Source organism: Kribbella voronezhensis, assembly GCF_004365175.1.
GTDB lineage: Bacteria > Actinomycetota > Actinomycetes > Propionibacteriales > Kribbellaceae > Kribbella > Kribbella voronezhensis.
Genome location: NZ_SOCE01000001.1, coordinates 4111804 through 4224880 on the forward strand (window position 1 = coordinate 4111804; position 113077 = coordinate 4224880).

General features: G+C 68.5%; 108 protein-coding genes and 1 pseudogene (1 of these 109 cut by a window edge). 71 read left to right on the forward strand and 38 right to left on the reverse strand.

What is annotated here, in order from left to right; translation table 11 throughout:
* Nucleotides 1-28: 28 nt before the first annotated feature.
* The 3 genes from fbaA to EV138_RS19055 all read left to right on the forward strand — a co-directional run bounded on the left by fbaA (nucleotide 29) and on the right by EV138_RS19055 (nucleotide 2891).
* Nucleotides 29-1054: a class II fructose-bisphosphate aldolase gene (gene fbaA, locus EV138_RS19045; RefSeq protein ID WP_133980219.1), complete on the forward strand. Its 1026-nt coding sequence runs from the start codon at nucleotides 29-31 to the stop codon at nucleotides 1052-1054.
* 292 nt (nucleotides 1055-1346) lie between these two features.
* Entirely contained in the window at nucleotides 1347-2213 is an 867-nt protein-coding gene (locus tag EV138_RS19050; RefSeq protein WP_133980220.1) for an LLM class flavin-dependent oxidoreductase, read from the forward strand.
* Between the two features lie 9 nt (nucleotides 2214-2222).
* Nucleotides 2223-2891, forward strand: coding sequence for a YdcF family protein (locus EV138_RS19055; protein ID WP_133980221.1), 669 nt, complete (start codon nucleotides 2223-2225; stop codon nucleotides 2889-2891).
* On the opposite strand, the gene EV138_RS19060 is transcribed toward EV138_RS19055, so the two are convergent.
* Nucleotides 2860-3954 carry a type IV toxin-antitoxin system AbiEi family antitoxin domain-containing protein gene (locus EV138_RS19060; protein WP_238158225.1) on the reverse strand — a complete coding sequence of 365 codons (1095 nt, stop codon included), beginning with the start codon at nucleotides 3952-3954 and terminating at the stop codon, nucleotides 2860-2862. The two genes, EV138_RS19055 and EV138_RS19060, sit on opposite strands and share 32 nt — an antisense overlap.
* Before the next feature lie 80 nt (nucleotides 3955-4034).
* A complete protein-coding gene (locus tag EV138_RS19065; protein ID WP_112248543.1) occupies nucleotides 4035-4484 on the reverse strand; it encodes an HNH endonuclease in 450 nt (149 codons plus the stop codon).
* Nucleotides 4485-4630: 146 nt separating this feature from the next.
* Between EV138_RS19065 and EV138_RS19070 the strand changes: the two genes are divergently transcribed.
* The 3 genes from EV138_RS19070 to EV138_RS19080 all read left to right on the forward strand — a co-directional run bounded on the left by EV138_RS19070 (nucleotide 4631) and on the right by EV138_RS19080 (nucleotide 7242).
* Nucleotides 4631-5038: a DUF3151 domain-containing protein gene (locus tag EV138_RS19070; RefSeq protein ID WP_112248542.1), complete on the forward strand. Its 408-nt coding sequence runs from the start codon at nucleotides 4631-4633 to the stop codon at nucleotides 5036-5038.
* Nucleotides 5039-5105: 67 nt separating this feature from the next.
* Nucleotides 5106-5858, forward strand: coding sequence for a 2-phosphosulfolactate phosphatase (locus tag EV138_RS19075; RefSeq protein ID WP_133980222.1), 753 nt, complete (start codon nucleotides 5106-5108; stop codon nucleotides 5856-5858).
* Nucleotides 5859-6024: 166 nt separating this feature from the next.
* Nucleotides 6025-7242: an MFS transporter gene (locus tag EV138_RS19080; RefSeq protein ID WP_133980223.1), complete on the forward strand. Its 1218-nt coding sequence runs from the start codon at nucleotides 6025-6027 to the stop codon at nucleotides 7240-7242.
* Here the strand turns inward: EV138_RS19080 and EV138_RS19085 are convergent.
* Nucleotides 7229-8050 (reverse strand): AraC family transcriptional regulator, encoded by an 822-nt coding sequence (locus tag EV138_RS19085; protein ID WP_133980224.1) that lies wholly within the window; start codon nucleotides 8048-8050, stop codon nucleotides 7229-7231. The genes EV138_RS19080 and EV138_RS19085 overlap by 14 nt on opposite strands.
* A 70-nt stretch (nucleotides 8051-8120) precedes the next feature.
* Between EV138_RS19085 and pdxY the strand changes: the two genes are divergently transcribed.
* From pdxY to EV138_RS19100, 3 genes are all read left to right on the forward strand, one after another.
* Nucleotides 8121-8972: a pyridoxal kinase PdxY gene (pdxY, locus tag EV138_RS19090; protein ID WP_133980225.1), complete on the forward strand. Its 852-nt coding sequence runs from the start codon at nucleotides 8121-8123 to the stop codon at nucleotides 8970-8972.
* Nucleotides 8973-9039: 67 nt separating this feature from the next.
* Nucleotides 9040-9525, forward strand: a complete 486-nt coding sequence (locus tag EV138_RS19095) for a VOC family protein (RefSeq protein WP_133980226.1) — start codon at nucleotides 9040-9042, stop codon at nucleotides 9523-9525.
* Nucleotides 9526-9815: 290 nt separating this feature from the next.
* Complete coding sequence (locus tag EV138_RS19100) at nucleotides 9816-11108, forward strand: adenylosuccinate synthase (RefSeq protein WP_133980227.1); 1293 nt, start codon at nucleotides 9816-9818, stop codon at nucleotides 11106-11108.
* A gap of 40 nt (nucleotides 11109-11148) precedes the next feature.
* Here the strand turns inward: EV138_RS19100 and EV138_RS38475 are convergent, their stop codons facing one another.
* On the reverse strand, nucleotides 11149-13170 hold the full coding sequence (locus EV138_RS38475) for a serine/threonine-protein kinase (RefSeq protein ID WP_133980228.1): 2022 nt from the start codon (nucleotides 13168-13170) through the stop codon (nucleotides 11149-11151).
* Nucleotides 13171-13542: 372 nt separating this feature from the next.
* On the opposite strand from EV138_RS38475, the gene EV138_RS19110 reads away from it, so the two are divergent.
* Complete coding sequence (locus EV138_RS19110; protein ID WP_133980229.1) at nucleotides 13543-14103, forward strand: DUF4232 domain-containing protein; 561 nt, start codon at nucleotides 13543-13545, stop codon at nucleotides 14101-14103.
* On the opposite strand, the gene EV138_RS19115 is transcribed toward EV138_RS19110, so the two are convergent.
* On the reverse strand, nucleotides 14100-14801 hold the full coding sequence (locus EV138_RS19115) for an SDR family oxidoreductase (protein ID WP_133980230.1): 702 nt from the start codon (nucleotides 14799-14801) through the stop codon (nucleotides 14100-14102). The genes EV138_RS19110 and EV138_RS19115 overlap by 4 nt on opposite strands.
* Nucleotides 14802-14892: 91 nt before the next feature.
* On the opposite strand from EV138_RS19115, the gene EV138_RS19120 reads away from it, so the two are divergent.
* Nucleotides 14893-15489, forward strand: a complete 597-nt coding sequence (locus EV138_RS19120) for a TetR/AcrR family transcriptional regulator (RefSeq protein ID WP_133980231.1) — start codon at nucleotides 14893-14895, stop codon at nucleotides 15487-15489.
* Nucleotides 15490-15711: 222 nt separating this feature from the next.
* Nucleotides 15712-16932 carry an alginate lyase family protein gene (locus EV138_RS19125; RefSeq protein WP_133980232.1) on the forward strand — a complete coding sequence of 407 codons (1221 nt, stop codon included), beginning with the start codon at nucleotides 15712-15714 and terminating at the stop codon, nucleotides 16930-16932.
* Nucleotides 16933-16987: 55 nt separating this feature from the next.
* Here EV138_RS19125 and EV138_RS19130 read toward each other — a convergent pair whose 3' ends face one another.
* On the reverse strand, nucleotides 16988-17806 hold the full coding sequence (locus EV138_RS19130; RefSeq protein ID WP_133980233.1) for a siderophore-interacting protein: 819 nt from the start codon (nucleotides 17804-17806) through the stop codon (nucleotides 16988-16990).
* A gap of 118 nt (nucleotides 17807-17924) precedes the next feature.
* On the opposite strand from EV138_RS19130, the gene EV138_RS19135 reads away from it, so the two are divergent.
* The 6 genes from EV138_RS19135 (at nucleotide 17925) to EV138_RS19160 (ending at nucleotide 25449) form a co-directional block, all read left to right on the forward strand.
* A complete protein-coding gene (locus EV138_RS19135; protein ID WP_133980234.1) occupies nucleotides 17925-18995 on the forward strand; it encodes a FecCD family ABC transporter permease in 1071 nt (356 codons plus the stop codon).
* Nucleotides 18992-20044: a FecCD family ABC transporter permease gene (locus EV138_RS19140; RefSeq protein ID WP_133980235.1), complete on the forward strand. Its 1053-nt coding sequence runs from the start codon at nucleotides 18992-18994 to the stop codon at nucleotides 20042-20044. The genes EV138_RS19135 and EV138_RS19140 overlap by 4 nt, the downstream gene beginning before the upstream one ends.
* 1 nt (nucleotide 20045) lies before the next feature.
* Complete coding sequence (locus EV138_RS19145) at nucleotides 20046-20933, forward strand: ABC transporter ATP-binding protein (RefSeq protein WP_133980236.1); 888 nt, start codon at nucleotides 20046-20048, stop codon at nucleotides 20931-20933.
* 814 nt (nucleotides 20934-21747) lie between these two features.
* Complete coding sequence (locus tag EV138_RS19150) at nucleotides 21748-23223, forward strand: discoidin domain-containing protein (RefSeq protein WP_238158226.1); 1476 nt, start codon at nucleotides 21748-21750, stop codon at nucleotides 23221-23223.
* A 1-nt stretch (nucleotide 23224) separates the two neighbouring features.
* Nucleotides 23225-24469 carry an MFS transporter gene (locus EV138_RS19155; protein ID WP_133980238.1) on the forward strand — a complete coding sequence of 415 codons (1245 nt, stop codon included), beginning with the start codon at nucleotides 23225-23227 and terminating at the stop codon, nucleotides 24467-24469.
* Entirely contained in the window at nucleotides 24466-25449 is a 984-nt protein-coding gene (locus EV138_RS19160) for a TolB family protein (protein WP_133980239.1), read from the forward strand. Before EV138_RS19155 ends, EV138_RS19160 begins: the two co-directional genes overlap by 4 nt.
* Here EV138_RS19160 and EV138_RS19165 read toward each other — a convergent pair whose 3' ends face one another.
* The 4 genes from EV138_RS19165 to EV138_RS38100 form a co-directional block, all read right to left on the reverse strand.
* Nucleotides 25450-26061, reverse strand: a complete 612-nt coding sequence (locus EV138_RS19165; RefSeq protein ID WP_133980240.1) for a DUF2238 domain-containing protein — start codon at nucleotides 26059-26061, stop codon at nucleotides 25450-25452. It lies immediately after the preceding gene.
* Between the two features lie 106 nt (nucleotides 26062-26167).
* Complete coding sequence (locus EV138_RS19170; protein ID WP_133980241.1) at nucleotides 26168-26539, reverse strand: FKBP-type peptidyl-prolyl cis-trans isomerase; 372 nt, start codon at nucleotides 26537-26539, stop codon at nucleotides 26168-26170.
* A 102-nt stretch (nucleotides 26540-26641) separates the two neighbouring features.
* On the reverse strand, nucleotides 26642-27193 hold the full coding sequence (locus EV138_RS38095; protein ID WP_238158227.1) for a hypothetical protein: 552 nt from the start codon (nucleotides 27191-27193) through the stop codon (nucleotides 26642-26644).
* On the reverse strand, nucleotides 27190-27492 hold the full coding sequence (locus tag EV138_RS38100; protein WP_238158228.1) for an alpha/beta fold hydrolase: 303 nt from the start codon (nucleotides 27490-27492) through the stop codon (nucleotides 27190-27192). The genes EV138_RS38095 and EV138_RS38100 overlap by 4 nt, the downstream gene beginning before the upstream one ends.
* A gap of 68 nt (nucleotides 27493-27560) precedes the next feature.
* Here EV138_RS38100 and EV138_RS19180 point away from each other — a divergent pair, with 68 nt between their 5' ends.
* A complete protein-coding gene (locus EV138_RS19180) occupies nucleotides 27561-28292 on the forward strand; it encodes a hypothetical protein (RefSeq protein WP_133980242.1) in 732 nt (243 codons plus the stop codon).
* Nucleotides 28293-28531: 239 nt separating this feature from the next.
* Here the strand turns inward: EV138_RS19180 and EV138_RS19185 are convergent, their stop codons facing one another.
* The 3 genes from EV138_RS19185 to EV138_RS19195 are packed head-to-tail and all read right to left on the reverse strand — an operon-like array spanning nucleotide 28532 to nucleotide 31655.
* A complete protein-coding gene (locus tag EV138_RS19185) occupies nucleotides 28532-29941 on the reverse strand; it encodes an ABC transporter substrate-binding protein (protein WP_133980243.1) in 1410 nt (469 codons plus the stop codon).
* Between the two features lie 20 nt (nucleotides 29942-29961).
* Complete coding sequence (locus EV138_RS19190) at nucleotides 29962-30810, reverse strand: carbohydrate ABC transporter permease (protein ID WP_133980244.1); 849 nt, start codon at nucleotides 30808-30810, stop codon at nucleotides 29962-29964.
* A complete protein-coding gene (locus EV138_RS19195; protein WP_202866764.1) occupies nucleotides 30807-31655 on the reverse strand; it encodes a carbohydrate ABC transporter permease in 849 nt (282 codons plus the stop codon). Before EV138_RS19195 ends, EV138_RS19190 begins: the two co-directional genes overlap by 4 nt.
* Nucleotides 31656-31833: 178 nt before the next feature.
* Here EV138_RS19195 and purD point away from each other — a divergent pair, with 178 nt between their 5' ends.
* Nucleotides 31834-33117, forward strand: a complete 1284-nt coding sequence (purD, locus tag EV138_RS19200; protein WP_133980246.1) for a phosphoribosylamine--glycine ligase — start codon at nucleotides 31834-31836, stop codon at nucleotides 33115-33117.
* On the opposite strand, the gene EV138_RS19205 is transcribed toward purD, so the two are convergent.
* Nucleotides 33110-33775, reverse strand: coding sequence for a TetR/AcrR family transcriptional regulator (locus EV138_RS19205; RefSeq protein ID WP_133980247.1), 666 nt, complete (start codon nucleotides 33773-33775; stop codon nucleotides 33110-33112). The genes purD and EV138_RS19205 overlap by 8 nt on opposite strands.
* Nucleotides 33776-33853: 78 nt before the next feature.
* Between EV138_RS19205 and EV138_RS19210 the strand changes: the two genes are divergently transcribed.
* From EV138_RS19210 to EV138_RS19260, 11 genes are all read left to right on the forward strand, one after another.
* The gene (locus EV138_RS19210; protein WP_238158229.1) at nucleotides 33854-34834 is read left to right on the forward strand and encodes an NAD(P)-dependent alcohol dehydrogenase; all 981 of its coding nucleotides are present in this window, start codon (nucleotides 33854-33856) and stop codon (nucleotides 34832-34834) included.
* The gene (locus EV138_RS19215) at nucleotides 34831-35538 is read left to right on the forward strand and encodes a DUF4386 domain-containing protein (RefSeq protein ID WP_202866765.1); all 708 of its coding nucleotides are present in this window, start codon (nucleotides 34831-34833) and stop codon (nucleotides 35536-35538) included. The genes EV138_RS19210 and EV138_RS19215 overlap by 4 nt, the downstream gene beginning before the upstream one ends.
* A gap of 72 nt (nucleotides 35539-35610) precedes the next feature.
* Nucleotides 35611-36123, forward strand: a complete 513-nt coding sequence (locus tag EV138_RS19220) for a SigE family RNA polymerase sigma factor (RefSeq protein WP_133980248.1) — start codon at nucleotides 35611-35613, stop codon at nucleotides 36121-36123.
* 11 nt (nucleotides 36124-36134) lie between these two features.
* Complete coding sequence (locus tag EV138_RS19225) at nucleotides 36135-37022, forward strand: hypothetical protein (RefSeq protein WP_133980249.1); 888 nt, start codon at nucleotides 36135-36137, stop codon at nucleotides 37020-37022.
* Between the two features lie 50 nt (nucleotides 37023-37072).
* Nucleotides 37073-38509, forward strand: a complete 1437-nt coding sequence (purB, locus tag EV138_RS19230; protein WP_133980250.1) for an adenylosuccinate lyase — start codon at nucleotides 37073-37075, stop codon at nucleotides 38507-38509.
* Nucleotides 38510-38515: 6 nt separating this feature from the next.
* A complete protein-coding gene (locus tag EV138_RS19235; protein WP_133980251.1) occupies nucleotides 38516-38872 on the forward strand; it encodes a hypothetical protein in 357 nt (118 codons plus the stop codon).
* Between the two features lies 1 nt (nucleotide 38873).
* On the forward strand, nucleotides 38874-39269 hold the full coding sequence (locus tag EV138_RS19240; protein WP_133980252.1) for a hypothetical protein: 396 nt from the start codon (nucleotides 38874-38876) through the stop codon (nucleotides 39267-39269).
* Between the two features lie 63 nt (nucleotides 39270-39332).
* Nucleotides 39333-40553 carry a bifunctional glycosyltransferase family 2/GtrA family protein gene (locus tag EV138_RS19245; protein ID WP_133980253.1) on the forward strand — a complete coding sequence of 407 codons (1221 nt, stop codon included), beginning with the start codon at nucleotides 39333-39335 and terminating at the stop codon, nucleotides 40551-40553.
* Nucleotides 40553-42574 carry a glycosyltransferase family 39 protein gene (locus tag EV138_RS38480; protein ID WP_133980254.1) on the forward strand — a complete coding sequence of 674 codons (2022 nt, stop codon included), beginning with the start codon at nucleotides 40553-40555 and terminating at the stop codon, nucleotides 42572-42574. The genes EV138_RS19245 and EV138_RS38480 overlap by 1 nt, the downstream gene beginning before the upstream one ends.
* 26 nt (nucleotides 42575-42600) lie before the next feature.
* Complete coding sequence (locus EV138_RS19255; RefSeq protein WP_133980255.1) at nucleotides 42601-43059, forward strand: hypothetical protein; 459 nt, start codon at nucleotides 42601-42603, stop codon at nucleotides 43057-43059.
* A 72-nt stretch (nucleotides 43060-43131) separates the two neighbouring features.
* Entirely contained in the window at nucleotides 43132-43551 is a 420-nt protein-coding gene (locus EV138_RS19260) for a hypothetical protein (RefSeq protein WP_133980256.1), read from the forward strand.
* Here EV138_RS19260 and EV138_RS19265 read toward each other — a convergent pair.
* Nucleotides 43535-44119: a TetR/AcrR family transcriptional regulator gene (locus EV138_RS19265; protein ID WP_133980257.1), complete on the reverse strand. Its 585-nt coding sequence runs from the start codon at nucleotides 44117-44119 to the stop codon at nucleotides 43535-43537. The genes EV138_RS19260 and EV138_RS19265 overlap by 17 nt on opposite strands.
* Nucleotides 44120-44165: 46 nt before the next feature.
* Between EV138_RS19265 and EV138_RS19270 the strand changes: the two genes are divergently transcribed.
* Nucleotides 44166-45266, forward strand: coding sequence for an FAD-dependent monooxygenase (locus EV138_RS19270; RefSeq protein ID WP_133980258.1), 1101 nt, complete (start codon nucleotides 44166-44168; stop codon nucleotides 45264-45266).
* Nucleotides 45263-46138, forward strand: a complete 876-nt coding sequence (locus EV138_RS19275; RefSeq protein WP_133980259.1) for a phosphoribosylaminoimidazolesuccinocarboxamide synthase — start codon at nucleotides 45263-45265, stop codon at nucleotides 46136-46138. The genes EV138_RS19270 and EV138_RS19275 overlap by 4 nt, the downstream gene beginning before the upstream one ends.
* Here the strand turns inward: EV138_RS19275 and EV138_RS19280 are convergent.
* The 4 genes from EV138_RS19280 to EV138_RS19295 all read right to left on the reverse strand — a co-directional run bounded on the left by EV138_RS19280 (nucleotide 46135) and on the right by EV138_RS19295 (nucleotide 49239).
* Entirely contained in the window at nucleotides 46135-46623 is a 489-nt protein-coding gene (locus EV138_RS19280) for a hypothetical protein (protein ID WP_133980260.1), read from the reverse strand. The genes EV138_RS19275 and EV138_RS19280 overlap by 4 nt on opposite strands.
* A gap of 77 nt (nucleotides 46624-46700) precedes the next feature.
* Entirely contained in the window at nucleotides 46701-48038 is a 1338-nt protein-coding gene (locus EV138_RS19285) for an FtsX-like permease family protein (protein WP_133980261.1), read from the reverse strand.
* Nucleotides 48035-48715, reverse strand: coding sequence for an ABC transporter ATP-binding protein (locus tag EV138_RS19290; protein ID WP_133980262.1), 681 nt, complete (start codon nucleotides 48713-48715; stop codon nucleotides 48035-48037). The genes EV138_RS19285 and EV138_RS19290 overlap by 4 nt, the downstream gene beginning before the upstream one ends.
* Nucleotides 48712-49239: a PadR family transcriptional regulator gene (locus EV138_RS19295; protein ID WP_133980263.1), complete on the reverse strand. Its 528-nt coding sequence runs from the start codon at nucleotides 49237-49239 to the stop codon at nucleotides 48712-48714. Before EV138_RS19295 ends, EV138_RS19290 begins: the two co-directional genes overlap by 4 nt.
* Before the next feature lie 115 nt (nucleotides 49240-49354).
* Here EV138_RS19295 and purS point away from each other — a divergent pair, with 115 nt between their 5' ends.
* The 5 genes from purS to EV138_RS19320 are packed head-to-tail and all read left to right on the forward strand — an operon-like array spanning nucleotide 49355 to nucleotide 55126.
* Nucleotides 49355-49606, forward strand: coding sequence for a phosphoribosylformylglycinamidine synthase subunit PurS (purS, locus tag EV138_RS19300; protein WP_133980264.1), 252 nt, complete (start codon nucleotides 49355-49357; stop codon nucleotides 49604-49606).
* Nucleotides 49603-50274 carry a phosphoribosylformylglycinamidine synthase subunit PurQ gene (gene purQ / locus EV138_RS19305; protein WP_133980265.1) on the forward strand — a complete coding sequence of 224 codons (672 nt, stop codon included), beginning with the start codon at nucleotides 49603-49605 and terminating at the stop codon, nucleotides 50272-50274. Before purS ends, purQ begins: the two co-directional genes overlap by 4 nt.
* Nucleotides 50274-52382 carry a hypothetical protein gene (locus EV138_RS19310; protein ID WP_238158231.1) on the forward strand — a complete coding sequence of 703 codons (2109 nt, stop codon included), beginning with the start codon at nucleotides 50274-50276 and terminating at the stop codon, nucleotides 52380-52382. The genes purQ and EV138_RS19310 overlap by 1 nt, the downstream gene beginning before the upstream one ends.
* Nucleotides 52360-54621, forward strand: coding sequence for a phosphoribosylformylglycinamidine synthase subunit PurL (gene purL / locus EV138_RS19315; protein WP_133980266.1), 2262 nt, complete (start codon nucleotides 52360-52362; stop codon nucleotides 54619-54621). The genes EV138_RS19310 and purL overlap by 23 nt, the downstream gene beginning before the upstream one ends.
* 4 nt (nucleotides 54622-54625) lie before the next feature.
* Nucleotides 54626-55126, forward strand: a complete 501-nt coding sequence (locus EV138_RS19320) for a tyrosine-protein phosphatase (protein ID WP_166678642.1) — start codon at nucleotides 54626-54628, stop codon at nucleotides 55124-55126.
* Here the strand turns inward: EV138_RS19320 and EV138_RS19325 are convergent.
* Nucleotides 55115-57379 (reverse strand): hypothetical protein, encoded by a 2265-nt coding sequence (locus EV138_RS19325; RefSeq protein WP_133980268.1) that lies wholly within the window; start codon nucleotides 57377-57379, stop codon nucleotides 55115-55117. The two genes, EV138_RS19320 and EV138_RS19325, sit on opposite strands and share 12 nt — an antisense overlap.
* 34 nt (nucleotides 57380-57413) lie before the next feature.
* Nucleotides 57414-59489 carry a hypothetical protein gene (locus EV138_RS19330; protein ID WP_202866766.1) on the reverse strand — a complete coding sequence of 692 codons (2076 nt, stop codon included), beginning with the start codon at nucleotides 59487-59489 and terminating at the stop codon, nucleotides 57414-57416.
* Nucleotides 59490-59677: 188 nt separating this feature from the next.
* On the opposite strand from EV138_RS19330, the gene EV138_RS19335 reads away from it, so the two are divergent.
* Nucleotides 59678-60175: a DUF1707 SHOCT-like domain-containing protein gene (locus EV138_RS19335; RefSeq protein WP_133980270.1), complete on the forward strand. Its 498-nt coding sequence runs from the start codon at nucleotides 59678-59680 to the stop codon at nucleotides 60173-60175.
* Between the two features lie 3 nt (nucleotides 60176-60178).
* Here EV138_RS19335 and EV138_RS19340 read toward each other — a convergent pair whose 3' ends face one another.
* Together EV138_RS19340 and EV138_RS19345 are read right to left on the reverse strand one after the other, a co-directional pair.
* The gene (locus tag EV138_RS19340) at nucleotides 60179-61027 is read right to left on the reverse strand and encodes a hypothetical protein (protein ID WP_133980271.1); all 849 of its coding nucleotides are present in this window, start codon (nucleotides 61025-61027) and stop codon (nucleotides 60179-60181) included.
* A complete protein-coding gene (locus EV138_RS19345) occupies nucleotides 61014-61598 on the reverse strand; it encodes an RNA polymerase sigma factor (RefSeq protein ID WP_133980272.1) in 585 nt (194 codons plus the stop codon). The genes EV138_RS19340 and EV138_RS19345 overlap by 14 nt, the downstream gene beginning before the upstream one ends.
* Nucleotides 61599-61714: 116 nt before the next feature.
* Between EV138_RS19345 and EV138_RS19350 the strand changes: the two genes are divergently transcribed.
* Nucleotides 61715-62266: a GNAT family N-acetyltransferase gene (locus EV138_RS19350; RefSeq protein WP_238158232.1), complete on the forward strand. Its 552-nt coding sequence runs from the start codon at nucleotides 61715-61717 to the stop codon at nucleotides 62264-62266.
* Nucleotides 62263-62910, forward strand: coding sequence for a cupin domain-containing protein (locus tag EV138_RS19355; RefSeq protein WP_133980273.1), 648 nt, complete (start codon nucleotides 62263-62265; stop codon nucleotides 62908-62910). The genes EV138_RS19350 and EV138_RS19355 overlap by 4 nt, the downstream gene beginning before the upstream one ends.
* Here the strand turns inward: EV138_RS19355 and ptsP are convergent.
* The 6 genes and pseudogenes from ptsP to EV138_RS19380 form a co-directional block, all read right to left on the reverse strand.
* Complete coding sequence (gene ptsP, locus EV138_RS19360) at nucleotides 62898-64853, reverse strand: phosphoenolpyruvate--protein phosphotransferase (protein ID WP_369410830.1); 1956 nt, start codon at nucleotides 64851-64853, stop codon at nucleotides 62898-62900. The two genes, EV138_RS19355 and ptsP, sit on opposite strands and share 13 nt — an antisense overlap.
* Nucleotides 64854-64871: 18 nt before the next feature.
* Nucleotides 64872-65285: pseudogene (dhaM, locus tag EV138_RS38610) on the reverse strand (dihydroxyacetone kinase phosphoryl donor subunit DhaM); the annotation flags it as partial.
* 64 nt (nucleotides 65286-65349) lie between these two features.
* On the reverse strand, nucleotides 65350-65970 hold the full coding sequence (dhaL, locus tag EV138_RS19365; protein ID WP_133982008.1) for a dihydroxyacetone kinase subunit DhaL: 621 nt from the start codon (nucleotides 65968-65970) through the stop codon (nucleotides 65350-65352).
* A gap of 2 nt (nucleotides 65971-65972) precedes the next feature.
* Nucleotides 65973-66977 carry a dihydroxyacetone kinase subunit DhaK gene (gene dhaK, locus EV138_RS19370; RefSeq protein ID WP_133980275.1) on the reverse strand — a complete coding sequence of 335 codons (1005 nt, stop codon included), beginning with the start codon at nucleotides 66975-66977 and terminating at the stop codon, nucleotides 65973-65975.
* A gap of 91 nt (nucleotides 66978-67068) precedes the next feature.
* A complete protein-coding gene (locus tag EV138_RS19375) occupies nucleotides 67069-68310 on the reverse strand; it encodes an MFS transporter (RefSeq protein ID WP_133980276.1) in 1242 nt (413 codons plus the stop codon).
* Between the two features lie 12 nt (nucleotides 68311-68322).
* Nucleotides 68323-68883, reverse strand: a complete 561-nt coding sequence (locus tag EV138_RS19380; protein WP_112248486.1) for an RNA polymerase sigma factor — start codon at nucleotides 68881-68883, stop codon at nucleotides 68323-68325.
* Nucleotides 68884-68945: 62 nt separating this feature from the next.
* Here EV138_RS19380 and EV138_RS38110 point away from each other — a divergent pair, with 62 nt between their 5' ends.
* Nucleotides 68946-70760 (forward strand): serine/threonine-protein kinase, encoded by a 1815-nt coding sequence (locus EV138_RS38110; RefSeq protein ID WP_238158233.1) that lies wholly within the window; start codon nucleotides 68946-68948, stop codon nucleotides 70758-70760.
* A gap of 26 nt (nucleotides 70761-70786) precedes the next feature.
* On the opposite strand, the gene EV138_RS19390 is transcribed toward EV138_RS38110, so the two are convergent.
* Complete coding sequence (locus EV138_RS19390) at nucleotides 70787-72016, reverse strand: MFS transporter (protein ID WP_133980277.1); 1230 nt, start codon at nucleotides 72014-72016, stop codon at nucleotides 70787-70789.
* 64 nt (nucleotides 72017-72080) lie between these two features.
* On the opposite strand from EV138_RS19390, the gene EV138_RS19395 reads away from it, so the two are divergent.
* Nucleotides 72081-72824: an ArsR/SmtB family transcription factor gene (locus EV138_RS19395; protein ID WP_133980278.1), complete on the forward strand. Its 744-nt coding sequence runs from the start codon at nucleotides 72081-72083 to the stop codon at nucleotides 72822-72824.
* Nucleotides 72825-72829: 5 nt separating this feature from the next.
* Here EV138_RS19395 and EV138_RS19400 read toward each other — a convergent pair whose 3' ends face one another.
* The 3 genes from EV138_RS19400 to EV138_RS19410 all read right to left on the reverse strand — a co-directional run bounded on the left by EV138_RS19400 (nucleotide 72830) and on the right by EV138_RS19410 (nucleotide 74973).
* Nucleotides 72830-73567, reverse strand: a complete 738-nt coding sequence (locus tag EV138_RS19400; protein WP_133980279.1) for a hypothetical protein — start codon at nucleotides 73565-73567, stop codon at nucleotides 72830-72832.
* 99 nt (nucleotides 73568-73666) lie between these two features.
* Complete coding sequence (locus EV138_RS19405; RefSeq protein WP_133980280.1) at nucleotides 73667-74365, reverse strand: hypothetical protein; 699 nt, start codon at nucleotides 74363-74365, stop codon at nucleotides 73667-73669.
* On the reverse strand, nucleotides 74362-74973 hold the full coding sequence (locus EV138_RS19410; protein ID WP_133980281.1) for a TenA family protein: 612 nt from the start codon (nucleotides 74971-74973) through the stop codon (nucleotides 74362-74364). Before EV138_RS19410 ends, EV138_RS19405 begins: the two co-directional genes overlap by 4 nt.
* Before the next feature lie 265 nt (nucleotides 74974-75238).
* Here EV138_RS19410 and EV138_RS19415 point away from each other — a divergent pair, with 265 nt between their 5' ends.
* Genes EV138_RS19415 through EV138_RS19440 form a run of 6 tightly spaced genes read left to right on the forward strand, consistent with a single transcriptional unit; the run spans nucleotide 75239 to nucleotide 84518 of the window.
* Entirely contained in the window at nucleotides 75239-76474 is a 1236-nt protein-coding gene (locus EV138_RS19415) for an ABC transporter substrate-binding protein (protein ID WP_133982009.1), read from the forward strand.
* Nucleotides 76471-77409 (forward strand): carbohydrate ABC transporter permease, encoded by a 939-nt coding sequence (locus EV138_RS19420; RefSeq protein WP_112248478.1) that lies wholly within the window; start codon nucleotides 76471-76473, stop codon nucleotides 77407-77409. Before EV138_RS19415 ends, EV138_RS19420 begins: the two co-directional genes overlap by 4 nt.
* Nucleotides 77406-78233 (forward strand): carbohydrate ABC transporter permease, encoded by an 828-nt coding sequence (locus EV138_RS19425; RefSeq protein WP_133980282.1) that lies wholly within the window; start codon nucleotides 77406-77408, stop codon nucleotides 78231-78233. Before EV138_RS19420 ends, EV138_RS19425 begins: the two co-directional genes overlap by 4 nt.
* 3 nt (nucleotides 78234-78236) lie before the next feature.
* Nucleotides 78237-82037: a hypothetical protein gene (locus EV138_RS19430; protein WP_202866767.1), complete on the forward strand. Its 3801-nt coding sequence runs from the start codon at nucleotides 78237-78239 to the stop codon at nucleotides 82035-82037.
* A gap of 4 nt (nucleotides 82038-82041) precedes the next feature.
* Nucleotides 82042-83655 carry an alkaline phosphatase D family protein gene (locus EV138_RS19435; protein WP_133980283.1) on the forward strand — a complete coding sequence of 538 codons (1614 nt, stop codon included), beginning with the start codon at nucleotides 82042-82044 and terminating at the stop codon, nucleotides 83653-83655.
* A complete protein-coding gene (locus tag EV138_RS19440; RefSeq protein ID WP_133980284.1) occupies nucleotides 83652-84518 on the forward strand; it encodes a discoidin domain-containing protein in 867 nt (288 codons plus the stop codon). The genes EV138_RS19435 and EV138_RS19440 overlap by 4 nt, the downstream gene beginning before the upstream one ends.
* On the opposite strand, the gene EV138_RS19445 is transcribed toward EV138_RS19440, so the two are convergent.
* The 4 genes from EV138_RS19445 to EV138_RS19460 all read right to left on the reverse strand — a co-directional run bounded on the left by EV138_RS19445 (nucleotide 84515) and on the right by EV138_RS19460 (nucleotide 87969).
* On the reverse strand, nucleotides 84515-85954 hold the full coding sequence (locus EV138_RS19445; RefSeq protein WP_133980285.1) for a family 43 glycosylhydrolase: 1440 nt from the start codon (nucleotides 85952-85954) through the stop codon (nucleotides 84515-84517). The genes EV138_RS19440 and EV138_RS19445 overlap by 4 nt on opposite strands.
* A 68-nt stretch (nucleotides 85955-86022) precedes the next feature.
* Nucleotides 86023-86553, reverse strand: a complete 531-nt coding sequence (locus EV138_RS19450; RefSeq protein WP_133980286.1) for a hypothetical protein — start codon at nucleotides 86551-86553, stop codon at nucleotides 86023-86025.
* Nucleotides 86554-86617: 64 nt separating this feature from the next.
* Nucleotides 86618-87322, reverse strand: a complete 705-nt coding sequence (locus EV138_RS19455) for a phosphatase PAP2 family protein (RefSeq protein ID WP_133980287.1) — start codon at nucleotides 87320-87322, stop codon at nucleotides 86618-86620.
* Nucleotides 87259-87969 (reverse strand): phosphatase PAP2 family protein, encoded by a 711-nt coding sequence (locus tag EV138_RS19460; protein ID WP_133980288.1) that lies wholly within the window; start codon nucleotides 87967-87969, stop codon nucleotides 87259-87261. Before EV138_RS19460 ends, EV138_RS19455 begins: the two co-directional genes overlap by 64 nt.
* A 203-nt stretch (nucleotides 87970-88172) precedes the next feature.
* On the opposite strand from EV138_RS19460, the gene EV138_RS19465 reads away from it, so the two are divergent.
* The 16 genes from EV138_RS19465 to EV138_RS19540 all read left to right on the forward strand — a co-directional run bounded on the left by EV138_RS19465 (nucleotide 88173) and on the right by EV138_RS19540 (nucleotide 103678).
* Nucleotides 88173-88406 carry a hypothetical protein gene (locus EV138_RS19465; protein WP_133980289.1) on the forward strand — a complete coding sequence of 78 codons (234 nt, stop codon included), beginning with the start codon at nucleotides 88173-88175 and terminating at the stop codon, nucleotides 88404-88406.
* 86 nt (nucleotides 88407-88492) lie between these two features.
* Nucleotides 88493-89932 carry an FGGY-family carbohydrate kinase gene (locus tag EV138_RS19470; protein WP_133980290.1) on the forward strand — a complete coding sequence of 480 codons (1440 nt, stop codon included), beginning with the start codon at nucleotides 88493-88495 and terminating at the stop codon, nucleotides 89930-89932.
* Complete coding sequence (locus tag EV138_RS19475) at nucleotides 89929-90549, forward strand: histidine phosphatase family protein (protein WP_133980291.1); 621 nt, start codon at nucleotides 89929-89931, stop codon at nucleotides 90547-90549. The genes EV138_RS19470 and EV138_RS19475 overlap by 4 nt, the downstream gene beginning before the upstream one ends.
* Complete coding sequence (locus tag EV138_RS19480; RefSeq protein ID WP_133980292.1) at nucleotides 90546-91346, forward strand: DeoR/GlpR family DNA-binding transcription regulator; 801 nt, start codon at nucleotides 90546-90548, stop codon at nucleotides 91344-91346. Before EV138_RS19475 ends, EV138_RS19480 begins: the two co-directional genes overlap by 4 nt.
* A 27-nt stretch (nucleotides 91347-91373) precedes the next feature.
* Nucleotides 91374-92888, forward strand: a complete 1515-nt coding sequence (locus EV138_RS19485; RefSeq protein WP_133980293.1) for an FGGY-family carbohydrate kinase — start codon at nucleotides 91374-91376, stop codon at nucleotides 92886-92888.
* Nucleotides 92889-92924: 36 nt separating this feature from the next.
* Entirely contained in the window at nucleotides 92925-93941 is a 1017-nt protein-coding gene (locus EV138_RS19490; protein WP_133980294.1) for a 2-hydroxyacid dehydrogenase, read from the forward strand.
* A gap of 27 nt (nucleotides 93942-93968) precedes the next feature.
* Complete coding sequence (locus tag EV138_RS19495) at nucleotides 93969-94664, forward strand: MgtC/SapB family protein (protein WP_133980295.1); 696 nt, start codon at nucleotides 93969-93971, stop codon at nucleotides 94662-94664.
* Between the two features lie 68 nt (nucleotides 94665-94732).
* The gene (locus EV138_RS19500; RefSeq protein ID WP_133980296.1) at nucleotides 94733-95533 is read left to right on the forward strand and encodes an inositol monophosphatase family protein; all 801 of its coding nucleotides are present in this window, start codon (nucleotides 94733-94735) and stop codon (nucleotides 95531-95533) included.
* 10 nt (nucleotides 95534-95543) lie between these two features.
* Entirely contained in the window at nucleotides 95544-96497 is a 954-nt protein-coding gene (locus EV138_RS19505; protein WP_238158234.1) for a carbohydrate ABC transporter permease, read from the forward strand.
* Entirely contained in the window at nucleotides 96494-97318 is an 825-nt protein-coding gene (locus tag EV138_RS19510; protein ID WP_133980297.1) for a carbohydrate ABC transporter permease, read from the forward strand. Before EV138_RS19505 ends, EV138_RS19510 begins: the two co-directional genes overlap by 4 nt.
* Nucleotides 97315-98631, forward strand: a complete 1317-nt coding sequence (locus tag EV138_RS19515; protein ID WP_133980298.1) for an ABC transporter substrate-binding protein — start codon at nucleotides 97315-97317, stop codon at nucleotides 98629-98631. Before EV138_RS19510 ends, EV138_RS19515 begins: the two co-directional genes overlap by 4 nt.
* Nucleotides 98628-99311, forward strand: a complete 684-nt coding sequence (locus tag EV138_RS19520; protein WP_133980299.1) for a glycerophosphodiester phosphodiesterase — start codon at nucleotides 98628-98630, stop codon at nucleotides 99309-99311. The genes EV138_RS19515 and EV138_RS19520 overlap by 4 nt, the downstream gene beginning before the upstream one ends.
* A gap of 62 nt (nucleotides 99312-99373) precedes the next feature.
* The gene (locus EV138_RS19525) at nucleotides 99374-100570 is read left to right on the forward strand and encodes a Gfo/Idh/MocA family protein (protein WP_133980300.1); all 1197 of its coding nucleotides are present in this window, start codon (nucleotides 99374-99376) and stop codon (nucleotides 100568-100570) included.
* Nucleotides 100571-100579: 9 nt separating this feature from the next.
* Nucleotides 100580-101371: an arginase family protein gene (locus tag EV138_RS19530; protein WP_133980301.1), complete on the forward strand. Its 792-nt coding sequence runs from the start codon at nucleotides 100580-100582 to the stop codon at nucleotides 101369-101371.
* Between the two features lie 65 nt (nucleotides 101372-101436).
* Nucleotides 101437-103113, forward strand: a complete 1677-nt coding sequence (locus EV138_RS19535; RefSeq protein WP_133980302.1) for a phosphodiester glycosidase family protein — start codon at nucleotides 101437-101439, stop codon at nucleotides 103111-103113.
* Between the two features lie 40 nt (nucleotides 103114-103153).
* Entirely contained in the window at nucleotides 103154-103678 is a 525-nt protein-coding gene (locus tag EV138_RS19540) for a P-loop nucleotide/nucleoside kinase family protein (RefSeq protein WP_255513753.1), read from the forward strand.
* 4 nt (nucleotides 103679-103682) lie between these two features.
* On the opposite strand, the gene EV138_RS19545 is transcribed toward EV138_RS19540, so the two are convergent.
* Nucleotides 103683-104363 (reverse strand): GntR family transcriptional regulator, encoded by a 681-nt coding sequence (locus tag EV138_RS19545; protein ID WP_133980304.1) that lies wholly within the window; start codon nucleotides 104361-104363, stop codon nucleotides 103683-103685.
* Between the two features lie 86 nt (nucleotides 104364-104449).
* Here EV138_RS19545 and EV138_RS19550 point away from each other — a divergent pair, with 86 nt between their 5' ends.
* The 6 genes in view from EV138_RS19550 to EV138_RS19575 are tightly spaced (at most 30 nt apart) and all read left to right on the forward strand, a layout consistent with a single transcriptional unit that may run on beyond the window.
* Nucleotides 104450-107302, forward strand: coding sequence for a UxaA family hydrolase (locus EV138_RS19550; protein ID WP_133980305.1), 2853 nt, complete (start codon nucleotides 104450-104452; stop codon nucleotides 107300-107302).
* A gap of 30 nt (nucleotides 107303-107332) precedes the next feature.
* On the forward strand, nucleotides 107333-108223 hold the full coding sequence (locus EV138_RS19555; RefSeq protein ID WP_133980306.1) for a fumarylacetoacetate hydrolase family protein: 891 nt from the start codon (nucleotides 107333-107335) through the stop codon (nucleotides 108221-108223).
* On the forward strand, nucleotides 108220-109674 hold the full coding sequence (locus EV138_RS19560) for an aldehyde dehydrogenase (NADP(+)) (RefSeq protein WP_133980307.1): 1455 nt from the start codon (nucleotides 108220-108222) through the stop codon (nucleotides 109672-109674). Before EV138_RS19555 ends, EV138_RS19560 begins: the two co-directional genes overlap by 4 nt.
* On the forward strand, nucleotides 109671-111581 hold the full coding sequence (locus tag EV138_RS19565; RefSeq protein WP_238158235.1) for an IlvD/Edd family dehydratase: 1911 nt from the start codon (nucleotides 109671-109673) through the stop codon (nucleotides 111579-111581). Before EV138_RS19560 ends, EV138_RS19565 begins: the two co-directional genes overlap by 4 nt.
* The gene (locus EV138_RS19570; protein WP_133980308.1) at nucleotides 111581-112897 is read left to right on the forward strand and encodes a nickel pincer cofactor-dependent isomerase, group 22; all 1317 of its coding nucleotides are present in this window, start codon (nucleotides 111581-111583) and stop codon (nucleotides 112895-112897) included. Before EV138_RS19565 ends, EV138_RS19570 begins: the two co-directional genes overlap by 1 nt.
* On the forward strand, nucleotides 112894-113077 hold the start of the coding sequence (locus EV138_RS19575; protein ID WP_133980309.1) for a hypothetical protein. Its footprint extends 692 nt past the window's final position; only the first 184 of its 876 coding nucleotides appear in the window; it begins with the start codon at nucleotides 112894-112896; its stop codon lies beyond the right edge, outside the window. The genes EV138_RS19570 and EV138_RS19575 overlap by 4 nt, the downstream gene beginning before the upstream one ends.

Here is a 113077-nt window from a genome sequence, read left to right on the forward strand (position 1 = left end):
TCTTTTGCTGTGAGGAGTACCGCGAGACATGCCTATTGCCACCCCTGAGGTCTACGCCGAGATGCTGGACAAGGCCAAGCAGAACAGCTTCGCCTACCCGGCCATCAACGTCAGCTCGTCGCAGACGCTGACCGCCGCGATCCGCGGTTTCGCCGAGGCGGGCTCGGACGGCATCGTCCAGGTCTCCACCGGCGGCGCGGAGTACCTGTCCGGCTCGACCGTGAAGAACATGGTCACCGGTTCGGTCGCGCTGGCGGCGTACGCGCACGAGGTCGCGAAGAACTACAACGTGAACATCGCGCTGCACACCGACCACTGCCCCAAGGACAAGCTGGACGGCTTCGTCCGGCCGCTGCTGGAGATCTCCGCCGAGCGGGTCGCCCGCGGCGAGAACCCGCTGTTCCAGTCGCACATGTGGGACGGTTCCGCGGTGCCGCTGGAGGAGAACCTCGAGATCGCCAAGGAGCTGCTGGCCAAGGCCGCCGCGGCCAAGATCGTGCTCGAGATCGAGGTGGGCGTCGTCGGTGGTGAGGAGGACGGCGTCGCGAACGAGATCAACGAGAAGCTCTACACCACCGTCGAGGACGGCCTGGCCACGGTCGAGGCGCTCGGCACCGGCGAGCACGGCCGCTACCTGACCGCGCTGACCTTCGGCAACGTGCACGGCGTCTACAAGCCGGGCTCGGTGAAGCTGCGGCCGGAGATCCTCAAGCAGATCCAGGACCAGGTCGGCGCCAAGGTCGGCAAGGAGCGTCCGTTCGACCTCGTCTTCCACGGTGGCTCCGGCTCGACGCTGGAAGAGATCCGGGCAGCGGTCGACCACGGCGTGATCAAGATGAACGTCGACACCGACACGCAGTACGCGTTCTCTCGTCCGGTCGCCGGGCACATGTTCACCAACTACGACGGTGTGCTGAAGATCGACGGCGAGGTCGGCAACAAGAAGGCCTACGACCCGCGCGCCTGGGGCAAGGCCGCCGAGGCGGGCATGGCCAAGCGCGTAGCCGAGGCCTGCGAGAACCTCCGCTCCACCGGCACCTCCCTCCTCGCCTGACCCACCCCACCCGGCAGCCTCGTCCACCTACTCATCGGTGGACGGGCTGCCTGTAACGCAGCACCCGCGCGAACTCAGCACCTGCGCGAGCAGAATCTCAGCCGCTCGCGGTTACAACGGCTCCATCGAGAGTGCCCGTCACCTTGTGTGGCGGGCACTTTGTTGCCCGCGCAGGTCGCGGTGCCCTCACCCGCTTGGGAGCGACGGGTGGCGAGCGCTGGGGCCTGTGGGTTGGGTGTGGGTCGGGTGCGGAGCGCCGGCAGAGAAGGGGTCGCTCTCCTATCGTCAGGGCATGGCGTCTTTGAAGTCTGCTGTCTGGATTCCGTTGTTCGACGAATTGGCCGATGCGCGCGTGGTCGCCGAGTTGGCCGCGAGTGCTGAGGAAGCGGGGTGGGACGGGCTGTTCGTGTGGGACCACGTGCGCTGGCGGGAGCCGGTGCGCGCGGTCGCCGACCCGTGGGTCGCGCTCACCGCCGCCGCGATGGCGACCGAGACCTTGCGGCTCGGGCCGATGGTGACGCCACTGGCGCGGCGGCGACCTGCCGTCGTCGGCCGGCAGACCGCGACCCTCGACGTACTGAGTGGAGGGCGGCTGACCCTCGGCGTCGGCATCGGCAGTGACCGGTTCGGTGCGGAGTTCAGCCGCTTCGGCGACGAGGTCGACGACCGCAAACGCGCCGAACTGACCGATGAGTCCCTCAGCATCCTGCAGGCGGCGTGGTCGGGGGAGACCGTCCGTCATCGCACCGACAACTACATCGTCGACGACGTCGAGTTCCTGCCCAGGCCGGCGCAGGACGGCGGGGTGCCGATCTGGATCGCGGGCTTCCCGGGGAAGGTCCGGCCCCGGCGCCGGGCGGCGCGGTACGACGGGTTCTTCCCGGTCAACCTCACGCAACCGGATCAACTCGCAGAGGCGGTGGAAGGCGTTCAAGAGTTTCGTGAGGACCGCACCGCGCCGTACGACGTGGTGGTCGCGCTGCCGCCGGGCACGGACCCGCGGCCCTTTGCTGCCGAGGGCGCGACCTGGTGTCTGACCGAGTTCGACCAAGACAACATCCGTCGCTCGGAGGTCGCGGCAGTAGTTGCCGACGGCCCCTTCTCCGGAGAGCGCCAGTCGGTTGCGGGCCGGCATGAGGTGACACCTGCGGATATCTAGAGTTGCCAGATGGGTGTCCGGCGAGCGACCGCCTGCGGTGTGGGTGGAACGATCCTGCTCCTGCTCTGGGGCGAATACGAACACTGGCGCGCCTCTCATCGCCGCCTGCGCTCCGCCGATGTCGGAGTGGCTGGGTCTGGCCGCGGGGTCGAGGCTGTTGTGGTGTTGGGGTTTCGGAATGCTGGGGCGCGGATCAATGCGGTGAATCGGTGGCGGGTGCGGGTGGGTCTTCGGTCTCAGCGGGCGGATGGACCGACTCGGCTGGTGGTGTGCGGAGGGCCGATCGGCGGCGCAGTATCCGAGGCTGAGTTGATGGCTTGTTATGCGAGAGAAGTACGCGGTTACCAGGGCGAGCTTGCGCTGGACACGACCAGCCGGAGCACCTGGGAGAACGTTCAGAACGCGATCCCGTTGATCGAGGACGCGACCCGGATCAAGATCGTCTCTCATTCCCTCCATGCCGAGAAGGCGCGCGCCTACCTGCGCCGACTGCGCCCCGACCTGGCCGACCGCGTGGTCCGCGGCGATGACTACCGCTTCGGCGAATGGATCCTTGCCAAGCCATTCCTCGCTGCCCTCGGCAAACGCAACCTCTCCTCCGTCGACCGCGCTCAGTTGAACGGCGGGATCGTCAGGCCTACGGCTGTCAGCTTGGGAGATCCTCTTGAGTCGGAGTGACGAGTCGGCCGGGCCAGTGTCTGCGGACGCCTGGCTTCCGGCGGGTGGGGTCGAAGAGGCGGATGCCGGTACGGCGGGTGGCTCGGGTGAAGGTGGTGCGGATGCGGTCCACGACCTCGGCGGGATTGTCGAGGTCGGGCCAGGAGATCCAGCAGTACTCGAGGGGCTCGGGGTAGGACTCGTAGTCGGGAGGGCCCGGTTCGTGGGCTGAGGTCGCATGGTCGGTCAGCTCCTCGGTGTCGTCATCGGAAACGCAACAGGGAAAGGGAAAACGGGGCTCGAACTCGATCACCGTCCGCTCGTCCGGAAACCAGAGGGCAGCGGTCTCCCCACCTTCGCCGACGGACGAGGACTCGGTGAGCGAGGGATCGGCGGCCGACGGGTCGAGTGGCGGTGGACAAGACAACGGCGCCGGCAGTCCCGCCTCGGACAGGATGAGGCGTAGCCGAGACTCGGCCACCGAGGCAGACTCCGTCCCGGCGAGCTCGATCACCCGATGGGCTCGCTGAAAGCCCCGCACCAACTGGGTTGTCGCGCGCCGCAGACCAACAGGACTCGCCAACCCGGCGTACAGGGCGGCTTCGGCCAGGGCGACGGCGGGTGCTCGATCGGCGACGGCGGCGACCTCGGCGACGGCTCGGGCCGGCGATGCCATGCGCAACTTGTTCCAGGTCAGGACCTGTGGGCCGACCGGGTCACGAACGTGCCGGTGCACGCCGCCCGCGTGACGGCCCGGCCGGCCGTCGCGTGCGGTCACGTGGACCCGGCTGAGGTCGAGACCCCAGGTGGGGAGGCCGTGCAGGGCCGCGGCCGACTGGTGGCTGGCGGTCAGCCCGGCCTCGCCGTACCGGAGGAGGCGGTAGGCCCGTCGGAGGTGGACCATTCGCTCGTCCACCACGGTGAGCACCTGGTACGGCGCGTAGGTGCCCGGCCGGATCCGGCGCCAGTTGCCGGTCTCCAGCAGGGAGTCGATGTCCGGGTCGGGGTAGCCACACGCGCGCGCATCGGCACGGGTGAACACCCCGCCACGGATGAGGGTCATCACGCTGAGTTGTGGGTTCACACCGGAGAAGATGCAGCGATCGGCCCCGGATCGTCGCCGCTACTTCAAAGCTGTGGACAAGAGGGCATGAAAAAAGCCCGTCATGTCTGTATGACGAGCTCGGCGCGGGTCGGTACCCAAGGTTGCCAGAGGAGCGGCATGTTGGCCTCGGACGGGGTCCGGTTGCCTTTGCGCTCGTTGCACGAGGCATGGGCGGCCACTGCGTTCAGCCATTCGGTCCGGCCACCCCTGGATCTGGGTTGGACATGATCCATGGTGTCGGCGTTGTCCAGGCCGCAATAGGCACAGCGGAACCTGTCCCGCCTCAGTACGCCGTGCTTGCTGTACTTCATCCGGCCGGCCGCATACCGCCAATGGGTGACCACGTACCGGACCAGGCGGAGCACGCGAGGCACTGGAAAGGGGCCGATGGTCCGTTCGCCGTGCGCCTCTTCGACCACCGCGACCTCGCGGACCAGCATCCGGATGGCGTGCTGGATCGACACGGTGTGCAGCGGCTCGTAAGACGCGTTCAGGACGATGACACTCATCCGATGCCTCCCTTCCGGCCGTAGCTGGGAACCACGGCGGTCTCGACGCAGGGTCTCAAGCATCCGTGGCCGTCCGGTGAACGGTCAACGGATTTCGCCAGACGGTCACATGCCGCATCGGCTGCGTGATCGGCGAAGATGTGCCTATGGAATTGAACAATCTGCTCTCAGGTCCACCCGAGACACTACTCCCCGTAGACCCGGCCGCGGCGGAACTCGCCGCCGGGGCCGCTGCGGTGGACATCGCCGCCAAGTTCCCGACCTCTTCGCTGGCCTGGTCGGTGCTGGCCGAGGCGGCGTTCGAGGACGGCCGCACCATCGAGGCGTATGCCTACGCACGCACCGGCTACCACCGTGGCCTCGACCTGCTCCGGCGCAACGGCTGGAAGGGTCACGGGCCGGTCCCCTGGGAGCACGAGCCGAACCGCGGCTTCCTGCGCTGCCTGGCCGTTCTGGGCAAGGCGGCCGCCGTCATCGACGAGAAGGACGAGGCCGAGCGTTGCGCCACCTTCCTGCGCGACTCGTCCCCGACCGCCGCGGACGTCCTCAGCTGACCGCCACAACCAGAGGCTGAGCTGAAAGAACTTGGCGGGGCCGGCGCCGGCGGGCGATGATCCGTCGGTGACCAGCCCCTATTCGCAGTACGGGTATCGCGTCGGCTTCGACTGGGGTCCGGTCGGGGCGGCCACGGTCCGCGGTGACCTGGTCGCAGTGGTGGACGTTCTGTCGTTCACCACTGCGGTGACGGTTGCTGCGGACAAAGGCATTCAGGTGCTGCCTTATCGCTGGCGGGATGAATCGGCCGCAACCTTCGCCAAGGAGCACCGAGCTGCCCTGGCGGTCGGCCGGGGGCAGGCGGGTGCCGACGGCATCAGCCTGTCGCCGGTGACGATCCGGCGGGCCGAGAACGTCCGGCGGCTCGTACTGCCGTCCCCCAACGGCTCGACGATCTCTCAGCAACTCTCGGACAGCGGATCGACCGTGCTCGCCGTCTCTCTCCGCAACGCGGCAGCCGCGGCGGCGTACGTCGCGACCGAACTGGCGAGAAACTCATCGCTGACAGCCGTCGCCATCGCCGCGGGGGAGAGATGGACGGACGGTTCGCTGCGTCCTGCAGTGGAAGACCTTTGGGGTGCAGGGGCATTCCTGTCCGCACTGGCTGACAGCCGCGTTGGTCCGCTATCTCCGGAGGCAAGAGCGGCCGCGGCCGCGTACAGAGAGGTCGCCGCTGAGCTACCGGGCCTGCTGTACGAGAGCGCCGGCGGACGGGAGCTCACGGCGTACGGATTCGCCGAAGACGTCGGGATCGCGGGTGAGGTCGGCGCCAGTCTGTCCGTGCCGGTACTGCGCGATGGCGTGTTCCGAGTAGACTGAGCTCGTCACCAGAAACCTAGAGGTACTGCCCGGTGATAGAGCCGGTAGGCGGCGTGCGTCCCCGCTTCCTACCGAAAATGGACGGTTGTAGGCGGCATCGACGGACCGGCAGAGCAGGACGCCCACGGTCAGATCACCGCCCCGCCGGGCAGCGGAAGGTCCTACCGTGCCGGTTGTCTCCGGACGGATCCGCACGCCCGAAAGGCAGCAGAGCGGCTACAGCGCAGCCCTGCAGACGCCCGGAGCGTGGAAGTTCTATCTAGCCGCTGCGCCCGCGCGCATCGGCATCGCCATGACCGGCCTCGGCATCGTCTGGCTCGTCCACGGTTCAACCGGCTCGTACGCCGTCGCCGGTACCGTGACGGGCGGCTTTGCCGTGGCCGAAGCAATCGGTGGGCCGCAGGTGGCCCGGCTGATCGACCGGTACGGCCAGAGCCGGATGCTGCCGGTCACCTTGTTGCTGCACGCATCTGCCGTCGCGCTGTTGATTCTGCTGACTCTGTCCGCTGCCCCACTGTGGATGCTCGTGCTGGCCGGAGTACTGGCAGGCGGGTCGTTGCCGCAGATCGGTGCGCAGACAGCAGCCCGTTGGTCCCATGCACTGCGCGGTGATCCAGTCATCTCATCGGCGTTCGCGCTGGAATCACTGGGAACCGGTATGGCCTTCCTGGTCGGCCCAGCACTGATCGGAACGGTCAGTGCTTTGGTATCTCCAGTGGCAGGCTCTGTGCTGGCTACAGGGTTGGTGCTGGCCGGTGGCTTCGCGCTCGCCGCACAACGCAGTACTGCGCCGCCGTCGGCCGCAGCGGATTCTCAAGCGAGCTCGGAACGCCTGCTGCGCAAGGGATTCCTCGCCATGGTCGGTACGAACGTCGGCGTCGGTCTGTTCTTCGGGAGCATGCAGGTCTCGGTCACGGCGTTCGCTGTCGACAGAGGGTCCGCGTCTCTGGCGGGACCGCTCTACAGCATCACCAGTCTGATCAGCCTGATCGCCGGTGTCGCCTACGGAGCAAGGCGATGGCGGCTCCCTGCGCCGACCCAACTCGTCCTCGCCATGACGATCCTGGCCGTCACCTGCGTGCCCTTGCTGGCTGTGAACAGTCCACTCGCTCTCGCCTTGGCGCTGGCCCTTCCCGGTCTCGCACTCGCTCCGATCCAGGTGCTCTCCGCAGTACTGACGGAAGCTGAGGTAGAGCCCGCAGTACTCACCCAGGCCTTTACCTGGCTCAACTCCGGTAGTGCCGCAGGCATCGCTCTCGGCGCTGCCATCGCCGGACGAGCCGTCGACACCCACGGCCCGCATCTGGGCTTCGCGCAAGCCCTGGCGGCAACCCTCTTCGCCACCGCGATGGCCGTGGTCGTTCGGAGAACTACCGGTAGGTGATCTGGCGTTCGGCCTGGGCCCGGGCGGCGTAGTCCGCCGGGGTCAGGCCGATCTGTTCCTTGAACTCGTGGGAGAAGTGGGCCTGGTCGAAGTAGCCGAGCGCGATGGCGAGGTCGGCCAGCTCCGCGGACTCACCGCGGGCGAGCAGGTCTGCGCCGTCGTGCAGGCGGTACCGGCGGAGCACCCACTTCGGACCCACGCCGACGTAGCGGCGGAAGAGGCGCTGCAGTTTGCGGATCGGCAGGTCGAACCGCTCGGTCACCTGGTCGACCCGGGTCAGCGTGCGGTCCACACTCATCGCCGCGATGACGGCCCGGACCAGCTCGTACTGCGGGTCTTCCACCACCAGATGATCGGACAGGAACGCCTCGACCACCGCACGCCGGCGTACGTCGGAATCCTCGGCGAAGACCAGGTCGGCCAGCCGGTCGGCGTCGTCGAAGACCTCGCGCAGCGGCAGCACCTGGTCGCGGAACGAGCCGACGTCGAGCCCCGTCACCGCACCGAACCCGCCGGCCCAGAACTTCACTCCGAAGCACCGGCCGCGGCCGACCAGCTCACGCTCGAACTTGGTCGTGCAGACACCGTTCACGAACGCGCCACCGGGCTCCTCGAAGGTGAGGTTCACGCTCGGGAAGGGCAGCACCTCCGCGACGTACGGCTCGGGCAGGTCCCACTCGACGATCCAGTACCACTCGACGAACCGGTCGATGCCCGGCCCGGCGGCGAGCCTGGACAGGTTTCGGTGCCGGGCCTGCTCCCGTGGATGCAGGATGCCCTTCTCGCTGTGGGTCGGCTCGCTCGGCACAGGCCAAACCTACGACAGCGCACCGACAACCTCCGGTCTGCCGCCGAGGCGGCAGTGCGATGATCGGGCGGTGAAGATTCTCTCGATCCAGTCCGCGGTCGCCTTCGGGCACGTGGGCAATTCGGCGGCCGTCTTTCCGCTCCAGCGCATCGGTGTCGAGGTGCTGCCCGTGTACACGGTCAACTTCTCGAACCACACCGGCTACGGAGCGTGGCGCGGACCGATGATCAGCCCGGACGACGTCCGCGAGGTGCTGCTGGGCATCGAGGACCGTGGAGTCCTTCCGCAGATCGACGTGATTCTCTCCGGCTACCAAGGTGGCGAGGGGATCGCCGACGTCATCCTCGAAACGGTGCAGCGGGTCAAGGCCGCGAATCCCGCGGCGGTGTACTCCTGCGATCCGGTGATGGGGAACGCGAAGAGCGGGTGCTTCGTTGCTCCGGCCATCCCTGTGCTGCTGCGCGATCGGGTGGTGCCGGCGGCCGACATCATCACGCCCAACCAGTTCGAGCTGGGTTTCCTGACCGGCACCGAGCCGGACACTCTCGAGTCCACGCTGGCCTCGGTGGAGCTGGTGCGCGCGACCGGGCCGCGCACGGTGCTCGTCACCAGCGTCGAGCGACCCGACCGCGAGGACGGCACGATCGAGATGCTCGCCGTCGACGACAGCGGCGCGTGGCTCGTGCAGACGCCGTACATCCCGATGAAGGCGAACGGTTCGGGCGACGTGACGGCCGCGCTCTTCACGGCCCACTACCGTCGTACGGGCGACCTTGCGGAGGCACTCGCCCGGACGACCTCGAGCGTGTTCGAGCTGCTCACGCGCACGCACGAGTCGGGTGAGCGCGAGTTGCAGCTCGTCGAGTCACAGGACGCGTACGCCGACCCGCCGATGCAGTTCAAGCCACGCCGCGTCGCCTGATCAGCCCAGTCCCGGCCTGTCGCGTTCTTACAAGACCCACCGGGGGCCTGTCGCGAAGACTGAGGGCATGACGACGAACAAGGTGAACCCCATCCCGGCCGGCTACCACTCGCTCACCCCGTACCTCGCGGTCAACGACGGCCCGAAGGCGATCGAGTTCTACCAGCAGGTGTTCGGAGCCGAGGTGATCAGCCGGCAGGACATGCCCGACGGCCGGGTCGGCCAGGCGGAGCTGAAGATCGGCAACTCGATGCTGCAGCTGAGTGACGAGATGCCGCAGATCGGACTGCGGGCGCCGAACGGCGAGTGGGTGCACTCGTCGCTGGTGCACTACACCGAGGACGTGGACGCCACCTTCGCCCGGGCGATCGAGGCCGGGGCGCGGCAGGTGGAGGCGGTCCAGACGTTCATGACCGGCGACCGGTTCGGCACGGTGATCGACCCGTTCGGCCACCGCTGGGCGATCCTCACCAAGGTCGAGGACGTCTCGCCGGAAGAAGCCGACCGCCGGGTGAAGGAGTGGCTGGCCTCGAACCCCGAGGGCCTCGACTGAGCGGGCACGAAGAAAGCGGCCCGCCGGAACCGTCCCCTGCGGCAGTTTCGGCGGGCCGCTGACTAAGAGTGTGCACGTGATCACGGTAAACCGCAACCCGTCGTAGTGAATTAAACGCACGATGTCACGTGTTGCCCGTCACGCACGGCCTCAGCGTGGTAATGCGCAGGTCCGGTAGACTCCTGTCGCAAGAGCCTGGAAGCCTCACCGAGTGAACTCTCGGTGAACGCGTCCGGGCTTCACCGTTTTCTTATGCGGCCAAGACTGACACGGCCAAGAGGAGGGCTGAGATGCCCGCAATCGTGCTCGTCGGCGCCCAGTGGGGCGATGAGGGCAAAGGCAAGGCGACCGACCTGCTCGGCAACACCGGGGCCGAGATCGACTACGTGGTGAAGTTCAACGGCGGTAACAACGCCGGCCACACGGTGGTGATCGGCACCGAGAAGTACGCGCTGCACCTGCTGCCGAGCGGGATCCTGACCCCCGGGGTGACCCCGGTGATCGGCAACGGGGTGGTGGTCGATCTCAGCGTGCTGTTCGAGGAGCTGGACGCGCTGAACGCCCGTGGGGTCGACACGAGCCGGCTGGTGGTCAGCGCGAACGCGCACCTGATCCCGCCGTACAACCGGACCCTGGACAAGGTGGCCGAGCGGTTCCTGGGGAGCCGCAAGATCGGCACCACCGGGCGCGGCATCGGCCCGACGTACGCGGACAAGATGAACCGGATCGGCATCCGGGTCCAGGACCTCTACGACGAGAAGATCCTGGAGCAGAAGGTCACCGGCGCGCTGGAGCAGAAGAACCAGCTGCTGGTGAAGGTCTACAACCGCCGCGCGGTCGAGATCGCCGAGGTGATGGACGAACTGCTCGGGTACGCCGAACGCCTGCGTCCCATGGTCGCCGACACGAGCCTGCTGCTCGGCCAGGCCCTGGACGCGGGCAAGACCGTGCTGATGGAGGCCGGCCAGGCGACCCTGCTGGACGTCGACCACGGCACCTACCCGTTCGTCACCTCGTCGAACGCGATCTCGGCGGGCGCCTGCACCGGCTCCGGCATCCCGCCGACCCGGATCGACCGCGTGATGGCGGTCGTCAAGGCGTACACGACCCGCGTCGGCGAGGGTCCGTTCCCGACCGAACTGCTCGACGCGGACGGTGAGTGGCTGCGCCAGCAGGGCTTCGAGTTCGGTACGACGACCGGCCGGCCGCGTCGCTGCGGCTGGTACGACGCGGTGATCGCCCGGTACGCCGCTCGCGTCAACGGCGTCACCGACTTCGTGCTCACCAAGCTGGACACGTTGACCGGGCGGGAGAAGATCCCGGTCTGCGTCGCGTACGACGTGAACGGGGTCCGGCACGACGAGATGCCGATGACGCAGACCGACTTCCACCACGCGACGCCGGTCTACGAGGAGTTCGACGGCTGGTCCGAGGACATCACCGGCTGCCGGACGTTCGAGGATCTGCCGAAGAACGCGCAGACCTACGTCAAGGCGGTCGAGGCGATCAGCGGCGCGCCGATCTCCGCGGTCGGCGTCGGCCCGGAGCGCTCCCAGATGGTGATCCTCGACAACCGGATCTGAATCTGACCCCTGAGCCCACCCCTGCAGCTGGGGGGTGGGCTCAGCGGTTGTTGCCGATGATGGGGAGGTCGCGGATCAGGGGATAGCCGCGGACGTCGGTGAGCTGTGACGCTGAGGGGACGTGGATCGCAGTACGGGCCCATCGGGAGCCGGAGCCGTTGGATGCGCCACTGAATGCCGCGACAGCAGCGACGACCAGCAGTACTGCGACCAGCAGGCTCAGCCACGCTGGGCGAACGGCCGAGCGCAAGGTGATCTTGGCGCCTCGGCGTAACGAACTACCGCCAGGTCCCCACCAGGCGGCGAGCAGTCCCGCGACGCCGCCAGTGCCGAAGCCGACTGCCGACAAGGGCTCCCATCCAGTGCCGTGCGAGTTGGCCGCACCGGCGGTCACGATGCCGCCGACTATGAAGCCCACGATGACCGGCAGGATCAGGCAGAACAGTGTGATCAGTGAGGCTGCCATCAGGTGCACCGGGCTGGCCGCGATCGCGATGACGCCGTCCGACTTGCCGCGTCCACCGCGAACCTGACGGCGGCGCATCAGTGCAGTACTCCCGCGGTCGACCGTCCTGGCGAACACCAGCAGCAGCGTCGTCACCAGGAGGCCCAAGCCGGGATAGAGCGCCATCAGACCGGACAGCGCGAGCATGAGAGCCGCCAGTAGCACAGTGCGCGCCACCTGCTGGTTGGCAGGTGCAGCGGCGTCCCCTGCAGGTTGCTTCGGCACCACGCTCTGGCCCGGCGGCTGGTGACCGCGGTAGGGCTCCGGCTGGTACTGCGGCTCTGGCTGCGGTTGGTAGAACTGAGGCTGCGGCTGGTACGACGTTTGCGGGTACGCCGGCTGGTACGGCGCAACCCCCTGCCCTGGGTAGCCACCGTAAGCAGGCCCCTGGGCGCCCAGCGGTAGCGCGGGCGGAGCCGCTGCCACCGGCGCCGGGCTGTAAGTCGCAGGGTGGATCGGCGCCGGAGTGGCCGCCTTCGCCTTCTGTTGAGCAGCCACATCCCGCAGCTTGTCCCGCAGTGGTGTGAAGGCGGACAGCGGCGGAATGACCGAAGGCACCAGGCTCGCGACCTCCGCCGGGTCGTGGCCGGCAACTGCGGTCGCCGCGACTGCGTCCTCCGGCATCACGCGAGTCATCACCGCAGTGGGTGGGTTGACCTCGGCCGCCTCTTGGGCCGCCGCCTCGACCGTCGGGTCGGGGATGAGGGCGTCCCTACCCTCGGCGTACCGGTTGAGGCCGGTCATGATCTCGAGCTGGGTCGGCCGGTCCCGGCGATCAGGTGACAACGCCGCGGCCAGCAGAGGCTTCAGGCGCGGGTCCAGTCCTTCCAGGTCGGCCTTGCCGGTGTGGACGCGATGCAGGACGACCTCGAACGGCCCCTTGCCGAACGGGCGTCGTCCAGTGGCCGCGTACGCAACGGTGGCGGCCCAGCCCCACCAGTCGGCGGACTCCGACACCATCTCGCCTTCGATCAGCTCCGGCGCGAGGTAGCCCGGCGTACCGATCACCAGGCCGGTCTGGGTGAGGCGGAGGTCGTCGGCGGCCTGGGCGATGCCGAAGTCGATCATCACCGGCTTGCCGTTGAACATCATCACGTTGCCGGGCTTGAGGTCCCGGTGGATCACCCCTGCCTGGTGGATCGCCTGTAGCGACTCGGCGAGGCAGCCGGCCAGCGGCAGCCAGCGCTGTGGTGTCAGTGGACCGCGCTCGTCCACCTGCTCGTCCAGTGGGCGGCCGGGGATGAAGCGGGTGACCAGGTACGGCCGGTCGCCGCGCAGGTCGTGGTCGAGGATGCCGGCGACGCCGGGGTGGTTGACCTTCTGCAGTGTGGTGGCCTCGCGCTCCAGCCGAGCTCGCGCGGTCGGATCGTGGGCCACGTGCGGCCGCAGTACCTTGAGTGCCACCTCTTTGTGCACAGGCCCTTCGGCGAGATACACGACCCCCATGCCGCCCTGGCCGAGCCGGCGCAGCAGCTTGTACGGCCCGATCTGCTCGTCCATCACGGTGGCAGCATCCACGTCTACCGGTGCGGTAGGACGGCCCCCTGTCACTGACATGGAATCTACGGTACGTCGGCGCAAGCCCACCAAGGCCTTTCGTCACCGAGAGCATTCAGCCGATCTCAAGCAGCCCGGCCGGAATCTGACGATCAGCGTCTCGCAGGCTGCTGGTGAGTCGCGCACAAGCACTATTGGCTGGTCCCATGCGCGACTGTCCTGGATGGCCTCGGTGTGCACCGGCGCGATGCTGCTGGCGGAAGCCGGCCTGGGCCGGTAGCAGGTCGGGAGTGCCGCCGGCCGCCCCGCCAACGGCACCCCCTCGGAGGAGTTTATGCAAAGTCTCTACGGAAATGCGATGACGGCGTGTCGCCGAAACGACCCTCTGTAGGCGAGCCGACCGGTCGACCCCCCGGCGCATAGGTTCGACGGGTGATCAGGCTGGGGTGGCTCGTGGCTGTGCTGTTGCTCGTGGGTGGATGCGGGACCGAGGCGGCGACGGACGCGGCACCACGCCGTACGCCGGACGCTGACGCCACCGTCGTCACGCCGACCCCGAAGCCGACGCTCCCGCCGGCGAAGTGCCCGCCTTCGGGTGGCGCCATCACGGTCGGGCCGGTGGACCCCGCGCTCGGTCATCGGGCCGTGACCGTCAAACTGACCAACTGCGGCGCGAAAACGCTCACCGTCGACGGCTATCCCGAGGTCGCCGTCCTGAATGCGCGGCGGGAGAAGTTCAAGCTCACCGTCGCGCACGGATCGTCCTATATGGCGACGGATCCAGGGCCCACCAGGATCCGGCTCGCGAGCGGCCGGTCGGTCCTGGCGTCAGTTGCCTGGAGCAACACCGTGACCTACGGCGACAACCAGAACGGGGCGTACTTCGCGATCTCCTGGCGCAAGGGGGCGGCGCCGGTGATCTGGCCGGAGTACATCGACATCGGTACCACCGGCAAGATCACGCTGACCGCCTGGAACCCCAAGCCTGCTTAGTTCTTCAGCTGGGGGTAGAGGGCGGTGAGCTCGGCGGAGAGGCCGGCCTTGACGTTACGGCTGAGCTCGTCGGCCACGACCTCGTGGGCGCCGGTCTCGATCGCGTCCACGGCCTGCTTGGCGATGTCCTCCGGCCGGGATTTCGGGTCGGTGACGTGCGCGGCCATGTCGGTGTCCACGTAACCGACGTGCAGGCCGGTGACGCCGATGCCCCGGTCGAGCAGTTCGAGACGCAGGGCGTTGGTCTGGGACCAGAGGGCGGCCTTGCTGGCCGGATAGGCGCCGCCGATGCTGATCCAGGACAGCACGGAGTGCATGTTCAGGATGTGGCCGCCGCCGTTGCGTTCGATCACGGGAACGAAGGCCCGGGTCACGTTGAGCGGCCCGAAGAAGTTGGCCTCGAAGACCTCCCGGATCTCCTCGACCGGTGAGTCGAGCAGGCTGCGGCCGCCGGTGATCCCGGCGTTGTTGATCAGCACCGTGACGTCGGGTGCCGCCGCCGCGAGGGCTTCGATCGAGGCGGGGTCGGTGACCTCCAGCCGCACGTTCACGAGCCGGTCGTCGGTGCTCGGCTGGGGGTTGCGGGCCGTGGCGTAGACCTTCGCCACGCCACGGGTGAGCAGGTCGTCGACGATCGCCTTGCCGATACCGCGGCTGCCGCCGGTGACAAGGACGACGGCGCCTTCGAGGGTGGTCATTGCTAGCTCCTGGGAGAGTTGGAAACCGATCTGTTTCCACAGCGTAAACCGATCGGTTTTCAAACACAAGCCGAGCCGGTACGCTCGCTTCATGAGCACCCAGGCGACACCCCGCGAGCGGCTGCTGGACGCGGCGGGCGAACTCTTCTACCGCGACGGCGTGAACATCGGCGTCGATGCGCTCTGCAAGGCCGCCGGGGTCTCGAAGAAGTCGATGTACCAGTTGTTCCGGTCCAAGGACGAGCTGATCGCCGAGAGTCTGGCCAGCGTCGGACCGTCGTACCAGCAGGCGTTGGAGCCGGGGCTCGACGACGGGTCGACGCCGCGGGAGCGGATCCTCGTCGTGTTCGAGAAGCAGGACCGGCTCGCCGCGAGCGGCGAGTTCTTCGGCTGCCCGTTCGTGAGTACGGCGGTCGAGCTGAAGAACCCGGAGCACCCGGGCAGCGTGGTGGCGCGGCACTTCAAGCAGCGACTGACGGACTTCTTCCGGTCCGAGTTGATCGCGGCGGGTGTTGAGGACCCGGACCTGCTGGCTGTCCAGTTGACGATGGTCTTCGACGGCGCGAGCGCCCGGGCCGTCGTACGGGCGCAGGCGCTCAGTGGGGTCGGGGTCGCCACGGCGGCGGCGCTGCTCGACGCCGCGGGTGTCAAGGAAGAGGCGCTCGCCGGCGACGCTCGCCGGCACTGAGCGCGGCCCGCACTTTCCGTGGGGAATTGGCTTCCCTATTGGGTGGGACAAAGGCGCTTTTTGTTCCATTGCGGGCGGGACAAATCATTACTTTGTTCCAGAAGATTTCTCGTGCGCTGGGATATTGACGGCCGGGGGTTGCGTCGTCAAACTTCCGAAAAGACTCTGCGGTATGCGGGGGGAATCGCGGAGTCCACCGCCCCGAGAACAGGACATCCGCCCATGCGAAAGAAAGCATTGATACCCCTGGTGGCTGCTGCCTGCGCGGCTGTTGTCGCCGGCGCTCTGAGCAGTCCGGCCACCGCGGCCCAGCAGCCGGCCACCGCGGCCCAGCAGTCGGCTGCCGTGAACGCGCCGGCCGCGTTCGCCCACCCTGGCGTCGGCGTCAGTCGCGCGCAACTGGACTTCGTCCGCGGCAAAGTGCAGGTCGGCGCCCAGCCGTGGACCACCGCCTTCAACCAGGCGAAGGGCAGCAACTACGCGTCCTTGAGCCGTACGCCGACGCCGCGCTCGGTGGTCGAATGCGGGCCGTACTCCAACCCGAACTACGGCTGCACGAACGAACGCGAGGACGCGATCGCGGCGTACACCGATGCTCTCATCTGGTACTACACCCGCGACGATCGCTATGCGCAGAAGGCGATCCAGCTGATGGACGCCTGGTCGAACACGATCACCGACCACACCAACAGCAACGCGCCGCTGCAGACGGCGTGGGCCGCGTCGTCGTGGCCCAAGGCGGCCGAGATCATCAAGCACGTCTACGGCAACTGGCCGAACGCCGGCCGGTTCGCCACCATGTTGCGCACCGTCTACCTGCCCGAGATCATCAACGGCTCGAACTCCAACGGCAACTGGGAGTTGAGCATGATCGAGGCGATCCAGGGCATCGGCGTCTTCCTCGACGACCAGACCGTGTACGACAAGGCGATCTCCCTCTTCCGCGTCCGCGTCCCCGCCTATGTCTACCTGTCCTCGGACGGCGCGCTGCCGAAGACCAAGCCGAGCCAGAACCTCGACACCCGCGACAAGATCATCGCGTACTGGCAGGGCCAGAGCACCTTCGTCGACGGCCTGACGCAGGAGACCTGCCGCGACTTCACCCACACCGGCTACGGGATCTCCTCGATCTCCCACGTCCTGGAGACGTCCCGGATCCAGGGCATCGACCTGTATCCCGAGTTCGGTGAGCGGTTGCGTCAGGCGCTCGGCTTCCAGTCCCGCTGGGAGCGCAACCTCGAGCCGGTGCCGTCCTGGCTCTGCGGCGGCAGCGTCAACCGCGGACTCGGTCCGATCACCGAGGTCGGCTTCAACGCCCTGCACACCCGGCTTGGTATCGCGATGACCAACACCCAGGCTCTGACCGAGTCCAAGCGCCCGGCGGGTTCGAACAACCTGTTCGTGGCTTGGGAAACCCTCACCCATGCGGAGAATCCCAGCTGATCGATCCGCATCCGGAGAGTCCTGCCCGGCTCTCCGGATGCGGTCGCCGTACGGCTCAGATCTGCGGCTCGCCGCGCTTCCAGTACCCCTGGAAGGAAACCGCCGGCTTCGATAGGCCGACGGTGTTGACGAGATGGCGGCGGACCTGCTTGATCATGCCGGACTCTCCCGCGACCCAGGCATAGTCGGCGTCGTACGGCAGGTCCGCGGCTTTGAGGGCCTCAGGCAACGATCCGTTGCCGCGCGTGATCCAGGTGACGTCCACCTCGCCCGGACTCGGCAGCGGGCGGATGTCGCGGGCATCGGGAACCTCGACGAAGACGGTCGCCCGTACGCCGGCCTGCAGGTTCTCCAGGATTGCCGCCACCGCCGGTAATGCGGTTTCGTCGGCCACCAGGATGCGGCTCGTGCTGGTCGCGGGCGGAACATAGTCGACGCCCGAGTTCAGCAATCCTTTCGTGCTGGTGGTGTCGACGGAGAACGGCACGATCAGGCCGACTTCGTCACCCGGCTGAGTATCGCTCACCCAGGCCGACGCCGGGCCGTTCACGCCGTGCAGGACGAATTCGATATCCAATTCCGCGACCTCGGGACGCAGTGCGCGGACGGTGTAGGTGCGCATGACGAAGCGTTCCCCGACCGGCATGGAGCACCACTCGGCGTACCAGTCGGGGCCGGCCGGCAGACGTAGTACACCGCCGTTGGGTGGGGAGAGAAGGACCTTGATCCGCTGGTCGGGACCGGCGGTCACCACCTCGGCGAGCCTCGGCGCCACGAACGTGACCCGGCGCAGGTGCGGACTGAGGTCCCCGATCGACGCCACGGTGGCGAGGACCGAGTCGAACGCGATCGGGCGCTCGAGCAACGTCGTCATACCGGTTCTCCGATGAAAGTACTGACAAGGCAGGGGTGCTCGGGGGGGCGGCCCGCGGCGGGCGGGCTATCCTGAGGCAAGTAGAGGTTAGCCTTACCTAAGAGGATATCTAAATCCAATGCCCCCGCCGTCCGCAGCCGCTGCCACCCGGCCGGAGACCGTCGCTGCGCCTCAGCGTGGTTCGCGCACCCGCCGCGCCACCTTGTTCCTCGGTCTGGCCGGCTGCGTGGCGTTGCTGGTGGCGGTGTCCTGGCTCAGCGTCGCCGTCGGCTCGAAACAGATCCCGTTGTCGACGGTGTTCGATGCCTTGCGCCACTACGACGCAAGCGATACCGATCAGGTCATCGTTCACTCGCTGCGGGTACCGCGAACTCTGGTCGGCCTGCTCGTCGGCGCCGCGCTCGGGCTGTCGGGAGCGCTGATGCAAGGGGTGACACGGAATCCGCTGGCCGATCCGGGCATCCTCGGCGTCAACGGCGGCGCCGCGCTCTTCGTCGTCGCGGGCATCTACTGGTTCGGGCTGACGAGCCTGACGGCGTACGTGTGGCTGGCCTTCGCGGGAGCGGCGGCCGCCTCGGTCGCGGTGTACGCGCTCGGCTCACTCGGCCACGAAGGTGCGACGCCGGTGAAGCTTGCTCTGGCCGGGGCCGCGTTGACGGCCATGCTCGGCTCGCTCACCACCGCGCTGCTGATCGGTGACGTCAACACGTTCGACCAGTTCCGGTTCTGGGCGGTCGGCTCGCTGGCGGGCCGTGGCTTCGACATCGTCGGCCAGGTGGCGCCCTTCATCCTGATCGGCATCGTGCTCGCCCTCTTCTCGGGCCGGGTGCTCAACGCGCTCTCACTGGGTGACGACGTGGCGCGATCGCTGGGCCAGCGAGTCGGAGTGGCCCGGATCTTCACGGCGGTCATCGTCGTCCTGCTCTGCGGAGCCGCCACCGCCGCGGCGGGACCGATCGGTTTTGTGGGGCTGACCATCCCACACGTGGCGCGCTTGGTGACCGGGCCCGACTACCGCTGGATCCTGCCGTATTCGATGCTGTTGGCACCGATCTTGCTGCTCGGATCCGACGTCATCGGCCGGCTCGTCGCGCAGCCCGGCGAACTCCAGGTCGGCATCGTCACCGCCGTGGTCGGCGCTCCCTTCTTCATCGCGCTCGTACGCCGACGCAAGCTGGCGGACCTGTGACGGCGAGCGCGGCGGGGTATTCGCCCGCCCAGGTGATCTCGCGGGCCCGGTCCGCCCGGCGGGCCCGGTCGCTGGTCGTGATCGCCGTCCTGGCCGCCGTGGTGTTCGTGATCTTCTGCGTCTCGCTGTCCCTCGGCGACTTCAAGATCCCGGTCGTCGACGTGGTGAAGACACTGTTCGGCGGCGGCGACCGGGCCACCGAGTTCATCGTGAACAAACTCCGGTTGCCGCGCGCGCTGACCGGCGTACTGGTCGGTCTCGCGCTCGGTCTGTCCGGTGCGATCTTCCAGAGCATCGCCCGCAATCCGCTGGCCAGCCCGGACATCATCGGTGTCACGTACGGCGCGAGCGCGTTCGCGGTACTCGCCATCGTCACCCTCGGCCTGACCGGTGCCGCCGTGGCGGGCCTCGCGATCGCGGGGGCGTTGCTGACGGCGATCATCATGTATCTGCTGGCCTGGCGACGCGGGGTTTCCAGCTACCGCTTGATCCTGGTCGGAATCGGGATCGGTGCGATGGCGACCAGCTTCACGTCGTACCTGCTGACCAAGGCGCGCGTCGAGATCGCCCAGCAGGCGCTGATCTGGTTGACCGGCAGTCTGAACGGACGGGACTGGTCACAGGTCCGCTCGATGGCGATCACCCTGGCGGTGCTTTCGCCGGTACTGGTGTTGCTGGTGCACCGGCTGCGCATCCTGCAGCTCGGCGACGAAACGGCGTACGGGTTGGGGTTGCGGGTCGAGCTGTCGCGGCTCGGGTTGATCGTGGTCGGTGTGCTGCTGGCCGCGATGGCGACGGCCGCGGCGGGGCCGATCGGGTTCGTCGCGTTCGTCGCGCCGCCGATCGCGCGGTGGCTGACTCGTTCGCCCGGGCCGGCTCTGGTCCCGTCGGCGCTGATCGGTGCGTTCGTGGTGTCGCTGTCCGACCTGATCGCGCAGCACGGGCTGGGGCACACCCAGTTGCCGGTCGGTGTGATCACCGGTGTCGTCGGCGCGCCGTACCTGATGTTCCTGCTGGCCCGGGCCAACCGGGTAGGGAGTGGTGGCTGAGATGGAGACTCTGATGGAACACAGCCTGTCCGCCGAGAACCTTGCCGTCGGCTACGACCAGCGCGAGATCATCCACGACCTGTCGGTGCGGATCCCGGCCGGCAAGATCAGCGTGATCGTCGGCGCCAACGCGTGCGGCAAGTCCACGCTGCTGAAGACGCTGGCCCGGTTGCTCAAGCCCAGCAGGGGATCCGTGCTGCTGGACGGCAGGAGCATCCAGCAGATCCCGACCCGCGAGGTCGCCACCAGACTCGGACTGTTGCCTCAGGCACCGACTGCGCCGGAAGGCATCACGGTGGCGGACCTGGTCGGCCGGGGGCGCTATCCGAGACAGGGCTGGATCCGGCAGTGGACCTCGGCCGACGACGAGGCGATCGCCGACGCGATGCTGTCGACCGACGTGCTGGAGATCGCCGACCGGCCGATCGACGAGCTCTCCGGCGGTCAGAGGCAGCGCGTCTGGATCGCGATGGCGCTGGCGCAGGAGACCGGCATCCTGCTGCTCGACGAACCGACCACGTTCCTCGACCTGACCCACCAGATCGACGTCCTGGAACTGCTGGTCGACCTGAACAAGCGCGACCAGCGAACCATCGTCCTGGTCCTGCACGACCTGAACCAGGCGTGCCGATTCGGCGACCACCTGATCGCGATGAAGAACGGCGCAATCGTCGCCGAAGGCAACCCGGCCGACGTGATCACCGAACACCTCGTCCAGGACGTCTTCGGCCTCCCCGTCAAGGTCATCCCCGACCCGGTCGCCGGTACGCCGATGGTCGTCCCCCTCGGCCGCCACACACCCCCAACCCCCGACTCCACCACCCCGGCCGCCAAGGCCCTCGCCGCCTCCGCAGCCGCCCACGGAATCTGCACCCCAACCAAGCGCTAGTACCCGCTTCCCGCCGCTCCTTCGTCGGGCGCTCGACCCACCCGCCCCCAGGACGCCGCTCCTCCGTCGCGGCTCAGCCCGCGGGTGCACATGGTTGGTGGGTCGGGGTTCGGGTGAACCCGCAGTCGGACAGCGCTCGCGAGCACGGCCCATAGGAGCCGGCGGAGCGGATCTTCGCCGGCGAACTCGGCCGTGCCTGCTGCTAGTTCGACTGATCGGTCATGGTGCCGAGCAGCTTCGCCCGCCACGGATTGCGGTGGGGGCCGCGGCTTCGAGCCCAGAAAGGTACGGTGACCAGCCGCCGAGCGGAGACGAACTGCGGTGATGCGACCGCCGTTGGCGCAACTGGCCGGGCGGGGTGGAGCACCGCCAATGCCGCGAGGGTTCGTCCCGAACCGGCCGACAGCGGGCAACGATCGTGCTCGCGAGCCGACCCGGGAGCGTCGCGCCCAGGGTCTGGGTTCGGCGCTAGGAGCGTTTCCCGCGGGCGGGCACCACAGGCCACCCGCACCCGCCGCACTAGCCGCGACGGAGGAGCGGCGTTTTGGGGTGGGTGGGTCGAGCGGCCGACGGGAGGAGGGCGCGATGCGGGCGCGACCTACGGGTGAGCCATTGACGGGTTGGGTAATTGTTAGTTAACTTTCCTGACAGTTAGAGAAACACTCCCGATCGCCCCGCTGGAGTTCTCATGTCGCGAAGTCGTGTGTCGGTCAAAGTGTTACCACCGTTCCTGGTTGCCGCGCTGGTGGCCGGGGTCGGGTTGAGTGCGAGTGCCCAGACAGCTGCCGATTCGCTGCTGTCACAGCGTAAACCGGTGCTGACCTCGAGTGTGGAGACCAGCTCGTACGGCGGCAGCCTCGCCGTCGACGGGAGTCTCAGCACCCGGTGGGCCAGCGCGGAAGGCGTTGACCCGCAGTGGATCCGGGTCGATCTCGGTCAGGCTGCCACGGTCCATCGGGTCAAGCTGACCTGGGAAGTGGCGTACGGCAAGGACTACCGCGTGGAGGTCTCCGACGACGGAACCACCTTCACCACCATCAAGGACGTTGTCGGCGGCAACGGTGCTACCGACGACCTGACCGGGCTCACAGGCCACGGCCGCTATGTCCGTGTGGTCGGCACCAAGCGCGGCACCAGCTATGGCTACTCCCTGTGGGAGCTGGAGGTCTACGGCAGCACGGATTCCACCGGTGACACCCAAGCACCCACAGTCCCGACCGGGCTGGCGGCCACCGGCGTCACCGCCACCACCGCGACGCTGAACTGGACGCCCTCGACAGACAACGTGGGCGTGAGCTCGTACGACGTACTGCGCAATGGTGCCGTGATCGCCAACGTTGCCCAGCCGCCGTACAACGACACCGGCTTGAGCGCGAGTACGGCGTACAGCTACACCGTGAAGGCTCGGGACCTGGCCGGCAATGTCTCGGCGGCCAGCGCTGCCCTCGCCGTGCAGACACCGGCAGGCGGCGGCGGGCAGTTCGTCATCGCGGCAGCGGGCGATATCGCGGAGCAGTGCACCGCCTCGAGTTCGAGCTGCGCGCACCCCAAGACCGCGGCCCTGGTCCAGGCGATGAACCCGGCCAACGTCATCACGATGGGCGACAACCAGTACGACGACGCGCATCTGTCGGACTTCCAGAACTACTACGACAAGACCTGGGGCAAGTTCAAGGCGATCACCAAGCCGATCCCCGGGAACCACGAGACGTACGACGACACGCCGTTCGACGGCTACCACAAGTACTTCGGATCGATCGCGACGCCGCAGGGCAAGAACTACTACAGCTGGGATCGCGGCAACTGGCACTTCATCGCGCTCGACTCGAACGACTTCGTCACCCACGACAACCTGGCCGAGCCGGCGCAGCTCACCTGGCTGAAGCAGGACCTGGCCAGCAACACCAAGGGTTGCATCGCGGCCTACTACCACCACCCGCGGTTCAGCTCGGGTGACCACGGCGACAACCCGGACAGTGCCCTGCTCTGGCAAACGCTGGTCGGCGCCAAGGTCGACCTGGTCCTGAACGGTCACGATCACCACTACGAGCGGTTCTACCCGCAGAACGTCGACGGCCAGAAGGACCCGAACGGTCCGGTCCAGATCATCGGCGGCACCGGCGGCGCGTCGTTCTACCCGGTGCACGCGGCGCACGCCGCCACGGCCAAGCTGATCCACGACAAGAACGGTGTCCTGAAGCTCTCGATGACCGACAACACGTTCACCGAGCAGTTGATCGGGGTCGACAACACGGTGCTGGACAGCAGCCCGACCTACACCTGCCACTGACATGTACCTCGCCACCAGCCGGGCCGCCGACAACGGCGGCCCGGCCACCGGTAACACCGCGCTCCGCTGGCGCCGAGTGTCCGGCAACGTCGTCGCCCTCGGTCTGGTCAGCCTCGTCACCGACATCTCCTCGGAGATGGTGACGGCAGTCCTTCCTCTCTACCTGGTTCTCGGTCTCGGCCTCAACCCGTTGCAGTTCGGTCTCCTCGACGGCCTGTACGCCGGTGCGACCGCCGTACTGCGGATCGTCGGCGGGTACGCCGCGGATCGCTGGCATCGCCTCAAGGCGGTGGCCGGGATCGGCTACGGACTCTCGGCGATCTGCAAGCTGGGCCTGATCCTGGCCGGCTCGTCGGTGGCGGGGATCGGTGCGGTACTTGCTGTGGATCGTGCGGGCAAGGGCATCCGGACCGCCCCTCGGGATGCCCTGATCTCGCTGAGCAGCAAGCCGGAGGCGCTCGGCCGCTCGTTCGGCGTACACCGTGCGCTGGACACGGCCGGTGCGTTCCTCGGTCCGCTGGTCGCTATGGGCGTGCTGTGGGTGAGCCTCGGCGACTACGGATCCGTCTTCGTGACCAGTTTCTGCATCGCCGGGTTCGGCGTGCTGCTGCTGGTCGTGGCAGTTCGCGACCGGGTCCGGAAACATCGTGCCGCCGGTATTCCGTTGCGGGCGATGTTTGCCTTGCTGGGACGGAATAGTTTCCGCCGGATGTGCGGCTGGGCCGCGCTTCTTGGCCTGGTGACAATCACGGATTCCTTTGTGTACTTGGCTTTGCAGCGACGGTGGGAGATCAGCAGCACCTTGTTTCCGTTGTTGCCGCTCGGTACTACGGGAGTCTTTCTGCTGCTCGCCGTGCCGCTCGGCCGGTTGGCGGACAAGGTCGGTCGCTGGAAGGTGTTCGTCGGCGGTCACCTCGCGTTGGTGGTCTGCCTGCTCCTGGTCTGCGGACCGGTCGGCGGCCCGTGGCCGGCCGTCGGCGCTCTGGCGTTGCACGGGACGTTCTACGCCGCGACGGACGGCGTGCTTCCCGCGGCCGCGGGTCCGTTGCTGCCGGAAGGTCTTCGAGCCAGTGGCTTGGCACTGCTTCAGACCGGGCAGGCGCTGGCGCGAATGGCGTCGGCCGTGCTCTTCGGCCTCGCGTGGACGCTGTGGGACCTGGGTCCGTCGTTGCTCGTGACGGCGGGCCTCCTACTGGCGATCACGGTCGCCGCCGCTGTCGTCAAACCCTGGGAGGCAAAGGGATGAAGAAGCTACTGATCGGAGTCGTCGGGTTTGCCGTCTTCGCCGGGGCAGCGGTCGCGTACGTCGTCTCCGCGCGCGGAGACGAGCCGGCGGTCAACGCGGTCGCGGTGGTCACCGGGCAGCCGCTGCCGTTGGACGGCCACACCTTGTTCTTCCGGAATGTTGCCCAAGGCCCGGACTTCGGCAAGTTGGCGGCGGTGCCGAGAACAGCGCCGACCGAGCCGCGAAAGGTCGGAGATCTCCGCTGCGACCGCTTCGCGGCCGCTCGCGGTACGGGGATCTGCCTTCGAGTCCGGCAGGGGTCGTTGCCGCCGGTGACCGACCTGCTCGTGCTCGGGGCCGATCTGTCGGTCCGGCATCAGGAGACGTTGCCCGGTACGCCGAGCCGGGCCCGGGTTTCCCCGGACGGGCGGCTCGTCTACTGGACGCTGTTCGTCACCGGTGATTCGTATTCGGCGACCGGGTTCTCCACCCGCAGCGGGCTGTACGAGGTGCAGACGGGGCGGTTGGTGAAGACCATCGAGGAGCTTCCGGTGTTCGTCGGCGGCCGGCGGTACTTCGCCTCGGACGTCAACTACTGGGGGATCACCTTTGGTGCCGACGGCAACCGGTTCTACGCGACACTGAGCAGCAAGGGGAAGACGTACCTGGTCGAGGCCGACTACCGGAAGTACCGGGGCGACGCGATCCTCGAGAACGTGGAGTGCCCTTCGCTGTCACCGGACGGAAAGCGAATCGCCTACAAGCAAAAGGTTTCCGACGGGGTATGGCGCCTCGCGGTCGCCGACCTGGCGACGAAGCGAGTGACCCGGCTGGCCGAGACCCGCAGCGTCGACGACCAGCCGTTGTGGCGGGACGACGCGACGATCCTGTACGGGCTGCGCCGGGACGGCGACGCCTCGGATGTCTGGTCGGTGCCGGCCAACGGGGGCGGTACGCCGGTCCTGCTCATCCCCGACGCGAGCAGCCCGGCGTACGGATGATCAGGCCTTCCGTACCTGGTGGACGATCAGACCGGCGAGGAGTGCGCCGAGGGTGCCGAGGGTGAGGTCGCCGAGCGTGTCGGTGTAGGCGGTCTGGAGCTCGGGCGAGTGCCGGACGAAGGCGACGTACTCGCCGAGCTCCCAGATCACGGCCGCGGTGGCGCCGAATCCGAGCGCGACGAACACGGTCAACGCGCGGGTCAATGATCGCGGCGCGAAGGCAGTCAGGACGCCGGCCGTGAGGAGCGCCCACAAGACGAAGTGCATGGCGTCGTCCCACCAGCTGATGGTGTCGAACAGGTTCAGCCGGTTGCCGATCAGGTCGACCAGCCAGGGGAGCGTCATCAGCAGGTCCGCGGACCATGGGAACACCTTGTGGAGCTTGCTCCTCGCCCGGCCGTAAGCGAACCACCACAGCGGCAGGACCAAAGCGCCGATCGGGTAGACGATCAGCCGGGCGGTCGAGGCCTTGCCCTTGATACCGCTCAGGTCCGGCCAGATGAGGGCCGAGAGCAACAAAGCGAAGAGGGCGACCTTGGCCGCCAGCGCGGCGTACCGGAGTACTGCGGGCCCGGTGATGGAAGGGACGGTCCTGGCAACCATCGTCGTCATACCTCCAGTGAACCTGCCCGGGTCCGCCTGCGGATGAGTAGATCTACTGAAAAGCCCCCGGTCTGCGTCATTGTGACGCAGCCGGGGGCTTCTTGGTTGGAGGACGTCAGCCGACGCTGACCAGGTCGACCACGAAGATCAGGGTCTCGCCGGGCTTGATCGCGCCGCCCGCGCCACGGTCGCCGTACGCCAGGTGCGGCGGGATGACCAGCTTGCGCCGGCCGCCGACCTTCATGCCCTGGACGCCGGTGTCCCAGCCCTTGATGACCCGGCCGACGCCGAGCTGGAAGTCCAGCGGAGCGCCGCGGTTGTACGAGGCGTCGAACTCCTCGCCGGTGGAGTGGGCGACGCCCACGTAGTGCACGCTCACCTGGGACCCGGCCTTGGCCTCCGCGCCGTCGCCCTCGGTGATGTCGGTGATCTCCAGATCCGCCGGCGGCGGGCCGTCCGGAAAGTCGATCTCAGGCTTGTCAGTCATACCTCAAGCTAACCAGATCCCCTCAACAGGGCACTCCACAGCCCTGTACTCCGGTGCGCCCGCCGCCTGAGCGCGGGCACACCGGGCGACCGCACGTCGCAGTCAGTTCGCCAGCGACTCACGCAGGGTCGCGGCGAATTCGGTCGGCTTGCCGGGCTGGCCGTACTCGTCGCCGAGGAAGCCGCCGTGATTGCTCGGGAAGGTCACCGGCGTGAGGCCGAGCCGCGCGGCGATCGCCTCGCCGCCGCGGCGGGCGAGCTGGCCCTCCGACTCCTCGCCGATCCCGATGACGATCTTGTCCTTCACCTCGGCGAGCGCGTCGACGTCCGGCTGGTACGACGTACAGCCGCGCAGGTTCTGACCGAGCAGAGCGTCGTCGCGGGACCCGTCGTCGTCCGTCGGCAGGCCGAACATCGCCGGGTCGGGCGCCGGTTGCTCGGTGTAGTCGCCCGGGATCTCCCCGGCGTAGCTGACAAAGGCGATGAACTTGGCCATCCCGGCGCCCATCCCGTCGCGCTGGTAGGTCTGGTACATGTCCTCGACGACCTTGAGCGCCGCCTCGGAGTCCGGGACGAGGGCGGCCAGCGGCGGCTCGTGGGCCACCAACCGGCGTACGAGCTCCGGCCTCCGCGCCATCAGAGCGAGTGCGTTCACCGCGCCGCCGCTGCTCGCGAAGAGGTCGACCGGGCCGGCGTCAGCGCGGCCAGGTCGGCGGCGTGGTCGTCGGGTGACAGCTCGCCGCTGTCGTCGGTCCGCGAGCTGCGCTCGACCCCGCGTGGGTCGTAGGTCACCACGGTCCGGTCGGTGAAATTCGACGCCAAGGTGGGGAATCCGCTCGCCGCCATCGGGGAGCCGATCATCAGCAGCACCGGGCGGTTCTGGAGGTCGCCGCGGACGTCGTACGTCAGAACGGCGCCTGGTACGTCGATGGTGGCGGTGACGGGATCCGGCATGAAAGCTCCTCGAGTAGTGATTGCTTGGACCCTATTCATGCACCCCCAGGGGGTTACCGTCGACACTCATGCGGAAGAAGCTTGCCCTGCTGGCCACGACCGCCGCTGTCCTGGCCGCTGTGGGCGCAGTGGCCACGTCGCGCGCGTCGGACGCCAGTACAGCTGCCGAAAACTATGGGCAGTACTCGCTGATGTTCGAGCGGTCGGCCGGGCAGTACTGGGCCGGTGGATCGGCCGCGGGCCAGTGGGCGTGGACGCCACTCTCGGCGACCGAGTCGGACATCTCCTGGGGCGACCCGAAGACCTGGCCGCCGAAATCGGCCGAACACTTCATCCACTCCGGCGACTGGGTCCTCCTCGACGGCTACAACGACGGCGCCGGCCGCCCGCTGACCCAGCTCCAGCGCGTCACCTCGGAAAAGCTCGGCGACGCCACCTGCGGCGCGATGACCCCGATCCCGTCCGAAGGCGGCAAACAGCACTACGTGAAGTGGACGATCCCGGCGACCGGTTACTGCCTCGACGCGGTCGGCACCATCAAGCCCCCGAACGGCTCCACCACGGTCAACTTCCGGCACCTGCAGAAATGGTCCCCGCCGCACAACTGCGCCAACACCTACTTCTCCGGCCAGACCTGCATCACACAATTCGAACAATGGTGGGACGACAACAACCACGCCTACTCCCTCCAACTCTCCCGCACCTTGGAGATCGCCCGAGGCAAAGGCCCCGCCTTCACCAACCACACCACAGCCCCAGTGAACTGGAACGCCACCGGCCGCTATTACTGGCATTACTGATCTTGAAAAACCTTGAGAGTGTTGGCGGTACGCGCAGCGGGCGGGTGTGGCGATGAGCGGGGTGTGCCGACGAGGGCTCAGTTTGTGGAATCTGGTGCGCGAGAAGCATCTCTGAGCGGCGACGGAGGAGCCGCGACCTGGGGTGGGTGGGAGCGCCTGGAGCGGGAGTGACGGAGGAGCGACAGCGGAAGGTGCGTGGGGCAGGTGCGGCCGGGAGACCGGCCGCACCTCGCGCAGTACTACTTCTTGACTGTCTTGTTGTACTGGTCGATCTGGGGCTTGATCGACGCGGCGGCGTCGGTCATCGCCTTCTGGGGGTCGCTGCCCAGGACTGCCTTCTCGAGGCCGTCTTCGGCGGCCTTGCGGGCTTGGGGCATGACGCCGAGGATGCAGCCGGAGGAAGCGTTCGACGGCTTGGTGTTGTGGAGTTGGGTGATCGCGGTGGTGAACTGCGGGTACTGCGCCACCCAGGCCTTGTCGGCCGGCAGGTCGAGGGCCTTGGAGTTGATCGGGAAGTAGCCGGTCCCGGTGTGCCAGGCGGCCTGCTGCTCCGGTGACGAGGCGAACTTCACGAATTCCCACGACGCGCGCTTCTCCGCGTCGGAGTGGCCCGGTCCGTCGACCCACAGCGACGCGCCACCGATGATCGGGCCGCCGGTGTCGGCCGCGCTGAGCTTCGGGAACGGCGCCGTCAGCACGGTGAACTTGCCCTTGGCCGCGTTGATGTAGCCGCGCAGCGAGCCGGTCGACTCCAGGTGCATCGCCGACGTGCCGGACTTGAAGACGGCCTGCGCGTCGTCGGTCTTCTTGCCGGTGTTCGGCATGTAGCCGTCCTTGACCATCTGCTGGTACCAGGTCGCGATCTTGACGCCCTGCTCGCCGTCGAAGTTCACCTTGGTGGCGAGGTCCTTGCGGCCGTTCTCGTTGTCACAGTACGTCGTACCGGACTGGGCGATCAGCTGCTCCATGAACCAGCCGTAGATCGCGGCGTTGAAGCCGTACTGGACGGTCTTGCCACCCTGCTTGACGGTCAGCTTCTTCGCGGCCGCCATGATCTCGTCGAGATTCGTCGGCGGCTTGTTGGGGTCGAGACCCGCCTTCACGAAGGCTTCCTTGTTGATGTACAGCAACGGCATCGACGTGTTGAACGGCATCGAGTTGAGTTTGCCGTCGATCGAGTAGTAGTTGGCGATGTTCGGCTCGATCGAGTCCAGCGTGTAGCCGTCCTTGTCGGCGAAGCTCTGCACCGGCACGGTCTGCTTGGAGTCGATCATGAACCGCGAGCCGATGTCGTAGATCTGTACGACGGAGGGCGTGTTGCCCTGCTGCACCGACGTCTTGTACTTCGTGATCGTGTCGTCGTAGTCGCCCTGGTAGACGGCGGTGACCTCGATCTTGCCGGCGTTGGCCGCGTTGAACGCCTTCACCAGTTTGTCGACGGCCTCGCCGTTGGCGCCCTTCATGCCGTGCCAGAACGTCACCTTGGTGACGCCGCTGGCCTTGTCCAGCGCGTCGGCGCCGGGCGCGTCCTGGCCGCCGGTCGACTTGTCGCCGGAGTTGTCACTACCGCCGCAGCCGGCGGCGACGAGCGCCACCACTGCCAGCAGCGCGGCCACGGTCGCCGTACGCCGTTGTCGGACAGATCGCATCGCTGTGCCTTTCTTCTGCATTACCGGATCGCGCCCGCGGTCAGGCCGCGGACGATGAAACGCTGACCGAAGATGACGATGGCCAGGGTCGGGAGGATGGACAAGGTGACGCCGGCCAGGATCAGCCCCGGGTCGGCCGCCTCGACATCGTTGAGCTGGCTGATGCCGATCTGCAGCGTTCGCCGGCTGGCGTTGTCGCCGATCAGCAGCGGCCAGAAGAACTGGTTCCACGCTGCCAGGAAGACGTACAGGCCGACAGCCATCAGGGCCGGTTTGTTCAGCGGGAGCAGGATCTGCCGGATGAACCGCCAGTGCCCGCAGCCGTCGATGGTCGCGGCGTCGCGCAACTCGGTCGGGAACTGCAGGAACGACTGCCGCAGCAGGAACACCCCGAACGCGTTGGCCAGGAACGGGAGGACGAGGGCGACCATCGTTCCGGCGTACGACGCGGTGAGCCGTTCGCCGCCGACCGACCAGCCGGTGATGGTCAGGTAGTTCGGCAGCACGATCGATTCCCACGGCACCATCAGCGTGCCGAGGAACAGTCCGAACAGCACGGTCCGGCCCCACATCTTCATGAAGACGAACGCGTACGCCGCCAGCACGCTGGTGATCAGCTGGCTGAGCGTGATCACCGAGGTCTGCAGCACCGAGTTCAGGTACTGCCGGCCGATCGCCGTGGTGGAGGTGGCGCCCTGGTAGTTGCCGGTGAAGAGCCCGTGCGGGAACAGGTCGGGCGGGTACGACGAGATCTGCCCGGGCGACATGATCGAGCCCGCGATCACGTAGTACACGGGGAAGATCACAGCGATCGCGGCGATGATCAGTACGGCGTACGTGATCACCCGGCCGACGGTCAGGTTCCTCACTTGTAGTGCACCCGCCTCTCGAGGACGCCGAACTGGATCGCGGTACAGGCCAGCAGGATCACCAGCAGCACGATCGCCTGGGCGGAGGCGGCGCCGAAGTCGCTGGCGTTGTTCGCGAAGGCGGTGTGATAGATCGAGTAGACGAGCGTCTTCGTGGACTGTTCCGGGCCGCCCTCGGGCGTGAGGATCTTGATCTGGCCGAAGCCCTGCAGCGACTGGATCGTCGAGATCACGATCAGGAAGAACAGTTGCGGGCCGAGCATCGGCACGGTGATGAACCGGGCCGCGCGCCAGCCACCGGCGCCGTCCAGCGTGGCCGCCTCGTTGATCTCGGCGGGGATCGCGCCGATTCCCGCGGACAGCACCAGGACGTTGTACCCGATGCTCATCCAGACCGTGGTGATCGCGACGCTGATCAGCGCCCAGGACGGATCGGTCAGCCAGCCGACGCGGTCGACGCCCAACCGGCCGAGCATGCCGTTGGCCAGTCCGATCGCCGGGTTGTAGATGGTCGCGAAGATCACCGACGCGCTGGCGACCGAGAACGCGAACGGCAGCGCGAAGGCGGTCCGGAACACCCGGATGGCCTTGATGTGCTGCTCCAGTAGCAACACGATCGCGAGTCCGCCCAGTACGCCGGGGATCACGGTCAGCAACACGAACGCGAACGTCACCCACAGGATGTGCCGGAACTCCGGCGAGCTGAGCATGTCGCGGTAGTGCTGCAACCCGACGAACGCGTCCGGGCGGCCGAACAGGTCGGAGCCGTGCAGCGACAGCGACACGGACTTCCCCAGCGGCCAGATGATGAACAGCGCGAAGACGAGCAGGCAGGGGACCAGCATCAGCCAGGACGCCAGTGAAGCAGGGGTTGGCCGGCGGCTGGCGCGCGCCGGCGCTGAGCTAGTAGTCAATCGAGTACCTCCAGTATGGCGCAGTCTTACACCGCCCAGGGCCGGACCAACTGATCACGCGCCCAGCGAAGTCTCTGCACCGGGGGCGAGTGCACTAGGCTCGTGGCCCGTGAAGGTTCTTGTCATCGGCTCAGGCGGCCGTGAACACGCACTGGTCTGGGCCTTGAGCCAGGATCCCGACGTCGAGCAGGTCGTCGCGGCCCCGGGCAACCCTGGCATCGCCGCGTTGCAACCGGCGTACGACGGGCAAACGATCGTTTGCCGTCCGGTGGACATCTCGGACCACGACGCGGTGCTCGCGCTCGCGACCGAGCTGGGCACGGACCTGGCCGTGGTCGGTCCCGAGGCGCCGCTGGTCGCCGGGTTGGCCGATCCGCTCCGCGCGGCCGGCATCGCCGTCTTCGGCCCGTCCAAGGACGCCGCCCAGCTCGAGGGTTCGAAGGCTTTCGCCAAGGACGTGATGGCCGCGGCGAGCGTACCGACCGGCCGGGCCTACGTCTGTACGACGGCAGAGCAGGCCGCCGAGGCGATCGATGCCTTCGGGCCTCCTTACGTTGTCAAGGACGATGCGCTTGCCGCCGGCAAGGGAGTCGTCGTGACCTCGGATCGCGAGGAGGCGCTCGCCCATGCGGCGGAGTGCGGCCAGGTACTGATCGAGGAGTTCCTGGACGGCCCCGAGGTCTCGCTGTTCGCGATCACCGACGGCACCACGGTGCTGCCGATGCAGCCGGCGCAGGACTTCAAGCGGCTCGGTGACAACGACGAAGGCCCCAACACCGGGGGCATGGGCGCCTACACTCCGTTGCCCTGGGCACCGGAAAAACTGGTCGAGGAGATCACCGAGAAGGTGCTCCAGCCGACCGTCGACGAGATGCGCCGCCGCGGTACGCCGTTCAGCGGCCTGCTGTACGCCGGCCTCGCGCTCACCTCGCGCGGCGTCCGCGTGATCGAGTTCAACTGCCGCTTCGGCGACCCGGAGACCCAGGCGCTGCTGCCGCTGCTCAAGACTCCGCTCGGCGGTCTGCTGTACGCCGCGGCGACGGGCAAGCTGGCCGACCTCGAGCCGCTGGCCTGGAAGTCGGGCGCGTCGGTCGCCGTGGTGATGGCGGCGAAGAAGTACCCGGCCAAGCCGCGCAGTGGCGACGTGATCAGCGGGATCGAGCAGGCCGAGGCCGGTGGTGTCCGCGTCTTCCATGCCGGGACCGCGATCGAGGACGGCGAGGTCGTCACGGCCGGCGGCCGGGTGCTGGCGGTCAGCGCGACGGGCAAGGACCTCGACGAGGCCCGCCAGCGCGCGTACGCCGGGGTCGGGCAGATCCGGATCAAGGGCTCCCAGCACCGCACCGACATCGCGCTCAAGGCGGCCCGCGGCGACATTCACCTGGTCAGCTAGGCAGGGAGCTCGCCAGGCCGTCGAGGATCAGGGTGAGGCCGAACTCGAACTCGTCGCCGAAGTCGTAGCCGGGCTGCAGGACGTGCTCGGTCGTCAGTTCGACCAGGTGCGGGTACTGCCCGGTGGTGAACAGTTGCATCATCGGCGCGGCCACCTCGGCGACGGTGTCCGGCCCTTCGAACGGCAGGGCCGCCTCCTGGAGCGCGAAGCCGTACACGTAGCTGTCGATCAACGCATAGGCGTGCGCGGTCATCGCGACCGAGAAACCTGCCGCGCGCAGCGTGCCGATGTTCGCGTCGTGGTGCCTGAGAGTCGCGGGACCGGGACTCGTCCTGGACTCCATCAGGCCGATCGCCCACGGGTGCCGGCGGAGTACCTGGCGGGCCGAGTGCGCCCGGCGCCTGATTTCCACCTTCCAGTCGCCGCCTGGTGACGGCAGGTCGATCTCGGCGAAGACCAGGTCGACGATGTTGTCGAGGATCTCTGCCTTGCCGGCCACGTGGTGGTACACCGACATCGGCTTGACGCCCAGTTCCTCGGCCAGCGACCGGATCGTCAGCGCCGCGATCCCGCCCCCGTCGGCGATGGCGATCGCGCTTCGCAGTACGCGTTCGCGGCTGAGCGGGGTGCGGTCCGGAGCCTTCGCTGGTCTGGGCATCGGTCGAACCGTAGCACTTTCGTACTTAGTACGATACGTTCACCTTACTTAGTAAGGCTGACGCGCGATGGGGGAACCATGATGGAAGCGGTACTGCAGGACCGGTACGGATCGGCCGACGTCCTCCGGATCGAGGAGATCGCCCGGCCGCGGGTCGCGCCGGGGCAGGTGCTGCTGCGGGTCCGGGCCGCCGGCCTCGACAAGAGCGTCTGGCACCTGATGGTCGGCCGGCCGTATCTGCTCCGGCTGGTTTTCGGTCTGCGGGGACCGAAGCTCCGGGTGCGGGGCAGTGAGGTCGCGGGGACGGTCGCCGAGGTCGGTGCGGGCGTGACCAGGTTCTCGGTGGGTGACGAGGTGTTCGGGATCGGCATCGGCACCTTCGCCGAGTACGCCGTGGCGCGCGAGGACAAGCTCGCGCTCAAGCCGACCGGACTCAGCTTCGAGCAGGCGTCGGTGGTCGCGATCTCCGCCCTGACCGCCCTGCAGGCCCTTCGCGACGCGGGCAAGATCCAAGCGGGCCAGAAGGTGCTGATCAACGGCGCTTCCGGAGGCGTCGGGACGTACGCCGTACAGCTGGCCAAGGCCTTCGGGGCGGAGGTCACGGGAGTCTGCAGTACGTCGAAGGTCGATCTCGTCCGCAAGCTCGGAGCGGACGAGGTCATCGACTACACGGCGGAAGACTTCGCCGACGGCGCGCATCGCTACGACCTCATCATCGATCTCGGTGGGAACCCTTCGCCGACCCGGCTCCGTCGAGCGCTGACGCCGCGCGGTACTGCGGTCATCGCCGGCGGCGAGGAGGGCGGTGACCTGACCGGCGGCATGGATCGCCAACTGCGGGCGATGCTGCTGTCCGTCTTCGTCGGTCAACGCCTGGTTCCCTTTATCTGCAAGGAGAACGCCGCCGATCTCGAAGTCCTGAAGACCTTCTTCGAAGCGGGGTCGCTCGTCCCGGCCATCGACAGCACTTGCTCGCTGTCCGAAGTACCGGATGCGCTCCGTCGCCTGGAAGCGGGTGCGATCCGCGGGAAGCTGGCGGTCATCCCGGTTGCCTCATGACCGCCGTGCTGCCTGCGCCGCGGTCTCGGCTGACGATGCCCGCTCCAGGACTGGTCGCGGGCGTCGGCCTCCTGGTGCTGGCCGTTCTCGCGGCCCTGGCCAACTTCGGCGTTGTCGAACGACTTGTCACCGAGGACGACGCAACCAGGACAGCGCTGGACATCTCGGCGTCGGAGAGCTTGTTCCGGTGGGGAATCGCCGCGCTGATGCTGGTGGTCCTGCTGGATGTGATCGTCGCCTGGGCGCTGCAGGAGTTCTTCCAGGGGGTGCACCGTGAGCTCTCGATGCTGGCAGCCTGGTTGCGCGTCGGCTATGCGGCCGTCTTCGCGGTCGCGGTCGGCCAGTTGATCGGCGTACTGCGGCTGTCGGGTGACGGGCAGTATCTGAGGTCCTACAGCACCGACCAGTTGCACACCGAGGTGATGTTGAAGGTCGATGCCTTCCACGACATCTGGACCGCCGGTCTGGTCCTCTTCGGCGCACACCTGCTGCTGATCGGCTACCTGGCTTACCGCTCCGGGCGGGTCCCGCGGTTGATCGGCATTCTGGTCGTGATCGCCGGCCTGGGCTACCTCGTCGACAGCTTCGGCGCTTTCCTCAGCGTCGGCTACTCGCTCCAGATCAGCGGAGTCACCTTCGTCGGTGAGGCCCTCTTGATGCTCTGGCTCCTCGCCAAAGGCCGGAGATCCTTGCTCCCGGCGTGACTCTCGCAGTGCGAGCAACCTCCCAGGCAGGCGTTTCCGTATTGAGGGGGACAGCGGAGAGTGGGAGGCGCGATGGGTGACCGGGACCGGGAGTATGTGGAGTTCGTCGAGGCGGCGAGTTCGTCGTTGCGGCGGACGGCGTACCTGGTCTGCGGCGACTGGCATCGGGCGGACGACGTGGTCCAGGACGCGCTCTACAAGCTGTACCTGGCTTGGTCGAAGGTGGATCGCAGCGGGAACCCGCTGGCGTATGCCCGCCGCGTCGTGGTGAACGCGGCCCTGGACAGCGGTCGCCGCCCCTGGCGCCGGGAGGTGCCGACCGACAGAGCGCCGGACCTGACGCAGTACGGCGGCGATCCAGCCGGCACCCAGGCGGACCAGGACGAGCTCCGTACTGCGCTCGCCGTCCTCTCACCGCGACAACGAGCTTGCGTGGTGCTCCGGTACTACGAGGACCTGTCGGTCGACCAGACCGCCGAGATCCTCGGCTGCACCACCGGCACCGTCAAGAGCCAGTCCTCCCGCGCCCTCGAAACCCTCCGGCAGGCGATGAACCGGGCGCGGCAGATCGGCCACGCATCATGAAGGAGTACGAGATGAAAGACCTCCAGGAACTCGGCGCCGAACTCCACCGCCTGGCGGACGACGACCCGCTGGACCCGATCGACTCGGCAGCCCTGCTCGAACGCGGCCGGCGCGGGCGGAAGCGTCGCAGGGCGGCCTCGATCGGCGGGGTGGTCGCTGGGGTGGCAGTGATCGCGGCAGCCGCGGCCTACCTGCCCGATCTCGGCACGACCTCGGGCCGACCGGGCGTAGCCGGCACCAGCCCCTCGCCCACCTTGGAAAAGACCAAGATCGTGAAGGTTCAGAAGGACTACCAGCGCAACGTCGACGCGTCGGGTCGCACGGTGGACAACCCGAAGTTCGACCAGGCCGCGCTCTTGGAGGCTTGCGCGGCCAAGCTGAATGACCGGGCCCATCGCGACCCAGCGAAGGCAAGCCGCCCGTCGGCCGTGGATCTCACCGGCTGGCGAGTGATGGCACGCTCGATCCAGCCGAAGATCGGTACGGCGCTCGTGGCGGTCTCTCCGTCGAACAAGCAGGTGGCGTACTGCGACCTGTACGTGTCGACGGTGCCCTCGGGCCTGGGGGCGAGTTCCTACACCCGAGTCGGCACTGTGACCGCCGCGCCCGGGAAGATGGATCCGAACCTGATGGGCCAAGGGTCGACCTGTGCGGCAGGCACACCCTGCAAGGGCATGATGTTTCTCGACGGCAGCCGGTTGCCGGTCCGCGCTGTGCGGCTCGAGATCGATGCCAAGAACGGCCACAAGATTTCTGTGCCCGTCAATGACGGCTACTTCGCCCTGATCTGGGCTGCCGGACCCAATGCGCTGTTCCCCGCCGCCTACCGGGCGTACGACGCCGCCGGCAAGGCCCTGCCGCAGGACCAGCCCGCCCTGGGGCCGACCAGGATCCCGTGACCGGAGACCCGTGGTACCGGGGCTGGCAGGACGCGGGGGAGAATGGACGGGTGCCTGCCTCCAGTAAGCCCCGGATTCCTAATGTTCTTGCTGCGCGTTATGCCAGTTTGTCGATGGCTGAGTTGTGGTCACCGGAGCACAAGATCGTGCTCGAGCGGCAGTTGTGGCTGGCGGTGCTGAGCGCTCAGAAGGACTTCGGCGTGGCGGTGCCGGACGGGGTGATCGAGGACTACGAGCGGGTGCTGGACCAGGTCGACCTGGAGTCGATCGCGGCCCGCGAGCGGGTCACCCGGCACGACGTGAAGGCGCGGATCGAGGAGTTCAACGCGCTCGCGGGTCACGAGCACGTGCACAAGGGCCTGACCAGCCGGGATCTCACCGAGAACGTCGAGCAGTTGCAGATCCGCGCCGGGCTCGAGCTCGTGCGCGACCGGGCGGTGGCGACCGCGGTGCAGCTGGGGCAGAAGGCCGCCGAGCACGCGGCGCTGGTGATGACCGGGCGGTCCCACAACGTGGCGGCGCAGGCGACGACGCTGGGTAAGCGGTTCGCGTCGGCGGCCGACGAGCTGCTGGTCGCGATCGCGCGCCTGGAGGAGCTGATCGAGCGGTACCCGCTGCGCGGGATCAAGGGCCCGGTCGGTACGTCGCAGGACATGCTCGACCTGTTCGGCGGTCAGGAGAAGCAGCTCGCCGGGCTCGAGGGCGAGGTCGCTCAGCACCTCGGTTTCCGCCGGGTGCTCACGAGCGTCGGCCAGGTCTACCCGCGGTCCCTCGACTACGAGGTCGTCACCGCGCTCGTCCAGCTGGCGGCGGGGCCGTCGAGCCTGGCGACCACGATCCGGCTGATGGCCGGGCACGAACTCGTCACCGAGGGGTTCAAGGAAGGCCAGGTCGGCTCGTCCGCGATGCCGCACAAGATGAACACCCGGTCCTGCGAGCGGGTGAACGGTCTCGCGGTGATCCTGCGCGGGTACGCGTCGATGGCCGGTGAGCTGGCCGGCAACCAGTGGAACGAGGGCGACGTCTTCTGTTCCGTCGTACGCCGGGTCGCGCTGCCGGACGCGTTCTTCGCCCTCGACGGGTTGTTCGAAACGTTCCTCACGGTGCTGGACGAGTTCGGCGTCTACCCCGCCGTGGTCGCCCGTGAGCTGGAGCGCTACCTGCCGTTCCTGACCACCACGAAGGTGCTGATGGCGGCGGTGAAGAACGGCGTTGGCCGGGAGACCGCGCACGAGGTGATCAAGGAGCACGCCGTCGCGATGGCGCTGGACCTGCGCAAGGGCTCGTCGGAGAACGACCTGTTCCGCCGGCTCGGCGAGGACGGCCGGCTCGGGCTGACCGAGGAGCAGATCGTCGGGATCGTCGGTGCGCCGCTGTCGTTCACCGGTGCGGCCGTTGCCCAGGTCAACGCCGTGGTCGCCAAGATCGACGCGCTGGCCAAGCGGTACCCCGAGGCCGCGGCCTACAAGCCTGGTGACATCCTCTAGCTCGACATGTACGAACCGCTCACCTGGGTGCTGGTCGCCCTGTCGCTGGCCGCGATGGTTTTCGCGGTGCTGCTGGCCGCCCTGGACCGCCGGATCAACTGGCCGATCCTCGGGGTCCTCGGCGTGATCGAGGTCGCGCTGATCGCCCAACTGGTGGTCGGTGTCGTCCAGTTGGCGGGGACCTCGCGGGACGTGTCGGGCCCGTTCTTCGTCGGCTACCTGATCGGCTCCCTGCTGATCCTGCCGGTCGGCGCGCTGTGGGCGCTGGCGGAGAGCAGCCGCTGGGGCGCAGGCGCGCTGGCCATCGCGTGCCTGGTGATCCCGATCCTCGAACTTCGCCTGCACGACATCTGGGTGGCGTGACATGACAGACGCGTCGGAGACCAGGCACGGGCCCGGCCGGATCCTGATCGCGGTCTACGGGATCTTCGCGCTGGCGGCGACCGCGCGGGCCGGCGTACAGATCGCAACGCAGTACTCCGAGGCCCCGCTCGCCTACACCTTGTCGGCTGTTGCCGCGGTCATCTATTGCGCCGCGACCTTCGCCCTGGCGAAGGCGACCGTCGTGTCGCGCAAAGTGGCGACCGTGGCGATCGTCGTCGAACTGGTCGGTGTCGTGGGCATCGGCGCCTTCAGCTACGCCGCTCCCGAGCACTTCCCGGACCAGACGGTCTGGTCCCACTTCGGCCAGGGCTACGGCTTCGTGCCGCTCGTGCTTCCGGTTCTCGGCCTGCTCTGGCTCCGCCGTACCAGAAGCTGACTCCCAGCGAACTGCCAGCTCTGCACAGGGAGTGACTCAGGTTCACCGGACAGCATCGGTGACATGCAGATTTCAGGTCATCCTCGGGTCGAGATCGTCGTACCCGTCAAAAACGAGGAGTACGACCTCGGCCCGAATATTCGCCGGTTGCGGGAGTATCTGGATACCGCGTTCCCGTTCGCGGCCGAGGTCTGCATCGCCGACAACGGCAGTACGGACGCCACCTACGAGATCGGCTGCCTGCTGGCCACCGAGCTGCCCGGGGTCCGGGTGGTCCGGATCGAGCAGCCGGGCCGGGGCCGTGCGCTGAAGCAGGTCTGGTCGTCCAGCGACGCTGACGTGCTGGCGTACATGGACGTAGATTTGTCGACAAATCTGAACGCCTTGTTGCCCCTGGTGGCGCCGCTGGTCGCCGGGCACAGCGACGTCGCGATCGGCACCCGGCTGGCTCGCGGTTCGCGGGTGGTCCGGCGGCCCAAGCGAGAGGTGATCTCCCGCGGCTACAACCTGTTGCTCAGGGCAACTTTGGCGACCGGGTTCTCCGATGCGCAGTGCGGGTTCAAGGCGATCCGCCGGGACGTGGCCGTCGAGTTGTTGCCGCTGGTGCAGGACACGAGTTGGTTCTTCGACACCGAACTGCTGGTGCTGGCCGAGCGAGCCGGGCTGCGGATCCACGAAGTACCGGTGGATTGGGTCGACGACCTGGACTCGCGGGTGAAGATCGCCAAGACGGTCGCCGAGGATCTCCGCGGGATCGTGCGGCTGAGCCGGAGCACTGTCGACCTCGAGCCGGTACGGCGTACTTTCGGGCGACCCGCGATCGCCGATCCCAAGACCGCGCTCGCAGCACGCGTCCTGCGGTTCTGCGCGATCGGCGTGCTGAGCACTCTCGCGTACGCCCTGCTGTATCTCGTGATGCGGCAGGCGATGCCGGCCCAGGTGGCCAACCTCCTGGCTCTGCTGGTGACCGCGATCGGCAACACCGCGCTCAACCGCCGGGTCACGTTCGGCGTACGTGGCGGCCGGAATCGCGTGCGGCATCAACTGCGCGGCCTGGTCACCTTCGCCATCGGCTGGAGCCTGACCGCGTCCTCCCTGTGGTTGTTGCACACGGCAACCGCAGTACCGGCGCGTGGGCTCGAGATCGTCGTCCTGACGGCCGCGAACCTGGCCGCGACGCTGGTCCGCTACAGCCTCTTCGCCAGCTGGGTCTTCGACGACGACGCACCCACGCTGCCCACTTTCGAGACGCCCGCACTGATCGACAACACCCGGAGTCACTGATGAGTACCCTGACCGAACCGAGAACCGTCGCCGGGTCGTCACGCGCCCGGCCGCTCGCCAACTCACTGACGATCACCAAGGACAAGGCCTTGCTCGGCGGCCTGTTGTTGCTGACGGCAATCGCCTACCTGTGGGGCCTGTCCAAGAACGGCTACGCCAACGAGTACTACGCGGCCGCTGTGCAGGCCGGCTCGACCAGCTGGAAGGCCTGGTTCTTCGGGTCGTTCGACTCCTCGAGCTTCATCACCGTCGACAAGACGCCGGCCTCGTTGTGGGTGATGGGACTGTCCGGCCGGATCTTCGGGTTCGGCGTCTGGAGCATGCTGATCCCGCAGGCCTTGATGGGTGTCGCCAGTGTCGGCGTTCTCTACGTCTCGGTACGACGCTGGTTCTCGGCCAACGCCGCATTGCTCGCCGGAGCCGTCCTCGCGCTGACGCCGGTCGCCGTCCTGATGTTCCGCTTCAACAACCCGGATGCGCTGCTGATCCTGCTGCTGGTCGCCGGAGCCTGGGCGGTGACCCGGGCGATCGACTCGGTCGAGCACGCCGGACGCTGGATGGCGCTGGCCGGGATGTTCGTCGGCTTCGGGTTCCTCACCAAGATGCTGCAGGCGTTCCTGGTCCTGCCTGCCTTCGGGCTGGCCTACCTGATCGCGGGCAAACCCGCGCTCGGCAAGCGGATCGTGCACAGTGCGGTCGCGCTCGGAGCGATGATCGTCAGTGCGGGCTGGTGGGTCGCGATCGTCGAGTTGCTGCCGGCCTCGGCGCGGCCGTACATCGGCGGCTCCTCGACGAACAGCATTCTCGAACTGACGCTGGGCTACAACGGGCTCGGGCGGTTGACGGGCGACGAGACCGGCTCGGTCGGCGGCGGCGTCGGCAATCCGGGCTGGGGTGGCGCGACCGGGCTGCGGCGCTTGTTCGGCGGCGAGTTCGGCAGCCAGATCTCCTGGTTGTTGCCGACGGCACTGTTGTCGCTCGTCGTACTGGTGGTGGCTGCGGGACGAGCTGGACGCACCGACCGGACGCGCGCGTTCGCTGTGTTGTGGGGCGGCTGGCTGGTCGTCACCGGGCTGGTCTTCAGCTACATGCAGGGCATCATCCATCCCTACTACATGATCGCGCTGGCTCCTGCGATCGCTGCCTTGATCGGTGCCGCCGCCTCGGTTCTGTGGCGTCGACGCACCGAGTGGCCGGCTCGGGCGGCCCTTGCCGGCGGCACCTTGCTGACGGCCGGCTGGAGCTTTTCGTTGCTGAACGCAACGCCCAGCTGGCAGCCGTGGTTACGCTGGACCGTTCTCATCGCAGGGGTGGTCGGCGCCGGTCTCGTGATGCTCCTGCCGGAGTTGCAGTTGCGTCGTACTGCGGTCCGCCGGGCCGGGCTGTTCGCCGGAGCGCTGTTGGCTTTGACGGCACTTGCCGGACCGGCGGCGTACTCGGTGCAGACCATCAGCACTGTGCATGCGGGAGCCATTCCGACGGCCGGGCCTGCCGGGGCAGCCGGTCCCGGTGGCATGGGTGGCCGGATGGCTCCGCCTGCCGGCGCCACGACAGGGCAAGGTGGCCCGGGCACGACGAACGGCCAAGGTGGCCCGGGTACGACGAACGGGCAGGGTATGCCGACCATGCCGCAAGGTGGCGGTGGGATCGGCGGATTCCTTGGCGGTAGTGGGACCAGCGGGGTCTCGAGCGAGCTCGTCACGCTGCTGCAGCAGGGTGCCAAGGGCTACACCTGGGCGGCGGCCGCGGCGACCGCTATGAGTGCCGCGCCACTGCAACTCGCGTCCGACGCGCCGGTGATGGCGATCGGCGGCTTCAACGGGACGGACCCGGCGCCCTCGCTGGCCGCGTTCCAGGAACTGGTTGCCCAGGGCAAGATCCATTACTTCGTCGGCAGCGGCGGTGGCGGCTTCGGCGGCAACCGGGGTGGCACGTCGAGCGACATCGCCACCTGGGTCGCCGCGAACTTCCAGGCGCAGACCATCGGCAACACCACCGTCTACGACCTCACCGGCAAATGACCAGGCCAACCCAACCGGAGTACGAAATGACACAGAACCCTCAGTACACGCCCGAAATGCCGCAGTGGATCGCCGGAAGTCAGACACCGCCCGCTGCTGCTCAGCCGCCGGCCGCGGAGCCGCCCGCACCGCAGCAAGTAGCTCCTGTGGTTGGGAAGGGTAGGTGGAAGTCGTCCGACGGGAAGCCGACCGGTCTCGCTCTGGCGAGTGCCGGCTCGCTGCTCGCAGTACTGGCGTTCCTCGGCGGCACCGCGGTCGGGCATGCGTGGGGTGGCGCGAGCGGGACCGATCAGACACAGTTCGGTGGACCTGGTGGCGGTCGCTTCCGCCAGTTCCCCGGGCAGCCGCAAGGGGGCACCGGGCAAGGAACCCTGCCGGGCCAACAGCAGCAGGTGCCGGGCCAGCAGGTGCCCGGCCAGCAGGTGCCCGGCCAGAACCAGTCCGGCGGCCAGAACCAGTCCGGTGGTCAGACCCGAACGAGCTGAACAACGCTGTCCGGTGGATGGAACGACACGCAGAGGGTTCCATCCACCGGAGAGTGGGGTAAGGATCGGGGCGTGGAATGGTCGAACGTCACTTGGTTCCTTACCGCCCTGGGGGCCGTCGTCGTCCTGCTGACGCGGATCCGGCTCGGCGGCGACTCCGGCGATGGCCATCGGGTCAGCGGCGTGGCCGGCTTCTCGTCCGCGCTGGTGCGGATCCACACCACGGTCGGCGTGCTGACGCTGATCGCGTGGATTGTTGCCCTCGTCACCGGTACCCGGCTGATCGCGCTCGGCGCGCTGGCCGGATGGTGGCTGCTGGCAATCGTCGGATTGTTGCTGCTGGCCCGTTGGCTGCCCAGCGGCAGCAAGCACGCCAAGGGCGCGACGGGTGACGCCTGGGGCTCCGGTGCGGGCCTGTCCGTCCTCGGCCACGTCGGCATGGTGGTCGGCGTCGCCTACTTCACCTTCGTCACCGTCACCGAGCGTCTGTAGCCAACCCGGTCAGCAGGGCCGACAGCGTACGCCGTACCGCGTGCTCGTAGGCCGCGGCCGGCATCGTGCTCCCTGCGCCGGCCAGGCGGTCGTAGAGCAAGCCGTCCATCATCGCCGCGACCGGCCAGGCGACGTCCGCCGCGTCCGGAATCCCGAGTGCCGTCAGCAGCTGCGCGAGCCCGTCCCGCAACTGGCGACCGCCCCGGACGATTGCTTCCTGGAGGTCCGGCTGCCGCCGCGCTTCCAGCGAGAGTTCGTACCGCGCGGCGAGGTCGTCGGCCCGCGCCTGCGCGATGCCGATGACCATCTCCGCCAGCAACTCCTCCAGCGGGGTGTCGCCCGGCCGTGGGGAGGTGGCGGTCAGATCGCGGGCGAGCATGCGGTTCACACAGGCAGTCAGCAGCGCGTTGCGAGTGCGCAGGTAGTACGACGTGGAGCCGGGCGGCAGGCCTGCTTCGGCGTCCACCGCCCGGTGGGTGAGTCCGCGGAGGCCCCGCGTCGCGACCAGGTGGATGGCCGCGTCGGCGATCGCGTTCTGCCGCTCGTCACCCAGGGGAGTCTTCGTCACGGCGGAAGTCTACCCATGGTGACTCTACAGATGTAGAGTCATGGTCATGAGGACAGCGATCGTGGTGGGAGCGGGGATCGGTGGGGTCACGGCGGCCGTCGCGCTGGAGCAGTGCGGCTGGCAGGTCACGGTGCTCGAACGGGCGGCCGCGTTGGGCGAGGTCGGCGCGGGGATCTCCGTCTGGCCGGGCGCCGTCGCGGTGCTGGAGGAGCTCGGGGTGACCGGAGTGCAGAAGGCCGCGGTGGTCGGCGACCCGGCGGGAATGCGACGCCCGAACGGGAAGTGGGTGGTCGAAGCGACCGATTTGGGGTTGGAGCTGCCGGTGATGATCCACCGCGCGCAGTTGCACGACTTGATCACCGCTCGGCTCGGCCCGGCGGTCACGATCCGCACTGGAACCACCGTCACGGCGGTGAGCCAGGACGAGACGGGTGTGACCGTGAGTACGCAGTACGGAAAGCTCGAGGCCGAGCTGGTGGTGGGAGCGGACGGGATCCGGAGCATCCTGCGCGAAAGCCATCCGCGGTACGCCGGCTATACGGCGTACCGGGGGATCGCCGAGGTGGAGACGGCCGATGGTGGGGGCGAGACGTGGGGGCGGGGGCGGCGGTTCGGGTTCGCGAAGCTGATCGACGGGCGGATCTACTGGTACGCGACGCTGAACCGGCCCGCCGGACAGCCCGCCGGACCGGGTGGTCAACGCGGCGATGTCATCGAGGCGTTCGGCGACTGGCACGACCCGATTCCGGCCCTCCTCGCGGGCACCCGGGAGGTCCTGCAGAACGACCTCTACGACCTGCCGACGCCGCTGGCCTCCTTCGTCCGCGGCCGCGTCATTCTGCTCGGCGACGCGGCCCACGCGATGACACCGAACCTCGGCCGCGGCGCCTGCTCGGCCATCGAGGACGCCGGCGCCCTCGCCCGGCACCTGCGCGAAGCCCCGGACCTGGACGCCGCACTCAGCCGGTACGACGCCGAGCGGCGACCCGTCACGACCAAGCTGGTCAAGCGGTCGCGGGCGGTCGGCCGGCTCGGTCAGGTGGACAACGGGGTGCTCTGCACGGCAAGGGACGGGCTGCTCGGGCTGGCCGGTCTGGCGGCCTCCTTACGAGGGAAGCGACCCCGGGTGGAACAATCGCGGACGTGACCATTCTCCCGCAGGCCGTCGAGATTCCCGGTGCGAAGCATCTCCATTCCGGCAAGGTCCGGGACCTGTACGAGCTGGAGTCCGGCGACCTGCTGATGGTCGCGAGCGACCGGATGAGCGCGTTCGACTGGATCCTGTCGACGCCGATCCCGGACAAGGGCAAGGTGCTCACGGCGATGAGCCTGTGGTGGTTCGAGCAGCTCGGCGTGCCGAACCACATCATCTCGACCGACGTCCCGGCCGAGGTCGCCGGCCGTGCGGTGGTCTGCGAGAAGCTCGACATGTTCCCGGTGGAGTGTGTCGCCCGCGGCTACCTCAGCGGCACTGGGCTGCTCGACTACAACGCGACCGGCGAGGTCTGCGGCATCCCGCTGCGCGCCGGCCTGGTCGAGGGCTCGCGACTCGACGAACCGATCTTCACCCCCGCGACCAAGGCCGACCTCGGCGAACACGACGAGAACGTCTCGTACGACGCCGTGGTGGCCGCGGTCGGCGCGGAGACGGCCGATGCCTTGCGCAAGCTGACCCTCGACATCTACCGCGAGGCCCACGCCCGCGCGGAGCAGCGCGGGATCATCCTGGCCGACACCAAGTTCGAGTTCGGCGCCCGCGCGGACGGCACGATCGTGCTCGCCGACGAGGTGCTGACCCCGGACTCCAGCCGGTTCTGGCCGGCCGAGCAGTGGGCGCCGGGCAAGCAGCAGCCGTCGTACGACAAGCAGATCGTGCGCGACTGGCTGCAGTTCGAGTCGGGCTGGGACCGCAAGTCCGGTGAGGCGCCGCCGCCGCTGTCGGACGAGGTGATCGAGCGCACCCGCTCGGCGTACATCGACGCCTACGAGCGGCTCACCGGCCGCACCTTCACCAGCTAGAACAGGCCGACGCCCAGGGCAAGGGTGACGAAACGGGCCAGCCGGCCGACCAGGGTCGAGAGGCCGAAGGTGAGCACGCCCATCCGGCTGGCCCCGCCGATCAGCGCCACGCCGTACAGCGGGGGAATGCCGACCGACGCGCTGAGCAACGTCACCGGGATGCCCCACCGGCGGTCGCTCATCGCGTCGAGCAGGCGCTTGCTGACCTCGCGGTTCCACTGCACGAACCGGCCGCGCCGGGTCTCGAGGTTGACCGGCTTCGGTTCCTTGGCCACCTTCTTGGCGTACCCCGGCCGGTAGCGGACCGCGAGGAACATCGCCACCTTGCCCAGCGTCTGGCCGACCGAGACACCGATCGCGGCGACCACCGGGTCCAGGGCGCCCGAGCCGCCGCCGACCAGGACGTACGCCTCCGCGTTCATCACGGGGATGACGGCGGACCCGATCCCGAAGCCCACCGCCAGCGCCAGTTGCCAGACCCACATGCCGTAGAGGTTATGCGGAGTTACCTTCCCGATCAGGGAGGCCGGCACCACCCCCGGGGTGAACTCAGCACCACCCCTCAGCTGGACCGGAGGTTCTCCGGGGCGACGGCTTCGTGCACATGTCCACGCAGCAGGAACGCGGCGAGGCCCGCGATCAGCCAGGCCAGTCCGGCGCCCATCACGACGACGGCCAAGGTCGCGAGCAGCCCGGGAGTCTGATTGGGCCCGAACTCGTCACGCGACGTGAGGTCGGCGTACAGCAGGCCGCCGATCAGCAGGCCGGAGGCGGTCGCCCAGGTGATGCTCGACGTCAATTGAAAGCGCACCGAGGTGCGGAGCTGCCGCTCTCCGACACCGAGGACGTTCAGTGCGGCCAGCTGCCGGCGCTGGTCGAGGAGGTCGTCGGCTGTGCCGGCCAGCAGCGAAACGCCTGCGATCACCGCGATGAACACTGCGGCTCCGGCCGCGAAGATCAGTCCCGGCACGTGGAAGCTGATGTCGTACACGTGGTTGGGCTGGGCAAGCTCGATCCCCATGGAGACCACGAATCCGACCGCCGCACCGCACAACACCAGCACGGCAAGGGTGCGCCCGTGGGGCCGGACCGTCCGGAGCAGGCGGCCCCCGGCGAGGACCTTCAGCGGGTTGCTCGAGCGTTCCAGCCGGTTGCCCTGCCAGGCGACCAGCAACGTGGGCAACGCCAGGCAGATGACGAGCAGACCGAGACCGAAGGGCACCAGCGCGGCATAGAACTGCCTGTCGATGAGGTGACTGAGCAGAATCAGCCCGACGCCCGCAGCGCCGGCGACGGCCGCCCGGGTGACATCGGGCCCTTTCGCCTCCCGCACCCGCGGCTCCGCGATCACCCCACGACCGAGCAGCGCTCCGACCCCGGCCGCGCTGACGGTCAGTACTGCGGCCACGATCGGCCAGGCCGCCAGATCCACCGTGTTGGCCGGCGGCAGCACCCGGCCCATCCGGGGCAGCGCCTGGATCGCCAGCGTGAGCAGGAGGTAGAGCGGACCGGCCAGGATGCCGCCGATCAGGCCGCCGATCCCGGCGTCGACCGCGCCGAGGCCGCGGACCTGGCCGGGGGTCGCGCCGGCCAGCCGGAACGCGGCCAGCCGGCGGTCGCGGGCCGCAGTACCGAGCTTCAAGGCCTGGAAGGCCAAGAGATAGGATGCGGCAGCCAGCAGCACAGCAGCAAAGGTGACACCGCTGCGAATGCCGTACTCCTGGAGGTAGTCGCTGAACTTGGGGGAGTCGTAGTACTCACCGAAGCCCAGGCGTTTGATGCGCCAGGCGGACAGCAGGAAGGCGCCGGCGATGGCGACCGTGGCCACCAGCAGGCGGAAGCGGGTGCGGTCGGTGGCGGAGCGTGGGCGGGCCAGTGCGAACAGCGTGGCGGGGCTCATGACAGTGCCACCTCGTGCTGTACGACGCCGTCGCGCAGGCGGACCTCGCGGTCGGCGTACGCGGCGATCATGTTGTCGTGGGTGACCAGCACCAAGGCGGCTCCACCGTTGCGCACCGAGGCGAGCAGCAACTCCATCATCTGCTCGCCCGCAAGACTGTCCAGGCTGCCGGTGGGCTCGTCGGCGAACACGATCGCGGGTCCCGTCACCAGGGCCCTCGCCACGGCCGCCCGCTGGTTCTGCCCGCCGGACAGCTCGCCTGGCACCGCAGTGGCGTCCTCTCCGACGCCGGCCCGGTCCAGCCACTCCCGCGCAGCTCGCCGAGCCGCCTGCCGGTCGTGGCCCTCCAACAGCAAGGGCAATGCCACGTTGTCGATCAGAGTGAGGTCAGGCACCAACTGCCCGAACTGCAACACCACGCCCGCCTGCGTACGTCGTAGCCGCGTGCGGTTCGCTTCGGAAAGGTCCGCCAGGTTCTGCCCGACCAGTTGGACAGTGCCCGCCTGTGGACGGAGGATGCCGGCGGCGCAGTGCAGCAGAGTGGACTTGCCGCAGCCGCTCGGTCCGGTGATCGCCACGACCTCACCAGGCTCGACCTTGAGGGAGACACCGCGCAAGGCCACGTCACGGCGGTAGGCATACTCCACCCGGAGCAACTCCAGGGCGAGGTCGGTCATCGACGGGTCTCCTTCAGCTCGGTGATTCGGTCCATCGCGCCGTCGAGCCAGCGCAGGTCGGCGTCCAGGTGGACGGCGACGAAATCTCGCACCAGCCGGGCCGGGGTGTCGTCGTCGGCGGCGGCCGACGCGGCCCTCAGTTCGCGGATCCGGCGCAGGTGGCTGGATCGCTGCCGGGCCAGGAACGCAGTCGCGTCCTCACCGGTGTGGATGGTCGCGACCACCTTGCGGACCATCTCGTCGACCGCGCCCAGGGCGGGCTGGATCGGCTCGGCCAGCCAGTCGGCCAGATGCTCGCGACCCTTGTCGGTCAGCCCGTAGACGGTCCGTTCGGGGCCACCCTCCGAGCCACGATCGACCACCTCCACGAGTCCGTCGCGCTCGAGCCGGGACAGCGTCGTGTACACCTGCCCGAACGCGAGCGGCCGGCTGTCCGGGAACCAGGCGTCGTGCCCACGCTTGACGTCGTACCCGTGGGCGGGACCGCGGTGCAGCAGTCCCAGAACGAGCTCAGCAGTTGCCATGACAGCGACTATACACACGATGTATGTACTGAGTGAATAGTCGCCGATGCGGGAGTCTGAGGCGGCGGTCGGTAGGATTCAGCCCGTCAGCGCCGCATCGAAACCAGGAGTGTCAGTGGCCCGCGTTGTCGTGGACGTCATGCTCAAGCCCGAGATTCTCGACCCGCAGGGCAAGGCGGTGCACGGTGCGTTCGGCCGGCTCGGCTTCGACGGCGTGGCCGATGTCCGTCAGGGCAAGCGGTTCGAGATCACCCTGGACGGTGAGGCGACCGAGGAGAAGGTCGCCGAGATCCGCAAGGCAGCGGACACGCTGCTGGCCAACCCGGTGATCGAGGACTACACCCTGCACGTCGAGGACGACCAGTGAAGATCGGAGTCGTCACCTTCCCGGGCTCGCTCGACGACGTCGACGCCCGCCGGGCGGCCGCGGTCGCCGGGGCCGAGGCGGTCGCGCTCTGGCACGGCGACGCCGACCTGCACGGGGTCGACGCGGTGGTCCTGCCCGGCGGCTTCTCGTACGGCGACTATCTGCGCGCCGGCGCGATCTCCCGGTTCGCCCCGGTGATGGAGACCATCATCAAGAAGGCGGGCGAGGGCCTGCCGGTGCTCGGGATCTGCAACGGCTTCCAGGTGCTCTGCGAGTCGCACCTGCTGCCCGGCGCGCTGATCAAGAACCACCACCGCAAGTTCATCTGCAAGGACCAGCCGCTGCGGATCGAGAACAACCGCACCGCCTGGACCAGCGACTACGACGCGAACCACGAGATCACCATCGTGCTGAAGAACCAGGACGGCTCCTTCGTCGCGGACGAGGCCACCCTGGACCGGCTCGAGGGCGAGGGCCTGGTGGTCGCGCGCTACCTCGACGAGAACCCGAACGGGTCGTACCGCGACATCGCCGGGATCACGAACGAGCGCGGCAACGTGGTCGGTCTGATGCCGCACCCGGAGCACTGCGTCGAGACCCTGACGGGTCCGAGCACGGACGGCCTCGGCTTCTTCACCTCGGTGCTCAAGGCCGTCGTCTCCTCCTGATGAACCATCGCTCGCGTCCGAAGAACCGCAGGGCCCGCCCCACGTTCCTTCGGACGCTAGCGCTCGGCCTCGCCCTCTTCGCGGCAGCCTCGGCCGGTACTGCGTACGCCGCGCCGCCGACGGCCGAGCAGGCGCCGCGGACCCTGCCGGCGAAGGTGATCGTGATCGGCGCCGCCGGGCTGACCTGGTACGACGTGAAAGGCTCACCGGACCTGACAGCGCTGGTGAACCAGGCGAATGTCGGCTCGATCACGGTGAAGACGGCCGGTCCGCACACCTGTCCGGTCGACGGCTGGCTGACGATCAGCGCCGGCACCCGGGCCTGGGGGAGTGTTCCCGGCGACGCCTGCGGTGAGCTGCCGACCGTTGCCAATGGCAAGATCTCCGACTGGCAGACGTACGTGGACCGCCAGGCGGAGCACCACACCGGCGCTCCGCTGGGCCGGCTGGCCGAGAGTCGCCAGGGAGTCTGCGGTTTCGGGCCGGGCGCGGCGATCGCGGTCGCGCGGGCCGACGGAACGGTGGGCGATTGGCAGCCCGGCGTCGAGCTGACCAAGCTGGGCGGCTGTGGCGACGCGATCATCGATGCCGGCGTCATGCCGCTGCGCGAGGGGCGCGAGGAAGCGCGCAAGCGCGTCGCCGAGCTGGTGAAGCAGGCCGAGGGTGCCGCGCCGGACGCCTGGGTGCTGCTGGTCGGCATCGGCCAGGAGATCGCCAACGCCCACCAGGAGCCGCTGGTCGCGCTGCAACTGCCACCGGCCGACGGGCCGCGCTGGCTGACCAGCGACTCCACCCGTAGGCCTGGGTTGATCCAGCTCACCGACGTGACCGCGACGATCCTCCGCGGCCAGGCGAAGGAACTGGACCCCGCCGGCGAGGAGCAGCCCGGTCCCCTCGACGGCAACGTGATCTCAGCCGCCGGTGACAAGCACACCGACGCGGCCGCGGTGATCGAGGATCGGCTGGATACGAACGAGCGGTTCGAGCATCCGCGGCCGGTGTTGATCGCGGTCGCGATGACGTTGCTGGTGGCGCAGTTGGCGGCACTCGGCTGGTTCCTGGTCACCAGGAGCCGGCGGGCACGTAGTACGAGTGAGTTCACCATGCTGGCGCAGGGCGGGTTCTTCATCGCGGTGTTCTTGTCCACGGCAACTGTCTGGTGGCGGTGGCCGTCGCCTGGTTTCTCCTTGTACTGCGTGGTGTTGGGGATCAGCGCGGTGTTCGCCGGAGTCGCGAAGGTGTTGCTGAAGCAGTACGCCGGACTGGGGATCCTGCTGGCGGCGTACGTGATCTTGCTGGTCGACGGTGTGCTGGGGACCCCGCTGCAGTTCGGCAGCATGTTCGCGGACGGGCCGGTGATCGGGGGACGGTTCTACGGCTTCGGAAACTCCACCTTCGCGACGCTGGCTGTCGCTGCGCTCGTGACTGCGGGCTGGGTGGCGCAGAAGCTGCTGGAGCGAAGCCGGATGCAGGCTGCGCTCGCAGTACTGGTCATCGGAGGCCTGGCGATCATCGTGGACGGCAAGCCGGGCTGGGGGACGGACTTCGGCGGCATCATCGCGCTGACGCCCGCAGTGCTCCTGCTGGCCTGGCTGACGTGGCGCGGCAGCATCTCGCTGAAGGCTCTGATCGGTATCGGCATCGCAGGAGTGCTCGCAGTGTCGGCGGTCGCCTTCCTGGACTACCTGCGGCCCGAGGATCAGCGCAGTCACTTCGGCACCTTCGTAGCGCGCCTGCTCGACGGGGATGTGGGCGACGTGCTGATCCGCAAGCTGCAGATGTCGCTGGCCTTCTTCCACACTCCGGCTGGCTGGTTCATGCTCGCCGGCGTCGTGCTGGCGATGATCGCGACCGTCTGGCCGGACAAGGTCCCGTTCGAGAGCTACCGCCGGTACTACGTCAGCCGGCCGATGATCCGGCCGACCCTGCTCGCGCTGTCGACCTGTGGTCTGGTCGGCATGCTGCTCAACGACGCCGGGGTGGCACTGCCCGCGATCATGGCCGGTTTCACCCTTCCTCTGCTCGTAGCTCACCTCATGGCGGCTACCGTTTTACCCGAGTCCCACCTAGTTCAGGAGTCATCAAGTGTCGACCGACACCGTCAGTAACGCGACCAGTACGCCGGACGTGGAGCAGCCGTGGGCGGAGCTCGGGCTGAAGCCGGACGAGTACCAGCGGATCCGCGACATCCTGGACCGGCGGCCGACCAGCTGCGAGCTGGCGATGTACTCGGTGATGTGGAGCGAGCACTGCTCGTACAAGTCGTCCAAGGTGCACCTCAAGAAGTTCGGCGACATCCCGCAGGAGACCCCGGCCGGCAAGATGCTCGCGGGGATCGGCGAGAACGCCGGCGTGATCGACATCGGTGAGGGCTACGCGGTCACCTTCAAGGTCGAGTCGCACAACCACCCGTCGTACGTGGAGCCGTACCAGGGCGCGGCGACCGGGGTCGGCGGGATCGTCCGCGACATCCTCGCGATGGGCGCCCGCCCGGTCGCGGTGATGGACCCGCTGCGGTTCGGCCCGCTGGACGCGCCGGACACCAAGCGCGTGCTGCCGGGGATCGTGTCGGGCGTCGGCGGCTACGGCAACAGCCTCGGTCTACCGAACATCGGCGGCGAGGTCGTCTTCGACTCAACGTACCTGGGCAACCCGCTGGTGAACGCGCTCTGCGTCGGCGTCATGCGGCACGAGGACCTGCACCTGGCGAACGCGACCGGCATCGGCAACCAGATCATCCTGTACGGCGCCAAGACCGGCGGCGACGGCATCGGCGGCGTTTCCGTGCTCGCGAGTGAGACCTTCGCCGAGGGTGGCCCGACCAAGCGCCCCGCAGTACAGGTCGGTGACCCGTTCATGGAGAAGCTGCTGATCGAGTGCACGCTCGAACTGTTCGCGGCCCGGATCGTCGAGGGCATCCAGGACCTCGGTGGCGCCGGCCTGTCCTGTGCGACCTCGGAGCTGGCCAGCGCGGGTGACGGCGGCATGTACGTCTCGCTCGACAAGGTGCCGCTGCGGGACGCCTCCCTTGCTCCGGAAGAGATTCTGATGAGCGAGTCGCAGGAGCGGATGATGGCGGTCGTCACGCCCGAGAATGTCGAAAGCTTCCTGAAGATCTGCGCGAAGTGGGACGTCCAGGCCGACGTGATCGGTGAGGTCACCGACACCGGCCGGTTGCAGATCGACTGGCACGGCGAGCGGGTGGTCGACGTACCGCCGCGGACCGTGGCGCACGAGGGCCCGGTCTACGAGCGCCCGTACGCGCGGCCGGAGTGGATGGACGCGCTGCAGGCCGACGGCGCCGAGAAGTTGCCGCGGGCAACCACTGGCGCGGAGCTGCGGGACACGCTGCTGAAGCTGATCGCGTCGCCGAACCTGTGCGACAAGTCCTGGGTGACGGACCAGTACGACCGGTACGTGCTCGGCAACTCGGTGCTCGCGCAGCCCGAGGACAGCGGGATGATCCGGGTCGACGAGACGAGCGGCCTCGGTGTCGCGGTCTCCACCGACTGCAACGGCCGCTTCGCCAAGCTCGACCCGTACACCGGCGCCAAGCTCGCGCTCGCCGAGTCCTACCGCAATGTCGCCACCACGGGCGCCCGGCCGGCCGCGGTGACCGACTGCCTGAACTTCGGTTCGCCGGAGGACCCGGGCGTGATGTGGCAGTTCTCCGAGGCCATCCGTGGCCTGGTCGACGGCTGCATCGAGCTGGGCATCCCGGTGACCGGCGGCAACGTGTCGTTCTACAACCAGACCGGCGAGACCCCGATCCTGCCGACGCCGGTCGTCGGCGTGCTCGGCGTCATCGACGACGTCACCCGCCGTACGCCGATCGGCTTCACCGCCGACATGGAGGGCCACCAGCTCTACCTGCTCGGCGAGACCGACGAGGAACTGTCCGGCTCGGAGTGGGCCCACGTCATCCACGGCCACCTCGGCGGTCGCCCGCCGGCGGTGGACCTGGCCGCTGAGGCGCAGCTCGCGGACATCCTGATCAACGCGTCGCGCGACGGCCTGATCGACGCGGCTCACGACGTGAGCGACGGCGGTGTCGCCCAGGTGCTGGTCGAGTCCGCCCTGCGCGGTGGCGTCGGCGCGCGGGTGTGGGCGCCGGACGGCCTCGACCCGTTCCTGTTCCTGTTCGCCGAGTCGGCCGGCCGCGCGGTCGTCGCCGTACCGCGGACCGAGGAGGTCCGGTTCACCGACATGTGCACCGCGCGCCGCTTCCCGCACACCAAGATCGGCGTCGTCACCGGCGAGTCCCTCGATGTCCAGGACCAGTTCGAGGTCTCGCTGTCCGAACTCCGTGAGACCTGGACCGCCACCCTCCCGGCCGCCCTCGGCTGATCGAGTGGATTGGGAAGGTGCACGTCAGCTCGGCGGCCAGGTCTACCGATCTGGGCCGCCGAGTGACGCGGTACGGGAGCAGTTGATCGCTGCCGGAGTCACCGGGGTCGAGGTGCCCGACGAGGGGCCCGACGGACCGGCGTACTACGGGGAGGCGCTGCGGCGCTCGCCCGGTCCGATCACGTCGGTCTTCGCGCGGATCGCGGACGCCGAAGCCGGCGACGTCCTGGTCTTCGGGGACCGCACCTCGATGATCGCCGCGATGCTGCAGACCCTCGCCGGAACGCCGGTCGCGGACATTTTGGACGACTACGAACTCGAGCTCCGCGCGGCCGACGAGACCGCGCCGGAGCCGCTGAACGAAGGCGCCCTCAACCTGTACTGCGCGGACGCGTGCCTGGCGATGGTCGCGTTCCTCGGCTCCACAGACGTCGCCGGCTACCTCACCGCGAGCGGCCTCACCTTCGAACAACTCGACCGCCTCCGCGAGAAGCTAACCGGCTGAGGGCGGGGTCCCGATGTGGACCTCCAGTTCGGCCGGCTCGGTCATCTGGTCCCAGGCGCGGTCCTTGAGCTTGCCGGCCTGCTTCTCGGCCGCGAGCAGGGCCGCGCGCATCGCCTCGGCGTCGGTGATCTCCTGGCTGGTGACCGCGTCGGCCGCGCTGGTGGCACCCTGCACGATCTCGAGATGGGTGCCGTCCGTCGGCATCAGCTCGGCCCAGTGCGCGACGCAGTACACCTTCTCCGGGGTGTCCTGGCAGTCCGTGGTCAGGTCGGGCACCTCGTCCGGTTCGCCGATGATCGTGCCGCGGAACTTGCGCAGGTCCTCGATCAGCCGCTCGAACTGCTTCTCGATCACCGATCCGAGTGGCGCCGCGACCGACTTGCCGAAGATCCAGCGCAGCGCGAAGAGCTCCATCCCGGCCCGCACCGGCAGGTAGAGCTTCGCCCAGCTGGCGTTGATGAAGTCGGACGGATCCAGCGTGGGTTCGCGGCTGTCACCGGTCGACCACCAGCTCGGGTAGGCGACGAACGAGGCGCGCTCCCAGTCGAAGATGCGCTGCCAGTAGTCGATCTCCCAGCACTCGTCCCGGACACCGGCGGGGAACCGCTGCTCGATGATCTGCGAGATCATCTCGTTCACCGGCTCGAGGCCGCGCTTCATCCGCAGCTCCAGCGCGTCCGCGTCGGCATGGGCCTGCTCGAGAGCCGCGTCGCGCTTGTCGTTCCACGCCTGCAGCGCCGTGCGGTACGCTGCCAGGTCCGCGTTGTACTTCGTGTCCTCGCCGACCTGCTGCACGATCGTCGACTTCTCCCGGAACCGCGCCTTCAGTTGCAGCTCGATGCCGGGGCCACCCAGCCAGGACGGGCAGCCGATGTGGACCCGCACCCGCAGGACGGAGCCACCGTCCGCCGACGTCGGGTACGGCGTGCCGACGACGTACCGGCTGACGGTCTCCTGCGGCCGTCTGGTGATGACGTTGATGTTCTGCTCGATGAAGTCGGCGTCGTCGTCCCACTGCAGCGCCCCGGAGTCGAACGGTACGTCGATGTCGTAGTCGGCCCGCATGTCGCCGGTCCAGCCCCACTGGTTCGCGGGGACGACGGCCGAGGTGTTCACCTGGGTGGCAGGTGTGGTCGGGGTCGGGCCCGCGGCAGGTTCGGTCTTCTTCGGCTCCTGGGGGATCGGCGGGAGCGCGGCGGTCGCGGCAGCCATGATCGCCTCGCGGCCTTTCAGGATCCGGCCGAAGAAGGTGTTCGCGGGATCCTTGATGCTCGGTGCCCAGCACAGCCGCGCGCCGTACCGCTCCTGCTGCAACTGCAGGCGTTGCAGCACCTTGAAGTAGTGCAAGGTGATCGGGGTGATCCGGTTCGGGTTGCGCAGGGTCCGTTTCGAGGTGGACTCGAAGCCGGACTCGGTGACCAGTTTGAAGTCGGTCTTGTGCTGGGTGCGGTACTTCGCGGCCACCTTGGAACTGGCCGTCTGGTTGTCCTTGACCGCCCGCCGGGCCGTCTCCTGATGCGCGTCGGTGACGTTCTTCGTGTACGCGATCGTGTGGCTGGCGTTGAACTTGCCCCAGAAGAACTCCGGGCTGTGGTACTCGCCGGTGTGGCTGGCGTTCAGCCCCCAGCTGTCGGTGAGTGACCGCTGCCGCTCGAAACCTTCCTGCAGTTCGGTGCTCAGGCTGCTGGTCAGCTCGACGTCGAACTGCCGCTCGGTCTCGTCCTGTTCCTCCAACGTCAGTTGGCGTTTCGTGTACGTCTTCTGCTCGAGCACGACCTCCTCGCCGGGCGCGAGCGCGAGCGCGTACAGGTGCTCGCCGAGCGCGAACCCGGCCGGCCGGATCCTGGTCCGGTCCAGGAAGGCGTAGCCGAGGTCGGACTGAAGGAGCCCGGCCACGAACTCGGTCTCCTGGCTGCCGAGGATCGTCGGGCGCGACTGCGGCCGTTCGGCGAACACCATGGTCGAGTCGGTGTACGGGAGGTTCTCGTCGGCGGCGTCCATGTTGTTGGCGTCCCAGAGCCGGCTCAACCCGAGCTTCTTCAGGATGCCGGGCAGCCGGTCGCGATCGAGGCCGCCGTAGCGCAGCGCCTCCAGCAGTTGCTGCTTGGCGTAGAACGGCAGGATCGGTGTGACCTCGTCGTCGAACGTGATCAGCACCGGGACGAAGTAGTTGGAGTACACGTACCGGTCGGAGAAGGCGGCGGCGAAGCCGAGCCCGTCGGTGTCGATATCGGCGACGACCACTTTGCTCATCGTTGATTCCCCCTCGGGCGGACGGCCCGATCGACTACTTGAACAGCGAATTCAGACCCTTGTAGGTCATCTCGTGCGACAGGACGTAGAACAACTCACCGAACACGGACTGCAAGGCCGCCTGCCGTACGACGGTCTCCCGTACGGCGTGCGTGGTCAGCTCCTCCAGCCCTTTCACCACCTCGGCCGGGACCCCGCCCTTGCCGGCTTTGACGTAGGCGTCGGCGATCGCCTCCCAGTTGCCGTCGAACTCCCCGCCGAGGTCTTCCGCGACCTTGCCCCAGGTTTCCTCGAACTTCTCCAGCTTGGTCGACGACGTCCAGTCCACGTTCGTGACGCGGCGCGCGTTCGGGTCCAGCAACAGCAGATCCGACTTCAGGTCGCCGACCGTGGTGGTCGTCTTCCAGCCGAACCGCTTGCTCAGGTGACTCGCGAGCGCCCGCTCGGTATCGGCCGCGCCCTTGGCGTCGAACCCGACCAACTTGAGCAACAGCTCGCGATCGGGATGTTCGAGCAGCATCTGGGCGATGGTCCGGCCGAGCGCGCGGTCCGCCCTGGTGAGCAGCGGTCCGAGTTCGGGAGCCGACGACTTGATCGTCTCCAGCGTCACCTTGAGCGTCTTCTCCGTGATCGGCAGCACTCCCGGTGCGACCTCGCCGATCAGCTTCGCCACCTCGATCTCCATCGCCCGGTGGATGATCTGGCCGAGTTGCCCCGGATTGACCCGGCCGAGTTTGCGGAGCTCGACGAAGGCGGCGTACGCGACCTGCTGGAGGAAGCCGTTCAGTTGCGTCGTGAGCCGGCGGGCCAGTTGGCCCGCCCTGGTCGCGTAGGTCACCGCAGTGGACAGGTTGGCGGGCGTGGCGGGTTTCAGAAGTGGCGCGAATGCCTCGTCGAGCTTGGCAAGGATGGCATCCAGCGCCTGGTCGAGCTCGGCTCGTGTCGCCTGGCGGCCGGCCGACGACACCAGTTCGGAGGTCGCTGCCATGAAGACCGGCTTGTTGTTCTGGCTCACCAGTACGCCGTACCCGGTGCCCGCGCCCGCTCCGGCGAACGCTTCCGCGTGGGCGGCCTGGAAGACCGCCGACAAGGTGAGCTCGCCCTGCGCCAGAAAGGCCCGGCCCTCGCGGATCAGCGGCCGTAGTACTTCGGGTGGGAAGAGCGTGCGGAGCAGATCCATCCCGACCCGCGGTGCGGCCTCGATCACCGCCTTGCCGATGGCGATCAGGACCGCGGCGAGCTGGCGGGTCAGCAGCGCGAGCTGGGCCGCGGCGCCACGGAGTACGCCGACCAGGAGTGGCGCGTAGCGGATCGCCGCCTTGACGGCGACCTTGAGCAATGCCATCAGCTCGGCGATGCCGACCAGCAGTTGGTAGAGGTCGCCGGCGATCCGGCCGAGGCGTTTGCCGGCCGCGAACCAGTCGAGGTTCTCCAGGTCGTGCTCGAACTCCCGGTTCCAGTCCCGCCAGACCTTGAGCAGCTTGGCCGGCAGGGTGGTCGGATCGAGTTCGTCGAGCAGCGCGGAGAAGACCTGCTTGACCACCGCCACCTGCTCGTCGAGCCGGTTCAGTCCGGCATCTGGTTCGGTGGCGAGCAGGTACAGGGTGCTGAAGCCTTCGTTCTGCAGCCGGCCGACCAGTTGGAGCAACTTAACCAGATCGACCACGACAGTGGCGTACGACGCCGCGACCCCGACCACGAAGCCCTCGAAGAACAGCTTGGGGTTCACGGTGTTCCAGAACGAGTAGTGCCGGATCGCGTCCATCAGGATCGGATCCAGCCCGAGCAGGAAGCCGCGGAAGGCGGAGTCGCGGTCCACCTCGAGCGCGGCCAGGGCGAAGAACTCCTCGGCGAGCCCGAGCCGGGCCAGCAACCGGACCAGGTCCCACACGTTGTCCGCGGTGATCCGGCCGCGCATCGCGTCCAGCACCCGGGTGCGGGTGAGTGAACGCACGGCCTGCGCGCGGACGTAGTACTCGACGGTCAGCGCGACGAACTCGACGCGGGGATCGGGAGTGCGCTGTCCGTAGATCGAGCGCAGGGTCTCGTCCGGCACGGCCGGGACCGTGAACCAGTCCTGAATCATGATCGTGCGAGGTTGATCCGCCACCGGTCGGCCCCCTGCCTGGCGATGCCAGTCACGATGCCGCAGCCGAACAGGCGCGGGCAAGACGTCGGCGTAGTGGTCAATTGTGGCTTCGACCGGGGTAGCTGCGACTGAATCTTTCAGCAGGTCGTTTCCAACGGTTGTCGACCAGGCGTCTGGCACACTCGGAGGGAGGCGAGTGGGGAGAGTGGATGGCCGAGAAGGCGAAGCCGAATCTGGTGAATCTGACCGGGATGGCGGCTGCGGCCGGGCGGGAGGCCCGGGAGGCGGCGGCGCGCCGGAAGGTGCAGGCCGTCCGGCTGACCGACCAGGAGCGCCGGATCTGTTCGGACGATCTCGCCGAGCAGTTCGCGGTCGGCAGGCTCGACGTCCGCGAGCTGGACCAGCGGCTCGACCTGTTGCACGTGGCCGTCACCCATGGGGATCTGGTGGCTGTCTTCGAGGGACTGCCGGTCCCGCAGCTGTACCTGCGCGAACCCCGCAAACCAGGCCGGTGGCGCTGGGCGGCCTTCATCGCGACCGTCTGGCTGGCGCTCCCCTTCATGCTGGCCGGACTGGTCTTCCTGCTCTTCGGCCGTGAGGTGGCGGCCGCGATCTTCGGCATCCCGTCGACCGTCTGGGTCCTGGCCACCTGGCGCTGGGCGCGGAACGGCACCCGGGCCCGCACCGCACCCGAGCGCCGCCGCTGACCGCTACTTCTCGGGCGCCGGGCCGATCCAGAGCATCACCTTGCCCGGCGAATGCGGCTGCACGCTGTGGACGTACCAGTCAGCCGGCACCGGGTCGACCTCCTTGGCGGTGTTGACGCCGTTGACCATCTCGGTCTTGGAGTTGAAGTACGACTCTACAGACAGGCCGTGCGTGGCGAGCAGCTTCTGGACGTCGGCCACCCGCTGGTTGCGGTACGACACACCCGCCAACTCCTCGCCAGGAGCGTTGGCCTCGTTCGGTGAGGCTCGGTAGATCTCACCCGGCTTGGCGGCCCGGCCGAACTCGATCTCGGCGTGCCCCTTGAACGACTTGCTCACCTCGACGCCGTACTGGCAGCCCGGATCGCTCGCGTTCAGGGTCGCCGGGCAGTTCTCGCCAGGTTCGAGCAGGTGGAGTTGGCTGCCGTCGCTGCCGGTGTTGTAGAGGAAAGTCGCGTAGTTGCCGACGTTCGACGGCGAGACGCCGACCATCCGCACCTTGATGTCGAGCCCGAGCTTCTCGAACTGCTGGTTGTAGGCCTTGGGGTCGGCGTCCTGATCGACGACCCGAACGGTCAGGGACGTACCGCGGTCGGTGACGGACAACGCCTGCGGGAGGTCCTGACCAGGCCGGTTCGCCACCGACGCGGCGACCACTCCGCCGATGAGCAGCAGGCCGGCGGCCGCGAGCAGGAGACGGGGGCGTGCCGGCGTACGGCGTACCGGGTCTGCTGTGTCCTCGACGGTGGCGGTGATGCCGGCGGAGAGGTCGGCCCACGCGGAGTCGCTGAGCTGGGTGCTGGGGGAGGGGTCGAGGCCGCGGACGACGGCGTCGAGGTCATGCGTCTTCATGCGAAGCCTCTTCTCTGAGGGCGATCCGGGGATGGGCGGTCAGCGACCTGGCGAACCGTTTCCTTGCCCTGTGCAACCTGATCCGTACGGCGTTGCGCGTGATGCCGAGCGCGGTCGCGATCTGGGCGGTGTCGAGTTCTTCCCAGGCGACCAGCGACAACAGCTCCTGGTCGGGCTCGGACAACGACCGGAACGCGATGGCCGCCGGAGTGTTGTCCGGCATCGGTTGCGGCTCGACCTGCTCGGTCAACTCGCCGCGGAGCCGGTCCGCCAGCGCGTGCCGGCGGCCCTCGCCCCGGCGATGATTGGCCAGCGCTCGCCGCGCCACGCCGTACAGCCACGGTCTGGTCTGGTCACCGGGCGGTACGTCGTCGAGCCGCCGCCAGGCGACCAGGAAGGTGTCGGCGAGCAGGTCGGCGGCGTCGTGCCGGTCCGCTGTCCGCCGGAGCAGGTACCCGAGCACCGCCTCGCGGTTGGCCGCGAAGAACTGCTCGAACCTTTCCCGTGGTTCGTCCCGCACGCTCGCCTCGCTCACCGGTCCCGGCCGGGCCCTGGTCGAAATCTCCGTCATACCCTCCACATGTCCGCCACCCCCGCCGCCCATTTCACCCCACCCGGAGTGCACGACCTCCCGATCGATCAGGGCCTGATCATGGCCGCGTCGCGAGGCTGAAATAGCCTTGCGGGGTGATCGCCGCACAACGCCTTGCCGAGCCGGCCGACGCACCCGCCGTCGCAGAACTGATGCGTGCCTCGGTGGCCGAGCTGTTCCCCGCCTACTACGACGCCCGTCAGGTCGCCAGCGCCGCCGCCCACATCGCGATCCTCGATCTCGCGCTGATCGAGGACGGCACGTACTACGTGCACGAGGCCGGCGGCGAGATCGTCGCCTGCGGTGGCTGGAGCCGGCGCAACAAACTCTTCAACGGCTCGGCCGCGGGCGCCGACGAGCGGTTGCTCGACCCGGCGACCGAGCCGGCCCGGATCCGGGCGATGTTCGTCCGCGCCGACTGGACCCGGCGCGGACTCGGCCGGGCGATCCTGACGTCCTGCGTGGACGCCGCCCGGGCCGAGGGATTCACCCGGCTGGCGTTGATGGCGACGCTTCCCGGCGTACCGCTGTACAAGTCTTTCGGCTTCACCGAGGTCGAGGCCGTCGAGCTGCCGATGCCCGACGGCGTCGTCCTCGGCGGTGTCGCGATGGAACGCTCAGTCGATCAGATCGGAGACGCACGATGACCGCAGGCACCACCGTCCAGGCACCCGACGGCACCGAGGTCGTGCTGGGAGAGATCGGCACCCGGGTCCTGCTGGAGAACTCCCGCGTCCGCGTCTGGGAGGTCTCGCTCGCGCCCGGCGAGGCGCAGGCCTGGCACCTGCACCACAACCCGTACGTCGTACTCTGCCTCGCCACGTCGCCCTGCCACATGGACTGGCTCGACGGCAGCCCGGCCCGGCAGCTCAGTGAGACCATCGGCGGCTCGGTCTATCGCCCGGTCTCCCCGGTTCACATGCTCACGAACGACGGCGACTCGCCGTACCTCAACCGGCTCGTCGAACTGCTGGACCTCGGCGAGGAGGCCGGCGGTACGCCGTACGAGGTCGCGCCCGGCGTCGCGCAGGAGAGCGGGTTCGAGGAAGACGGCGAGATTCCCACCAAGACCGTCGTCGACGAGGCGGACGTCCGGGTCCAGCACGTCACCCTCGGCGCCGGCGAAAGCCTCACCTGGCGCACCGGCGCCTACCCGGCTTTGGTGGTGGACCTCGATCTGGGCTCACCCACGGTCACTTACCTCAACCCGGGCGAGTCCCACACGCTCCCCGCCAAGACGAGTCAGACGTCGGGCTTCAACCTCGTAGAACTCCTCTACTACTCCGCCTGACTCCTGTCGAGGAGGTCGCGGACGGCTGTGGCGCTGGTGAGGGTGAGGGCATGTGCTGCGGTCTTGGCGGCCTCGGTGAGGTCGGTCCGGCGGAGGCGGGACTTGATCACCGGCACCTGCGGGCCGACGGCGCTGAGCTCGCGGATTCCCAAGCCCGCAAGGAGAACCGCGGCCGCGGGGTCGCTCGCGAGGTCACCGCAGACTGCCACCTCGACACCGGCGGGCACCTCGCGCACGACCCGGTCGATGAGTTGGAGGACGGCCGGATCGAGCCCGTCGGCCAGCGGGGCGACGGCGCTGTTGCCGCGGTCGGCCGCCGTCGTGTACTGCGTGAGGTCGTTGGTGCCGATGCTGACGAAATCCAGGCCCTCGGCCAGCGACGAGATGCGCAGCGCGGCGGCCGGGACCTCGACCATGATGCCGACCTTCACGCCCCAGCCGGACGAGCCGATGTCGGCCAGTTCGGCCAGCGCCCAGGCGACTTCCTCGGCGGTCGTCACCATCGGGAACATCAGTTGGACCGGCGTTTCGAGCGCCACCTGACAGATCGCCCTGAGCTGGTCGCGGAGGAGTTCGGGACGCCGCCGGAACACCCGGATCCCGCGCTGGCCCAGGAACGGGTTCGCTTCCTTGCCCTGGGCAAGGAACGGTAACGGCTTGTCGCCGCCGATGTCCCAGGTGCGGATCGTGATCGGCTTCCCGCCGAGCGCGGCCGCGATCGCCCGGAACGCCTCGACCTGCTCCTCGACGGTCGGCGCCACCTGGCGGTCGCCGAACAAGACCTCCGTCCGCACCAGGCCGGACCCGTCGGCGCCACGCGCGTCCGCCGCGTCCTGCACCGATCCCACGTTCGCGAAAACCTGGATGGTCTGCCCGTCCACGGTCACCGCCGGCTGCTCCGCGTCGGCGAGCGCCGTCTCGCGCTCAGCGGTCCGCTCGCGGATCGCAGTACGGAAAACGTTTGCGTCTGGATTGACCACAAAGGATCCGGCGCGCGCGTCGAATCCGACCAGCGCGCCGGGCGGTACCTCGACCTCGCCGATCCCGGTGATCAAAGGGATTCCGCGGGACCGGGCCACGATCACGCCGTGCCCGGTCGTCCCGGCCGCCCGGACAGCGATCCCGGTGATCCGCTCGGCGTCGACGGCAGCCGCAGTAGCAGCATCCAGTTCCCGTACGACGAGCACACCCGCGTCGGCCGAGACCGGTTCGGCCGCGCCCACCAGGGCCCGCAGTACGCGATCGCGGACGCTCCGGACATCCTGCGCGCGCTCGCGCTGATACGGGTCGTCCAGCCCTTCGAAGCTCGACGCCAGCGCGTCCAGCGCAGACTTCCAGGCACGCGGCGCGTTCGCGCCTCCGCCGATCTCCTCCGCCACGGAATCGAGCACGACAGAGTCGTCCAGCAACGCCAGTTGGGCATCGAAGATCGCGGCCTCGGCGTCGCCGACCGTCTTTGCCGTCTGATCCCTGAGCGTCCGCAGTTGCTCTTCCGATGCCCGCCGCGCGTCCTGCATGCGCTGCTGCTCGTTCTCGCCGGCTCGATACCCGGCTAGATCGACGTCCCGGTCCGCCACGATGGCCGGCCCGATCGCCACATCCAGCCCGGACCCGCTCTTGCTCTGGCCGACCGACGGCCGCGCCGCCTGCGCGGCCGGTACGTCGTCGAAGTCGCGCTCGGCCAAGGCACTGATCGCAGCCAGTGCGTCCTGCGCCTCCGGACCGCTCGCTCCGACCCGCAGCCGATGACCTTGCTGCGCGTTGAGTGTCGCCACCATGCTCAGGCTGCCCGCATCGACCGGACCGCGCCCGGTCGTCAGATTCGTCAAGGTGACGCGGGCATCGAACCGCCGAGCCAGCCCGACCACCTTCGCCGCCGGCCGGGCGTGCAGTCCGTGCTCGTTGCCGACAGCAACTTCGACGAAGTTGTCTGAGGCAACCACAGCTTGGGTGGCGGCTGGGCCGTCGCCGAGGTGATCCTGCTTCCCGGCCAACCCACGGGAAGCCTCCTCCAGTACTGCGTCCAGCGGTGCTCCGGTCGAGGCCGTCACCACCGCCGCGACCAGCCCCTCGACCAGCGGCGCGCTCGACAGCTTGACCCGCTCGGCGACTTCCGGATCCACGAATTCCAAGGCCATTTCGGCACTCAGCACCGCGCTGCCCAGATCCAGCAGCACCAGTACGCCGTCCGCGCTGTCGGCCGCGCCGATCGCCTCGGCAACGGCGGCCGCGTCCGTCCCGAAGGTGGTCTCGTCCAGCCCGGCCGCGATCTCGATCACCGGACGGTCGCCCTCGCTCACCATCTCGGACGCCAGCCCCACCGCAGCCTCGGCCAGCGCGCGACTGTGCGACACCACTACGATCCCGATCACCAGTTGCCCCCTGAACGCCGGAACGCTCGTGGGGCGGGGCCCTCGGCCCTCCGGATGTCAGCGAGCATCATGCCAGCGTGCGAGCGGCCGACTCCAGCAACAGGGTCGTGCTGGTGGCGCCAGGATCCTGGTGGCCCGCGCTCCGCTCGCCGAGATAGCTGGCGCGGCCCTTCCGGGCGACCAACGGAGTCGTGGCGTCCCGCCCCTTCGCCGCCGCTTCGGCCGCTGCCGCGAGTGCCCCGGCGAGATCCGAGCCGCCGGCGACGGCCGCGTCGTACGCCTCCAGCGCCGGTGCCCAGGCGTCGTACATGGTCTTGTCGCCGAGTTCGGGCTTGCCGCGGGCAAGGATCCCGCCGACGCCGGCCTTCAGCGCCTCGCCGATCGAGGCCGGCGTGAGTTCCGCGCCGGCCAGCGCGGTCCCGAAGCGGAGGAAGAACGTTCCGTACAAGGGCCCGCTCGCCCCGCCGACCTTGCTGACCAGCGTCATCCCGGCCTTCTTCAGCATTTCGTCCACGGAGGAGAAGGTGGTCTCGTCCAGCACCGCAACAACCGCCGCGAACCCACGATCCATGTTGCTGCCGTGATCCGCATCCCCGATCGCCGAGTCGAGCTCGGTCAGGTACGCCGCATTCTCATGCAACACCCGCGCCGAGTCCCGCAACCAGTTCGCGAAGTCGTCCACACCCATGCTCACGCGCCCCAGCGTAGGCCGGGGGTGTTCACTGGGGCGTCCCAGAGGCGTACCAGTTCGTCGTCCACCTTCAGGAGCGTGACCGAGCAGCCGGCCATCTCCAGGGAGGTGATGTAGTTGCCGACCAGCGAGCGGGCCACGGTGATCCCGGCGCGATCCAGCAGTTGGTGGACCTCGTTGTACATCAGGTAGAGCTCGATCAGCGGCGTACCGCCCATCCCGTTCACGAACGCGATGACCGAATCGCCTTTGCTGTAAGGAAGATCGCCGAGCACCGGGTCGACCAGCATCCCCGCGATCTCCTTGGCCGATGCCAACGGCAACCGTTGCCGGCCGGGCTCGCCGTGGATGCCGATACCGACCTCCATCTCGTTCTCGGCCAGCTCGAAGGTGGGCTTGCCAGCGGCCGGCACCGTGCAGGACGTGAGCGCCATCCCCATGCTGCGGCCGTTGTCGTTCACGCGCTTGGCGAGGTCGGCGACCTCCTGCAACGGGCGGCCTTCCTCGGCGGCGGCGCCGACGATCTTCTCCAGCAGCACGGTCACGCCGACGCCGCGGCGACCGGCCGTGTACAGGCTGTCCTGGACGGCGACGTCGTCGTTAGTGACCACGGACAGGACCTCGGTGCCCGCGTCGACTGCGGCCAGTTCGGCGGCCATCTCGAAGTTCATCACGTCGCCGGTGTAGTTCTTCACGATGTGCAGGACGCCGGCGCCCGCGTCCACCGCCTTGGTCGCGGCCATCATCTGGTCCGGCACCGGAGAGGTGAACACCTCGCCCGCGCACGCGGCATCGAGCATCCCGAGCCCGACGAACCCGCCGTGCATCGGCTCGTGCCCCGACCCGCCACCCGAGATCAGGCCGACCTTCCCGGCTCTGGGAGCTTCCTTGCGGTAGACGATCCGGTTCTGATGATCCACCCGTAGGCGATCAGGGTGCGCGGCCTCCATCCCCAGCAGCGCTTCACTCACAACATCGGCAGGGTCGTTGATGAGCTTCTTCATGGACCCATCTGAGCACACCGGACGCCGCAAGGGGAGCCCCCGAAGTCCGTACGCCGTCCGCGGCCGCGGCTCGCCGTACGGCGGGATCGGTTCAGCCGGCCTGGGCCGCGGCCGCTTCGGACAGTAGCGGGATCGCACGGATCGGGCCGCTGAGCGTGAGCATGACGGCCGACAGCGCCATGATCCCGCTGAAAATGATCAGTGCGGTGCGAGCACCGGCATGGGCCAGCAGGATCCCGCCGAGTGCGGGGGCGAGCGGAGTCGTGGCGTTGGCCAGGAAGCCGATCGCACTCTGGGCCCGTCCCTGCATCCCGTCCGGCGTGATCATCACCTGATAGCCGAACAGCCCGGAGTTGAACGCGGGAACCAGGAAGATCGCCCCGGCGAGCAGAACGATCAGGATGACCGGGCGAGTCAGGAACGCGGTCGCCGCGAACGCCAGCGTGATGATCCAGGCCGCCACGATCCCCAGCCTGCCGGTTTTGAACCGGCGAAGCAGCGCCGGTGCTGCGACCGCGCCCAGCACGCCGCCGATGCCGATACCGGTCTCCAGCAACCCGATCGTCGAGGCGTGCACGCCTCTGCGCTGCAGATTGAGGATCAGCACCAACAGCGCCCCACCGGCGGCGAAGTTGATCAGCGTCGCGGACGCCGCCATCGCCCGGATGGCCGGTTGACGGACGACCCACTTGAGCCCGGTTCGGATCGCCCGCAGCATCGGCTCGTGCTTGTCCCCATCGGGCCGCGGTGCCGGCAGCCGACGGCGGATCGTCATCAGCATGAAGGTCATGAACAGGTAGGACACGGCGTCGAAGGCGATCGGCAGCACGCGGCCGACCGAGTAGAGCGCTCCGCCCAGCGGTGCACCGAGCAGCCCGGCGACGTGCTGGCGGCCCTCGTTGGCGGCCATCGCAGTACCCAGGTCCTGCGGTTCGACGATGGTGCGGAGCGCGGCATTCTGCGCCGGCATGAAGAACGCGTTGCCGGCGCCACTGCCGAAGGCGACGACGATCAGATGCACGATCGTCAGCCGATCAAGCCGGCCCGCGATCGCGACCGAGCCGTACAGCACGGTACCGACCAGACCACAGCTGACCAGCACCTTCCGCCGGTTGAGCCGGTCGACCAGCGCTCCCGCCGGCAGCGAGACCACCGTGCCGCCGAGCGCAGCCGCAGTACCGACCAGCCCAGCCTGAACCGGCGACCCGGTGATCGCCATCGCCAGCAGCGTGAACACGAACGAACTCATCGCCGTACCGAGCGAGCTGATGCTCTGCCCACTCATCAACCGGAGATAGTCCCCGTTGTGCAGCAGACGTCTGGGTCCGGCCATGCCGCGAGTCGGTCAGTCCTTCGGGCGTAGGAGGGGGCGGACGACTTCGCGGGCGTCGTGGATGCGGGACTTGATCGTGCCGAGGGGGGCTCCGACCTCGGCGGCGATTTCTTCGTAGGAGAGGCCGTAGACGTCGCGGAGGACGAGCGGGGTCACCATCTGCGGACGGTCGCGTTCGAGGGTTTCCAGGGCTTCGAGCAGGTCGAGCCGGGTGCCCGCGATGACGCTGGTGGTCCGCGGGTCGGGCTTCTCCATCTGCTCGGGGTTGTGGGCCGCCTGGGCGGTGCGCTTGAGCTTGCGGTACGTCGAGCGGGCCGAGTTCGCCGCGACCGAGTGCACCCAGGTGGAGAAGCTGCTGCGGCCGGAGTACGTGTGGATCTTGGTGGCGATGTTGAGCAACGCCTCCTGAGCGGCGTCCTCGGCGTCGGCGGAGTACGGCAGCACACTGCGGCAGATCCGCAGGACGCGGGGATGGACCTGCCGCAACAGGTCGTCCATCGCGTTCTTGTCACCGCCGGCGGCACGCTCGGCCAGGACGGCCAGCTCGTCGGTCGGGCTGCTGCTTTCGCTCATCTGCGCCTTCGTTGTCAGCGGTCCCCCGGGCGTGGGACTCCGAGTACTCCATAATGCCTTGTATGGGGGTCCCATCCAGACTAGGCCGGTACGTCGTGCGCCGACGCCTGGGCTCAGGCGGTTTCGCGACGGTTTGGCTCGCGTACGACGAGCAACTGGACGCGGAGGTCGCCGTCAAGGTGCTGGCCGACAACTGGGCGCACGACGACTCGGTACGCCGCCGCTTCCTCGAGGAGGGCCGGTTCCTGCGCCGGGTCGAGTCCGAGCACGTCGTCCAGGTCCACGATGTGGGCGAACTGGAGGACGGCCGGCCGTTCCTGGTGCTCACGTACGCCGACCGCGGCACGCTCGCGGACCGGTTGAAGAAGGAGCCGCTGGTCCTCGAGACCGCGGTCGGCGTGATCGTCCAGGTGGGTCGCGGCCTGCAGGCGCTGCACCGGCGCGGGTTGCTGCATCGCGACGTGAAGCCCGCCAACGTGCTCTTCCGCAGTACGGACGAGGGGGACAGGGCGGTCCTGTCCGACCTGGGCCTGGGCAAATCGCTGGACGAGGTGTCCAGGATCACGATGCCTGGCGGTACGCCGTCGTACGTCGCCCCTGAGCAGGCGATGGGGGACCGCCTCGACCAGCGAGCCGATCAGTACTCGCTCGGCGCTGTTGCGTACGCCGCGTTGACCGGCCGCTCGCCGCACCAGGTCGACGGTCTGGGTGCCGCCGGGCGCGTCCAGGCGCCGCCTCCGCCGAGCTCGCTGGGATTCGCCGTACCCGACCGGGTGGACGCTGCGATCGTGCGCGCTCTCGACCCCGACCGCGAGAAGCGCTGGCCCGACGTCGCCACCTTCACCCGCGAACTCGTCGGAGCTCTCGACGAGACCACCCAGCACTTCGTCACCCCCGTCAAGACCGCCTCGGCCGGCGTCGCCGACGTGCAAACCGAGCCGGCAACGGCTGACGCCGAGACCGCGACGGTCGACCCCGCCGGCGAGACCACCTCCCTGAGCGACTCGAACGCGCCGACCGTGATCAAACCCACCGACGACACCGCCGCAGCCTTAGCCACTCCAGCCGCCGGCGCACAAGCGTCAGGCACCGCGGGGGTCGGCACCGCCGACGCCACCGGCGCGGAAGCAGTAGTCGGCGCTGGCGCTGGCGCTGAGACGAGCACGGGAACCGGCATCGACGGTGGCGTCGGCACGATCGCCGGCACGGGAACCGGCGCTGGTTCCTCGGCTGCTGATCGCGCGAACGTCGCGTCGGCGCCTGTTGGTCTGCTCGGCACCCAAGGCACCGACCCGGTCGGCGCGACCGCTGCGCCGACGAAGCGACGGCGACGCGGTCGATGGGTTGTCGCCGCTTTGCTCGCCCTGATCCTCGGTGGCGGCGCGGGCTTCTTCGCGGAGCGGTACTACGAACCGCGTCGCGTCGTCCCCGTGACGCAAGGCAGTTTCACCGCGAAGGTGCCCAAGGAGCTGGCCGGCTTCGTGGTCCAGGGCAACTGGCGTCCGCCGGGCAGTCCGACCGATCGCCCCGCCTTCCGCGTCAGCCGGGACGACACCTGGACCGCGCCCGGAACCTCCACCCGCGGACTGTTCGTCGGAGTGATGCCGCAGGCAACCGATCCGGACAAGAAGCTGACCGGCGGGGCGCAGTACGGGTGCAACAGCGACAACGAGCTCACCAGGAGCAGCATCAACGGCTACGACGCCGTGGACAGGATTTCGACCGGCTGCCCCGGCGGGAATATGCTGCTCCAGCGAGTCGCGACCTTCCCCGGCGGCTACTCCCTGCTCGTCCAGGTGCAGGTGTCAGCGGCCGATCAGGCCCGCGCGCTCGCGATTGCCAATTCGATCTCCTACGCCGGTGATGGGAACTCGTGAGGATTGACGTCGAACGGCTCCGGCCGTCACCCGCTCTGCTCCAGTCCGGACGTCGTCGTTTCTACCGGCTGCGCTCTGTCGTGTTCCGGACCATCTGGCCGCGCTGACGAGATCGTCAGCCAGGTGAGCAACGCCGCGGCCAACCACAACCCGGCACCGATCCACGCCAGGTGATGCAGCCCGCGGACGAATCCCGCACTTGTCGCCGGGCTGCCCACAACCGCGCCGTACAAGGCGATTCCGAGCGCTCCGACGGCCTGGCGGGCAGTGTTGTTCACTCCGCTGGCGAAGCCGGCGCGATCGGCCGGCAGTGAGGCGATCGCCGCGCTGACGACCGCGGCGGTGAGGAACCCCATCCCGATGCCGAGTCCGAGCTCGACCGGTACGACGACGGCGTACGCGCTGCTGGGCCGCACCAGCAGCAGGCAAGCAGATCCTGCAGCCCCGAGCAGTAGTCCTGCCGTCATCGGCAGCCGTGGCCCGAGCCGAGCGGTGATCCGCCCGCTGACAGGCCCTAGTACCGCGAGGGGCGCGAACAACGGCAGCAGCTCCAGTCCCGCCCGCAGCGCCCCGTGCCCGAGCCTCTCTTGCAGGTAGAGAGTCATCACCAGGATCGTCCCGAGCCCGACAAGGTTCATCAGCCCGGCGATCACGTTGCTGCCGACGAATGCACGGTTCAGCACCAGCCGCGACCGGGCCGCCGGGCCACCGGGCTCCCGAGCCGGGACAAGCCGTACGGCGAGGGGAATGGCGGCTCCGATGAGTGGCAGGTTGATCAGGAACACAGCGCGCCAACCGAAGGCACTGACCAGCAGGCCGCCCAGGATCGGGCCTGACGGCAGAGCGAGGGCACCGGCGCCGGCCCAGATACCGACAGCCCGGGCGCGAGCGGCGCCGTCGGCGTACAGGTCGGTGATGACGGCGAGCGTGCCAGGCAGCAGGAGCGCGGCGCCTACGCCTTGCACGGCTCGAGCAGCGACGAGCACCTCGATGCTGGGTGCGACACCGCAGCCCAGCGACGCCAGGCCGAAGACGCTGAGTCCTGTCAGCACCACCTTGCGATGGCCGGTCCGGTCACCGGCGGCGCCGCAGATCAGGAGCAGGGCCGCGAGCGTGATCATGTAGCCGCTGACCACCCATTGCTGACCGGCCAGGCTGGTGTGCAGGTCGAGCCGGAGCGCGGGCAACGCCACGTTCACGACGGTGACGTCCAGTTGAACGAGGAAGATCCCGACGCAGAGCACCGCGAGCAACATGGTTCCAGTCTGGCCCGGTAACACTTCGGGGTTCGTCGAAGTGTGCCGGTGCCACCATGGAGCCATGGAACGAGCCGGAGACGCAGATGTCGCCGCAGCCGCCGCGCTGCTGGCTGAACCGGCCAGAGCCAAGGTACTGATGGCGTTGGCCGACGGGAGAGCCCTGCCTGCCTCGCTGCTGGCAACAGAGGCGGGTGTCTCTGCCCAGACCGTCAGTTCGCATCTCCGCAAGCTGCTGGACGGCGGACTGCTCACAGTGGAGACCTCCGGCCGCCACAGGTACTACCGCCTCGCCGGTCCGGAGGTAGCCGCCGCAGTCGAAGCGGTGGCCAGGATCGCTCGCCCACAGCCGATCAGGTCGCTACGGCAGAGCACCAGAGCGGCAGCGCTCCGCGAGGCCCGCACCTGCTACGACCACGTCGCCGGGCGGCTCGGAGTCGCCCTACTGGAAGCCCTCGTACGCCGGGAGGCGCTCCTGCGAACTGATGGCGGCTCCGGCGCGGAGCGGCGACCAGACGACCCACTGGCTCAGCAATTGCCGCACGGCCCGTACGAGCTGGGCCCGGCCGCACCCGAGATCTTCGGCGAGCTCGGCATCGACCTGTCGGCAGGCGGCTCGTCGCGCCGCCTGTTGCGGTTCTGCGTCGATTGGAGCGAACAGCGACACCACCTGGCCGGCCGCCTCGGCGCAGCGCTCGCGACCGCACTCTTCGACCGCGCCTGGATCGCCCGCCGCCCCCACCACCGCGCGATCGACCTCACCTCCGCCGGCCGGGCCGGCCTGACCGAACTCAAGTTATTGGCCTAAGGCAACTAAAGCGGCGAGTCCTTCCGGGTGACGCTGTCGGTCGCATGATCGAGCACGTCGAGCAGAGCATCCGCGTCCTGCGGCAGCCCGGTCGAGCTCATCTCCACGGCGACTTTGCCACTCGCGTCCAGGGCGGCCCATCGCACGAAGACGTACCGAAGCGTTGTCGCTCCAGCGGGCAGGTAGCTGTACGACAGCGTGGCGGTCCGGCCCGACGGGTCAACCTTCTGGCTGATGATCGTGAGTATCTGGTCAGCCGGGACCTGGGTTTTGAGCACCCCGATCCGTATCTCCATCGAGGCGGCCGGTGGCCGGGTCAGGCTGAAGCCGGACTCGATGCGGACCCAGCGCTTGGCGGTCGGATCGGTGAACCGGGCCTCACGTTTGGGGTCGGGCTGGGTCATCCACCAGTTCCGCGGCACCTTCACCGTGACCCTGGAACGCACCACGCCTTCGGTGTCGAACTCACGGGTCTGGTAGCTCAGGTCGTCGGCTCGCAGCGGCGCGGAGTTGTCCGGTGTCGGGGTCTTCCGTGGCTTCACCGGAACCGTCGGTGTGGTCGTCGGTGCGGGTGTCGGCGTCGAGTCCGTCGGGGTCACAGCGCCCAGCGGTACGGCGCGGCCGCTGGGCTCCGAGGCCGCACTCGTCAGCAGCCCGAGGCCGTAACCGCCTGCTCCCCCGAGCACGGTCGCCGCGAGCAGGCCAGAACCGAGCAGAGCGCGCCCGATCCCACGTCCGGCCACGATCACCCCTCCTCCCGGTCCACCCAACTACGCTCCTTTGACACGCTAGCCCGCCCGCGAGTTCGCTCCGCTCGCCGACCTGTCACCCAACCGTGATCCTCAGCCGGTCTGGTGGACCGAGCGGGAGGTTTCGAGGAGCAGGGCGCGGAGGGCGGCCGCGTCCTGTGGCAGGCCGGTGATGCTCATCTCCACCGTCGCGTTGTCGTCGCCATCGGTTGCGATCCAGCGGACGATCACGTAGCGGAGGGTTTTCTTCGGGATGTAGGTGTAGGTCAGGGTGGAGACCGTCCGCGTCTCTCCGTTCGCCTCGAGCTGCTCGTCGGTCTGCGAGAGGATCCGAAGATCGTTCTCGTAGGGCTGACTCGATTTCAGGTTGGCCACGAGTTGGGCCATCGAATCAGTGGTGGACGTCGCCGGTGGTGGAAGTGCCGACTCGACCCGTACCGCACGCTCTTTGAGCGGATCGAGGAACTTCACCTCGCGGGGCATTTTCGGATCCCGGGTCAGCTGCCACCCGCGCGGGATCCTGATCGCCAGGCCCAACGGTGAGCCGGCGTCGTCGTGGATCGTGAAGTTCTGGGTGTGGAAGTTCAGCTCATCGGTGGTCAGCGGCGGCACCGCGGACGGCTCGGGTGTCTTCCTGGGGAGTGGGGGATCGGTGGCACGGGCGCTCAGGGGTGCGGGTGGCGCGACTTCGTGGACGGTGGCCGGTGCGGTGAATTCGCCGCCGTAGTAGCCCGCGGCGGCGCCGGCGACGGCGAGCAGGACGATGCCGCTCGCCAGGACCGATGTCCTCACCCGGCCACCAGGTCCCAGAAGGCCAGCTCGAAGCGGACCACCCGGTCGAAGGCGGCGGTGAGGTCCGCGGTCAGTTCCTCGCGATCCACCAGTACGCCGAGCTGTTCGACGTACGCCGCGAACTCCGGCGACGACCAGTTCGCGATGAATCCGGCGTACTGCGTGTCCGGGCCGGTCGTGTCGCGGACGGATGCCCAGGCGTCGTAGTACGCCTTCTCGACGGCCCAGAGGACGGTGATGCCGAGCGGCCAGCCGGCGCGGGCCGATGCGGCCAGATAGGAGGTGTAGCCGAGGTTGAGCAGGGAGGGTTCGACGTCGAGGTCCAGGCCACGGTCGGCCGCGGCCGCTTCGAACAGTTCCAGCTCGGGGACGAGTGCGGCCAATCCGCCGGCCAGCACTTCCCGGGCCTGGTCGTCCGGCGCGATGGCGGTCAGTTCGGCGAGGAACGCACGGAACGACCGGACGAAGTAGTAGTCCTCGGCCAGCCAGCGATCGAAGGCGGCGCGGGGCAGCGTGCCCGCCGAGGTCTGCGCCACGAACGGGTGGTCCAGGATGAGTTTCCAGGCTGTCTCCTGGCCACTCAACAGGGCACGGGTCGTCTCAGGCACAGCGCCCATTCTGACATCCGCGCCAGTCAGGCCGCCCTGCGCTGGGGCACGCTGGGGCTGAATCCTTTCAATTGATCGCGCCGGACCTCTTGACACCTCCTCCAAGGCGTCCGTAGCGTGCCCGGCGTGAGGAAATTAACACCTCATTTCGAGTAGTTCACGCCAATCAGCGATATTTTCTGGAGCGTTTCACGCTCCGAGCTCAGGAGGAACCGTGGCATCCGTAATCGAGCGTCCCGTCAGCCGCCGGCGTCTCCTGCAGCTGATGGGAGGGGCAGCGGCGGTCGGCACCCTGGCGGCCTGCGGCGGCAAGTCGTCCGGCGGCGGTGGCGGCCAGCTGAAGATCATCGGTGCGGGCAGCCAGGAGGCCGGGCTCCGCAAGGCGCTGGAGGAGTACAAGGCGAAGAACGCCGACTTCGACTTCAACCTGTCCTTCTCGCCGGCCGACCAGTTGCAGACCGCGCTGCGGGCGCAGTTGGCCGCCGGTAACGCGCCGGACCTGCACGCGGTCTACCCGGGCAACGGCAGCGCGATGTCGATGGTCCAGCTGAGCAAGGCGAACCTGCTGGCGGATCTGAGCGACCAGGCCTGGACCCAGAAGATCCCGTCCGGGTTCAAGGGTGCCTTCCAGCAGGACGGCAAGACCCGGATCTTCTCGCCCGGCACCAGCGTGCTCGGGGTCATCTACAACAAGAAGGCCTTCGCCACCGCCGGCGTCCAACCGCCGACGACCTGGAGCGAACTGCTGACCGTGTGCGAAACCCTGAAGAAGAAGGGCATCGTGCCGCTGGCCCTCGGCGCCCAGACGCCGTGGGTGACGCAGTTGATCAACTATGCCCTCGTGCCGGGCACGGTGTACGCCAAGCAGCCCGACTTCGACGACAAGATGGCCGCGGGCTCCGCGACGTTCGCCGGTTCCGGTTGGGCCGATGCGATGAACAAGTACCTCGAACTGCAGAAGCGCGGGTTCTTCAACCCCAACCCGAACGGTACGACGTACGAGCAGGCCACCTCGATGGTCGGCACCGGCAAGGCGGCGATGGCGGTCCAGGTCTCGGCCGTCCTGCAGGCCTATCGCGAAGCCGCGCCGTCGCCGGACGACCTCGGCATGTTCCCGCTCCCGGCCACCGACAACGCCGCGGACAACTGGATCCCGGGCGGCATCGTGGTCGGTATCGCGGTCAGCGCCAAGAGCAAGAAGGCCGACCAGGCCCGCAAGTTCGTCGAGTTCTGCGGTCAGCCCGAGGTCGTCAGCGCCTGGGCCGAGGCGATCGCCTGCGTCCCGCTGTACTCCGAGGGCGAGGCGAAGGTGGACCCGGTACTGAAGCCGTTCCTGCCCTTCCTCGCGAACAACAAGGCGGTCCCGTTCATGGACCAGCGCTGGCCGAACGCCGAGGTCCAGCCCACCCACTTCGCCGTCGTCCAGGAACTGCTCGGCGGGAAGACCACGGTCGACGGAGCCCTGAAGAAGATGGACGAGGCCTACCGGAAGAGCGCATGACGGCGGTCATGTCGCCGCCCGTCACGCCGGTCCCCCCGCCGGTACGACGGGTAGGCCGGCGTGGTGGGATCGCGCCGCCCTGGTTGTTTGCTGCTCCGGCGCTGCTGGTCTACGCGCTGGTGATGTTGTACCCGAGCATCGTCGGGGCCGGATCGGCCTTCACCGATTGGTCCGGGGTGGGGGAGCAGCGATCGTTCGTCGGGCTGGCGAACTTCAAGCAGTTGCTGCACGACGACCAGGCGCTCGGAGCGCTGCGGAACACCCTGTTCCTGACGGTCGCGATCGTCGTGGTGCAGAACGGGCTCGGGTTGCTGCTCGCGCTCGGCGTCCACACCACCATCAAGAGCCGGATGGTGCTGCGGGTGATCTTCTTCGCGCCGGTCGTGGTGAGTCCGGTGATGGTGTCGTTCCTCTGGAAGTACGTCTACAACCCGGCGCCGGACGCAGGCCTGAACGCCGCGCTGAACGCGGTCGGCCTCGGCTCGCTACGACAGGACTGGCTGGGTAATCCGTCGCTGGCGATCTGGTCGGTCGCCTTCACCGTGATCTGGCAATGTGCGGGCTACTCGATGGTGATCTTCCTGGCCGGCCTCGAAGGCGTGCCGCAGGAACTGCACGAGTCGGCGATGGTGGACGGGGCCGGCACGGTCGCGCGGTTCCGGCACATCACCTGGCCGCTGCTGGCACCGGCCGTGACGATCAACGTGATGCTGTCCACCGTCGGCGGGCTGACGCTGTTCACCCAGATCATCGCGATGACGAACGGTGGACCGGGCTACGCCACCGACACCTTGTCGACGGTGCTCTACAAGCAGGCGTTCGTGTTCGGCAAGTTCGGCTACAGCACCGCGGTCGCGCTGGTGCTGGCGATCTTCGTCGCGGCCGTGTCGTTCATCCAGATCGGCTACCTGCGGTCCAGAGAGACGGCCGCATGAGAACCGGATACCGCCCGCGCACCTTCGTACTGGAACTCGTCATGGTGGCCGCCGCCGTCGCCTTCCTGTTCCCCGTCTACGCGCTCGTCACGCTGGCGTTCAAGGATCCCGGCCAGATCGCGAACGCTCCGCTGTCGCCACCGAACCCGCCGTCGGTGAAAAGCTTCGGTACGGCGTGGCAGTCGGCCTCGCTCGGCTCGGCGCTGCTCAACAGCACGCTGATCACCGTGTCCAGCGTGATCGCGCTGATCGTGCTCGGCTCCCTGGCGGCGTACTTCCTGGCGCGCCGGGCGTCGCGGCTGAGCTACAGCCTCTACATCCTGTTCCTGGTCGGGATCATCCTGCCTTTCCAGCTCGGCATGATCCCGCTCTACCAACTCGTCAACGATCTCGGGCTGCTCGGGACCTATCAGGGCATGATCCTCTTCTACACCGGGATCCAGTTGCCGTTCACCGTCTTCCTCTACACCGGATTCATCCGGTCCCTGCCGGCCGACTACACCAACGCGGCCCTGATCGACGGGGCCTCGCACCTGCAGGCGTTCGGGTACGTGATCTTCCCGCTGTTGCGGCCGATCACCGGCACCGTGCTGATCCTCAACGCGGTCCACATCTGGAACGACTTCTTCACCCCCTTGCTGTACCTCGGCGGTTCCGGCCGGGAGACCGTGCCGGTCCGGGTCTTTGCCTTCGTCAACGAATACACCTCGGACTACGGATTGGTCGCGGCCGGCCTGGTGCTCGCCGCGCTGCCGATCCTGGTGGTCTTCCTGATCCTGCAGCGCTACGTCATCCGCGGCTTCTCCAGCGGCCTGAAGGGATAACCAGTGCCACTCCCCGACCGCCTGGCAGCGGCTCTGACCGATCCGCCCAGGTCCTTTTCACCCGTACCCATCTGGTGGTGGAGTGGCGAGCCGCTGGACCCGGCCAGGTTGCGCTGGCAACTCGAGCGCTTCGTCGAGGGGGGTGTCTATCAACTGGTCGTGCTCAACCTGGCACCGGCCGGCTCCGACCACGGCTGCGATGCCGACGATCCACCGTTCTTGTCCGAAGCCTGGTGGGACATCTTCCTCGGCGTCTGCTCCGATGCGGAGGAACTCGGCGTCTCGCTGTGGTTCTACGACCAACTCGGCTTCTCGGGCGCGGACCTGCAGGCGAAGCTGGTGGCCGGCCGTCCGGCGTACGCCGGTCGTCGGTTGCAGCGGGCAACAATCGAGGGGACCGGGCGACTGGTTCTCCACTGCCCGGCGGGAGGGCGGCCGATCGCGGCGGTGCTCGAACCGCTGGATGGGGGCTCAGGGCAACCGGTGACGACGACGGGTGACCGCGCCGAGTGCGAGGCGCCGACGGAGTCGCGGCTCTCCTTGTTCTACGAGACGGATCACGGGTTCGACTACCTGAGTGCCGAAGCCTGTACCGCGTTGCTCGACCAGGTGCACGGGGAATTCGCCCGCCGGCTGGGAGACAGGCTCGGCAAGGTGGTGGTCGGGTCGTTCCAGGACGAGCTTCCCTCGATGCCCACCTGGTCGGCGGACTTCGCCGAGCAGTTCGTCAGCAGCTACGGGTACGACTTGCGGGACCGCCTCGGGGCCTTGTGGGGGAGTCCGTCGCCGGATGCCGACCGGGTGCGGCGCGACTATCACGCACTTCGTGCAGCGCTGGCCGAGGAGGCGTTCTTCAAGCCGCTGTACGAGTGGCACGAGCACTACGGCTTGATGGTCGGCTGCGACCAGCAAGACCCTGCCCGTGCGGGCCGTCCTGTCGAGGGTGTTCAGTTGTACGCCGACTACGCGCGCACTCATCGCTGGTTCAGTGCACCCGGTTCGGATCATCACGGTGACGCGCGGATCCATTCGTCGCTCGCCCACCTCTACGACCGGCCGCGAACCTGGATCGAGGCGTTCCACTCCACCGGCTGGGGCGGCACGCTGGAGGAGACCTTCGACTGGTTGCTGCCGTGGCTGCGAACGGGCGCGACCCTCTACAACCCGCACGCGGTCTACTACACGACCCGCGCCGGCTGGTGGGAGTGGGCTCCGCCCTCGACCGATTGGCGCCAGCCGTATTGGCGGCACCACAAGCACTTCGCCGACGCGGTCGCCCGGCTGTGCGCGGTCCTGTCGATGGGGCGGCACGTCTGCGACGTCGCCGTACTGTTCCCCAATGCGACCGCCCAGGCAGGCCTGACCATGGACGGGCCCGGTCCCGAGGCGGTCAGGGCTCAGGAGGTGTATCGGGAGCTGATCGGCGACGCGACCTGGTTCGCGCCGGTGCCCGGAGTGCTGGACCAGGCTTGTATCGATGCTGATGTCATCGATGACGACTCACTGGCCGGCGCCGAGGTGGGTGAGGGGCCGCGGCTGTTCATCGCCGACGAGCAGTACGCCGCGGTGGTGTTGCCAGCAGCAACGGTTTTGGAGGGACCGGTCGCCGAGCGGCTCGACGAGTTCGTCGCGGCGGGCGGTCTGCTGGTGGCCGTGGGGGCATTGCCGGCCCGAGCGGTGGCCGGTGGTGACAAGGCGGTCGCTCTGCTCAGGGAGCGGTTCGCCCGAGGCGAGGCGCACTTGGTGGCAACGGCCGCGGAGGTTCCCGGCGTACTGGCTCGGCTGTCGCGTCGAGTCGAGGCCGGGGTGCCCGCGCTGGTTCGCGAGGTGGACGGCTCGCTGATCGTCTTCGTCACCGCCACCGAGTGGAGCGCGACCCGGGTCGGCGACGGCCGGCCGGTCGAGAGAGGGATCAGCCACGACTGGGCCACCGTCGGCTACGACTTCGACCCGGACCGGTACCTGCGAGAAGTGACGGTGCGGGTTCGCGATGCGCCGGGTGCGCCGATGCTGGTCTCACCGTTCGGCGACGAGCCGAGATCGCTTGCTTTCACCGTCGATGGAGACGTCACCGAGGTGGTCGTCCCGTTCGGCCAGGGACCGGCGGCGCTCCTGGTGTTTGCTGCAGGCAACGAACCGGCTGCGCCGCTCACGACCACGCACTGGCGGGAGGAGCTGCTCGACGGCGACTGGGAGGCGAACCTGTTGCCGACGCTGGACAACACCTGGGGTGACTTCGCCTGGCCGCCGACCCAGTCGTCCCCCGAAGTAGTGGAGAAGTGGGCGCTGAGGCACCGCGTCGACGGTTCCACCGACTGGAGCGACGCGCACGCAACCTTCGGCCCGCACGGACTGATCGACGGCGTGCCGATCGAGTACTCCGAACGCCTCGGCATCCGCAACGACCCGATCCACAAGGACTCGCTCGGCCCGAAAGGTCACGTGCCGGAGGAATTCCTCGACTTCGGCGCGGTCGCGGCCGGGCGGACCGTCACCTTCCGGGCCGCCTTCGAACTCGACCAGCCGCTCGACACCACGGTCGTGGTCGGCGCCCCGGCAGCCAAGGAATTGATCCTCGACGGCACCCGGTTGCCGATCGACGACGCGGGCGGCCACTTCGCCCTGACCACTGTGAGCTTGCGTGCGGGACGGCACGAGGTTGAACTTCGCCTCACCCCAGCCGAGGAACTGTGGCTGCGCGCGAACCTGGCCTTCGTCCGTGACCCAGCGGCCTACCGTCGCCCGGAGTGGATCGCTCCCGCGGAACCGCCACCACCCGGTACTGCGATCCGCCTCACCACCACCGTCGTACCAGCCGGCGAAACCGAGCTCACGTTGACCGCGAGCGGCTCGGCACGCCTGTTCGTCAACGGCACCGAGGTCGGTCGCCAAGGCGGCTTCCTTCCGTACGAGCGCCCGACCCCGCGCGTACGCCGGTACGACGCGGCCGCCGCGCTGCGACCCGGCGAGAACGAGGTGTCGATCGAGCTGGACCGGCCGGCGCCGATCCTCGTCGACGGACTGGTCGTCTCCGATCACGACTGGTACTGCGACATCGCCGGCGAGCGGACCAAAGTGGTTCGCAAGCGCCAACGACATCGGGCGCTGGCCGACCTGTATCTGCACCGCCGGCCGCATCCGTTGCCCTCGGCCTCCTGGCTGGACGGCACGGAAGAAGTGGCCGAGCCGATCACCTTCGCGGTACCGCGGCCCGAACCGCAGCGGACGGAGTACCTGCGCTTCGATCTGCCGCCGGGCACAGTTCGCCTCGAATTCGATCTCGCCGTCCACGCTGTCGTCACTGTGGACGAAACCGAGGTCGCGGCCGGATCCGGGCACCTGGTGGCCGAGGTGCCGCCCGGTGCGCGCGTAGCTGAGTTGAAGCTGCTGACCAGGCCGGGTTTCGAGGCGGGTGCCGCGCTCGCCGGACCGATCCGGGCGACCGTCGGGCCAGGGCGGATCGGCCTGGGCGACTGGGAGGAGCTCGGACTCGCGGAGTACAGCGGGGGCGTCCGCTATCGCCGCCGGATCACCACCCACGGTCGGTTCCAGCTCGACCTCGGCAAGGTCCGCGGGACGGCCGAGGTCCTGCTCGACGGCCGCAGCGCGGGAGTCCGGTTCTGTGCGCCGTACGTCTTCGAGCTCACCGCTCCGGCGGGCGAGCACACGCTCGACATCGAGGTCTTCGGCACCGTCGCGCCGTACCTCGACGCGGTCAGCCCGACCCACTTCGTGTTCGCAGGACAGCGGACGTCAGGCCTGTTCGGGCCGGTCCGAGTGAGGCACTTCCGAGAGGAGCCCTGATCAAGTGACCGAAGATCTGAGACCCGCGGTGAGACTGGCTCGACGCCGGTTCCTCACCCTCACCGGCGCCGCCACGGCGGTTGCGTTCGGGACCAACCTGCCAGGAACCGCGGTCGGCAGTGGCGCGACCGGCGGACTCACCGGCAACCCCTTCACGCTCGGCGTCGCCTCCGGTGACCCGCTGCCCGACGCGGTGGTGATCTGGACCCGCCTCGCCCCCAAGCCCTTCGAGCCACTCGGCGGCGCGCCGTACAAGGAGGTCGGCGTCGACTGGCAGGTCGCGAAGGACGAGCACTTCCGCCAGGTCGTGCGAGCCGGCCGGGCCACCGCTCGACCGGAGTACGCGCACAGCGTGCACGTCGACGTGCAAGGCCTGCAGCCCGGCCGGCACTACTGGTACCGCTTCCGCGTCGATGGCTACCTCAGCCAGACCGGTCGCACCCGTACTGCGCCGGCGCCCGGCCAGCGAGGCGGTCAGCTGACCCTTGGCGTCAGCTCCTGCCAGGCCTGGACCGACGGGTACTACACCGCACAAGGGCATCTGGCTGCCGAGGATGTCGACGCCGTGGTCTTTCTCGGCGACTACATCTACGAGTTCGGGATCTCGGCCGCCGGTGGACTGCGCAATCTGACCGACCCGGTGCCGGACCAGTTCCGCACCGAGGCGGACACGCTCGACCGGTACCGGCTGCAGTACGCCCTCTACAAGTCGGACCCGAACCTCCAGGCGGCCCACCTCAACACTCCTTGGATCACCACCTGGGACGACCACGAAGTACAGGACAACTACGCCGGGCTCGTCTCCAAGAACAACGCCCCCGTAGAAGACTTCCTGGTACGCCGGGCGAACGCGTACCGCGCGTACTGGGAACACCTGCCGTTGCGCGGGCCTGCTCCCCAAGGGCCGAACTACTTGCTCTATCGCCGATTCACCTTTGGCCGGCTTGCAGAGTTGAGTGTGCTCGACACTCGGCAGTACAGGTCGGACCAGGCGGCCGGTGACGGCTGGAAGGGAGACTCCGACGCCCGGCGCGATCCGGCGCGGGTGCTCGCCGGACAGCAACAGACGCAGTGGTTCCTGGCCGGACTGAACCGCTCGCGCGCGACGTGGAACGTCCTGGCCAACCAGGTGATCATGAGCCGGATGGATCTCGACCCGACGCCGGCGGACCTCTACAACATGGACGCCTGGGACGGCTACGGAGCCGAGCAGAAGGTGATGCTCGACGGGCTGGCCGCGAACCGGCACCGCAACCCGGTCGTGCTGACCGGTGACGTGCACTCGGGCTACGCGATGGAGATGAAGCGCGACTTCGCCGATCCGTCCTCGCAGACGTACGGCGTGGAGCTGGTGCCGACCTCCTTCAGCAGTGGCGGCAACGGCGTCGACGTGTCGGCCAACGGGGAGAAGTTCCTGGCCGCCAACCCGCACCTCAAGCTGGTCAACGAGAAACGCGGCTACTCCGTCCTTCGCTTCGACGAGAAGGAACTGCGGGTCGACTTCCGCGCGGTGCCGTACATCGACCGGCCGGGCGCGCCGATCTCCACCATCCACTCGTTCGTGGTCGAGGCCGGTAACCCGGGCTTGAACACCGTTGCTCAGGAGGCGGTCCGATGAGGTTCCGAGGTGGGTGGCGGCCGGTCGCAGTACTGGGCGCCGTCGTGCTGGGGATGGTTGCCGCAGGCATCACCGGTCCGGCCGCGGCCGATCGTCCCGTCCAACGTGGGCTGACCCTCGCGACCGATGTCGCGCAGGTCGCGGTGACACCGGTTCCCTGTGCGAAACAAGGCTTCGAGCTGCGCTTCGGCAACACCGGAACCACCGCCGTGTACGCCGATGCGTTCCTCGACGCGGCCGCTCCGCTCACCCTGTCGCGGAAGCTCGTCTCCAGCTATCTGCCGCCCGGTTACACGCTCAAGCTGCCGATCGCGGTGAACGCGCCACGGGACACCGCGCCGGGCTCCTACTCGATCCAGATCAGGGCAGGAGATCAGACTCTCACGCTGCCGGTGCAGGTAGGGGAGGCACCGACCGACACCACCGGCAATCTTGCGCGCTACGTGCCGGTGAGTGCGTCCAGCGAACACCTGCCGGTGTATCCGGCCTGTGGTGCGGTCGACGGCGATCGTGACTCCGAGCACTGGGCCAAGACCACCGGCTGGAACGACGCGACCAAGGGCGCCTTCCCGGACTGGCTGCAGGTGACCTTCGACCAGCCGCAGAGCGTCGGCCGGGTCGACCTCTACACACTGAACTCCAAGCAGTACCCGGCCGCGGGGTACGGCCTGAAGGACTGGGACGTGCAGGCCAAGGTCGGTGACGCCTGGCAAACCGTCGCCGAGGTGAGGGGCAACGTGGCGGGTATGAAGAGCTCCACCTTCACCCCGGTGACGGCCAGCGCAGTACGGGTTCTCACGCTCGCCAGCAACGAAGGACCGACGTACTCGCGAGTCGTGGAACTGGAGGTCTACAACAACTAGTAGACCTCGATCCGGTCGAGGCTGATGACGGTGCTGGTCGACGCGGGGTTCTTGTCGCCGGTCACGCGCACCTTCAGGGTGTGCGGTCCGGCGGGCAAGGTCGGGCTGACGTAGACCAGTTGCTCACCGACGCGGATCGAGCTGTAGTAGTCGACCCGCTGTTCAGGACCGCCGTCGATCGAGAGGCCGGCAATTCCGTTGCCTGTGTCAACGACACTGAGCAGCGCGACCTTCGTACCGGTGAACCTGATCGTGGCCGACGCGTTCGTCTCACCGGACCAGTGGTCGTTGCCCCAGAAGCACTGGTTCCCGCAGCCCGACCCGGAGCTCCAGTTGCCGGCGTACTCGACCTGGTTCTGGCCGGTGCCGGCGTCGGTGTCGTTGATCCAGTAGCTGGCCGAGCCGGGGTCTCCGGACGGTAGCGTCTGGGTGGCGCCGGCTGCCAGCGGGCTGCCGAGGTTCGGAGTTCCGTCGGCGTTCCAGCTGATCTTCTGCGCCCGGGCGGTACGGAACGCGTACGTGTAGGTGCTGGTGTTCTTGCCGTGGTACGCGATCCAGTCCTCGGTGCCGTCAGGGGACTTGAAGAAGGAATGGTGCCCCGGTCCCCAGACGCCGGTCGAGTCGTTGCGGGCGAAGATCGGGCCCGGGTGCTGGACCCAGTTCGCCGCGACCATCGGGTCGGCCCCGTTCGCGATGCTCTTCATCCACAACTGGTAGTCGGGCTTGCCGGTGTCACAGGTCGAGTAGGTGAGGAACGTCCGGCCGTTGTGATACAGCGGAGTAGGACCTTCCCGTACTTCGGAGCAGCCACCGTCCGCCGGGATGGCGACCCGGTTGCCGGTCGCCGTCCAGGCGTTGCTCATCCGGACGATGTAGAGCTGGGCCGGACCGCCCTGACCGCGGCCCGGGCCGGTCCAGACGAAGTACTGCTGGTTGTTGTGCGTGATCGGCTCGCCGTCGATCGCGTACTCACCGAAGTCGGCGATCTTGGCCTTGAAGTGGTACGGACCGAGCGGGTCGTTGCCGGCCGACTCGAGCACGTACATCCGGTGGTTCGCGTCCACCCCGTCGGACGCGGTGTAGTAGATGTACCAACGGCTGCCGACGTGCCGGAACGCGGGCGCCCACATCTGGGTGTTGCGACTGGTGTCCGTGTCGCGCCACACCACCTGCTCCGGTGCGACCAACAGCGTGGCCAGACTGGCCGACGACCAGATGCCGATGTGGTCACCGGTGGTGGTGGCCACGTAGTACTTGCCGTTGTAGAAGAACAGCGACGGGTCGGCACCGGCGTTCACCGGGTTCCGGAAGGTGTGTGCCAAGAGCGCGCTCTCCTGCCGGTCGGGCGGCTCGGCGGCCGGCGCCGGGCCGGCGTACACACCGGTCAGCAGGACAGCGAGCGCAGCAAGGATCAGGGCGGGGCGGATGAACCTCATGCTCCGTTCTTACAACGTTGGAAGCCGACCGTAAACAGTTCACACCAGGATCGAACAGTCGGCCCGCGCTACCGCCAGCTCGGGTTGGCCTCGAGGAATCTGTTGTCGAGGGCAACCATCGTGGCGGTCAGCGCGGCGATGCGGGGCCGGACCACCTCGTCGGCGAGCAACCCGGTCTCGCCGCACTGCTCGAACTCCCGCGAACTGTCGACGACCAGGGCGAACAGGGCCGTGTTGCTGCGCAGAGTCAACCGCTGCAAGGCGATCCGGTGCGCGGCAACTCCGTTCAGCCGCAACCGGAGCCGCTCTCCCGTCGCCAGCGCCGCCCAGGCATCCGTCAACGGGACCGACAGCTCTTCGAGCCAGGGCCCGACCGCCTTGGCGAGCCGTTCGCGGTACTCGCTCAGCCAGGGCGAACACGGATCGCGACCGCCCTCGACGGTGAAGAAGGCTGCGGTCGTCCCGTTCGCCACGATCGCCCGCAGGACGGCCACATTCGCCCGCACGGTCGCGAATTTCGGCGTACCGCTGAACAGGTCGAGAACCCCGCCCGGCCTGTGGAACGTGCTCGGCACAAGTGTGCCCAGATCAGTATCCATGGTCCCCCCATGACGCCGATCGGTTAGTTCAAGGTCCGCCCGTGCGAGGCCGGTGTCAAGGGGGTCACCTCGAGTGGCCGAGCGACTTCGTTGCGGCGCCGCGGGCAACTTGTCGCCGGCTGCTGGTGTGGCGGTACCAGCCGTACGCGAGCAGAGCGCAGATGGCGCCGTTGAGCACGCCCGCGCCAACGTCGGTGACGTGGTGCATCCCGCGATAGAGCCGCGCGAATCCCACCATCGTCGGCATCGCCAGACAGAGGATCACCGTGGTCCAGCGCAGCCACGCCCGTTCGATGCCCAACGCGAGCAGGGCGAACGCGAGGTACAGGCCGGTCGACGCCCCTTCGTGCCCGCTGGGATAGCTGGCCGTCGGCGGTGACTTGTCCAGATGCGGGACCTGTGGGCGGTCGCGGTCCACGACCTTGGCCGCGATCAGGAAGATCAGTCCCTGCATGGCGATCGCGATCGGTGCGACGAAGGCCAGCCGCAGGTCCTTGGTCCGCCACAGCAGCAGGGACGAGACGACGATGCAGACCGCGATCACGCCCGCGGTGTTGCCGATCTGGGACCACACCGCGGTGATCGTGTTCCAGCTGCCGTCCCGGTGGGCGGCAAGATCTTTGTTGACCCCCTCCTCGGCATGGGAGACCCCGTCCAGGGGTCCTTTGAGCGCGAGCCCGAAGCCGACGAGGATGCCGCCGAGCGCTACGCCGGGTGCGACGGTCCTGGTGAGGAGGTCGCTGCCGTCTTGCCGATGAATCCGATCCATGAAGCGAACATAATGCCCAAACCGAGTACGTGCCCGCCGAGGATGTCGGACGGGAAATGCGCACCGATGAAAAGCCGGTCCAGACCGACGACGACGGGCACCACGATCGCGAGCGCGACGGCGACCCGGCGCCCGGTCGCCGAGAGCACCGGCCAGAGCAGGAAGACCATGACGCCGGCGGCCAACGTGATGTTCAGGGCGTGCCCGGACGGGAACGAGTAGCCGTGGGCGTGCGGGAAGGATTTGTCGTCGACGACCGGCCGGGCACGCTGGGCCAGTGGCTTGGCGAGGCCGCCGAGGCTCCAGCCGATCATCATCGTGACGAACGCCCACAACGCGCGCGCCCGCAGGTTCTTCGACCGCCAGGCCCAGGCGACGACGATGGTCGCCACGACGTACACGACGATCGGCTGGCTGACGAGTTGGATCACCTTCAAGGTCGGCACCAGTCCGTGCCGAATGCTGAATCCGGTCGCGGCCCGGCTGGCCGACTCGTCGGCCCTGATCAGTGGGTCGAACTGCTGCCGGACGGCGAAACCGAGCAGCGCCACGGGCAGCGCGAACAGCACCATCGCCAGGACACCCCGGAGCAAGCGCCAACTCCGTGTCCGGACGATCGTGGTCGCACCCGCGCGCCGCATCGCCATCCCTGCTCCTGTACCCACTGGCACGGACGGGACGCAGGTGCCTGTCCGTGACTAGACGATCACTGTGCGGTGAGCTGGTCAACGCGCCGGACAGGCCCATATTCTTTACCAAGATTTAGGCGTGACGTTTCGCGAGTGCCGGTCGTTGACCTGTCAGACAGTTCCTGATCATCGGGGTCCTGGGGGACCCGGGAGGGCCACCCGTGCATCGATTCAATCCACCGCCCAGCTGGCCCGAGCCGCCGACCGCCACCTGGCGTCCGCCGCTCGGCTGGGAGCCCGACCCCGAGTGGCCCGACGCTCCTGCGGGCTGGGGCTTCTGGATCAACCGGCACGGCCGCAAGGCCAGTGGCCCGATCGGGGCGTACGGCGCTGTCGATGCCGGCCGCCTCGAGCTCGCCACCGCCGACCGTTCCCTGCTGCTGATGCATTCCTGACGCACCCGCACGACCCTGTTATCGCGCTTTGATGTTATGTTACCAATCGACATAACATCGCTGCGGGGACAACGGGAGGCGCGAGCGTGGGGGAACCGTCCTGGATCGGCGTCGACCTCGGCACCCAGAGCGTGCGAGCGGTCCGCGTCGCCGCGTCCGGGGTCGTGCTCGGCCGGGCCGCCCGAGCGCTGAGCAGTTCGCGCCCGGCCGACGACCGCCACGAGCAGGACCCGTACGACTGGTTCGCCGCCGTCGACGCCACTCTGGCCGAGGTCGCGGACCCATCCGTCGAGGGCATCGCGATCTGCTCCACCTCCGGCACCGTCCTGCTGACCGACCCGACCGGGCGCCCGATCACGTCGGCCCTGATGTACGACGACGCCCGCGCCGCCGCGGAACTCCCGCGCGTCGTCGCCGCGGACCCGGACCGCTGGTCCACCGCGATGCAACCCACCTGGGCCCTCCCCAAAATCTTGTGGCTCACCGATGCCGCCGCCGGGGCCGGCGCAGGCTCGGGAGCGGCGGCGGACGGCCGGCGTACGGAGTTGCGGATCGCTCACAGCGCGGATGCCGTGGCTGCTCAGCTCACCGGGCATCCCGTCGCGACCGACACCAGTCATGCGCTCAAGACCGGCTACGACCTGGTCGCCGGGACCTGGCCGTACGACGCCTTCGGCCGACTCGGCCTGGCACGTGAATGCTTCCCCGACGTCGTCCTGCCCGGCACCGAACTCGGTCGCGTCTCAGCGGCAAAAGCCCAGCTCACCGGGGTCCCCGAAGGCACTCCGGTGTACGCCGGTATGACCGACGGCTGTGCGGCCCAGCTCGCCGCGGGAGCCCTCGCCCCGGGCGCCTGGAACTCCGTCCTCGGCACCACCCTCGTTCTCAAAGGCGTCAGCAAGGACCTGCTCGACGACCCGACCGGCGCGGTCTACTCGCACCGGCACCCCGACGGCGGCTGGCTTCCGGGCGGCGCCTCGAACACCGGCGCCGGCGCGCTCACCGCGCTGCTTCCGGGCGCCGATCTCGAGGTCTTCGACCGGCAGGCGCGCGACCTCGGCCCGGTCGACGCCGCGATCTACCCGATCACCAAGCGCGGTGAGCGATTCCCGTTCGTCGCACCGGACGCCACCAGCTTCGAGCTCGGCGACTTCCCGGACGACCTGCACCGGTACGCCGGTGTGCTGCAGGGCGTCGCCTTCATCGAGCGGCTCGCCTTCGAGCACCTGGTGAAGCTCGGCGCCGAGCCGGTCGGTTCCGTCTCGCTCACCGGCGGCGCCGTTCGCAGCGGCTACTGGAACCAACTCCGGGCCGACGTCCTCGGCGTACCGGTGGAACTCCCGGCCATCTCCGACCCGGCGTACGGGATGGCGATCCTTGCTGCTTCGCGCGAGACCTCGGTGACGGAGACGGCTGCCCGGATGGTCAAGGTGGCGACCGTGCTGGAGCCGCGCCCGCGAGGACGGCTGGAGAACCTGTACGGCGAGTTCGTCGCCGAGCTGGATCGCCGGGGGTACCTGGGATGACGCGCACCATCGTCGTACTGGCCCGGCACGGGCGGACCGAGTGGCATCACGGCAACCGGTACACCGGCTCCACGGATCTGCCGATCGACGAGGTCGGCCGGCAGCAGGCGGATCAGCTCAAGGACTGGGCGGCGGATTTCGCGCCGGATGCCCTCTGGTCGTCACCGATGCTGCGAGCCAGGCAGACCGTCGCCCCGACCGCCGAACTCCTCGGCCTCGAACCGGTCGTGGACGCGCGTCTTCGCGAACTGGACTTCGGTACCGCGGAAGGCCGCAGGCTCGGCGAACTGCCCGTCGAGGTGGCGAAGGCGTTCGAACTGGATCCGGTCGGCCGGCACTTTCCCGGCGGCGAGGACCCGAGGACAGCGGCCGACCGGGTCTACGAGGCTTTCCAGGAGATCGGGAAGGCGCACGCCGGCCAGAAGGTGCTCGTGGTCGCGCACAACACGCTGATCCGGCTGCTCACCTGCCGGGTGCTGGGGCTGGAGTTGCGGGACTACCGCAGACTGCTGCCAGCGCTCGGGCCCGCCGCGCTGGTGCGATTCCGCTGGCAACCGGACACAGTGGGCCTGGAGGCGTACAACGTTCCGGCAGTGCGAATGGAGAAGCTGGCATGAGTTCTGATCCCGATGGTGACTCCCCGGAGCTGAGCCGCCCGGCCCGGCGCCAGGCCGAGATCGCCGCGTACGTCGTGAAGCACGGCTCCGTGTCGGCCAACGATCTGGTCGAGGCGTTCGGCGTCAGCGTGATGACGGTGCACCGCGACCTGGACGAGCTGGAACGCCAGGGCGTGGTGCGTAAGTACCGCGGCGGCGTGACGGCTCAGCCGACCAGCGTGTTCGAGAGCAACGTGGCGTACCGGCTGAACACCGCGCAGGCGGAGAAGTCGGCCCTGGCCCGGCATGCCCGCGCGATGATCGAGCCGGGGATGTCGGTGATGCTGGACGACTCGACCAGCGCGCTCGCGCTGATCGACCTGTTCGAGGACATCACCCCGCTGACCGTCGCGACCAACTTCCTGCCGGCGATCGGCAAACTGAGCCAGCTCCGCGACATCACCCTGCTCGCGCTCGGCGGGATCTATTCGCCGTCGCACGACTCGTTCGGCGGCCTGCCGTGCGCCCAGGCGGTCGAGGCGCTGCACCCGGACTTCTTGTTCTGCAGCGTTTCCGCGGTGTCGCCGACGCACGCGTTCCACCAGGAACAGGAGATCGTCCTGGTCAAGCAGGCGATGCTGCGATCGGCCCGGACCAAGGTGCTGCTGGTGGACCACGGCAAGCTCCAGCGCACCGCTCTGCACAAACTCGCCCCGCTCACCGATTTCGATCTCGTGGTGGTCGACGAGAAGACCCCGGCCGACCTGGTCGAAGGTCTGCGCGACCACGGCGCCACGGTCGAAGTCGCCCTACTCTAATGCCCCGCGGGGCACTAGGAGGCTCGGATGGACGTCGGTGTTGATGTCGGGACGACGGTCACCAAGGCCGTCGTGTTCGACGACGAGGGCCGGCAGGTCGCCGAGGCGTCCCGCCCGACCAGGCTGGTCCGGCCGGGCCCGGGCCGGTTCGAGCACGACACCGACGAGATCGTTGCCTCGGTCAACGAAGTGCTGCGCGAGCTCGCCTCGAAGTGGGGCGCCCACTCGGCCTCGTCCGGGCACGCGCAACCAGCCTCGTCCGGGGACGCACAACCAGGCTCGTCCGGGGCGACGCGGCCCGGGGTGCTGGCCATCACCGCTCAGGGTGACGGGCTTTGGCTGGTGGACGCGGACGGCCGTCCGGTGCGGCCGGCGATTTCCTGGCTGGACGCGCGGAGCAGTCCGATCCTCGAGCGCTGGACGTCCGAGGGTGTCGCCGACAACGTTTTCCGGCGCTCCGGAAACCGGATGTTCCCTGGTGCTTCCGGCCCGCTGCTGGCCGCAGTACTGGCTGAGGAGCCTGAGGTGCTGGGGCGCGCGCAGACGGCGGCGTACTGCAAGGACGTGGTGATGCAGCGGCTGACCGGCGTTCGTGCGACCGATGTCTCCGATGCGTCCGCGCCTTTCTTGGATCCCCGGACCGGGCAGTACGACGCCGATGCCCTGGCTGCGTGTGGGTTGGGGGAGTGGCAGCACTTGCTGGCTCCGGTGGAGGTCGGGCCGGTTGGCGAGCTGAGAGATGCCGGGACTGGTTTGGCCTTGGGGACAAGGGTTTCGTCCGGTCCGTACGATCTGCCTGCGGCTGCTACCGGCGCTGGTGTCACCGAGATCGGCGACGCGTTGCTGACAGTCGGTACGACGCTTGCCTGTCAGGTGGTCACGCAGGAGTTGCCGGTCGACGGCGAGCCCGCCGGTTTGTTCCTGGGGACGTGGACGCCCGGTACCTGGTTGCGGGCGATGCCTGCCATGGTCGGTACGGCGGCGCTCGATCGCGTGCTCGCACTTGTCGGGCTCGGAACCGACCAGTTGGCCGGGTTGTTGGCGGAGAGCCCGGCCGGTGCTCGCGGCGTGACTGTCCTGCCGTATCTGTCCGAGGCGGGCGAGCGGGCGCCATTCGTGGATACCCGGGCGCGCGGGACGTTCGACGGGATCGATCTGTCCACCACGCAGGCGGATCTGGTCCGGGCGACCTGCGAGGGGATCGCGTACGCCGCCCGGCATTGCCTGGAGGCGGCCGGGTGGTCGGGGCGCGTGACCGTCTGCGGAGGCGGCGCCCGCAGTACCGAATGGACGCAGATCCTTGCGGACGTGCTCAACAGCCCACTGCACACGACCGAAGCGTCGCAGGTCGCCGCACGAGGGGCCGTGATCGGCGCCCGGCGCGCTGCCGATCCGGACAGCACCGGACCCGAGTGGATCGCGGAGACCCGGCAGATCGATCCCGACCCGGCCCGCGCCGCCTTCTACGACGAGGGGTACGCCCACTACCTGCGGCGGGTCGAGCTCGCTCGCCCGCGGTGGGCCGACCCGGCGCCTCGCTGAGACCTGAAGCCCTGCACAGATGAGACCAGGAGTCCGATGAGAACCGTCCCCACGCTGCTTGCCGGAGACCACTTCGTCCGCAACGAACTGCTCGCAGCCGAACTCGGCAAGCTGCCCGAGGTCTCCTTCGACTTCCGCGAAGTCACCCTGCCGTGGCCGCTCACGCCGTACGGACGAGTGGCCGAGGTGGACGAGGCCAGTGACGCCGAGGACGAGTTGATCGCGGCGCTGCCGGGGATCGAGGTGGCCGTCACGCAGATGGGCCCGTTCACCGAGCGAGTGCTCGACGCGGCGCCCGACCTGCGGTTCCTGGTCTGCTGCCGTGGGGGTCCCGTGAACGTGAACGTGCCTGCGGCAACCAAGCGCGGGATCATCGTGTCGTCCACGCCCGGCCGCAACGCCGGTGCCGCCGCCGAACACGCGGTCACGTTGATGTTGGGTGCCCTGCGCAACCTTCCTCGGCTGCAACGCACGCTGGAGGATGGACAGTGGCGCAGCGATCTCTATGCGTACGACGAGTGCGGAGGTGAGCTGGACGGCGCGACGGTTGGGTTGATCGGCTTCGGCGCCATCGGCCGCAGGGTCGCCCGGGTGATGCTCGCCTTCGGTGCGCGGGTGTTGGTGAATGACCCCTTCATCACCGCCGCGCCGGAAGGGATCGAGCTGACCGGGCTCGAGGAGCTGCTGCGGCGCTCCGATGTGGTCAGCTTGCATGCTCGGCTGACGGAGGAGACTCGGGGCATGATCGGAGCAGACCAACTGGCGCTGATGCCGAGAGGTGGCGTACTGGTCAACACTGCTCGTGGCGGGCTGCTCGACTACGACGCGACCGTCGACGCGCTCGAGTCGGGGCAACTGAGCGCGGCCGCCTTCGACGTGTTCCCGACGGAGCCGCTGCCGGCCGGCTCACGGTTGCTGACGGCGCCTAATGTCGTGATGACCCCGCATCTGGCCGGCGCCACCCGGCAGACCGCGCATCGCGCGGGATCGATCGCTGCCGAAGCGGTGGCCGCCTACCTCGCGGGCCGTGACCCCGTCGGCAAGGTGGCTTGATGAATCGGCCTGGGCACTGGTGACTTCATGAAGTTGGCGACCTCCGACACCTGGGTCGAACTGCTCCTGCTGCTGATCGCGTTCGTGCTGTCGATGCTGATCGGCGTCGAGCGGCAGATCCGGCAGAAGAGCGCCGGTGTCCGTACCCACACGCTCGTCGGCACCGGCGCCGCGGTCTTCACGCTGGTGTCCGGTTTCGGCTTCTCGAACGTGCTCGGCTCCGAGGTGAATCTGGATCCGTCCCGGATCGCGGCCCAGGTCGTGTCCGGCGTCGGCTTCCTCGGCGCGGGCGTGATCTTCATGCGCCGCGACGTGGTGCGCGGGCTGACCACCGCGGCGACGATCTGGATGACCGCCGCGATCGGGATGGCTTGTGGCGCGGGGATGCCGGTGCTCGCGGTGGCGGCGACCGCCCTCCACCTCGTTGCCGTCGGCCCCTTCAGTCGCTTGACCCGGCGCCTGCCGTCGCCGGACCGCCGCAAGATCGTCACCGTCCGGTATCTCGACGGCGCCGGCGTCCTGCGGGAGATCCTGCACACCGCGAGTTCGATGGGCTTCGAGGCCTCCGTCCTGGGGACGGAGGAGCACCGAGAAGGTGGCCAGCAGCAGGTGCGGGCCGCGATGCGGTTCACCGGGCGGGCGCCGCTGCAGACTCTGGTGCTGGCTCTGGATGAACTCGAAGGCGTCACCGGGGTTCGGTTGCGCGACGATGACGACGACTGATGTGATTTCGGCGAGAAAATAACAGGAATTCTCTATACGAAACCACTCTATGGTGATAATTTCACGGCGTGCGTACTGCGGATGTCAATGAGCTCCTGGCTCTCGCCGTGACTCTCGCGACGGCCGCGGGGGCCGAGTTGCTGGCCAGGCAGACAGCCTTCAGCATCGACGGACCCGCTGTGGAGACCAAGAGCTCGGCCAGCGATCCTGTCACCGCGGCCGATCGGGCGTCCGAGAAGCTGATCACCGACGGTCTGGCCGCGGCTCGGCCCGAGGACGGGCTGCTGGGTGAGGAGGGCGCCGCGAAGCCGTCGGTCTCCGGCATCACCTGGGTGATCGATCCGCTCGACGGGACGGTGAATTACCTCTACGGCCGTCCCGATTGGGCGGTCAGCATCGCGGCGGAGGACGACGCTGGCGCGCTGGTCGGGGTCGTGCACCAACCGAGGACCGGCCTCACCTGGCAGGCCGTTCGCGACGGCGGGGCCACGCGGAACGGCGTACGGCTGGAGGTTCGGGAGTCGCGCGGACCGGCGGCCGCCCTGGTGAGCACCGGGTTCTCGTATCTGGCGGAGCGGAGAGCTGAGCAGGCGGAGTATCTGCGGCGGGTGCTGCCCGCCGTCCGGGATCTGCGGCGCGGTGGATCGGCCGCCCTGGACCTGTGCGCGGTCGCCGACGGCACCGTCGACGCGTACTACGAGCACGTGATCCAGCGATGGGACGTCGCGGCCGGTGGGCTGGTCGCGCGGGAGGCCGGGGCGCAGACCGTCGGTGGTCCAGGCACCCCGCTGCCGGACGGCGTACTGGCGGCTTCGCCCGCGCTCGCCGACGCGTTGCTCGACCTGCTCGAACCGTGGCCCAGCCTGTGAGGAGGTTGTCGTGACCGCTCTCGACCTACCGGTCCGGACTCATCCGGACGAACGACGACAAGTTGCCAGCGGCAACCAGGAGCAGCGTCGGCGCCGCCGCCGGGAGTACCGGCTGTTCGCGTTGCTGGTGGCACCGAACCTGCTGGTGATCGCGGCGTTCGCGTACTGGCCGATCCTCTACAACGCGTTCCTCAGCCTGACCGACTGGAACATGATCGCGGCCCGGCCGACCTTCGTCGGGCTGGCCAACTACGCCAACATCCTCACCGATCCCGCCTTCCACAAGACGCTGTGGATCACGCTCGTGTTCACCGGCCTGATCGTGGCCGGCAGCCTGGTGATCGGGCTGGCGCTGGCTCTGCTGTTCAACCAGCCGCTGAAGGGACGCGGCGTGGTCCGGACGATCTCGTTCGCGCCGCACATCCTCTCCGGTGCTGCCGTCGCGACGATCTGGCTGTTCATCTTCGATCCCGGATACGGACTGCTGCGCGCGCTGATCGAGCCGTTCGGCGCCGAGCCGCCGGACTGGATGAACAACTCCGACTGGGCGCTGCCCGGGCTGGTGATCGTCTACCTGTGGAAGAACGTCGGCTTCACGGCACTGATCTACCTGGCCGGCCTGCAAGGGTTGCCGAAGGACCTCGACGAGGCGGCGGCGATCGACGGGGCGGGGACCTGGACCAGGTTCCGGCGGATCAAGTTGCCGCTGCTCGCGCCGATCACGTTCTTCCTGCTGATCACCACGGTGATCGGCACGTTCCAGGCCTTCGACGTGATCGCGGTGATGACCGGCGGTGGTCCGGGCGACGCCACCACCACGCTGAGCTGGTCGATCTACAACGAAGGCTTCCAGGCGTTCAACGCCGGCCGCGCGGCGACCTTGTCGATCATCATGTTCGTCATCCTGCTGATCGTCACCGCCGTGCAGGCCCGGGTGATGGAGAGGCGGGTGCACTACAAATGAGCCGCTGGGGCACGAGGCCGCTGCAGTACGTCGTACTGGTCGGGGTCGCCGCGATCTTCCTGGCTCCGCTGTACTGGTTGATCAGTACGGCGCTGAAGCAGCCGGCCGACATCTACCAGTGGCCGCCGGCCTGGTGGCCGCACGACCTGACCTGGGAGAACTTCTCGCTGGCCTGGAAGGCGGCTCCCTTCGACCGGTTCTTCCTCAACTCCACGATCATCACGCTGGTCGGCACCGCGGCGAAGGTGGCCAACGCCGTCCTGACCGCGTATGCCTTTGCCTACTTGAGGTTTCCGTTCAAGAAGGTGCTGTTCACTTTGGTGCTCGGGGCAATGATGGTGCCGGGACACGTCACGTTGCTCCCGAACTACCTGACCGTGGCGTCGCTCGGCTGGATCAACACGTACGCCGGGTTGATCGTGCCCGGGATCGGTTCGGCGTTCGCCACCTTCCTGATGCGCCAGCACTTCCTCACCTTGCCGTCGGAGGTGACGGATGCGGCCGCGGTCGACGGAGCCGGCCATCTGCGGACGCTCTGGCGAGTGGTGCTGCCGATGTCACAGCCGATGCTGATCACGGTCGTCGTGATCACGGCGGTGGAGGAGTGGAACAACTTCGTCTGGCCGCTGATCGTGACGAACACCGCCGACATGCGCACGCTGCCGGTCGGCCTGCTGATCCTGAAGGACGAAGAAGGGCTGGCCAACTGGGGCACGATCATGGCCGGCACCTTGCTGGTTCTCGCGCCGATGCTGCTGATCTTCCTGGTGGCGCAGCGCTACATCGTCGGGGGCATTACTCAGGGAGCGTTGAAAGGATGAGGCGTCGCGCGTTCTTGGGGCTGGCCGCCGCCGGGTCCCTGGCCGGGTGTGGGTACCGGTCGGTCGATGCGGAGTACGAGCAGCCGGCGGGCGCAGTACCGAAGCAGTACGCCCGGCGGACGCGGGTCGTCTTCTGGTCGTCGTACGGCGGGGCGAACGGGAAGGCGATCGGCAAGCTCGTTGCCAAGTTCAACGAGTCGCAGCAGGACGTCTATGTCGAGGCGCAGTTCCAGGGCAGCTACGACGACGTCGCCCAGAAGGTGGCTGCCTCGTTGATCGCGCGGCAGGCGCCCGACATCGCAGTACTGTCGGACGTCACCTGGGAGCGGTTCTATCTCAACGATGCGCTGGAGCCGTTGAACGGGTACTTCACCGACGGGTTCGGGCCGGCTGTCTATCAGCAGAAGCTGTTCGGCGAGTATGTGGTGAAGGGGCAGAGTTGGTGCGTGCCGTTCGCCCGTTCGACGCCGATTCTGTACTTCAACCGGGATGCTTTTGCCAAGGCCGGACTGCCGGACCGGGCACCGCGGACCTGGAGTGAGCTGCGGTCCTGGGGGCCGGAGTTGGCTCGCGTTCAGGCGGGCGGACGGTCGTTGCGGAGTCTTGCGCTGGCGAAGGTCGACGGGGACTGGCAGTTCCAGGGGAACGTGTGGCAGTTCGGTGGGGCCTACTCGAACGGGCTCGACGTGACGATCGACCAGGACGGCGCGGTCGCGGCCGGGGAGTGGCAGCGGCGGATGGTGCACGACGACGGCTTTGCCTACATGGCGAACAGCGCGATGACGGACTTCGCGAACGGGCTGGTCGCGATGGTGCAGGACTCGACCGGTGGGTTGAAGAGCGCGATGAGCAAGGCGAAGTTCAAGGTGGGCGCGGGGTTCGTGCCGTCTGAGGTGGCGGCCGGGATCGCTACCGGTGGTGGCGGGATCGGGATGCTGCGAAACGCTTCTCCTGAACGCAAGCAGGCGGCCGCCGCGTTTCTCGCCTTCCTGGCGCGGCCGGAGAACTCGGCCTGGTGGACGACGCAGACCGGGTACCTGCCGGTGGTGAACGCGGCGCGGGAGGACCCGGCACTGAAGAAGCTGATCGCCGACGAGCCCAACTACGGGGTCGCGATCGAGCAACTGACGAATGCCCGCAAGCAGGACGCGATCCGGCTCTTCGGGCGGAACTCCAATGTGGTCATCTACACGGGGCTGCAGCAGATCTACGCCGACAACGCGTCGCCGCGCAAGGTGTTCGGCGCGGTCGCGCGGCGGCTCGAGGCGATCGGCGACGAGGTCCGGCGCCAGTACGAGGAGAAGGTGCTTTGATCATCACCGGCCATCGCGGCGCGCTCGGAACCGAGCCGGAGAACACGCTGCGATCCTTCCGTCGCGCGGTCGCCGACGGCTGCGACGAGATCGAGCTCGATCTGCGGGTCAGCGCGGACGGCGAACTGGTGGTGATCCACGACGCCACCGTCAACCGCACGACCGACGGCATCGGCTCGGTCGAGGAGCTCACCCTTGCTCAGTTGCGTGCGCTGGATGCGGGCCTCGGCGAGGTGATTCCCACCTGGGCCGAGACGGTCGCCGCGGTACCGATCCGTTTCCAGGCGGAGATCAAGGCGCCTGCCGCGGTTCCTCTCCTGGTCGAGTCGCTCGAAGCCGACCCGGACCTGGCCGCCCGCACCCTGATCACCTCGTCGCAGTCGGAGGTCCTGCTCGCCGTACGCCGCCTGCGCCCCACCGCCGACACGGGTCTCATCCTCGGCCGCACTCCACCCATCCCCGACGTCATCACCCTCTGCCAGGACGCCCAGGCCACCACCGCCCTCTGCGGTATCAAAGGCCTCACCCCCGAAGGCGTGGCCACCCTGCACGCCCACGGCCTGACCGTCACCGCCTGGCCCGTCCCCGACCCCGACACGCTCACCCGTGCCATCGCCCTAGGCGTGGACGGCATCACCACAGACCACCCCGACCGTCTACTGGCTCCCACCCACACCTAGCTCCCGTCTTGATGTGCAAAATTGTTCTTACATAGACGACAAATGTGTGATTGCCTTGGAGTATGAGCATCAGCATCGGTGTGGTCGGCGCCGGCCAATTCGCCCCTTCGTTCCTGCGGTTGTGGACCGCGCACCCGGACGTCTCGTCGGTCAGGCTGACCGACGTGCTGCCGGATCGGACCGCCGAGATGGCAGCCCAGCAAGGCATCGCGGTCACCTACCAGTCGTTCGAGGAGATGCTCGAGTCCGACGTCGACGCGGTCGCGATCTTCACGCAGCGCTGGTTCCACGGCGAGATGGCGATCCGCGCGCTGGAAGCCGGCAAGCACGTGTACTCGACCGTCCCGATGGCGATCGAGGCCGACCAGATCGCCCGCATCATCGAGCTGGTCAAGGAGACCGGCCTGACGTACATGATGGGCGAGACGAGCTACTACTACCCGTCCTCGGTCTACTGCCGCGACAAGCTCGCCAAGGGTGAGTTCGGCCGGGTCTTCTACTGCGAGGGCGACTACGTCCACGACATGGATCTCGGCTTCTACGCGGCGTACCAGTACTCCGGTGGCGAGGACTGGAAGAAGACCGCGTCGTTCCCGCCCATGCTGTACCCGACACATGCCGTCGGCAACGTTCTGTCCGTGACGGGGCAGCACGCCACGCACGTGTCCTGCATCGGGGTGAAGGACGACCGTGGCGACGGAGTGTTCGACAAGGAGATCAGCCAGTTCGACAACGACTTCAGCAACGCGACCGCGCTGTTCAAGCTCGCCGACGGCGGCATCATGCGGACCAACGAGATGCGCCGCGTCGGCTACCCGTCGCACCTGCGCGAGTCCCGGCTACGCGTCTTCGGCACCGAGGGCAGCTTCGAGCAGCTCGCCACGACGACCGTGTGGCAGACCAAGGAGGGCGTCGAGGACATCAGCGCGCTGATGGAGACGAAGCCCAGCAGCTCGCTGGACGACGCCGACCTCGCGAATGTCGACCCGGCCCTGCGCGACGCCTTCCGCTCGGGCCTGTCACCCGTGCACGACCGCAGCCGCCTGCCTGCGGAGTACGACGGTATGCACAACGGCCACGAGGGTTCGCACCACTTCCTCGCCGACGACTTCGTCCGCGCGGTCGCCGACAAGACCCTCCCGCCGGTCAACGCCTGGGTCGCGGCCCGGTACACCCTCCCCGGCATCGTCGCCCACCAGTCCGCCCTGCAAGGCGGCGTACAGCTGGAGATTCCCGACCACGGCGACGCCCCCGCCTAACCTGTGCGCATGACTTCGACAGGGCTCACGACGTACGTCGGTCCGGCTGGTGACCACAACGACCGGGCCATGGCGGCGGTCCGGATCGTCGGCGAAGCGATGGCGCGACGACTGGGTGCCGAGCCGACAGTGATCGGTACGCCGGTGCCCAGCGATCCACAGTCGTGGGAGATCGAGCTGGAGCGGGCCCGTGGACCACTGGGCGAGCTGGCTGCCCGGATCGATGCGGTGATGGCCGACGGGCTGGTACCGGTGTCGGCCATCACCCGGTGCGCGGTGGCCCTCGCGACCCAGCCGGTCGTCGCCCGCCATCGACCGGATGCGGTCGTCGTTTGGCTCGATGCGCACGGCGACATCAACGTGCCCGGTGACACCACGACCGGCTTCCTCGGCGGGATGGCGCTGTCGGGACCGCTGGGTTGGTGGGACTCCGGCCTCGGTGCCGGTGTCGGGCACGCGGTGTTGGTGGGGTCCCGCGATCTGGACCCGTCCGAAGCGGAGCATGTGCGCTCGGGGCGGGTCGAGCTGGTCGAGGTCGGACCGGATCTCGGCGACCGGCTGGCGTCGGTGATCGCGGGGCGGCCGGTCTACTTCCATCTCGATTGCGACGTCCTCGAGCCCGGCCTGGTCCAGACCGACTACCAGGTGGCTCGTGGCCTGTCCCTGGAAGATCTCCACGCCTGTGCCGAGGCCGCCGCGCAGCACGAGGTCATCGGAGTCGAGGTCGGGGAGTTCGAGGGGGACGGCCGGGCGACGGCTGACGAGCTGATCGCCGCGCTGGATCCGCTCTTCGGTTCCTGATCAGGTCGTTGGCAGTTCACTGCGAGGGCCTTGCGGGTGGTTGGCGGCTGACATAGGAAGGACTTATGACTTCCCGCCCAGCTGTCCGTCGCTCCCGCCGCCGACTGGCGGCCGGCGTCGCGTTGTCCACGTCGCTCGCCATCGGCTCGGCCCTTGCCGGTACTGCGTCTGCTCAGCCGCCCGCCGGATCACCGGCCATCGCGGTGGCGTCTGTTGCTCAGGCGAGGCTGCCGCTCGGTCCGGCCGGCCTGCCGGAGACCAGGGACAGCCGGGTGTTGCAGTCGGGCGTCACCCTCACGACGATCGTGCGCGGTCAGGCGGATCCGAAGTCTGTCTGGACCGTCGAGGTGGCGATCCCGTCCAGTTCGCCTGATCCGGACGCCCCGGCCACCGCGATCTCCGACCGCGCGACGGCAGACGCGGCCGCCGCGCGACTGCGGGCCGCCGGACTGGAGCCACGGGTCGAGGACGTTCCGACGCCTCGACTTGCCGACGCGGGCGGCAATCTGCTGGGTTACCGGGTGCGGCTCGGATCGTTCGCGACCAAGGCCGAGGCCGAGGTGTTGCGGGCGAAGGTCGTCGCGGCCGGGCTCGGCGGGTCCAGCATCTTCACCGGCTGGGACGGTGAGCCGGACGACGTCAGCGGATCCACCGGTCCCTGGCACGTCCAGGTGCTCACCATCGACCCGAAGAAGTTCCGCGGTGGCCTCGACGCGTCGTACGGGATCGACATCGAGGCGCGCGAGACCACGAGCACGCTGGCCGCCCTGACCGGCGCGACAGCCGCGACCAACGCCGGCTTCTTCGTCCTGGATCCGAAGGCGGGCGCGCCTGGCGACCCGGCCGGCGTCGGTGTGTACGACGGTCGCCTGGTGAGCGAGCCGACCGCGGGTCGTCCCGCGCTGGTGATCCATGACAACGCCCGCGGTACGGCGGTCGAGCGCTTCCGCTGGCACGGCGAGGTCCGCGGGATCGGTCAGCCGCTTCCGCTCGACGGGCTCGACCGGGTGCCGGGGCTGATCCGCAACTGCGGTGGCACGGCCGACGACCTGCCCACCTCGAAGCCCTTGCACGACGTGACCTGCACGGACCCGGACGAACTGATCGCCTTCGACTCGGCGTACGCGGCCTCGACCCCGAGCGGACCCGGCGCAGAGGTCGTGCTCGACCGGCATGGCATGGTGACAGCAATCCGTACGACGACACGCGGCGGCGCGATCCCCGAGGGTGGCCGTACGGTTCAGGCCACCGGCAACCAGGTGCCGCTGCTCCTGGCTGCTGCGAAGCTCGGTCAGCGGCTGGTGATCCGCGCCGCGCTGACCGACGCCCGCGGTCACGACGTACGCCTCTCGCCGCACACGACCATCGTCAACGGCGGTCCCGAACTGGTCCGCAACGGTCACCTGCACGCGACTCCGGCCGCCGACGGCATGGCGCCCGCCGACAACCCGAGCTTCTACTACGGCTGGGTCCACAAGCGGAACCCGCGCACCTTCGCCGGCGTGGACGCGTTCGGTCGCACCGTCATCATCACCGCCGACGGTCGTTCGGAAGCCAGCCTCGGCCTGGGCATCGCCGAAACGGCCGCCGTCGCCAAGTCCTTCGGCCTCCGCAACGCCATCAACCTCGACGGCGGCGGCTCCACCACTATGGTTGCCAACGGCAACGTCCTCAACTCGCCCTCCGACGCCACCGGCGAGCGCCCCGTAGGCGACGCCCTGATCATCACCCCGACCCGCTAGCAGCGTGACGACGACCGCCGACGGGAAGCCTCAGGTAGTTGTGTTCACGGGGCTTCCCGGGACGGGGAAGTCGACGATGGCTGAGCAGGTGGCGCGTGATCTCGCAGCGCCGGCGTTCGCGGGCGACTGGCTGTTGGGTGCTCTCAAGCCGCACGGTGTGCTGGCCGGCTTGGAGCGCCCGACGTTTCTCGCCATGTACTACGACCTGCTGGCCACGTTGATGACCAGGCAGCTGATGCTCGGTCAGTCCGCAGTACTGGACTGCCTGATCAACGACGAGATCGCCGAGCGCTGGAGCCAAGTTGCCCAGCAGTACGGCGCTCGGCTGCTTGTCATCGAGTGCAGTTGCACGGACGAAGCTGAGCATCGCCGCCGCGTCGAGACGCGCCAGCGCAACATCCCCGGCTGGCACGAGGTCGACTGGGCCCACGTCGAGCGGATGAGACGCGAATACCCGCCACTCACCTTCACGCACCTAACGGTTGACGCTATTTACTCCATCGCCGACAACCACGAGAAGGTCCATCACTACCTGACCGATCCGCCGATGGCAGCTTCGACTTGACGGGCTATTCGTAGATTTTTCGGAGTCTGTGGGTCATGGAGTTTTCCAGGTGGTGGCGCATGGCGGCTTCGGCGGCGGTGGGGGTGCCGGTGGTGATGGCTTCGACGATCTGGCGGTGTTCGACCAGGACTTCGGGGCCGGTGTCGCGGTCGTAGTGCAGGCGGAAGATGTGCAGGTGGCAGTGGGTTCGCTCGAACGCGAGCCGGACCTGGTCGCTGCCGGAGAGGCTGGCGATCAACGTGTGGAAGCGGTTGTCGTGCGCGGTGAGCGACTTGTACCCGGCGTAGTCCACCGCCGTCGGCTCGACCGCGGTCGAGAGTTCGGCGCGGAGCCGGGTCCGGCCGGCGTCGTCGATGCGCTCGGCTGCCCGGCGCGCGGCCCATGGCTCCAGCAGTTGCCGGAACCGGTAGAGGTCGTCGAACTCCTCCAGCGTGAGCAACGGCGTCGCCCGATAGCCCTTCAGCGGTTCCTTGTCGGCAAGCCCTTCGGACTCCAGCCGGGCGAGCGCCTCGCGGACCGGCGTGGACGAGACCTGGAAGTCGCGGGCCAGGCCGTCGATCGAGATGCGCGCGCCGGGGCGGATGGTGTGGTCCATCAGCATCGTCTTGATCGCCTCGTACACGTCGTCGGCGAGCATCTGGCGCCGGAGCAGCCGGCGATCCTGCGGCTCCACGGTCTCCGTCATCGCATTCTCCAGGATCGCTCCACGGACTGGTCGCGCCCTTGACCCCGCCCGCTCTGTTCGGCAGGGTGGCACTGTAATCATGCATCATGCACGATTCGGCACCGGACAGCTACCGGGAGGCGCCCGCGATGGTGAGATTCGACGAGATCGGTGTGCTGCCCGAGCCCGGCGACAACGTCGCGATCTGTTCTCGCCGGCTGGAGCAAGGCACCGTCGTCGACTTCGCCGGTACTCCGGTGACGCTGCCGCACACGGTCCTCGAAGGCCACCGGATCGTCGCCCGCCCGATCGCGGCCGGTGAGGCGTTGCTGTCCTGGCACACCCCGTTCGCCCGCGCCCGCCGCGACCTCTCGATAGGCGACTACGTCTGTACGCCGACCAGCCTGGCCGCGGTGTCGGCAAGAGGTGTCGAAGGGTTGCCGAGTGAGCCGTCGGCCGACAACGAGCCACTGGATCCGTACGAGCTGGACGAGAACGCCCTCAACTTCGGCCAGCAGGTCACCTCGGTGGAGCAGCCGGGCACCTTCCTCGGCTACCCCCGCGACCAAGGCCCGGCCGGCACCCGCAACCACGTAGTGCTGCTCGCCACGAGCTCCCGCAGCAGCGGCTTCGTCACCGAACTCGCCAAGCGGTTCGCGGGGGCCAACGGGCTCGCCGGCGCCGAGGGGTTTGACGGGACCGAGCGGTTGGCCGGGGCCAAGCGGTTCGCCGGGGCCGAGGGGTTTGACGGGGCCGAGGGGTTTGACGGGGTGGTGCCGGTCGCGCACACCGAAGGTGGCGAGGAGGGAACGCCGAACAACCTGCAGATCCTGCTGGCGACACTGACCGGGTTCGCGCTGAACCCGAATGTCGGCGCGGTGCTGATCGTCGACACCGAGGACGATCTCGTGTCGGGGCAGGCGATCCGGGACTTCATGGCCGAGCAGGGCTACCCGCCGATCCGGGTGCCGCACGCGTACTTCACCCGGCAGGGCGGATTCGAGCACGACCTCACTCAAGCGGCCGAGCTCGTGAAGCCCTGGCTGCCGATCGTGGCGGCGCAGCGACGGCAGGAGGTTCCGCTGGCGGATCTGTGGATCGGCCTGCAGTGCGGCGGATCGGACGCGTTCTCCGGTGTGAGTGCGAACCCGCTGTCCGGAGCCGTCGCGCGCGAGGTGATCCGGCACGGCGGTGTCGCAGTACTGGCTGAGACCGACGAACTGATCGGTGCGGAAGGCTACGTACTCAAGAACGTCCGTGATCTCTCGACCGCTCGCAGGTTCTTGCGGACCGTGCAGTCGTTCAAGGAGCGGGTCGGTTGGCACGGTCACACCGCGGAGGGGAATCCGTCCGGCGGCAATGTGTACCGCGGTCTGTACAACATCGTGCTCAAGTCCGTCGGCGCCGCCCGCAAGCTCGATCGTGAGGTGCGGCTCGACCATGTCATCGACTACGCCGAACCGATGCCCGGCCACGGGTTCGTCTTCATGGACAGTCCGGGCAACGACCTGGAGTCCGTCGCCGGGCAGGTCGCCAGCGGCTGCAACCTGATCTTCTTCACCACCGGAAACGGCTCGATCACCAATTTTCCGTTCGTGCCGACGATCAAGTTCGTCACCACCTCGACCCGGTACGAGTTGCTGCACGCCGAGATGGACGTGGACGCGGGCCGCTACCTGACCGGTACGCCGATGGACGAGTTGACCGCGGAGACGTTCGAGCTGACCGTCCGGGTGGCGTCGGGTGAGCCGAGTGCGGGGGAGCGGGCCGGCCACAGCCAGGTGTCGATCTGGCGCAACTGGCGGCAGAGCGGACCCCGCGAAGGCATCTCGATCACCACCGACGGCCGTACGTCGCGCAAACTTGCCGACCTCCCCGCCGAAGACCGCGACGCCCCCCTCCCGGCAAAACCGCTAACGTTTTCCGCCCCGCAGGCAATAGAACCCATGCGCGTGACGCTGTTGGAGGCAGACGGAAAACGTGTGCCTGAGCAGGTCGGGTTGATTCTGCCGACCAGCCTGTGTTCGGGGCAGATCGCGCTCAGACTTGCGGAAACGGCGGAAACCGAACGGTGGGCCGGGGACGCCGTGACCAGGATGGTCGCATTGCCGCACACCGAGGGGTGTGGATCGAGCGGCGGCGCCTCCGAGGAGACGTTCGCGCGGACGATGCTCGGCTACCTCCTGCACCCGAACGTCCGGATGGCGCTGTTGCTCGAACACGGCTGCGAGAAGACCCACAACGACTACTTCCGGTCCCGCCTGGTCGAGGCCGGTGCCGATCCCGCCCGTTTCGGCTGGGCGAGCATCCAGGCCGACGGCGGCCTCGACGCGGTCACGACGAGAGTCAAGGACTGGTTCGGCAGCTTCGACCTCCCGGCACCCGACGAGGTCGAAGGAAGCATCGGCGAGCTCACGGTAGGCCTCGAAGCCCGCGGTGACCTGAGCCCGGAAACCGCCGAGGCGATGGCTTTGATCGGCCGCGAGATCGTCGGCGCCGGCGGCTCGGTCGTGCTCTCCTCACGAGGCGCGCTGCTCGCCGACGAGAACTTCCGATCGGCCGCCTTCGGCTCGGCAACCACAGTGGAACCGACGATCGCGCACGGTCAGCGGTTCACCGCACCGGGCTGGCACGTGATGCGAATGCCGGGCACCGACTGGATGGAGACGGCGACCGGCTTCGGCGCCGGCGGCGTACAGCAGATCCTGGCGCACGTTGCCGGCGGCACCTTGTCGGCGCAGCGGTTCGTGCCGGTCGTCGAGATCAGCAGTGATCCGCCGACGGTCGCGAAGTACGGCGACGACCTGGATGCCGTCGCTCTCGGTGACGCCGCCGAACAAGCCCGAGCCGGCCTGGACGTGATCGCCGCGGTGGCGAGCCGCCGCCAAGTCCCGAAAGCAGTTGCTTCGGGCAACGTCGGCTTCCAGATCACCCGCGGTCTGCTCGGTACCTCGATGTGACAACCCCCAAATCGTGAGAGGCAGAACCTGATGCACCTGGTCCGTTTCCAGCTCCCAGGCCAACCGCCCCAGGCCGGGGTCCGAACCGGTGACACGGTCGCACCGGTTCGCGGTGTCACGGGGATGGCGGAGCTCCTCCGGCTGCCGGTCGAGGAGCTCCGCGCCGCCGTGGCGAAGCTCGGCGACGAGGTCTCGCTGGCCGGCGTACGGCTGCTGCCGCCGCTCGACGGGTACGGCGAGGTGTGGTGTGCGGGCGTCACGTACGAGCGATCTCGCGGTGCCCGGATGGAGGAGAGCACCGAGCAGTCCGTGTACGACCGCGTGTACTCCGCGCCGCGCCCCGAGCTGTTCCCGAAGGCGCCCGCGTGGCGGGTCGTCACGGACGGCGATCCGATCGGCATCCGCGAGGACTCCGGTCTCGACGTACCGGAGCCCGAACTCGCGATCGTGGCCAACAGCCGCGGCGAGATCGTCGGCTTCACGGTCTGCAACGACGTCAGCTCACGGTCGATCGAAGGCGAGAACCCGCTCTACATCCCGCAGGCGAAGGTGTTCGCGGGCGGCTGTGCGCTGGCGACCGGGATCCGGCCGGTCTGGGAGGTGGCCGACCCGAAGGACCTCACCATCGACCTGGTGATCCGGCGCGGCGACGCCGAGGTGTTCACCGGTACGACGTCCACCAAGAACCTGGTCCGCGAGTTGCAGGACCTGATCGACGTGCTGTTCGTACCGAACGAGTTCCCCGACGGCGTGATCCTCGCGACCGGCACCGGGATCGTGCCCGAACTCGACTTCGCCCTCCAGCAGGGCGACGTGGTGGAGATCGCGATCAGCGAGATCGGCACGTTGACGAATACGGTGGCAGTCGGCCGGGAACCTTTCGCCTTCCTGGCAGCCGAGACTTTGGAGGAGACCCGATGACCCCGGACACCACCCCTGCCGAACTCGAGCAGGCCCTGACCGACGCCGCCGACGCCGCGGAGCCGCTGGCCGCCTCGGAACCGGCCGTGCGGGCCGGGTGGATCCGAGCCGCCGCCGACGCGCTGGACGCCGCCGCCGACGAGCTGGTCCCGATCGCGATGCGCGAGTCGTCCCTGCCCGAGCCGCGGTTGCGCGGCGAGGTCGCCCGTAGCAGTGGCCAGCTCCGGATGTTCGCGGACGTCCTGGAAGAGGGCTCCCTGCTCGAGGTCATCATCGACACCGCCGACCCGCAGGCAAAGCCGGTACCCCGGCCGGACCTCCGCCGCGTCCTCGTTCCGCTCGGCCCCGTGCTGGTGTTTGCCGCGAGCAACTTCCCCTTCGCCTTCAGCGTCTGCGGCGGCGACACCGCGTCGGCGCTGGCGGCCGGATGTCCGGTGATCGTCAAGGCGCACCCCGGCCACCCCGACCTGTCGGTCCGGACCGCCGAGGTGATGATCGAAGCTCTCCGCGCCGCGGGCGCCCCGGACGGCACACTCGGCCTGATCCAGGGGTACGACGTCGGTGTCACGGCGCTCAAGGATCCCCGGATCACCGCCGCCGGCTTCACCGGATCCGTCCCGGCCGGCAAGGCGTTGCACGAGATCGCGGTGACCAGGCCCGAGCCGATCCCCTTCTACGGCGAACTCGGCAGCCTCAACCCGGTCTTCGTCACCCAGGCCGCCGTCGATGCCCGAGGCAACGAGATTGCCAGCGGGTACGTCGGGTCCTTCACGCTCGGCGTCGGCCAGTTCTGCACCAAGCCGGGACTGATCTTCCTGCCGGCCGGACACGGTCTGGACGACCAGTTGATCGAGGCAACCGGTGCGGTCGCCGAGGCGAAGATGCTGAACGACCGGATCGCGGAAGGCTTCTCGTCCGGCCTCGACCGGCTCCGCAAGGTCGATGGCGTCCGGGTCTTGAGCGACGGCGGCGCGACGTTGCTCGGAACAACGGCGACGGAGCTGCTGGCGCGGCGCGAGGAGATCCTCGAGGAGTGTTTCGGCCCGGTCTCGATCGTCGTCGAGTACTCGTCGACCGACGAGCTGCGCGCGGCTGTGGAGGCGTTCGAGGGCAACCTGACCGCAACCCTGCACGCGGAAGAGGGCTCGGACGCCGAGCTGGCCCGTGAGCTCCTTCCGTTGCTGACGGCAAGGGCCGGCCGGGTGCTGTGGAACGGCTGGCCGACCGGCGTGGCCGTCTCCTGGGCACAACACCATGGTGGTCCGTTCCCGTCGACGGTCGGCTCGATCCACACCAGCGTCGGAGTGACGGCCGCGCGCCGTTTCCAGCGTCCCGTGGCCTACCAGGACACGCCCGACACGGTGCTTCCCGCAGTACTGCGTGACGCCAACCCCGCGGGGATCAGCCGTCGAGTGAACGGAACCGTGACGACAGGAGAGGTGTCTCGATGAGCGACCGACCCACTGATGGCGAGGGCGGTCTGCCGCCGGTCGCCGACAACGACCAGCCGCTCGCCGGCTCGAACGGCGGCCACTCCGAGTTGCCTGCCGACCCCGAAGGTGAGCCGACGCCGGAGAAGACCGGGCGGCCCACGACGGAGCCGCCCAGCAGGGCGATCCCGGTCGACCGGTCCGCGGCGCACACCGGCCGTCGCAGCTTCGACCACTGGTTCGGCGAGAAGGACCGCAACGGGTTCATCCACCGGTCCTGGATGCGGGCGCAGGGCTTCTCGGACGAGGTGTTCGACGGGCGCCCGGTGATCGGGATCTGCAACACCTGGTCCGAGCTGACCCCTTGTAACGCGCACCTGCGCCGCTTGGCCGAGTCGGTGAAGCGCGGCGTCTGGCAGGCCGGCGGTTTCCCGCTCGAGTTCCCGGTGATGTCGCTCGGCGAGACGATGCTCCGGCCGACCGCGATGCTGTTCCGCAACCTGCTCAGCATGGATGTCGAGGAATCCCTGCGGGGCAACCCGATCGACGGTGCGGTCCTGCTCACCGGCTGCGACAAGACCACGCCAGGGTCGATCATGGGCGCCGCGAGTGTCGACCTGCCGACGCTGGTGGTGACCGGCGGCCCGATGCTGAACGGCAAGTTCCGCGGCTGCGACATCGGCTCCGGTACGGCGGTGTGGCGGTTCACCCAGGACGTCAACGCGGGCCGGATGACCCAGGAGGACTACGCGGCCGCCGAGTCCGGGATGTCGCGCAGCAACGGCCACTGTATGACGATGGGCACGGCCTCGACGATGGCCTGTATGGCCGAGGCGCTCGGTCTCCAACTGACCGGCTCGGCAGCGATCCCGGCGGTCGATTCGCGCCGGTACGCGATCGCGCAGCAGGCCGGCCAGCGGATCGTGCAAATGGTCGAGGAGGACCTCAAGCCGAGCGACATCCTCACTCGCGATGCCTTCGCCAACGCGGTCCGCGCGAACGCGGCGATCGGTGGCTCGACCAACGCGGTGATCCACCTGCTCGCGATCGCCGGCCGGGTCGGCGTGAAGCTCACCCTGGACGACATGGATGAGTGGGCCCGCGGCGTACCGTGGCTGGTCGATCTGCAGCCGTCGGGCAAGTACCTGATGGAGGACTTCTACTACGCCGGCGGACTTCCCGCCGTACTGCGGGAGATTCTGCCGTTGCTCAAGGCCGACGCGATCACGGTGACCGGTCGCACGATCGGCGAGAACGTCGCCAATGCGGAGCGGACGGTCGACACCGACGTGATCCGGGCCGTCGGGAATCCGCTCGGCAGCGGTGCGGGAACCGCAGTACTGAAGGGGAATCTCGCTCCCGACGGTGCTGTCGTCAAGCAGTCCGCGGCTTCCGAGCGGTTGTTGCAGCATCGCGGGAAGGCGCTGGTGTTCAGCAGTATCGAGGAGTACGACCTGGCTGTCGACGACATGGATCTCGAGGTCGACGAGGACACCGTGCTGGTCCTGCAGAACGCGGGACCGCGCGGCTATCCGGGGATGCCCGAGGTGGGCAACATGACGATCCCGCGCAAGCTCGCCGAGCAGGGTGTGGACGACATGGTCCGGATCTCCGACGCGAGGATGAGCGGTACGGCGTACGGAACCGTGGTGCTGCATGTCGCTCCGGAAGCGGCTGTCGGTGGACCGCTCGCGCTGGTCCGCACCGGGGACTGGATCGAGCTGGACGTGCCGGGCCGGACCTTGCATCTCGATGTGTCCGAGGAGGAGTTGGCCAAGCGACGTGCGGATTGGCAACCCGCCACGGTGCCGTCGGACCGGGGCTGGGCGAAGCTCTACGTCAACCACGTCACGCAGGCCAACGAGGGTTGCGATCTCGACTTCCTGGTCGGTCGCAGCGGCTCGGCCGTGGCCCGGCAGAGTCACTGATGTCCACCTCCTGGGGACCGTTCGAGGCGATCCGGGGACTTCGTCCTGACGGCGTGATCCCGCAGGTCACGCCGATCAGGCGACTGCTCCCGGACGTCCCGACCGAGCAGGACCCGTACGCCGCTGCGCAGGCGGCCCTGGCGCCGTTGGCTTCGGCAGTGCGACCCGGTGCGCGGATCGCCGTCACCGCTGGGAGTCGGGGCATTCACGACCTGGTCGTCGTGGTCAGGGCAGCGGTCGACTGGCTTCGGGATGCCGGTGCCGAGCCGTTCGTCGTACCGGCGATGGGTTCGCACGGTGGCGCGACGGCTGATGGGCAACGAGAGATGCTAGCAGGTCTCGGAGTGACGCCCGAGTCGATGGGGTGTCCGATCGAGGCGACCATGGAGACCGTTGTCGTCGGCACCTTGGATGACGGGACGCCGGTGCATCATGACGCGGTGGCGGCGAAGGCGGACGGCGTTCTGCTGGTGAACCGGGTGAAGCCGCATACCGACTTCCATGGTCCGGTGGAGAGTGGTCTGGCGAAGATCCTGGCGATCGGGTTGGGTAATCACGCCGGTGCGGCCGCGCTGCATGCTGGTGGAATTCCCTCGCTGGGTGGCGCGATCGAGGCCGCCGCCCGCATGGTGATTGCCCAGGGCAAGATCTTGGGTGGGTTGGCGATCCTGGAGAACATGCTGGAGCGAACGGCATCGGTGGAGCTGGTGGTTGCCGATGGCATCGGTGGCGCCGCGGAGACGGCGTTGTTGCAGCGGGCCGGGAGTTTGATGGGGCGGCTGCCGTTCGACGAGCTGGACGTGCTCGTGGTGGACGAGATGGGGAAGGACAAGTCGGGCACGGGGATGGACACGAATGTGCTCGGGCGGTGCTGGGTGCACGGGATCCCCGAGTTCGACTCGCCGTCGATCGCGGCGATCAGCGTGCACTCGCTGTCGGAGGCGTCGCACGGGAACGCGTCCGGGCTCGGCCTGGCGGATGTGATCCCCGCCCGGCTGCTGGAGCAGATCGATCTGCGGACCAGTTATGTGAACGCGTTGACCTCCGGCGCCGGTGGAGCGCGCCGGTCGCGGCTGCCGATGGTGCTCCAGGACGATGAGGCCGCGGTGCTCGCGGCTGTCACGATGAGCGGGCGGCGGGACTGGTCTTCGGTGCGGCTGGCCCGGATTCGCGACACCTTGTCGCCGAACGAGTTGATGGTCACGCCGGCGCTGCTGACCGAGGCGGCGGAGCGGTTCGATCTGGAGATCGCCGGCACCGCGCGGCATCTGACCGATCCGTCCGGCTGCCTCACCGGCTGGCAGGAGCTGGGATGAACCTTCGCGAAGCGCGGGCACTGCTGGGCGACCGTGGGCTGGCCACACCGGGGCCGGAGTTCTCCTCGACGGGGCGCTTCGGCGACGGTACGCAGTACAAGATCGAGATTCCGAGCTGTGAGGGTCCGGCGGTGATGCGGACGGTGCTGGACGAGGCGGGCGCTCGTGGGGTGACCGTGC

Excerpts from the sequence above, each read along its gene's own strand:
- EV138_RS19355 (WP_133980273.1), top strand. The coding sequence starts at position 62,263 with ATGACCGCAGGCACCACCGTCCAGGCACCCGACGGCACCGAGGTCGTG.
- EV138_RS38100 (WP_238158228.1), bottom strand. The coding sequence starts at position 27,492 with ATGCCGGATCCCGTCACCGCCACCATCGACGTACCAGGCGCCGTTCTG.
- EV138_RS19395 (WP_133980278.1), top strand. The coding sequence starts at position 72,081 with ATGGAACGAGCCGGAGACGCAGATGTCGCCGCAGCCGCCGCGCTGCTG.
- EV138_RS19125 (WP_133980232.1), top strand. The coding sequence starts at position 15,712 with ATGCGAAAGAAAGCATTGATACCCCTGGTGGCTGCTGCCTGCGCGGCT.
- EV138_RS19205 (WP_133980247.1), bottom strand. The coding sequence starts at position 33,775 with ATGCCCAGACCAGCGAAGGCTCCGGACCGCACCCCGCTCAGCCGCGAA.
- EV138_RS19295 (WP_133980263.1), bottom strand. The coding sequence starts at position 49,239 with ATGGCAACTGCTGAGCTCGTTCTGGGACTGCTGCACCGCGGTCCCGCC.
- EV138_RS19245 (WP_133980253.1), top strand. The coding sequence starts at position 39,333 with ATGCAGATTTCAGGTCATCCTCGGGTCGAGATCGTCGTACCCGTCAAA.
- EV138_RS19535 (WP_133980302.1), top strand. The coding sequence starts at position 101,437 with ATGACTTCCCGCCCAGCTGTCCGTCGCTCCCGCCGCCGACTGGCGGCC.
- EV138_RS19550 (WP_133980305.1), top strand. The coding sequence starts at position 104,450 with ATGCACGATTCGGCACCGGACAGCTACCGGGAGGCGCCCGCGATGGTG.
- EV138_RS19525 (WP_133980300.1), top strand. The coding sequence starts at position 99,374 with ATGAGCATCAGCATCGGTGTGGTCGGCGCCGGCCAATTCGCCCCTTCG.
- EV138_RS19510 (WP_133980297.1), top strand. The coding sequence starts at position 96,494 with ATGAGCCGCTGGGGCACGAGGCCGCTGCAGTACGTCGTACTGGTCGGG.
- EV138_RS19120 (WP_133980231.1), top strand. The coding sequence starts at position 14,893 with ATGAGCACCCAGGCGACACCCCGCGAGCGGCTGCTGGACGCGGCGGGC.
- EV138_RS19210 (WP_238158229.1), top strand. The coding sequence starts at position 33,854 with ATGATGGAAGCGGTACTGCAGGACCGGTACGGATCGGCCGACGTCCTC.
- EV138_RS19070 (WP_112248542.1), top strand. The coding sequence starts at position 4,631 with ATGGAATTGAACAATCTGCTCTCAGGTCCACCCGAGACACTACTCCCC.
- EV138_RS19145 (WP_133980236.1), top strand. The coding sequence starts at position 20,046 with ATGGAGACTCTGATGGAACACAGCCTGTCCGCCGAGAACCTTGCCGTC.
- EV138_RS19290 (WP_133980262.1), bottom strand. The coding sequence starts at position 48,715 with ATGACCGACCTCGCCCTGGAGTTGCTCCGGGTGGAGTATGCCTACCGC.
- EV138_RS19440 (WP_133980284.1), top strand. The coding sequence starts at position 83,652 with ATGAGGTTCCGAGGTGGGTGGCGGCCGGTCGCAGTACTGGGCGCCGTC.
- EV138_RS19545 (WP_133980304.1), bottom strand. The coding sequence starts at position 104,363 with ATGACGGAGACCGTGGAGCCGCAGGATCGCCGGCTGCTCCGGCGCCAG.
- EV138_RS19135 (WP_133980234.1), top strand. The coding sequence starts at position 17,925 with ATGCCCCCGCCGTCCGCAGCCGCTGCCACCCGGCCGGAGACCGTCGCT.
- EV138_RS19325 (WP_133980268.1), bottom strand. The coding sequence starts at position 57,379 with ATGAGCAAAGTGGTCGTCGCCGATATCGACACCGACGGGCTCGGCTTC.
- EV138_RS19560 (WP_133980307.1), top strand. The coding sequence starts at position 108,220 with ATGACCCCGGACACCACCCCTGCCGAACTCGAGCAGGCCCTGACCGAC.
- EV138_RS19160 (WP_133980239.1), top strand. The coding sequence starts at position 24,466 with ATGAAGAAGCTACTGATCGGAGTCGTCGGGTTTGCCGTCTTCGCCGGG.
- EV138_RS19485 (WP_133980293.1), top strand. The coding sequence starts at position 91,374 with ATGGACGTCGGTGTTGATGTCGGGACGACGGTCACCAAGGCCGTCGTG.
- dhaK (WP_133980275.1), bottom strand. The coding sequence starts at position 66,977 with ATGAAGAAGCTCATCAACGACCCTGCCGATGTTGTGAGTGAAGCGCTG.
- EV138_RS19240 (WP_133980252.1), top strand. The coding sequence starts at position 38,874 with ATGACAGACGCGTCGGAGACCAGGCACGGGCCCGGCCGGATCCTGATC.
- EV138_RS19480 (WP_133980292.1), top strand. The coding sequence starts at position 90,546 with ATGAGTTCTGATCCCGATGGTGACTCCCCGGAGCTGAGCCGCCCGGCC.
- EV138_RS19475 (WP_133980291.1), top strand. The coding sequence starts at position 89,929 with ATGACGCGCACCATCGTCGTACTGGCCCGGCACGGGCGGACCGAGTGG.
- EV138_RS19170 (WP_133980241.1), bottom strand. The coding sequence starts at position 26,539 with ATGACTGACAAGCCTGAGATCGACTTTCCGGACGGCCCGCCGCCGGCG.
- EV138_RS19165 (WP_133980240.1), bottom strand. The coding sequence starts at position 26,061 with ATGACGACGATGGTTGCCAGGACCGTCCCTTCCATCACCGGGCCCGCA.
- EV138_RS19195 (WP_202866764.1), bottom strand. The coding sequence starts at position 31,655 with ATGCTGGTCCCCTGCCTGCTCGTCTTCGCGCTGTTCATCATCTGGCCG.
- EV138_RS19450 (WP_133980286.1), bottom strand. The coding sequence starts at position 86,553 with ATGGATACTGATCTGGGCACACTTGTGCCGAGCACGTTCCACAGGCCG.
- EV138_RS19380 (WP_112248486.1), bottom strand. The coding sequence starts at position 68,883 with ATGAGCGAAAGCAGCAGCCCGACCGACGAGCTGGCCGTCCTGGCCGAG.
- EV138_RS19570 (WP_133980308.1), top strand. The coding sequence starts at position 111,581 with ATGTCCACCTCCTGGGGACCGTTCGAGGCGATCCGGGGACTTCGTCCT.
- EV138_RS19155 (WP_133980238.1), top strand. The coding sequence starts at position 23,225 with ATGTACCTCGCCACCAGCCGGGCCGCCGACAACGGCGGCCCGGCCACC.
- EV138_RS19515 (WP_133980298.1), top strand. The coding sequence starts at position 97,315 with ATGAGGCGTCGCGCGTTCTTGGGGCTGGCCGCCGCCGGGTCCCTGGCC.
- EV138_RS19445 (WP_133980285.1), bottom strand. The coding sequence starts at position 85,954 with ATGAGGTTCATCCGCCCCGCCCTGATCCTTGCTGCGCTCGCTGTCCTG.
- EV138_RS19255 (WP_133980255.1), top strand. The coding sequence starts at position 42,601 with ATGACACAGAACCCTCAGTACACGCCCGAAATGCCGCAGTGGATCGCC.
- EV138_RS19415 (WP_133982009.1), top strand. The coding sequence starts at position 75,239 with ATGGGAGGGGCAGCGGCGGTCGGCACCCTGGCGGCCTGCGGCGGCAAG.
- EV138_RS19270 (WP_133980258.1), top strand. The coding sequence starts at position 44,166 with ATGAGGACAGCGATCGTGGTGGGAGCGGGGATCGGTGGGGTCACGGCG.
- EV138_RS38110 (WP_238158233.1), top strand. The coding sequence starts at position 68,946 with ATGGGGGTCCCATCCAGACTAGGCCGGTACGTCGTGCGCCGACGCCTG.
- EV138_RS19215 (WP_202866765.1), top strand. The coding sequence starts at position 34,831 with ATGACCGCCGTGCTGCCTGCGCCGCGGTCTCGGCTGACGATGCCCGCT.
- EV138_RS38480 (WP_133980254.1), top strand. The coding sequence starts at position 40,553 with ATGAGTACCCTGACCGAACCGAGAACCGTCGCCGGGTCGTCACGCGCC.
- EV138_RS19335 (WP_133980270.1), top strand. The coding sequence starts at position 59,678 with ATGGCCGAGAAGGCGAAGCCGAATCTGGTGAATCTGACCGGGATGGCG.
- EV138_RS19530 (WP_133980301.1), top strand. The coding sequence starts at position 100,580 with ATGACTTCGACAGGGCTCACGACGTACGTCGGTCCGGCTGGTGACCAC.
- EV138_RS19055 (WP_133980221.1), top strand. The coding sequence starts at position 2,223 with ATGGGTGTCCGGCGAGCGACCGCCTGCGGTGTGGGTGGAACGATCCTG.
- fbaA (WP_133980219.1), top strand. The coding sequence starts at position 29 with ATGCCTATTGCCACCCCTGAGGTCTACGCCGAGATGCTGGACAAGGCC.
- EV138_RS19345 (WP_133980272.1), bottom strand. The coding sequence starts at position 61,598 with ATGACGGAGATTTCGACCAGGGCCCGGCCGGGACCGGTGAGCGAGGCG.
- EV138_RS19425 (WP_133980282.1), top strand. The coding sequence starts at position 77,406 with ATGAGAACCGGATACCGCCCGCGCACCTTCGTACTGGAACTCGTCATG.
- EV138_RS19375 (WP_133980276.1), bottom strand. The coding sequence starts at position 68,310 with ATGGCCGGACCCAGACGTCTGCTGCACAACGGGGACTATCTCCGGTTG.
- EV138_RS19095 (WP_133980226.1), top strand. The coding sequence starts at position 9,040 with ATGACGACGAACAAGGTGAACCCCATCCCGGCCGGCTACCACTCGCTC.
- EV138_RS19555 (WP_133980306.1), top strand. The coding sequence starts at position 107,333 with ATGCACCTGGTCCGTTTCCAGCTCCCAGGCCAACCGCCCCAGGCCGGG.
- EV138_RS19460 (WP_133980288.1), bottom strand. The coding sequence starts at position 87,969 with ATGGCGATGCGGCGCGCGGGTGCGACCACGATCGTCCGGACACGGAGT.
- EV138_RS19115 (WP_133980230.1), bottom strand. The coding sequence starts at position 14,801 with ATGACCACCCTCGAAGGCGCCGTCGTCCTTGTCACCGGCGGCAGCCGC.
- EV138_RS19420 (WP_112248478.1), top strand. The coding sequence starts at position 76,471 with ATGACGGCGGTCATGTCGCCGCCCGTCACGCCGGTCCCCCCGCCGGTA.
- EV138_RS19340 (WP_133980271.1), bottom strand. The coding sequence starts at position 61,027 with ATGAAGACGCATGACCTCGACGCCGTCGTCCGCGGCCTCGACCCCTCC.
- EV138_RS19455 (WP_133980287.1), bottom strand. The coding sequence starts at position 87,322 with ATGGATCGGATTCATCGGCAAGACGGCAGCGACCTCCTCACCAGGACC.
- EV138_RS19565 (WP_238158235.1), top strand. The coding sequence starts at position 109,671 with ATGAGCGACCGACCCACTGATGGCGAGGGCGGTCTGCCGCCGGTCGCC.
- EV138_RS19225 (WP_133980249.1), top strand. The coding sequence starts at position 36,135 with ATGAAAGACCTCCAGGAACTCGGCGCCGAACTCCACCGCCTGGCGGAC.
- EV138_RS19180 (WP_133980242.1), top strand. The coding sequence starts at position 27,561 with ATGCGGAAGAAGCTTGCCCTGCTGGCCACGACCGCCGCTGTCCTGGCC.
- EV138_RS19130 (WP_133980233.1), bottom strand. The coding sequence starts at position 17,806 with ATGACGACGTTGCTCGAGCGCCCGATCGCGTTCGACTCGGTCCTCGCC.
- EV138_RS19065 (WP_112248543.1), bottom strand. The coding sequence starts at position 4,484 with ATGAGTGTCATCGTCCTGAACGCGTCTTACGAGCCGCTGCACACCGTG.
- EV138_RS38475 (WP_133980228.1), bottom strand. The coding sequence starts at position 13,170 with ATGTCAGTGACAGGGGGCCGTCCTACCGCACCGGTAGACGTGGATGCT.
- EV138_RS19100 (WP_133980227.1), top strand. The coding sequence starts at position 9,816 with ATGCCCGCAATCGTGCTCGTCGGCGCCCAGTGGGGCGATGAGGGCAAA.
- EV138_RS19220 (WP_133980248.1), top strand. The coding sequence starts at position 35,611 with ATGGGTGACCGGGACCGGGAGTATGTGGAGTTCGTCGAGGCGGCGAGT.
- EV138_RS19490 (WP_133980294.1), top strand. The coding sequence starts at position 92,925 with ATGAGAACCGTCCCCACGCTGCTTGCCGGAGACCACTTCGTCCGCAAC.
- EV138_RS19310 (WP_238158231.1), top strand. The coding sequence starts at position 50,274 with ATGAACCATCGCTCGCGTCCGAAGAACCGCAGGGCCCGCCCCACGTTC.
- EV138_RS19050 (WP_133980220.1), top strand. The coding sequence starts at position 1,347 with ATGGCGTCTTTGAAGTCTGCTGTCTGGATTCCGTTGTTCGACGAATTG.
- EV138_RS19495 (WP_133980295.1), top strand. The coding sequence starts at position 93,969 with ATGAAGTTGGCGACCTCCGACACCTGGGTCGAACTGCTCCTGCTGCTG.
- EV138_RS19235 (WP_133980251.1), top strand. The coding sequence starts at position 38,516 with ATGTACGAACCGCTCACCTGGGTGCTGGTCGCCCTGTCGCTGGCCGCG.
- EV138_RS19390 (WP_133980277.1), bottom strand. The coding sequence starts at position 72,016 with ATGTTGCTCGCGGTGCTCTGCGTCGGGATCTTCCTCGTTCAACTGGAC.
- dhaL (WP_133982008.1), bottom strand. The coding sequence starts at position 65,970 with ATGGGTGTGGACGACTTCGCGAACTGGTTGCGGGACTCGGCGCGGGTG.
- EV138_RS19285 (WP_133980261.1), bottom strand. The coding sequence starts at position 48,038 with ATGAGCCCCGCCACGCTGTTCGCACTGGCCCGCCCACGCTCCGCCACC.
- EV138_RS19280 (WP_133980260.1), bottom strand. The coding sequence starts at position 46,623 with ATGTGGGTCTGGCAACTGGCGCTGGCGGTGGGCTTCGGGATCGGGTCC.
- EV138_RS19185 (WP_133980243.1), bottom strand. The coding sequence starts at position 29,941 with ATGCGATCTGTCCGACAACGGCGTACGGCGACCGTGGCCGCGCTGCTG.